At 69.5% G+C, this 109931-nt stretch carries 112 protein-coding genes (1 of these 112 running past the window's edge); 55 read left to right on the top strand and 57 right to left on the bottom strand.

The window, feature by feature from the left end; genetic code table 11:
* From ICN82_RS01475 to ICN82_RS01490, 4 genes are all read right to left on the bottom strand, one after another.
* Positions 1 to 624 (bottom strand): hypothetical protein (locus ICN82_RS01475; RefSeq protein WP_193179062.1); only part of this gene is annotated, 624 nt, incomplete at its 3' end.
* Between the two features lie 56 nt (positions 625 to 680).
* Positions 681 to 1664 (bottom strand): serine hydrolase domain-containing protein, encoded by a 984-nt coding sequence (locus ICN82_RS01480; RefSeq protein WP_193179063.1) that lies wholly within the window; start codon positions 1662 to 1664, stop codon positions 681 to 683.
* A gap of 52 nt (positions 1665 to 1716) precedes the next feature.
* Positions 1717 to 2730, bottom strand: a complete 1014-nt coding sequence (locus tag ICN82_RS01485; protein WP_193179064.1) for an FUSC family protein — start codon at positions 2728 to 2730, stop codon at positions 1717 to 1719.
* Between the two features lie 172 nt (positions 2731 to 2902).
* Complete coding sequence (locus ICN82_RS01490; protein WP_193179065.1) at positions 2903 to 3460, bottom strand: hypothetical protein; 558 nt, start codon at positions 3458 to 3460, stop codon at positions 2903 to 2905.
* 248 nt (positions 3461 to 3708) lie between these two features.
* Between ICN82_RS01490 and ICN82_RS01495 the strand changes: the two genes are divergently transcribed.
* Positions 3709 to 4629 (top strand): glycine--tRNA ligase subunit alpha, encoded by a 921-nt coding sequence (locus ICN82_RS01495; protein WP_193179066.1) that lies wholly within the window; start codon positions 3709 to 3711, stop codon positions 4627 to 4629.
* Between the two features lie 251 nt (positions 4630 to 4880).
* On the opposite strand, the gene ICN82_RS01500 is transcribed toward ICN82_RS01495, so the two are convergent.
* Positions 4881 to 7061, bottom strand: a complete 2181-nt coding sequence (locus ICN82_RS01500) for a primosomal protein N' (RefSeq protein WP_193179067.1) — start codon at positions 7059 to 7061, stop codon at positions 4881 to 4883.
* Positions 7062 to 7313: 252 nt separating this feature from the next.
* Between ICN82_RS01500 and ICN82_RS01505 the strand changes: the two genes are divergently transcribed.
* The 7 genes from ICN82_RS01505 to ICN82_RS01535 all read left to right on the top strand — a co-directional run bounded on the left by ICN82_RS01505 (position 7314) and on the right by ICN82_RS01535 (position 16902).
* On the top strand, positions 7314 to 7832 hold the full coding sequence (locus ICN82_RS01505; RefSeq protein WP_193179068.1) for a DUF6446 family protein: 519 nt from the start codon (positions 7314 to 7316) through the stop codon (positions 7830 to 7832).
* A gap of 5 nt (positions 7833 to 7837) precedes the next feature.
* Positions 7838 to 9058, top strand: coding sequence for a sodium/glutamate symporter (gene gltS / locus ICN82_RS01510; RefSeq protein ID WP_193179069.1), 1221 nt, complete (start codon positions 7838 to 7840; stop codon positions 9056 to 9058).
* 71 nt (positions 9059 to 9129) lie between these two features.
* On the top strand, positions 9130 to 11208 hold the full coding sequence (gene glyS, locus ICN82_RS01515; protein WP_193179070.1) for a glycine--tRNA ligase subunit beta: 2079 nt from the start codon (positions 9130 to 9132) through the stop codon (positions 11206 to 11208).
* Between the two features lie 169 nt (positions 11209 to 11377).
* Positions 11378 to 13921, top strand: a complete 2544-nt coding sequence (locus tag ICN82_RS01520; protein WP_193179071.1) for a putative PEP-binding protein — start codon at positions 11378 to 11380, stop codon at positions 13919 to 13921.
* Positions 13922 to 14157: 236 nt separating this feature from the next.
* The gene (locus tag ICN82_RS01525) at positions 14158 to 14751 is read left to right on the top strand and encodes a cell wall hydrolase (protein ID WP_226898210.1); all 594 of its coding nucleotides are present in this window, start codon (positions 14158 to 14160) and stop codon (positions 14749 to 14751) included.
* A gap of 153 nt (positions 14752 to 14904) precedes the next feature.
* Positions 14905 to 16245: a phosphoglucosamine mutase gene (glmM, locus tag ICN82_RS01530; RefSeq protein ID WP_193179073.1), complete on the top strand. Its 1341-nt coding sequence runs from the start codon at positions 14905 to 14907 to the stop codon at positions 16243 to 16245.
* A gap of 183 nt (positions 16246 to 16428) precedes the next feature.
* Positions 16429 to 16902: a VPLPA-CTERM sorting domain-containing protein gene (locus ICN82_RS01535; RefSeq protein ID WP_193179074.1), complete on the top strand. Its 474-nt coding sequence runs from the start codon at positions 16429 to 16431 to the stop codon at positions 16900 to 16902.
* Positions 16903 to 16961: 59 nt separating this feature from the next.
* Here ICN82_RS01535 and ICN82_RS01540 read toward each other — a convergent pair whose 3' ends face one another.
* A complete protein-coding gene (locus ICN82_RS01540; RefSeq protein ID WP_193179075.1) occupies positions 16962 to 17915 on the bottom strand; it encodes a carbohydrate kinase family protein in 954 nt (317 codons plus the stop codon).
* A 79-nt stretch (positions 17916 to 17994) separates the two neighbouring features.
* A complete protein-coding gene (locus ICN82_RS01545) occupies positions 17995 to 18804 on the bottom strand; it encodes a division plane positioning ATPase MipZ (RefSeq protein ID WP_193179076.1) in 810 nt (269 codons plus the stop codon).
* A gap of 228 nt (positions 18805 to 19032) precedes the next feature.
* On the opposite strand from ICN82_RS01545, the gene ICN82_RS01550 reads away from it, so the two are divergent.
* Positions 19033 to 19272, top strand: a complete 240-nt coding sequence (locus tag ICN82_RS01550) for a DUF6489 family protein (RefSeq protein ID WP_193179077.1) — start codon at positions 19033 to 19035, stop codon at positions 19270 to 19272.
* A gap of 13 nt (positions 19273 to 19285) precedes the next feature.
* Here the strand turns inward: ICN82_RS01550 and ICN82_RS01555 are convergent, their stop codons facing one another.
* From ICN82_RS01555 to ICN82_RS01620, 14 genes are all read right to left on the bottom strand, one after another.
* The gene (locus ICN82_RS01555) at positions 19286 to 20062 is read right to left on the bottom strand and encodes a transglutaminase-like domain-containing protein (RefSeq protein ID WP_193179078.1); all 777 of its coding nucleotides are present in this window, start codon (positions 20060 to 20062) and stop codon (positions 19286 to 19288) included.
* A gap of 140 nt (positions 20063 to 20202) precedes the next feature.
* Complete coding sequence (gene rpmE / locus ICN82_RS01560) at positions 20203 to 20424, bottom strand: 50S ribosomal protein L31 (RefSeq protein ID WP_193179079.1); 222 nt, start codon at positions 20422 to 20424, stop codon at positions 20203 to 20205.
* Between the two features lie 11 nt (positions 20425 to 20435).
* Positions 20436 to 20828, bottom strand: a complete 393-nt coding sequence (rplS, locus tag ICN82_RS01565; protein ID WP_193179080.1) for a 50S ribosomal protein L19 — start codon at positions 20826 to 20828, stop codon at positions 20436 to 20438.
* A 267-nt stretch (positions 20829 to 21095) separates the two neighbouring features.
* Entirely contained in the window at positions 21096 to 21401 is a 306-nt protein-coding gene (locus ICN82_RS01570) for an EthD family reductase (RefSeq protein WP_193179081.1), read from the bottom strand.
* An 84-nt stretch (positions 21402 to 21485) separates the two neighbouring features.
* Positions 21486 to 22298, bottom strand: coding sequence for a tRNA (guanosine(37)-N1)-methyltransferase TrmD (gene trmD, locus ICN82_RS01575; RefSeq protein WP_193179082.1), 813 nt, complete (start codon positions 22296 to 22298; stop codon positions 21486 to 21488).
* Positions 22295 to 22828 carry a ribosome maturation factor RimM gene (gene rimM, locus ICN82_RS01580; RefSeq protein ID WP_193179083.1) on the bottom strand — a complete coding sequence of 178 codons (534 nt, stop codon included), beginning with the start codon at positions 22826 to 22828 and terminating at the stop codon, positions 22295 to 22297. The genes trmD and rimM overlap by 4 nt, the downstream gene beginning before the upstream one ends.
* On the bottom strand, positions 22828 to 22971 hold the full coding sequence (locus ICN82_RS01585; protein ID WP_193179084.1) for a hypothetical protein: 144 nt from the start codon (positions 22969 to 22971) through the stop codon (positions 22828 to 22830). Before ICN82_RS01585 ends, rimM begins: the two co-directional genes overlap by 1 nt.
* 22 nt (positions 22972 to 22993) lie before the next feature.
* Positions 22994 to 23626, bottom strand: coding sequence for a 5,6-dimethylbenzimidazole synthase (gene bluB / locus ICN82_RS01590; RefSeq protein WP_330998943.1), 633 nt, complete (start codon positions 23624 to 23626; stop codon positions 22994 to 22996).
* A gap of 5 nt (positions 23627 to 23631) precedes the next feature.
* Positions 23632 to 23994 carry a 30S ribosomal protein S16 gene (rpsP, locus tag ICN82_RS01595; protein WP_193179085.1) on the bottom strand — a complete coding sequence of 121 codons (363 nt, stop codon included), beginning with the start codon at positions 23992 to 23994 and terminating at the stop codon, positions 23632 to 23634.
* 47 nt (positions 23995 to 24041) lie between these two features.
* Entirely contained in the window at positions 24042 to 24341 is a 300-nt protein-coding gene (locus ICN82_RS01600) for a chorismate mutase (protein WP_193179086.1), read from the bottom strand.
* Complete coding sequence (locus ICN82_RS01605) at positions 24338 to 24565, bottom strand: hypothetical protein (RefSeq protein WP_193179087.1); 228 nt, start codon at positions 24563 to 24565, stop codon at positions 24338 to 24340. Before ICN82_RS01605 ends, ICN82_RS01600 begins: the two co-directional genes overlap by 4 nt.
* The gene (locus tag ICN82_RS01610; RefSeq protein ID WP_193179088.1) at positions 24562 to 25089 is read right to left on the bottom strand and encodes a GNAT family N-acetyltransferase; all 528 of its coding nucleotides are present in this window, start codon (positions 25087 to 25089) and stop codon (positions 24562 to 24564) included. The genes ICN82_RS01605 and ICN82_RS01610 overlap by 4 nt, the downstream gene beginning before the upstream one ends.
* 2 nt (positions 25090 to 25091) lie before the next feature.
* Positions 25092 to 26582 (bottom strand): signal recognition particle protein, encoded by a 1491-nt coding sequence (ffh, locus tag ICN82_RS01615; RefSeq protein WP_193179089.1) that lies wholly within the window; start codon positions 26580 to 26582, stop codon positions 25092 to 25094.
* A 311-nt stretch (positions 26583 to 26893) separates the two neighbouring features.
* The gene (locus ICN82_RS01620; protein WP_193179090.1) at positions 26894 to 27373 is read right to left on the bottom strand and encodes a hypothetical protein; all 480 of its coding nucleotides are present in this window, start codon (positions 27371 to 27373) and stop codon (positions 26894 to 26896) included.
* A 168-nt stretch (positions 27374 to 27541) separates the two neighbouring features.
* Between ICN82_RS01620 and ICN82_RS01625 the strand changes: the two genes are divergently transcribed.
* Positions 27542 to 28423, top strand: a complete 882-nt coding sequence (locus tag ICN82_RS01625) for a LysR family transcriptional regulator (protein ID WP_193179196.1) — start codon at positions 27542 to 27544, stop codon at positions 28421 to 28423.
* A 345-nt stretch (positions 28424 to 28768) separates the two neighbouring features.
* Here the strand turns inward: ICN82_RS01625 and ICN82_RS01630 are convergent, their stop codons facing one another.
* The gene (locus ICN82_RS01630) at positions 28769 to 29140 is read right to left on the bottom strand and encodes an ArsR/SmtB family transcription factor (protein WP_193179091.1); all 372 of its coding nucleotides are present in this window, start codon (positions 29138 to 29140) and stop codon (positions 28769 to 28771) included.
* A gap of 278 nt (positions 29141 to 29418) precedes the next feature.
* Between ICN82_RS01630 and ICN82_RS01635 the strand changes: the two genes are divergently transcribed.
* The 10 genes from ICN82_RS01635 to ICN82_RS01680 all read left to right on the top strand — a co-directional run bounded on the left by ICN82_RS01635 (position 29419) and on the right by ICN82_RS01680 (position 36127).
* Positions 29419 to 29775: an AtpZ/AtpI family protein gene (locus tag ICN82_RS01635; protein ID WP_193179092.1), complete on the top strand. Its 357-nt coding sequence runs from the start codon at positions 29419 to 29421 to the stop codon at positions 29773 to 29775.
* 35 nt (positions 29776 to 29810) lie between these two features.
* The gene (locus ICN82_RS01640; RefSeq protein WP_193179093.1) at positions 29811 to 30566 is read left to right on the top strand and encodes a F0F1 ATP synthase subunit A; all 756 of its coding nucleotides are present in this window, start codon (positions 29811 to 29813) and stop codon (positions 30564 to 30566) included.
* A 51-nt stretch (positions 30567 to 30617) separates the two neighbouring features.
* Complete coding sequence (locus tag ICN82_RS01645) at positions 30618 to 30854, top strand: F0F1 ATP synthase subunit C (RefSeq protein ID WP_193179094.1); 237 nt, start codon at positions 30618 to 30620, stop codon at positions 30852 to 30854.
* A gap of 85 nt (positions 30855 to 30939) precedes the next feature.
* Positions 30940 to 31524 (top strand): F0F1 ATP synthase subunit B', encoded by a 585-nt coding sequence (locus tag ICN82_RS01650; RefSeq protein ID WP_193179095.1) that lies wholly within the window; start codon positions 30940 to 30942, stop codon positions 31522 to 31524.
* Between the two features lie 4 nt (positions 31525 to 31528).
* Complete coding sequence (locus ICN82_RS01655) at positions 31529 to 32086, top strand: F0F1 ATP synthase subunit B (protein WP_193179096.1); 558 nt, start codon at positions 31529 to 31531, stop codon at positions 32084 to 32086.
* A 146-nt stretch (positions 32087 to 32232) separates the two neighbouring features.
* Positions 32233 to 32999, top strand: a protein-coding gene (locus ICN82_RS01660) for an IS5 family transposase (RefSeq protein WP_226898213.1) whose coding sequence is annotated in 2 segments (ribosomal slippage) — positions 32233 to 32557 and positions 32557 to 32999 — 768 coding nt in all. Because the reading frame shifts where the segments join, the coding sequence is not laid out codon by codon here.
* A gap of 71 nt (positions 33000 to 33070) precedes the next feature.
* Positions 33071 to 33964 (top strand): methylated-DNA--[protein]-cysteine S-methyltransferase, encoded by an 894-nt coding sequence (locus tag ICN82_RS01665; protein ID WP_193179097.1) that lies wholly within the window; start codon positions 33071 to 33073, stop codon positions 33962 to 33964.
* A gap of 55 nt (positions 33965 to 34019) precedes the next feature.
* Positions 34020 to 34655 (top strand): OmpA family protein, encoded by a 636-nt coding sequence (locus ICN82_RS01670; protein ID WP_193179098.1) that lies wholly within the window; start codon positions 34020 to 34022, stop codon positions 34653 to 34655.
* Positions 34656 to 34745: 90 nt separating this feature from the next.
* Entirely contained in the window at positions 34746 to 35519 is a 774-nt protein-coding gene (locus ICN82_RS01675; RefSeq protein WP_193179099.1) for a FadR/GntR family transcriptional regulator, read from the top strand.
* A 182-nt stretch (positions 35520 to 35701) separates the two neighbouring features.
* Positions 35702 to 36127: a glyoxalase superfamily protein gene (locus ICN82_RS01680; protein ID WP_193179100.1), complete on the top strand. Its 426-nt coding sequence runs from the start codon at positions 35702 to 35704 to the stop codon at positions 36125 to 36127.
* Between the two features lie 39 nt (positions 36128 to 36166).
* Here ICN82_RS01680 and ICN82_RS01685 read toward each other — a convergent pair whose 3' ends face one another.
* Positions 36167 to 38350, bottom strand: a complete 2184-nt coding sequence (locus tag ICN82_RS01685; protein WP_193179101.1) for a calcium-binding protein — start codon at positions 38348 to 38350, stop codon at positions 36167 to 36169.
* 248 nt (positions 38351 to 38598) lie between these two features.
* Here ICN82_RS01685 and nth point away from each other — a divergent pair, with 248 nt between their 5' ends.
* The 3 genes from nth to ICN82_RS01700 all read left to right on the top strand — a co-directional run bounded on the left by nth (position 38599) and on the right by ICN82_RS01700 (position 40725).
* On the top strand, positions 38599 to 39243 hold the full coding sequence (nth, locus tag ICN82_RS01690; protein WP_193179197.1) for an endonuclease III: 645 nt from the start codon (positions 38599 to 38601) through the stop codon (positions 39241 to 39243).
* Positions 39240 to 40229: an adenosine kinase gene (locus ICN82_RS01695; RefSeq protein WP_193179102.1), complete on the top strand. Its 990-nt coding sequence runs from the start codon at positions 39240 to 39242 to the stop codon at positions 40227 to 40229. The genes nth and ICN82_RS01695 overlap by 4 nt, the downstream gene beginning before the upstream one ends.
* Positions 40230 to 40344: 115 nt before the next feature.
* The gene (locus tag ICN82_RS01700; RefSeq protein ID WP_193179103.1) at positions 40345 to 40725 is read left to right on the top strand and encodes an HIT domain-containing protein; all 381 of its coding nucleotides are present in this window, start codon (positions 40345 to 40347) and stop codon (positions 40723 to 40725) included.
* A 21-nt stretch (positions 40726 to 40746) separates the two neighbouring features.
* Here the strand turns inward: ICN82_RS01700 and ICN82_RS01705 are convergent, their stop codons facing one another.
* Complete coding sequence (locus ICN82_RS01705) at positions 40747 to 41685, bottom strand: ABC transporter ATP-binding protein (RefSeq protein ID WP_193179104.1); 939 nt, start codon at positions 41683 to 41685, stop codon at positions 40747 to 40749.
* Between the two features lie 207 nt (positions 41686 to 41892).
* Here ICN82_RS01705 and ICN82_RS01710 point away from each other — a divergent pair, with 207 nt between their 5' ends.
* Positions 41893 to 42102 carry a zinc-finger domain-containing protein gene (locus ICN82_RS01710; protein ID WP_193179105.1) on the top strand — a complete coding sequence of 70 codons (210 nt, stop codon included), beginning with the start codon at positions 41893 to 41895 and terminating at the stop codon, positions 42100 to 42102.
* Positions 42103 to 42114: 12 nt separating this feature from the next.
* Here the strand turns inward: ICN82_RS01710 and ICN82_RS01715 are convergent, their stop codons facing one another.
* The 3 genes from ICN82_RS01715 to ICN82_RS01725 form a co-directional block, all read right to left on the bottom strand.
* The gene (locus tag ICN82_RS01715; protein WP_193179106.1) at positions 42115 to 42816 is read right to left on the bottom strand and encodes a hypothetical protein; all 702 of its coding nucleotides are present in this window, start codon (positions 42814 to 42816) and stop codon (positions 42115 to 42117) included.
* A gap of 121 nt (positions 42817 to 42937) precedes the next feature.
* Positions 42938 to 45733, bottom strand: coding sequence for a DNA polymerase I (gene polA, locus ICN82_RS01720; protein WP_193179107.1), 2796 nt, complete (start codon positions 45731 to 45733; stop codon positions 42938 to 42940).
* A gap of 75 nt (positions 45734 to 45808) precedes the next feature.
* Positions 45809 to 46393 carry a DUF1285 domain-containing protein gene (locus ICN82_RS01725; RefSeq protein WP_193179108.1) on the bottom strand — a complete coding sequence of 195 codons (585 nt, stop codon included), beginning with the start codon at positions 46391 to 46393 and terminating at the stop codon, positions 45809 to 45811.
* Positions 46394 to 46453: 60 nt separating this feature from the next.
* Here ICN82_RS01725 and ICN82_RS01730 point away from each other — a divergent pair, with 60 nt between their 5' ends.
* The 5 genes from ICN82_RS01730 (at position 46454) to ICN82_RS01750 (ending at position 54399) form a co-directional block, all read left to right on the top strand.
* A complete protein-coding gene (locus ICN82_RS01730; protein ID WP_193179109.1) occupies positions 46454 to 47461 on the top strand; it encodes an AAA family ATPase in 1008 nt (335 codons plus the stop codon).
* Positions 47462 to 47522: 61 nt separating this feature from the next.
* On the top strand, positions 47523 to 48392 hold the full coding sequence (locus ICN82_RS01735; protein ID WP_330998948.1) for a DUF58 domain-containing protein: 870 nt from the start codon (positions 47523 to 47525) through the stop codon (positions 48390 to 48392).
* A complete protein-coding gene (locus ICN82_RS01740; RefSeq protein ID WP_193179110.1) occupies positions 48392 to 51175 on the top strand; it encodes a DUF4159 domain-containing protein in 2784 nt (927 codons plus the stop codon). The genes ICN82_RS01735 and ICN82_RS01740 overlap by 1 nt, the downstream gene beginning before the upstream one ends.
* A gap of 3 nt (positions 51176 to 51178) precedes the next feature.
* Positions 51179 to 53272 (top strand): hypothetical protein, encoded by a 2094-nt coding sequence (locus ICN82_RS01745; RefSeq protein WP_193179111.1) that lies wholly within the window; start codon positions 51179 to 51181, stop codon positions 53270 to 53272.
* Between the two features lie 369 nt (positions 53273 to 53641).
* A protein-coding gene (locus ICN82_RS01750) for an IS5 family transposase (protein ID WP_193179112.1) occupies positions 53642 to 54399 on the top strand; the annotation gives its coding sequence in 2 pieces (ribosomal slippage) (positions 53642 to 53966 and positions 53966 to 54399; 759 coding nt in all).
* A 334-nt stretch (positions 54400 to 54733) separates the two neighbouring features.
* On the opposite strand, the gene ICN82_RS01755 is transcribed toward ICN82_RS01750, so the two are convergent.
* A complete protein-coding gene (locus ICN82_RS01755; RefSeq protein WP_193179113.1) occupies positions 54734 to 55045 on the bottom strand; it encodes an ETC complex I subunit in 312 nt (103 codons plus the stop codon).
* Between the two features lie 164 nt (positions 55046 to 55209).
* On the opposite strand from ICN82_RS01755, the gene pheS reads away from it, so the two are divergent.
* The 3 genes from pheS to ICN82_RS01770 all read left to right on the top strand — a co-directional run bounded on the left by pheS (position 55210) and on the right by ICN82_RS01770 (position 56974).
* Positions 55210 to 56289 carry a phenylalanine--tRNA ligase subunit alpha gene (pheS, locus tag ICN82_RS01760; RefSeq protein ID WP_193179114.1) on the top strand — a complete coding sequence of 360 codons (1080 nt, stop codon included), beginning with the start codon at positions 55210 to 55212 and terminating at the stop codon, positions 56287 to 56289.
* The gene (locus ICN82_RS01765) at positions 56286 to 56567 is read left to right on the top strand and encodes a YrhK family protein (protein WP_193179115.1); all 282 of its coding nucleotides are present in this window, start codon (positions 56286 to 56288) and stop codon (positions 56565 to 56567) included. Before pheS ends, ICN82_RS01765 begins: the two co-directional genes overlap by 4 nt.
* A gap of 86 nt (positions 56568 to 56653) precedes the next feature.
* Entirely contained in the window at positions 56654 to 56974 is a 321-nt protein-coding gene (locus ICN82_RS01770; protein ID WP_193179116.1) for a cupin domain-containing protein, read from the top strand.
* Between the two features lie 30 nt (positions 56975 to 57004).
* Here the strand turns inward: ICN82_RS01770 and hisH are convergent, their stop codons facing one another.
* Positions 57005 to 57643, bottom strand: a complete 639-nt coding sequence (gene hisH / locus ICN82_RS01775) for an imidazole glycerol phosphate synthase subunit HisH (protein WP_193179117.1) — start codon at positions 57641 to 57643, stop codon at positions 57005 to 57007.
* Positions 57643 to 58230, bottom strand: coding sequence for an imidazoleglycerol-phosphate dehydratase HisB (gene hisB, locus ICN82_RS01780; protein ID WP_193179118.1), 588 nt, complete (start codon positions 58228 to 58230; stop codon positions 57643 to 57645). Before hisB ends, hisH begins: the two co-directional genes overlap by 1 nt.
* 171 nt (positions 58231 to 58401) lie before the next feature.
* Here hisB and ICN82_RS01785 point away from each other — a divergent pair, with 171 nt between their 5' ends.
* Positions 58402 to 59607, top strand: coding sequence for a DegT/DnrJ/EryC1/StrS family aminotransferase (locus tag ICN82_RS01785; protein WP_193179119.1), 1206 nt, complete (start codon positions 58402 to 58404; stop codon positions 59605 to 59607).
* 132 nt (positions 59608 to 59739) lie between these two features.
* On the opposite strand, the gene ICN82_RS01790 is transcribed toward ICN82_RS01785, so the two are convergent.
* The 7 genes from ICN82_RS01790 to ICN82_RS01820 form a co-directional block, all read right to left on the bottom strand.
* Entirely contained in the window at positions 59740 to 60444 is a 705-nt protein-coding gene (locus tag ICN82_RS01790) for a type 1 glutamine amidotransferase (protein ID WP_226898214.1), read from the bottom strand.
* A gap of 16 nt (positions 60445 to 60460) precedes the next feature.
* Positions 60461 to 61756, bottom strand: coding sequence for a glutamine synthetase family protein (locus ICN82_RS01795; protein ID WP_193179120.1), 1296 nt, complete (start codon positions 61754 to 61756; stop codon positions 60461 to 60463).
* A 1-nt stretch (position 61757) separates the two neighbouring features.
* On the bottom strand, positions 61758 to 62597 hold the full coding sequence (locus ICN82_RS01800; RefSeq protein WP_193179121.1) for an ABC transporter permease: 840 nt from the start codon (positions 62595 to 62597) through the stop codon (positions 61758 to 61760).
* Positions 62594 to 63475: an ABC transporter permease gene (locus ICN82_RS01805; RefSeq protein ID WP_193179122.1), complete on the bottom strand. Its 882-nt coding sequence runs from the start codon at positions 63473 to 63475 to the stop codon at positions 62594 to 62596. The genes ICN82_RS01800 and ICN82_RS01805 overlap by 4 nt, the downstream gene beginning before the upstream one ends.
* A gap of 42 nt (positions 63476 to 63517) precedes the next feature.
* On the bottom strand, positions 63518 to 64237 hold the full coding sequence (locus ICN82_RS01810; protein ID WP_193179123.1) for a transporter substrate-binding domain-containing protein: 720 nt from the start codon (positions 64235 to 64237) through the stop codon (positions 63518 to 63520).
* 31 nt (positions 64238 to 64268) lie between these two features.
* Entirely contained in the window at positions 64269 to 65066 is a 798-nt protein-coding gene (locus ICN82_RS01815) for an ABC transporter ATP-binding protein (RefSeq protein WP_193179124.1), read from the bottom strand.
* A gap of 156 nt (positions 65067 to 65222) precedes the next feature.
* Positions 65223 to 65663 carry a tellurite resistance TerB family protein gene (locus ICN82_RS01820; RefSeq protein ID WP_193179125.1) on the bottom strand — a complete coding sequence of 147 codons (441 nt, stop codon included), beginning with the start codon at positions 65661 to 65663 and terminating at the stop codon, positions 65223 to 65225.
* A 160-nt stretch (positions 65664 to 65823) separates the two neighbouring features.
* Here ICN82_RS01820 and ICN82_RS01825 point away from each other — a divergent pair, with 160 nt between their 5' ends.
* From ICN82_RS01825 to ICN82_RS01835, 3 genes are all read left to right on the top strand, one after another.
* A complete protein-coding gene (locus ICN82_RS01825; protein WP_193179200.1) occupies positions 65824 to 66417 on the top strand; it encodes a VPLPA-CTERM sorting domain-containing protein in 594 nt (197 codons plus the stop codon).
* 117 nt (positions 66418 to 66534) lie between these two features.
* Positions 66535 to 67791 carry a hypothetical protein gene (locus tag ICN82_RS01830; protein ID WP_193179126.1) on the top strand — a complete coding sequence of 419 codons (1257 nt, stop codon included), beginning with the start codon at positions 66535 to 66537 and terminating at the stop codon, positions 67789 to 67791.
* Between the two features lie 345 nt (positions 67792 to 68136).
* Positions 68137 to 68574: a MarR family transcriptional regulator gene (locus ICN82_RS01835; protein WP_193179127.1), complete on the top strand. Its 438-nt coding sequence runs from the start codon at positions 68137 to 68139 to the stop codon at positions 68572 to 68574.
* A 39-nt stretch (positions 68575 to 68613) separates the two neighbouring features.
* On the opposite strand, the gene ICN82_RS01840 is transcribed toward ICN82_RS01835, so the two are convergent.
* Entirely contained in the window at positions 68614 to 69828 is a 1215-nt protein-coding gene (locus tag ICN82_RS01840; protein ID WP_193179128.1) for a cytochrome b/b6 domain-containing protein, read from the bottom strand.
* Between the two features lie 111 nt (positions 69829 to 69939).
* Positions 69940 to 70881, bottom strand: coding sequence for an AEC family transporter (locus tag ICN82_RS01845; RefSeq protein WP_193179129.1), 942 nt, complete (start codon positions 70879 to 70881; stop codon positions 69940 to 69942).
* Positions 70882 to 71102: 221 nt separating this feature from the next.
* Between ICN82_RS01845 and fabD the strand changes: the two genes are divergently transcribed.
* Positions 71103 to 72038: an ACP S-malonyltransferase gene (gene fabD / locus ICN82_RS01850; protein ID WP_193179130.1), complete on the top strand. Its 936-nt coding sequence runs from the start codon at positions 71103 to 71105 to the stop codon at positions 72036 to 72038.
* 39 nt (positions 72039 to 72077) lie between these two features.
* Here fabD and ICN82_RS01855 read toward each other — a convergent pair whose 3' ends face one another.
* Positions 72078 to 72776 carry a hypothetical protein gene (locus ICN82_RS01855; RefSeq protein WP_193179131.1) on the bottom strand — a complete coding sequence of 233 codons (699 nt, stop codon included), beginning with the start codon at positions 72774 to 72776 and terminating at the stop codon, positions 72078 to 72080.
* Positions 72777 to 73100: 324 nt separating this feature from the next.
* Between ICN82_RS01855 and fabG the strand changes: the two genes are divergently transcribed.
* Complete coding sequence (gene fabG / locus ICN82_RS01860) at positions 73101 to 73838, top strand: 3-oxoacyl-[acyl-carrier-protein] reductase (protein WP_193179132.1); 738 nt, start codon at positions 73101 to 73103, stop codon at positions 73836 to 73838.
* Positions 73839 to 74066: 228 nt separating this feature from the next.
* The gene (locus tag ICN82_RS01865; RefSeq protein ID WP_193179133.1) at positions 74067 to 74303 is read left to right on the top strand and encodes an acyl carrier protein; all 237 of its coding nucleotides are present in this window, start codon (positions 74067 to 74069) and stop codon (positions 74301 to 74303) included.
* A gap of 88 nt (positions 74304 to 74391) precedes the next feature.
* Here ICN82_RS01865 and ICN82_RS01870 read toward each other — a convergent pair whose 3' ends face one another.
* Entirely contained in the window at positions 74392 to 75234 is an 843-nt protein-coding gene (locus tag ICN82_RS01870) for a cytochrome c (protein ID WP_226898215.1), read from the bottom strand.
* A gap of 240 nt (positions 75235 to 75474) precedes the next feature.
* Between ICN82_RS01870 and fabF the strand changes: the two genes are divergently transcribed.
* From fabF to ICN82_RS01905, 7 genes are all read left to right on the top strand, one after another.
* Positions 75475 to 76737 (top strand): beta-ketoacyl-ACP synthase II, encoded by a 1263-nt coding sequence (gene fabF / locus ICN82_RS01875; RefSeq protein WP_193179134.1) that lies wholly within the window; start codon positions 75475 to 75477, stop codon positions 76735 to 76737.
* Entirely contained in the window at positions 76737 to 77897 is a 1161-nt protein-coding gene (gene mltG, locus ICN82_RS01880; protein WP_193179135.1) for an endolytic transglycosylase MltG, read from the top strand. The genes fabF and mltG overlap by 1 nt, the downstream gene beginning before the upstream one ends.
* A gap of 207 nt (positions 77898 to 78104) precedes the next feature.
* Positions 78105 to 78842: a helix-turn-helix transcriptional regulator gene (locus ICN82_RS01885; RefSeq protein ID WP_193179136.1), complete on the top strand. Its 738-nt coding sequence runs from the start codon at positions 78105 to 78107 to the stop codon at positions 78840 to 78842.
* A 70-nt stretch (positions 78843 to 78912) separates the two neighbouring features.
* Positions 78913 to 79608, top strand: a complete 696-nt coding sequence (gene rpe / locus ICN82_RS01890; protein ID WP_193179137.1) for a ribulose-phosphate 3-epimerase — start codon at positions 78913 to 78915, stop codon at positions 79606 to 79608.
* A gap of 177 nt (positions 79609 to 79785) precedes the next feature.
* Positions 79786 to 83157 (top strand): transglutaminase family protein, encoded by a 3372-nt coding sequence (locus ICN82_RS01895; protein ID WP_193179138.1) that lies wholly within the window; start codon positions 79786 to 79788, stop codon positions 83155 to 83157.
* Between the two features lie 3 nt (positions 83158 to 83160).
* Positions 83161 to 85584 carry a circularly permuted type 2 ATP-grasp protein gene (locus ICN82_RS01900; protein WP_330998944.1) on the top strand — a complete coding sequence of 808 codons (2424 nt, stop codon included), beginning with the start codon at positions 83161 to 83163 and terminating at the stop codon, positions 85582 to 85584.
* A 13-nt stretch (positions 85585 to 85597) separates the two neighbouring features.
* Complete coding sequence (locus ICN82_RS01905) at positions 85598 to 86503, top strand: transglutaminase family protein (protein WP_193179139.1); 906 nt, start codon at positions 85598 to 85600, stop codon at positions 86501 to 86503.
* A 13-nt stretch (positions 86504 to 86516) separates the two neighbouring features.
* Here the strand turns inward: ICN82_RS01905 and ICN82_RS01910 are convergent, their stop codons facing one another.
* From ICN82_RS01910 to dtd, 3 genes are all read right to left on the bottom strand, one after another.
* Entirely contained in the window at positions 86517 to 86987 is a 471-nt protein-coding gene (locus tag ICN82_RS01910) for an Rrf2 family transcriptional regulator (protein ID WP_193179140.1), read from the bottom strand.
* Between the two features lie 1192 nt (positions 86988 to 88179).
* Positions 88180 to 89070: a LysR family transcriptional regulator gene (locus ICN82_RS01915; protein ID WP_193179141.1), complete on the bottom strand. Its 891-nt coding sequence runs from the start codon at positions 89068 to 89070 to the stop codon at positions 88180 to 88182.
* Between the two features lie 26 nt (positions 89071 to 89096).
* The gene (gene dtd, locus ICN82_RS01920) at positions 89097 to 89552 is read right to left on the bottom strand and encodes a D-aminoacyl-tRNA deacylase (protein ID WP_193179142.1); all 456 of its coding nucleotides are present in this window, start codon (positions 89550 to 89552) and stop codon (positions 89097 to 89099) included.
* A gap of 140 nt (positions 89553 to 89692) precedes the next feature.
* Between dtd and ICN82_RS01925 the strand changes: the two genes are divergently transcribed.
* On the top strand, positions 89693 to 90811 hold the full coding sequence (locus ICN82_RS01925; RefSeq protein ID WP_193179143.1) for a THUMP domain-containing class I SAM-dependent RNA methyltransferase: 1119 nt from the start codon (positions 89693 to 89695) through the stop codon (positions 90809 to 90811).
* A 6-nt stretch (positions 90812 to 90817) separates the two neighbouring features.
* Here the strand turns inward: ICN82_RS01925 and ICN82_RS01930 are convergent, their stop codons facing one another.
* Positions 90818 to 94636 carry a S8 family serine peptidase gene (locus tag ICN82_RS01930; RefSeq protein WP_193179144.1) on the bottom strand — a complete coding sequence of 1273 codons (3819 nt, stop codon included), beginning with the start codon at positions 94634 to 94636 and terminating at the stop codon, positions 90818 to 90820.
* A gap of 184 nt (positions 94637 to 94820) precedes the next feature.
* On the opposite strand from ICN82_RS01930, the gene ICN82_RS01935 reads away from it, so the two are divergent.
* Positions 94821 to 95918, top strand: coding sequence for an AI-2E family transporter (locus ICN82_RS01935; RefSeq protein WP_193179145.1), 1098 nt, complete (start codon positions 94821 to 94823; stop codon positions 95916 to 95918).
* Between the two features lie 84 nt (positions 95919 to 96002).
* On the opposite strand, the gene ICN82_RS01940 is transcribed toward ICN82_RS01935, so the two are convergent.
* Complete coding sequence (locus ICN82_RS01940; RefSeq protein ID WP_193179146.1) at positions 96003 to 96368, bottom strand: hypothetical protein; 366 nt, start codon at positions 96366 to 96368, stop codon at positions 96003 to 96005.
* 121 nt (positions 96369 to 96489) lie between these two features.
* On the opposite strand from ICN82_RS01940, the gene ICN82_RS01945 reads away from it, so the two are divergent.
* Positions 96490 to 96696 carry a cold-shock protein gene (locus ICN82_RS01945; protein WP_193179147.1) on the top strand — a complete coding sequence of 69 codons (207 nt, stop codon included), beginning with the start codon at positions 96490 to 96492 and terminating at the stop codon, positions 96694 to 96696.
* Between the two features lie 120 nt (positions 96697 to 96816).
* Here the strand turns inward: ICN82_RS01945 and ICN82_RS01950 are convergent, their stop codons facing one another.
* Together ICN82_RS01950 and parA are read right to left on the bottom strand one after the other, a co-directional pair.
* On the bottom strand, positions 96817 to 97002 hold the full coding sequence (locus tag ICN82_RS01950; protein ID WP_193179148.1) for a hypothetical protein: 186 nt from the start codon (positions 97000 to 97002) through the stop codon (positions 96817 to 96819).
* Positions 97003 to 97093: 91 nt separating this feature from the next.
* Positions 97094 to 97732, bottom strand: coding sequence for a ParA family partition ATPase (gene parA, locus ICN82_RS01955; RefSeq protein ID WP_193179149.1), 639 nt, complete (start codon positions 97730 to 97732; stop codon positions 97094 to 97096).
* 180 nt (positions 97733 to 97912) lie between these two features.
* Here parA and ICN82_RS01960 point away from each other — a divergent pair, with 180 nt between their 5' ends.
* Entirely contained in the window at positions 97913 to 98530 is a 618-nt protein-coding gene (locus tag ICN82_RS01960; RefSeq protein WP_193179150.1) for a nicotinate-nucleotide adenylyltransferase, read from the top strand.
* Between the two features lie 72 nt (positions 98531 to 98602).
* Positions 98603 to 100117: a D-alanyl-D-alanine carboxypeptidase/D-alanyl-D-alanine endopeptidase gene (dacB, locus tag ICN82_RS01965; protein ID WP_193179151.1), complete on the top strand. Its 1515-nt coding sequence runs from the start codon at positions 98603 to 98605 to the stop codon at positions 100115 to 100117.
* An 81-nt stretch (positions 100118 to 100198) separates the two neighbouring features.
* Here the strand turns inward: dacB and tpiA are convergent, their stop codons facing one another.
* Positions 100199 to 100933 carry a triose-phosphate isomerase gene (gene tpiA, locus ICN82_RS01970; RefSeq protein WP_193179152.1) on the bottom strand — a complete coding sequence of 245 codons (735 nt, stop codon included), beginning with the start codon at positions 100931 to 100933 and terminating at the stop codon, positions 100199 to 100201.
* Between the two features lie 219 nt (positions 100934 to 101152).
* Here tpiA and ICN82_RS01975 point away from each other — a divergent pair, with 219 nt between their 5' ends.
* Positions 101153 to 101905, top strand: a complete 753-nt coding sequence (locus ICN82_RS01975; RefSeq protein WP_193179153.1) for an autoinducer binding domain-containing protein — start codon at positions 101153 to 101155, stop codon at positions 101903 to 101905.
* 20 nt (positions 101906 to 101925) lie between these two features.
* Here ICN82_RS01975 and ICN82_RS01980 read toward each other — a convergent pair whose 3' ends face one another.
* From ICN82_RS01980 to rimK, 5 genes are all read right to left on the bottom strand, one after another.
* A complete protein-coding gene (locus tag ICN82_RS01980; RefSeq protein ID WP_193179154.1) occupies positions 101926 to 102285 on the bottom strand; it encodes a HesB/IscA family protein in 360 nt (119 codons plus the stop codon).
* 72 nt (positions 102286 to 102357) lie between these two features.
* Positions 102358 to 103107: a DUF3307 domain-containing protein gene (locus ICN82_RS01985; RefSeq protein WP_193179155.1), complete on the bottom strand. Its 750-nt coding sequence runs from the start codon at positions 103105 to 103107 to the stop codon at positions 102358 to 102360.
* A gap of 90 nt (positions 103108 to 103197) precedes the next feature.
* The gene (locus ICN82_RS01990; protein ID WP_193179156.1) at positions 103198 to 103833 is read right to left on the bottom strand and encodes a hypothetical protein; all 636 of its coding nucleotides are present in this window, start codon (positions 103831 to 103833) and stop codon (positions 103198 to 103200) included.
* The gene (locus tag ICN82_RS01995; RefSeq protein WP_193179157.1) at positions 103830 to 104195 is read right to left on the bottom strand and encodes an SUF system Fe-S cluster assembly protein; all 366 of its coding nucleotides are present in this window, start codon (positions 104193 to 104195) and stop codon (positions 103830 to 103832) included. The genes ICN82_RS01990 and ICN82_RS01995 overlap by 4 nt, the downstream gene beginning before the upstream one ends.
* 72 nt (positions 104196 to 104267) lie before the next feature.
* Positions 104268 to 105683: a 30S ribosomal protein S6--L-glutamate ligase gene (gene rimK / locus ICN82_RS02000; RefSeq protein WP_193179158.1), complete on the bottom strand. Its 1416-nt coding sequence runs from the start codon at positions 105681 to 105683 to the stop codon at positions 104268 to 104270.
* Positions 105684 to 105832: 149 nt separating this feature from the next.
* Between rimK and tgt the strand changes: the two genes are divergently transcribed.
* The gene (gene tgt / locus ICN82_RS02005; RefSeq protein ID WP_193179159.1) at positions 105833 to 106963 is read left to right on the top strand and encodes a tRNA guanosine(34) transglycosylase Tgt; all 1131 of its coding nucleotides are present in this window, start codon (positions 105833 to 105835) and stop codon (positions 106961 to 106963) included.
* A gap of 204 nt (positions 106964 to 107167) precedes the next feature.
* Entirely contained in the window at positions 107168 to 107350 is a 183-nt protein-coding gene (locus ICN82_RS02010) for a hypothetical protein (RefSeq protein ID WP_193179160.1), read from the top strand.
* 60 nt (positions 107351 to 107410) lie between these two features.
* Here the strand turns inward: ICN82_RS02010 and ICN82_RS02015 are convergent, their stop codons facing one another.
* The 3 genes from ICN82_RS02015 to ICN82_RS02025 form a co-directional block, all read right to left on the bottom strand.
* Positions 107411 to 107824 carry a hypothetical protein gene (locus ICN82_RS02015; RefSeq protein ID WP_193179161.1) on the bottom strand — a complete coding sequence of 138 codons (414 nt, stop codon included), beginning with the start codon at positions 107822 to 107824 and terminating at the stop codon, positions 107411 to 107413.
* Between the two features lie 88 nt (positions 107825 to 107912).
* Positions 107913 to 108359, bottom strand: a complete 447-nt coding sequence (locus tag ICN82_RS02020; protein WP_193179162.1) for a GNAT family N-acetyltransferase — start codon at positions 108357 to 108359, stop codon at positions 107913 to 107915.
* A 148-nt stretch (positions 108360 to 108507) separates the two neighbouring features.
* Entirely contained in the window at positions 108508 to 109125 is a 618-nt protein-coding gene (locus ICN82_RS02025; protein ID WP_193179163.1) for a 50S ribosomal protein L25/general stress protein Ctc, read from the bottom strand.
* Between the two features lie 210 nt (positions 109126 to 109335).
* Between ICN82_RS02025 and gfa the strand changes: the two genes are divergently transcribed.
* Positions 109336 to 109931: the 5' portion of an S-(hydroxymethyl)glutathione synthase gene (gene gfa, locus ICN82_RS02030; RefSeq protein ID WP_193179164.1), read on the top strand. 58 nt of this gene lie beyond the right edge of the window; only the first 596 of its 654 coding nucleotides appear in the window; it begins with the start codon at positions 109336 to 109338; its stop codon lies beyond the right edge, outside the window.

The following is a 109931-nucleotide window of genomic DNA, read 5'->3' on the forward strand; positions in this document are numbered from 1 at the left end:
GCCCTCCGGCGCGGCGACGGGGCTGCCGCCGGGACGGGCCAGCCCGCCCAGCGTGAGCCGCGGCGCCCCGGCGCCGTCGCGTCCGGCGAGAAACAGCAGCTCCATCCCCTCCCGCGTGCCGAGGAAAAGCGGCAGGCCGGGCACGAGGCGCCGGGTGCCGGGGGCGAAGCTCTCGGCCAGCAGCGCCGCGCCGATCCGCGCCAGCGCCGCCTCGCCGATATCCAGATGCGCGGCCTCCCATTCGGCGATGCGCGTCGTGTCGAGCCGCGCGGTGGCGCCGCGCAGGGTGAAGGGGGCCGGGGCGGGATCGGGGGCCTGAGCAGGCGGATGGTCGCGGAAATGGACGGCCAGGTCGCGTGCATCCATCAGCGGCTGCAGGTCCTGGATGGCCTGCAGGGCCGGGGTGCCGACGAGCTGCACGATCTGCAGCCCCGGCAGCGCCGCCAGCGGCGCGATATCCGCGATGCCGGTCCGGCCGAGATCGAGCGACCGCAGCGCCGCGAGCCCGGCGATCTCCTCCGGCAGGCGGGCGAGCCCGGCCAGGCCGAAGAGGCTCAGCTCGGTGGCGCCGGAGCGGGCCGCCTCGCGGATGCGGCGGAGCGCCTCGTCGTGATCGGTGGTCATGGCGGCAGGGTCCTCCGGGCTTGGCGCGCGGACCCTGCCCGCAGGCCCGGGCAGCGTCAAGCGGCGCGGGCGGCGGGCAGGATCGCCTGTTCGATCAGAGCCATGAGATCGCCGAAATAGCCCTGGCTGCGGGCCGGGCGCGTGGGATCGGAGGTGATGACCAGCGACAGGCCCAGATCCGGGGCGGTGGCCGCGATCTGCCCGCCATAGCCGCGCGCCAGCGCCAGCCGGGTGCCGCCGGGGCGGCCGAGGAACCAGCCCAGCCCGTAATCCAGCCCCGAATAGGGCGACCGGGTGCGGGGGCGGAAACTGTCCTCGACCCAGCGGCGCGACACGACATCGCCGCCGCCCTGCCGGATCGCCTCGGCAAAGCGCAGCAGGCCTTCGGGCGAGGTGGCCATGTCATTGCCGCCCAGGTAATAGCCCTGCGGATCGGCCACCCAGGGGGCGAAGGGCATGTCCAGCGGGCGGCCCAGCCGGTTGCGCGCGAGTTCCAGCAGCGACTCGCCCGTCACCTCCGCCAGGATGGCGCCCAGCACGTGGTAGCTGCCGGTGGAATAGAGCATGCAGGCGCCCGGCTCGGCCACGAAGGGCCGGCTCAGCGCGTCGGCCACCCAGTCCGGCGAGGAGACCCAGGCGCCGTAATTCGCGCCCGAGGTCCGTTCCAGCCCGGCCTGCATGGTGATCAGGTTCTCCACCGTCAGGCGCGGCACCCGGGGATCGGCGCGCGGCGGCACCAGCCCGGGGGCCAGCGCGCCGATGGTCGCGTCCAGTCCCGGGATCTCGCCGCGGTCGATCGCGGTGCCGGCCAGCGTGGCGACAAGCGTCTTGGAGACGGATTTCACGTTGGCAGGACGATCGAGCGCCGGGCCGCGGACCCGCCGGGCGAGGACGATGCGCCCCTCCTGCGCGACCATCACGGAATGAAGCTGGTCCATCTGCGCGGCGCGGGCGGAGACGGCATCCCAGGGGCTCTGGGCGGCAAGCCGCGAAGCGGCGATCAGGGCGGGCAGGGCGAGGCAGGCGCGGCGGGTGAGCATGGGCCGATCATGGCGTCCGCCCCGGCTCCGGGCGAGTCACGAGCCGGTGAGCTCAGACCAGGCCGCGCGCCCGCAGCAGGCGATAGACCAGCACCATGAAGCCGGCCCCGGCAAGCAGCGCGGCCGCGCCCGCCAGATGCGCGGCATGGCCATGGCCGGTGGTGCCGACCTCGGCCGAGAGCAGGAAGATCATGTTGCCGTCCAGCCCCAGCGGCGCGATGCGCGGGGTCGCCCGGATCAGCGCGCCGATGCCGATGAACAGCCCCGCCAGCAGCAGCATGCCGCCGCTGCCGAGCCCCATCGCATCGCCGCCGAAGCGCCAGGCGATCCCGGCCAGCACCCCCAGCGCCGCGCCGGGCAAGAGGTTGCGCAGCACCGGCGCGGGATCGGCCATGGATCCCATGATCGCCGAGAAGACGCAGAGCGACAGCGCACCGGCCATCGCGATGATGCTGCCCGTGGCCAGAAGGACGGTGATCCCGGCGGCGGCACACAGGCCCGCCAGCGCCCCGCGCCGCAATGCCATGGACAGGGTATGATGCTCAAAGCGGAAGGGATGCGGCGTCTCGCGCGCGGGGGTGAAGGCCAGGCTGGTCAGCGTGACGGCACAGACCCCGATCAGCGTGCACCAGACCCGGTCCACGGCCAGCTCCAGCGGATCGGCATGCACGGCCAGCGCGGGCAGCATCACCACCGCGCAGGTCATCGCCGCCATCATCGCGCCGTAGGAATAGATCGTGCCGATCCAGTAGGCCAGCGCCACCCCGGCAAAGGCGGTCAGCCCCAGCACCGCGACATGAATCACCGGATCGCCGGTCACCACCAGCGCCCCCAGCCCGATCGCCGCGCCGATCGCCGTGCCCAGCAGCCGCAGCGCCCCGCGGATCAGGATGTCCTCGCGCCAGGGCTGGACGACGACCCAGACCGGCATCGCCGCCCAGTACGGGTTGGCCAGCCCCAGCGCATGGGCCAGCGCCAGCGCGCCGAAGGCGGCGAGGAACAGCCTCGCGGCGCGCGGCAGGTCCGGGATCAGGTCGGAAGGCAGGCGGAAACTGGACGGAAACACGCGGTATACTCCGGAACGGATGCCCGCCCCCGCCTAGACCCGCGATGCGGCGCAGGGAAGCGGGGCTCAAGGGAACGTGATCGCCCCCAGGTCCCGGCGGATGCCGCGCAGCCGCAGGCGGCCGGGCGGCGCCCCGCGGGCCGCGGCAGCCTCCTCGCGGCGGCTGCGGGGCTCAGTGGCCGCGCACGGCGCCTATCACGCCCGTCGAGAGGCCGTTGCCGTAATTGATCTCGTAGGCGTTCAGGTCGCCCTCGTCGACCATATAGACCCCATAGCCGGGATCGAGGAAGGTTACGCGGTTATTCGCGAAATTCATTGCCAGAACGGCATGCCCGCCCAGCCAGACGGGCGGCTGGCCCGGCGTCTGGGTGTACCAGTAGACGCCCGTCAGGACCGGCTTTGCCGGGCGCGCCTGGCGCAGGATGCGCAGGATGCCTGCGTCATTGGCGAGCGGCAGGGTGGTCACGCGCAGATATTCGGACAGGACGGTGCCGATGATATCGAGCTGCGTGCCGATATTGTCATAGTCGCGCACCCCCTCCTTGGACTTGTTGACCGCGCCCTCCGCCCTGCCGCACCAGCTGCGGATCACCTGTTCATCCAGGGTCCTGTTCTGCATCGCCTTCGCCATCATCGCGATGCAGGCGCAGGCACAGCTGTTATCCCTGTCTTGCTCGTACCAGCTATAGGTGTTTCCGTCGGGCGCCTGGACGCCGTGATGCCATCCCATGTTCCGATCCTCCGGGTTGCGGCGCGGCCCCGATGCCGCGACAACATATTCAGGATGACGAATTCGGATGCGGCTGCCTATGCTGAATCTCACAGTCGCAGGGCTGCGGGCAGGGGGCGGCCGGGCTTGCGTATTGACCCTTGCGCGCGGTTTTCCTAGACCGCCAGCGACCAAGACCCGCAATTCCGCCCGTCCGGATCGCGTCGGCGCGCGCCGCCCGCTCCGGGACGGCCAGCACGAGGCCCGCCATGACCGACCGCCCCACCTGTTTCCAGGACATCCTGATGCGCCTCCAGGCCTATTGGGCGCGGCAGGGCTGCGCGGTGCTGCAACCCTATGACATGGAGGTGGGCGCGGGGACCTTCCACCCGGCGACCACGCTGCGCGCCCTCGGCTCGAACCCCTGGGCCGCGGCCTATGTCCAGCCCTCGCGCCGCCCGACCGACGGCCGCTATGGCGAGAACCCCAACCGGCTGCAGCATTACTACCAGTACCAGGTGCTGATAAAGCCGTCGCCCGCGAACCTGCAGGAGCTGTATCTGGGAAGCCTCGAGGCGATCGGCATCGAGATGGACCTGCACGACATCCGCTTCGTCGAGGATGACTGGGAAAGCCCGACGCTGGGCGCCTGGGGCCTGGGCTGGGAAGTCTGGTGCGACGGCATGGAAGTCAGCCAGTTCACCTATTTCCAGCAGGTCGGCGGCCATGACTGCCGCCCCGTCTCGGGCGAGCTGACCTACGGGCTGGAACGTCTGGCGATGTATGTGCTGAACATCGACCACGTGATGGACATGCCGTTCAACGATCCCTCCAGCCCGCAGCCCCTGACCTATGGCGACGTGTTCCGCCAGACCGAAGGCGAGTACAGCCGCTTCAACTTCGACCAGGCGGACACGGAAAAGCTGCTGCAGCATTTCGAGGATGCCGAGGCCGAGTGCCGGGCGATCCTGGAAGCGCCCTTCGACGATCCCAAGACCGGGCGGCGCATCGTCATGGCCCATCCCGCCTATGACCAGTGCATCAAGGCCAGCCACCTGTTCAACCTGCTGGATGCGCGGGGCGTGATCTCGGTCACCGAACGGCAGGCCTATATCGGCCGGGTCCGCGCGCTGGCGAAGATGTGCGCCGATGCCTTCGTGCAGACCGAGGCGGGCGGCTACGCCGCCTGAACCTTCCGGGCGGGGTCCGGTCCGCTTCCGCCGCGCGCGGCGACCGGGGCGGGCCCGTCTTGCGCTCATCTGTCAGGGGGAGGTTTGGAGGTCCCGGGGCGTTGCGGTGTGGGGGCTGTTGATGCGCGGCCCCGGGACCTCTGGCATCGCGTCGTTGCGATGAGACCGTTATGCCGGTGCCCCGTGGCAGGTGCAGGGTGTCCCGGCGGCGGGGCCGGGGTCATTTCGCGGCAGAAACATGGCAGGCGGGATCAGAAGAAGCTCTGCGGGTCGATATCGACGGAGAGGCGCAGATTGGCAGGCGGGCGGAACTGCGCCAGCCAGGCGCGCAGCGCAGGCTGCAGGGGCGCGGTCTTGCCCGCCTTGACCAGCAGCCTGACCCGGTGGCGCCCGCGGATCCGCGCGATGGGGGCGGGGGCGGGGCCGTAGACCTCGGCGCCGATCTCCTTCAGCGGGCCCGCGCCGCGCGCCAGCGCCTGGCCGAAGCCGAAAGCCTGCGCCAGGTCGGGCGAACTCAGCACGATCCCCGCCATCCGGCCATAGGGCGGCATGGCCAGCATCCGCCGTCCCTCGGCCTCGGCGCGCCAGAACGCCTCCTCGTCGCCCGAGAGGATCGCGCGGATCACCGGGTGGTCCGGCTCGTAGGATTGCAGCAGCGCCAGCCCCGGCTTCTCGGCGCGCCCGGCGCGGCCCGCCACCTGGCGCATCTGCTGGAAGGTGCGTTCGGCGGCGCGCAGGTCGGACCCTTTCAGCCCCAGATCGGCATCGATCACCCCGACCAGCGTCAGGTTGGGAAAATTGTGGCCCTTGGAGACCAGCTGCGTGCCGATGATCAGGTCGGCATCGCCCGCGGCGATCTCCTCGATCCGCGCCTTCAGATCGCGCGCCGAGGCGAAGAGGTCCGAGGACAGCACCGCCAGCCGGGCCTCGGGAAACAGCTCCTGCGCCTCCTCGGCCAGCCGCTCCACCCCGGGGCCGACAGGGGCCAGCCGGTCCTCGGCGCCGCATTTGGGGCAGGCTTTCGGCGTGGGGATGGACAATCCGCATTGATGGCAGACCAGGCGGTTCTGGAACCGGTGCTCCACCAGCCGCGCATCGCAATCGGGACAGCCGATCTGGTCGCCGCAGGCACGGCAGACGGTGACCGGCGCATAGCCGCGGCGGTTGAGGAAGAACAGCACCTGTTCGCCCTTTTGGAGCCGCGCCTCGGCCGCGCGCTGGAGCGTGGGCGAGATCCAGCGGGTCGCGGGCAGCTCCTCGCGGCGCATGTCGATGGCGCGCATCTCGGGCAGGACCGAGGGGCCGAAGCGCGAGGACAGGTCCAGCCTGCGATACTTGCCCGCCTCGGCATTGGACCAGCTTTCCAGCGAGGGCGTGGCCGAGGCCAGCACCACCTGCGCCGCACATAGCGAGGCGCGCAGCACCGCCATGTCGCGGGCATTGTACAGCACCCCGTCCTCCTGCTTGTAGGAGGTGTCGTGTTCCTCGTCGACGACGATCAGCCCCAGATCGCGGAAGGGCAGGAACAGCGCCGAGCGCGCGCCGATCACCATCTGCGCGCCCCCCTCGGCCACCATGCGCCAGCAGCGGCGGCGTTCGGTCATGGTCACGCCGTGATGCCATTCGGCCGGCTTCGCGCCGAAGCGCGCCTCCACCCGGGTCAGGAATTCCGCGGTCAGCGCGATTTCCGGCAGAAGCACCAGCGCCTGCCGACCCGCGGCGAGGCAGGCGGCGACGGCCTCCAGGTAGACCTCGGTCTTGCCCGAGCCGGTGACGCCCTTCAGCAGCGTCGTGCCATAGGCGCCCGCGCGGATCGCCTCGGCCAGATGTTCTGCCGCCGCGCGCTGGTCGCCGGTCAGCGCCTTGCCGGGCAGCGACGGGTCGAGGGCGGGATAGGGCGTGTCGCGCGGCGCCTCGATCTCGGCCACGACCCCCTGCTGGACCAGCCCCTTGACCACCGAGGCGGTGACGCCCGCCTCGTCGGTCAGCTCCTTCAGCGTCACCGGCTGGCCGTCGAAGGCCTCCAGCGCGTCGAGCACTCGGGCCCGCGCATCGGTCATTCGCGACGGCGTCTCGGATCCGCGCAGCAGCAGGGTCTTCATCGAGGGCGGGTCGCTGAGCCCCGGGGCGCGGGCGGCAAGCCGCAGCATCGCGGGCCAGGGGGTCAGCGTGTAATCGGCGGCGCGCACCAGGAATTGCTGCATCTCCTCGCGCATCGGCGGCACGTCGAGGACCCGGTAGGCGGCGCGCAGCTTGGCGGCCTCGAACGTGCCGTCGCCCTCGCCCCAGACCACGCCCAGGATCTTGCGCGGGCCCAGGGGCACTTCGAGGAAATCCCCGGTGCGGCAGCCGCCTTCGGGCGCCTTGTAGTCCAGAAGCCGGTCCAGCGGCTGGGTGGTGAGGACGGAGATGCGCGTGCCTGCGGGGAACAAGGGGGGGTATCCTGCCGGTCTCGGATGTCAGGCCCGAGCCGTAGCGGAGGAAGCGGGGCAAGGGCAAGGGCGCAGGCGGGATGGCGGTCCCGCTGCGGGCGGGGCGATGGTGTCATCCTGCGGGGCGGCGCGCGTCGCGGCGGGTCCGGCGCTGCCCCGCCCGGCCGGGCGGCGCCACGGGGGCTGCGGCCATTCGGTCTTTGGCGGGCGGCGGAGGGCGGGGTATCAGGGGAGGCGGGCAGGAGGGCAGCCATGCAGGGAAAATGGATCGCCGGGATGATCGTCGGCGCCGCGGCGGCGGCAGGCGCCGCGATGTACTATCTGCAGGTCTACTACTATTACGACCCGGTCCCGGCGGCGCAGCTGGAGATCCGCCTGACCCCGCGATCGGGCGAGGCCGGGCCGCTGCCTGCGGCGGCGGTCGAGGCGATCGATGCCGCCTCCTCGCCCATCCGCTTCCGCGCCTGTTTCGAGACCCCGGTCCCGCTGGCGGAGCTGCGCGCGCGCTACGAGGCCTATCCCGCGGCGGAGCCGCTGACCGCGCCGGGCTGGTTCTCCTGCTTCGATGCCGCGGCGATCGGCGCGGCGCTGGAGGATGGCACCGCCACCGCCTTCCTGGGCGAGCGCGACATCCGCTACGGCATCGACCGGGTGGTCGCGGTGACGCAGGGCGGGCAGGGCTATGCCTGGCATCAGATCAATCCCTGCGGCGAGACGGTCTTCGACGGGGAACCCGCCCCCGAGGGCTGTCCGCCGCCTCCTGAGGAGTGACGGTCATGGACGCAGCCGACCCCATCCTGATCGGCGGCTTCGCCGCCTTCACCATCGCCATCGTGGTCTATTTCGCGGGGGTGCGCCTGACCGCGCTGGTGCCGTTCCTGCGGGCCTGGTCGATCCCGGAACCGGTTTCGGGCGGTCTGCTGGCAGCGGCGATCGCCTGGGCGGTGGTGATGCTGACCGGGCGGGAGGTGGCCTGGGACCTCGCGGCGCGGGATTTCCTGCTGGTCTATTTCTTCACCACGGTCGGGCTGTCGGCGCGGCTGTCGGACCTGGTGCGCGGCGGCCCCGTCCTGGCGGTGATGCTGGCGCTGACGCTGGGCTACATGGTGGTGCAGGCGGGGATCGGCATCCTCGCCGCGCTGGCCTTCGGCCTGCCACCGCAGGCCGGGACGATGCTGGGGACCGCGTCGCTGATCGGCGGGCATGGCACGGCGATCGCCTGGGGGCCGGTGGTGCAGCAGACCCATGGCGTGCCCGGCGCGGCGGAACTGGGCATCGCGATGGCCACGCTGGGGCTGATCGCGGCAAGCGTTCTGGGCGGACCGATGGCCCGGTTCCTGATCGACCGCCACCGCCTGGCGATCCCCGGCGCGGATCCGGCCTCATTTGCCGCGGCGGCCGTCTCGGCGGAGGGCCATGCCCCGGGCCGCGTCAGCAACGGCGATTTCCTGCGCGCGATCCTGTGGATCAACATCGCCGTGGGCCTCGGCACGGCGCTGCACGGGGCGCTGACGGAACTGGGGGTGATGCTGCCGCTCTTCGTGCCCTGCCTGCTGAGCGGCATCGCCTTGTCGAACACCGTGCCGCGCCTGCTGCCGCGGATCGAGTGGCCCGCCGGAACTCCCGCCATGGAGCTGATCCGGGAATTCAGCCTGTCGGTTTTCCTGTCGATGTCGCTGATGTCGATGGAACTGTGGACGCTGGCCGCGCATGCCGGGGTGCTGGCGCTGGGGATCGTGCTGCAATCGGCGGCGGCGGCGGGCTTCATCCTGCTGGTGGTGTTCCGCGCCATGGGGCGAGACTATTTCGCGGCGGTCGTCGCGGCGGGGTTCGCGGGCTTCTCGCTGGGCGCCACGCCCACCGCCATCGCCAACATGACGGCGGTGACCCAGCGCTATGGCCCCGCGCCGCTGGCCTTCATCGTGCTTCCGCTGGTCTCGGCCTTCTTCGTCGATCTCGCCAATGCGCTGGTGATCCAGCTCTCGCTGGGTCTCTGAGGCGCTTGCCATTCCCCGCCCGCGGCTGGTATCGCCCGCGGGACCCTGACCAGACGCAGAGACCTTTTCCGATGCCCGACCTGCTGATCGAACTCTTTTCCGAAGAAATCCCGGCGCGGATGCAGACGAAGGCGGGCGAAGACCTCAGGACGCTTGTCACGAACGGGCTGGTCGAGGCCGGGCTGACCTATGCGGGGGCGGGCGCCTTCGCCACGCCGCGCCGCCTGGCGCTGACCGTGCAGGGTCTGCTGGCGGAAAGCCCGACCCTGACCGAGGAACGCAAGGGCCCCAAGGTCGGCGCGCCCGAGAAGGCGGTCGAGGGATTCCTGCGCGCCACCGGGCTGACGCTGGACCAGCTGGAGATCCGCGACGAGAAGAAGGGGCAGGTCTATTACGCCACCTTCGAAAAGCCCGGCCGCAAGGCGGCGGAGATCGTCGCCGAGGTCCTGGCGGAGGCGATCCAGAAATTCCCCTGGCCGAAATCCATGCGCTGGGGCACGGGCGATCTGCGCTGGGTGCGGCCGCTGCATTCGATCCTGTGCATCCTTCATGACGAGGCGGGCCACGAGATCGTGCCGCTGGAGATCGGCGGGATCGTCTCGGGCGACACGACCGAGGGCCACCGCTTCATGGCGCCGGGCCGGTTCCGCGTGGGCAGCTTCGACGATTACGCCGCCGCGCTGTCGCGCCGTCACGTGGTCCTGGATGCCGATGACCGCGCCTCGCATATCTGGGCGGATGCCACCAACCAGGCCTTCGCCTGCGGGCTGGAGGTCGTGGAGGATCACGGGCTCTTGGTGGAGGTGTCGGGCCTGGTGGAATGGCCGGTCGTGCTGATGGGCGAGATCGGCGAGACCTTCCTGGACCTGCCGCCCGAGGTGCTGAAGACCTCGATGAAGGAGCACCAGAAATTCTTCTCGGTGAAGGACCCGGCGACGGGGCGGATCCTGCGCTTTGTCACCGTCGCCAACCGCGAGACCCGCGACGGCGGCGCCGAGATCCTGCGCGGCAACCAGAAGGTGCTGTCGGCGCGGCTGTCGGATGCGAAATTCTTCTGGGAAAACGACCTGCGCGTGGCCAAGGCGGGGATGGGCGACTGGCTGGACTCGCTGGGCCAGGTGACCTTCCACAACAAGCTGGGCAGCCAGGCCGGGCGGATCGGCCGGATCGCCGCGCTGGCGTGCGAGATCGCGCCGCTGCTGGGCGCCGATGCGGATCAGGCGGAGACGGCCGCAAGGCTGGCCAAGGCGGATCTGTCGTCGGAGATGGTCTATGAATTCCCCGAGCTGCAGGGGGTGATGGGCCGCTACTATATCGAGGCGGCGGGCCATCCCGCAGAGGTCGCCGCCGTCGCGGCAGAGCATTACCAGCCGCTGGGCCCGTCGGATGCGGTGCCCTCCGCGCCCTTGTCGGTGGCGGTGGCGCTGGCCGACAAGATCGATACGCTGACCGGGTTCTGGGCGATCGACGAGAAGCCCACCGGGTCCAAGGACCCCTTCGCGCTGCGCCGCGCCGCGCTTGGCGTGATCCGGCTGCTGCTGGAGAACGGGGTGCGCTGTTCGCTGGCGGAGGTCTTCGCGCGGGCGAACGGGGCGGCGGATGCCGCCGACCTGCTGTCCTTCTTCCATGACCGGCTGAAGGTCTACCTGCGCGACAAGGGCATCCCCCATGACGTGATCGATGCCTGCCTGGCGATGCCCGGGGCGGATGACATCGCGCTGCTGGTGAAGCGCGCGGAGGCGCTGGAAGGCTTCCTGAAGACCGCCGATGGCGGCAATCTGGTGCAGGGCTTCAAGCGCGCCAACAACATCCTCGCCCAGGCCGAGGCGGCGGACGGGGTGGAGTATTCCTTCGGACCCGACGTGAAGCTGGCGGAGACGGAAGAGGAGCGGGCCCTGTTCGCGGCGCTGGAGGGCGAGGGACGGGCGATCTCCTCGGCCATCGAGGCCGAGGATTTCGCGGCGGCCATGCGGGGCATGGCCGCCCTGCGCGCCCCGATCGACGCGTTCTTCGAGGCGGTGCAGGTCAATAGCGACAACCAGGTCGTCCGGCGCAACCGGCTGAACCTGCTGCACGTGATCCGCACGACCTGCAGCCAGGTGGCGGATCTGGGCCGCCTGGCCGGGGAGCGCGGCGCGCCGGTCCTGTGACAGGCCGCTTGCGCGCCGGCTCCGAGACGCGCTGGCCGGACCGCCCCGGCTTCGGGCCTCCCGGTGCAGCGGCGGCCGGGTCCGGCCCCGATCGCGGTGCCGCGGCGCTTGGCGCGGGGCGGCACGCGGTGTAGCCTCGGCCCCGGCGGCAGGACAGAGGACGCGACCCGTGCTGAAACAGCTGACCTTCAAGGCCTTCACCGAGATCACCCGCACGGCGACCATCTCGGTCGGCCAGCATGGCGGCCGCGCCAAGTGCCTGCAGCGGCTGATCCGGCTGGACATGCCGGTGCCGACCACCGTCGCGCTGAGCTTCGAGACCGTCCGCCGCATCGCCCAGGGCAAGATGACCGATGTCGCGGCGATCCTCGATTTCTTCGGCGAGGCGCCGCTGGTGTCGGTGCGGCCCTCGGCGGAGGGCACCGACTGGGGCGGGCCGGGGGCGATCCTCAATATCGGCATGACCGACCGGCGCCACGCGGTGATGGTCCAGCGCCGCGGCGAGGATGCGGCCAATGCCATCTATCTGCGTTTCATCCACACCTATGCCGTGCAGGTCGCCCATCTCGATGCGGAGCTGTTCCCGCGGGTGCCGCGCCCGGGGCGCTCGGACGTTGCCGAGGCGCTGCGGATTTTCGAGAGCGAGACGGACGAGCCCTTCCCGCAGCACCCGGCCGAGCAGCTGGCGGGGGTGCTGCGCTCGATGGCGCGGGCCTGGGAAGGCACATCGGCCCGGCTCCTGCGCAAGGCGCGCGGCGCGCCCGAGGAGGCGGGGCTGGGCCTCGTTGTGCAGCGCATGGCGCTTGGCGTCGGCGCGGATGAAAGCGGCGCGGGGGTGATGCAGTTCGTCGATCCCACCACCGGCCGCGGCCAGATCACCGGGCGCTACATGAGCCAGGCCCAGGGCCGCGACGCGCTGGCGCTGAAACATGCCGCGCTCTACCTCACGCGCGACCCGCGCGGCCCGTCGCTGGAGGAGCTGGCCCCGGAGATCTTCGACCGGCTCGTCGGGCTGGGCGACCTGGCGCGGGCGCGGCTGCGCGAGGAGATGCAGATCGAATTCGTCATCCAGGAGGGCGAACTGGCGGTGATCGACGCGGTGCGGGTGCCGCGCACGGCGCGCGCCAATGTCGAGATCGTCGTCGCCCTGGCCCGGGACCGCATCATCCCGCGCGAGGAGGCGCTGCTTCGGGTGCCGCCGCGCTCGCTCAACGAGCTGATGCACTGGCAGGTCGATCCTGCCGCGCCCCGTGCGGTCCTGGCCGGGGGGATCGCGGCCAGCCCCGGTGCCGCGGTGGGGCGGCTGGTCTTTTCCTCCACCCGCGCGCAGGCGCTGGCGGCGCAGGGCGAGGCCTGCATCCTTGTCAAGCGCGAGACCTCGCCCGATGACGTGCGCGGGATGCATGCCGCGCGCGGCGTGCTGACCGCCAAGGGCGGCATGTCCAGCCATGCCGCGGTGATCGCCCGCGGGCTGGGCGTGCCCTGCGTGGTGGGCGCGGGGCGCATCGCCATCGACCGCCGCGCCCGCGAGATGCGCCTGGCGGATGGCCGCATCCTGCGCGAGGGCGAGGTCGTGACGCTGGACGGCTCGGCCGGGGAGGTCCTGGAGGGCGCGGCCGAGATGCTGGAACCGTCGCTGGGCGAGGCGTTCCAGACGCTTTTGGGCTGGGCGGACGAGATCCGCGACATCGGCGTGCGGGTCAATGCCGACACGCCCGAGGATGCCCGCATCGCCCGCACCTTCCGCGCCGAGGGGATCGGCCTGTGCCGGACCGAGCACATGTTCTTCGACGATGACCGCCTGACGGTGATGCGCGAGATGATCTTCGCCGATGCGCCGGAGGACCGCGCCGATGCGCTGCGCCAGCTCCTGCCGATGCAGCGCGAGGATTTCACCCGGCTCTTCGAGATCATGGAGGGGCTGCCGGTCTGCATCCGGCTGTTCGACCCGCCGCTGCACGAATTCCTGCCCTCCGACCGCCAGGGGGTGGTGGACCTGGCCAATGCCCTGGGCCGCCCCGTCTCGGACGTGCAGGCGCGCATCGATTCCATGACCGAGTTCAACCCGATGCTGGGGCTGCGCGGCGTGCGGCTGGGGATCACCGTGCCGGAAATCTACGAGATGCAGGTGCAGGCGATCTTCGAGGCGGTGATCGCGCTGGGAGAGGCCGGGACGCAGGTCGTGCCCGAGATCATGCTGCCGCTGGTCTCGGCGCAGCGCGAGGTGGAGATCCTGCAGAGCCGGATCGAGCAGGTCGCGGCGCGGCTGCGCGCCGGGCGCGATGCGGCGGTCTCCTACCGGCTCGGCGTGATGGTGGAGACGCCGCGCGCCGCGCTGAAGGCCCATGCCATCGCCGAGCTCTGCGCCTTCATGAGCTTCGGCACCAATGACCTGACCCAGATGACCTACGGGCTGTCGCGCGACGATGCGGGGCGCTTCATGCAGACCTATGTCCATCAGGGCGTGTTCCGCGAGGATCCGTTCCATGTCCTGGACAAGGAGGGGGTGGGGGAGCTTCTGCGCATCGGCGCGGAGCGCGGCCGCCGCGCGAATGGGCGAATCGTCCTGTCGATCTGCGGCGAACATGGCGGCACCGCCGATTCGATCGCCTTCGCCCGCGATTGCGGATTCGATTACGTTTCCTGTTCGCCCTTCCGGGTGCCGGTCGCCCGCCTGGCCGCGGCCCATGCGGTCCTGGCACGCGGAAGTTGACGGAATCCCTGCCGGAATCCCTTCACTCGGCGTAAATCTGCCGAAACCCGACCTGTGGCCTTGGCGACACAGGGCGTTTGCTGCATGGCTGTGCCCCGGGGTTGCAAGGGCGGAATGCATCGGTATACGCGCCGGGTTGGATTTTGACGGAATTGGGTGAGATTGCGATGCTACGGCGTGTTCTTGTGACATTGGCGGCGTTCCTTGCTGTGGGATCCGCCTCTGCCGATGTAACCATGAGCACCTCCAACGATCCGTCTTTCGACCTCGATACCGGGCTGGATGCGGTCTTCGCCGCCGAACGCGACCTGCTGCTGTCGGGCGGCGTGCCGCTGGCGGCGCTGACCGTGCGGCCGGTCCCGCGCGGCGACCGCAAGCCGCGGTTCCGCAAGGTGGTGGAATACAGCCGTGACTGGGTCGCGCGCCAGAGCGTGAAGGGAACGGGCGCGGAATGGCGCTGCCTGTCGGAGGCGCTGTATTTCGAGGCCCGCGGCGAAAGTCTCAAGGGCCAGTTCGCCGTCGCCGAGGTGATCCTCAACCGGGTGAAATCCGGGGCCTATCCCGATTCCGTCTGCGGCGTGGTCAACCAGGGGACCGGACGCAGGCATGCCTGCCAGTTCAGCTATACCTGCGACGGGCGCGCCGAGACCATCCGCGAGACCCGCGCCTGGAGCCAGGTCTCGAAGGTTGCCGCGCTGATGCTGAAGGGCGCGAAAAGCAACCTCACCCACGGCGCCACGCATTACCATACCCGCGCCGTGCGACCGGCCTGGGCGCGGATCTTCCCCCGCACCGCCTCCATCGGCGTGCATTACTTCTACCGGCAATAACCCGCCTTCCGGGGCGGCAGGGCGGCGCGTTTCCTCCTTGCCACCGCGCGGCGGAGCGTGCACTTCTCGGGGTCCCGGATGACCCGTGCCGGATCTGGGCCGGAAATGGGCCGGGCGGGGCGGGGCGAGGCGGCAGAGGCCAGGAGAGACGAGATGCGGAAGCTGTTCGGAACCGACGGGGTGCGCGGCCGCGCCAATACCTACCCGATGACCGCCGAGATGGCGCTGCGCCTCGGTGCCGCCGCCGGGCGCTATTTCCGCCGCGACGGCAAGGACACGCATCGCGTGGTGATCGGCAAGGACACGCGGCTGAGCTGCTACATGCTGGAAACCGCGCTGACCGCCGGGCTGACCTCCACCGGCATGAACGTACTGCTTCTGGGCCCCGTGCCGACCCCCGCCGTGGGGATGCTGACGCCCTCGATGCGGGCGGATCTGGGCATCATGATCTCGGCCAGCCACAATCCGCACGAGGATAACGGCATCAAGTTCTTCGGGCCCGACGGGTTCAAGCTGGACGATGCCGCCGAGGAAGAGATCGAGGCGATGCTGGAGGCGGGGGTGGAGCCCGCGAAACCGGAGAATATCGGCCGCGCGCGGCGCATCGATGACGGCCGCTTCCGCTATCAGGAACGGGTGAAATCGACCTTCCCGCACGGCATGCGCCTGGACGGGCTCAAGGTGGTGATCGACTGCGCCAATGGCGCGGCCTATCGCGCCGCGCCCGAGGTGCTGTGGGAACTGGGCGCCGAGGTGATCCACCTGGGCGTCGCGCCGAACGGGCGCAACATCAATGACGGGGTGGGCTCCACAGCGCCGCAGGCCGCCGCGGAGGCGGTGCGCGCCCATGGGGCCGATGTCGCGATCTGCCTCGACGGCGATGCCGACCGGGTGCTGATCCTCGACGAAACGGGCCGGCAAGCGGATGGCGACCAGATCATGGCGCTCTTCGCCTCCCGCTGGGCCGCGGAGGGGCGGCTGAGGGACGGCACGCTGGTGGCCACAGTCATGTCGAACCTGGGGCTGGAACATTTCCTCGAGGCGCGCGGCCTGCGCCTGCACCGCACCCCCGTCGGCGACCGCTATGTCGTCTCGGCCATGCGCCGCAACGGCTGGAACCTGGGCGGCGAGCAGTCGGGCCATATCGTCATGACCGATTACGCCACCACCGGCGACGGCCTGCTGGCGGGGCTGCAATTCCTGTCCGAAATGGTGCGCACGGGCCGCCGGGCCTCGGATCTGGCCCAGAGTTTCGACCCCTGTCCGCAGCTTCTGCGGAATGTCCGTTACGCCCCCGGCACGGCGCCGCTGGAAACCGCGGCGGTCAAGGCGGCCATTGCCGCCGCCGAGGCGCGGCTCTCGGGGCAGGGGCGGCTGCTGATCCGGAAATCCGGCACCGAGCCGCTGATCCGGGTGATGGCCGAACATGTCGATCCCGCCCTGCTGAGCGAGATCGTCGAGGACCTGGCCGGGGTGGTGGAACACGCGGCCTGACCTGCCTGCGGCAACGGCAGAACGGTATCATATTCCGAATATCTGGCGGAATATCGCCTAAGATCGCAACCACTTTTTCGTGTGTGCAGGAACGCTTAGGTTGCGTGGAAGTTGACCCTACGAATGTCGCGGGATCGGGCATGGGCCCGGTTTCCGGCATTCGCAACCAAAAAAGGTCAATGAATGCGTAATATTGCACTTGCGGCGGCCATCGCCGCGATCCCTGTCGGCGCGTCCGCCGCGACGCTGACCGACGGGTCACAGGATTCCTTTTCCGCGGTCATCCAGCCGGGCGGAACCGCCAGTTTCGAATACAAGGTGGCGGAACCGCTGCTGATCGACGCCTCCCTGGCGCTGACCGGCGATCTGGACGACCTTCAGAAGGTCACCTTCGATTACGGCGAGGGCGTCCAGAGCTTTTCCGCGGATGATTTCGCGGTGGACGGGCGCGATCCCGAGGTGGCCTATCTTCAGATCAACGACTGGTACGCCAAGAGGGACTTTTCGATCATGTTCTTCGGCGGCGGAGATGATGCGGTCTCGGTCGGCGGCACGCTGACCGCGACGGCGGCGGCAGTGCCGCTTCCCGCCTCGGCGTTCCTTCTGGCCGGGGGACTGGCCGGTTTCGGCCTGCTGCGCCGCAGGCAGGCGGCCTGAGAACCGCCATGCGAAAGGGGGGATCGCCGGCCGCAAGGTTGGCGGTTCCCGCAGGCTCGTCAGCCGATCCGCCCGGCCGCGATGGCCGCCAGCACCTCCGCGCGGCGCGGCGGGTTGCAGCCGGTGCGCGTGCAGTTCATCGCCGCCGCCCAGGCCGCGCGGGCCAGCAGCGTCTCCAGTGCCGGACCCTCCAGCGCCGCCAGCGCGGCGCGATCGCGGCAGCCCGCCTCCTGGATGCCCGCCAGCAGGTTGCCCATGAAGGTATCGCCCGCCCCGACCGTGTCCGCCACCGTCACCCGCGGCGCGGCGACCCGGGCGCGTCCTGCCGCGGTCAGGCCAAGCGCGCCCTCGGCGCCGCCCGTCACCACCACCAGCCCGGCGCCCGCGGCGATCCGCTCGGCCGCGAAATCGGCATGGGCCTGGCCGGGGCGAAGGTAATCCAGATCCTCGGCGCTGATCTTCACCACCGCGGCCGCGGCGAAGAGGGCCTCCACCCGCTTTTCCCAGGCAGGCCGGTCGGTGATCATGTTGGCGCGCACATTCGGGTCGAAAGCCAGCATCTGGCTGCGCGCCTGCGCCAGGGCGAAGCGCAGGATGTTGCCCGCGCCGGGCTCGGGGATCAGCGAGATGGAGCCCACCGCGAGGATGTCGCCGGGCTGCGGGTCGATCCCGGCAGCGGTGGGCGCCATGTTCACCGCCGCGCTGTCGCGGTCATAGAAGGCATAGCGCGGCTCGCCGGTGGACATGTCGACGAAGGCCAGGGTCGAGGGGTCGTCGCTGCGCGGGGTCAGCCCGGTCTGCACGCCATGGGCCTGCATGTCCGCCAGCAGCCGCTCGCCGAAAAGGTCGCGGGAGATCGCGCCGAGGAAATGCGCCTCCGCCCCCGCGCAGGCGGCGGCCTTGGCGGTGTTCATCGGCGATCCGCCGGGCAGGGGCAGGAACGCCTCGCCCGCCGCGGCGGGGACGGGGACGAAATCCATGATCGCCTCGCCGCAGACGAAAATCCGTGCCATTCTCTCCTCCCTTTTCGAGTATTTGCCAGCGTTATGGGCGAAAGCCCCGGGTTTTGCACGCTGTATTCGTAAAACAGTTTTAGAAATTCGCAACCACGCCGGGCAAGCGCAGTTCGGTGACGAGGTCGCGCACCTCCTGGCGGGCGGCGATGTTCGACATCGTCAAGGCCCCGGCGCCCAGGTCGCGCAGATCCAGCAGCGTCAGCCCGCGTGGAAACAGCTCGCGGAAGATGACCCGTTCGGCAAAGCCCGGCGCCACGCGGAACCCGATGCGGCGCGACAGCTCGGCCAGCGCGTCGCCGACGCGTTTCTTGTTGTGCATCTGCTGCGACCCCATGCGGTTTCGCAGGACGATCCAGTCGATCGGCGGCAGCCCGGCCCGCGCCCGCAGCTGCCGCGCCCCCCAGACCATCTCGGCATAGACCGAAGGCCCGGTGATCGCGCCGGTATCGGGGTCGTGATGGGCCAGCAGGTCGAAATCGATGAAGCTGTCATTGAGCGGCGTGACAAGGGTATCGGCCAGCGAATGGGCCACCTGGCTCAGCCGGGTGTGATTGCCGGGACAGTCGATGATCAGGAAATCCTGGCTGTCCTCAAGCGCGGCGATGGCAAGGTCCAGGCGCAGGTCGTAGACATTGCTGCCCTCGGGCACGTCGGCGGGGTCGATCTCGGGCAGGGGCAGGTAATGCGGCATGGCCAGGTCCAGCCCCTCGCGGCGGCAGAAGGCCAGGCGGTTCTCGACGAAACGGCCGAAGGACCGCTGGCGCAGGTCCAGGTCGATGCCGCCCACCCGGTGTCCCATCCGCACCAGCGCCGTCGCCAGATGCATGGTGGTGGTCGATTTGCCGGAGCCGCCCTTCTCGTTGCCGACGACGATGATATGGGCCATGTGGCGGAACTCTCATGCTGGGATGGCGCGTGCCGCAGGCGCGGCGGCGGCAACCCTATGTCCTCGTGCGGGCAAAGAAAAGTGCTGCCGTGAGGGGCAGGCGCGACGCGGCGCGGGGCCTGCCCCGCCTGCGGCACCGGCGCCGCGCCCGCGGGTTTTCCCGCGGCGCCGGGGCTGCTAGGCTGACCGGGGCGAAAAGCCGCCCGGGGCGGTCAGGAAGGATGCGGGATGAAGGTCAAGATCGACGTGGACATGACACCCATGGAGGCGCGCGAGCTGATGGGCCTGCCCGATGTGCGCCCGATGCAGGAGGCCTGGCTGGACAAGATGAACGCCAAGCTCGAGGAGCACATGGACCAGCTGACCCCCGAGGCGATGATCCAGAACTGGATGAAGGCGGCCGGCGGCAATGCCGAGATCATGGCCGATTTCATGTCCGCCTTCATGAACATGAGCTCGAAGGGCTGAGCGCCCGCGGGGCTCAGCCCCGCCGCACCGAGACGCTTTGCGACAGCATGCGGGCGGCCCCGCGATTTTCCATGAAGGCGGTGTCATAGGCGTCGCGCCCCACCGCGATGACCACGGCGCTTTCGGCCCCGGCCATGCCGGTGGGATCGACGATATGCCAGCCATCCTCCAGCCAGACCTGGGCCACGGCGTGGAAATCGGGCGGCTCCACCCCGGGCGCATAGACCGAGACATAGCGTGCCGGGATGTCGGTTGCCCGGCACAGCGCGCAGAGCATGTGGGCATAGTCGCGGCAGACGCCCTGGCGGGTGGTGAACGTGTCGATGGCCGTCGTGGCCGCCGAGGAGGCGCCGGGCACGTAATCCAGTTCGGAGCGGACCCAGTCGCGGATGGCGGCCACCCGCGCCCCGCCGGGATGGCGCCCGAAATGTCGGATGGCGAAGGTCTCGAACAGGTCGGACTGGCAGAAGCGGCTGGGGCGCAGATAGGTCATCGCCTCGGCGGGCAGGTCATGCCAGGGCGCGGCGGTCAGCCCCTCCAGCGCCCTCTCGCGGCGGGTGACGTCGATGCGCGCATGGTAATCCAGGCGCATCCGCGCCTCTGGCAGCCGGGCCGCCACCCTTTCGCCGATGCCGCTTTCGCCGGGGATGCGGGCCAGGCGTGCCCCGGCGATCTGCAGCCGGCTCTCGGCGATCCGCTGGCCGGTCGTCGCCGCCGCCTCCAGGGTCAGGAACACCACCCGTTCGGCGCCCAGCTCGTATTCCATCGCCACATCGACTTCGATCCTCACACTGCCACTCCTGCCGTTTTGCATGTTGGTCCGCCTGCGAGGCTGTCAGAGCTTGGCGCCGATGTCGCCGGCAAACCCGGCCGCAACGACAAAGGGCCGCCCCGAAGGACGGCCCCGCAAGATCGCGAAGGGGGGAAGGCTCAGAAGCCCAGGCCCTCGTATTTCTTCTTGAACTTGGAGACGCGGCCGCCCTGGTCGAGCAGGCGGGTGTTGCCGCCGGTCCAGGCCGGGTGCGCCAGCGGGTCGATGTCCAGCGACAGCGTGTCGCCTTCCTTGCCCCAAGTCGATTTCGTCTGGAACACGGTCCCGTCGGTCATCTTGACGTTGATCGTGTGGTATTCGGGATGGATTTCTGCTTTCATCGATCCGGTCCTTACGCGTCGGCGCCGGCCTTGGCGGCCTTCGGCTTGTAGTTGCTGACCTCTGCGATCCGGGCAGATTTGCCGCGGCGCGACCGCAGGTAGTAGAGCTTGGCGCGACGCACGCGGCCGCGGCGCACGACCTCGATGCTCTCGATATTGGTCGAGAACAGCGGGAAGATCCGCTCCACGCCTTCGCCGAAGCTGATCTTGCGCACGGTGAAGGAACCGGCGATGCCTTCGCCGTTCTTGCGCGCGATCACGACGCCTTCGTAATTCTGGACGCGGGTGCGGGTGCCCTCGGTCACCTTGTAGCCGACGCGCACGGTGTCGCCCGCCTTGAAGTCGGGAATCTCTTTCCCGAGGGAGGCGATCTGTTCCGCCTCCAGCTGTGCGATCAGATCCATCTGATCTCTCCTGACTGCTCACGGTTATCCCGTGAAGGTGATGGCGTGCCAGAGCTCCGCGTCTTCGGCCGGGTCCGCCTTGGCGCCCGCGGGAGATGGTCCGTCCTTGCTTGTCGTCTCCGGCCCGGCATCCGGTTCGGGCGCTGGCTGAAGAGGCCGGCGCGGCAAGCGGAACCGTCGCGAGTCGGAAGTAGCGGGTCTATGGCAGCAAAGCGCGAAGAAATCAAGCGCGGCCCGCGGCATTCCGTCCGCCTGCCGCGCGGCCCGTCACAGCGTGTCGCCCAGCAGCATCTGCGGCGTGCAATCGGTGAAATTCGCGATATCCTCGACCACCGGCCCGGCCACGGCCAGGGCCGCATCGCGCGCGGCGGCATCGGCGAAGATCAGCGTGGCGACGGCATGGAACGGGGCAGGGCCGCCGCCGGGTGCGCCGCTGCCGCGCACCACCAGCGCATCGCGGATATGGGCGCCCATCTTCGCCTCCACCAGCGGCAGATGCGTGCCGGTGTAATAGTCGTGGTCGAAGCGGGTGCCGGGATCGGCGGGATAGATCACCTGCAGGGTTGCGGCCATCGTCGGTCTCCTTCTGCGGGGCGGAGTGCCCGGCGCCAGACTGGCGCAGGGGGGCGGCGTTGCGAAGCCAGACTTCCGGCGGTGTCAGTCCCCGTCCCGGTCCGCCACGTGCCGTGCCCAGAGATCGGGGCGGCGCGCCTGCGTCAGCGCCTCGGATTGCGCGCGGCGCCAGGCCTCGATCTTCGCATGGTTGCCCGACAGCAGCACCTCGGGGATGGCGCGCCCGGCCCAGTCGGCGGGACGGGTGTATTGCGGATGCTCCAGCAGGCCGTTGGAATGGCTTTCCTCCTCGGTGGAGGCGGCATTGCCCAGCACGCCGGGCAAGAGCCGCACCGCCGCATCCAGCATCGCCTGCGCCGCGATCTCGCCGCCGGTCAGGACGAAATCGCCGAGGCTGACCTCCTCGACCTGCCAGGCGTCCAGAACGCGCTGGTCCACCCCCTCGAACCGCCCGCAGAGAAGCGTCACGCCCTGCGCGCGCGACCAGCGCCGCGCCATCGCCTGGTCGAAGCGCCGTCCGCGCGGGGACAGGTAGACCAGCGGCCAGTCGCTGCGGTCCTCCGGGGTGCCCGCCATGGCCAAGTCGAGCGCATTCGAGACGACATCGGCGCGCAGCACCATGCCCGCCCCGCCGCCTGCAGGCGTGTCGTCGACATTGCGGTGCCGCCCCTCGCCGAAGGGGCGCAGGTCGATCGGGCTGAGCTGCCACAGCCCGTCCTGCAGCGCCTTGCCGGTCAGGCTTTCGCCGAGGATGCCGGGAAAGGCGCCGGGAAACAGCGTCACCACCCGGGCCTGCCAGGCGCTGACCAGTTCCGGCGTCTCCGACAGCAGGTCCCGCGGCTGCAGCGTCGCGCGGATCGACTTGCGGCCATGGCTGCGGCCGGGGGCGTCGCTCATGCCCCGGGCTCCGGCTCGTCTTCCCCGCCGATCAGGCCGGGCGGCGGGTCGGCGACGACGCGCCCGGCCGCCAGGTCCACGGTCGGCACGGCCTCGCGGGTGAAGGGCAGCAGCAGCCCGCCCTTCAGCCCGGGGCCGTGGATTTCCAGCAGGTCGCCCGCGCCATGGTCGAAGATCGCGCGGATGCGACCCAGCCGGGTGCCGCCGGTATCGACCACGTCCAGCCCGATCAGGTCGGCATGGTAGAATTCATCATCGGGCAGCGAGGGCAGGCGGTCGCGCGGCGCATAGAGGCGCACGCCCTTCAGCGCGTCGGCCGCCTCCTTGGTCGCCACCCCGCCCAGGCGCGCGGCCAGGCCGTTCTTGATCGTCCGGGTGATCTTGACGGTGAAGCTGCGGCTGCCATCCTCGGTGGTCAGCGGCGCGTAATCCGCGATCGCCTCGGGATCGGCGCAGAAGCTTTTCAGCCGCACCTCGCCGCGCACCCCGAAGGATCCGGCAATCGCCCCCACGCAGGTCAGGTCCGTCATCAGTTCATTCCCCTGCAGAAGCCCCGTGCGTCGGCGCGGCCGCCCGCATCGAGGCAGGCATCGATCGCCTGGTATTTCTGGTACTCCGCCCCGGCATAGGCGCCAAGGCCGAGAAGCGCGGCATAGAGGATCAGACGGATCATCCTGCGGGCTCCTTGCGCCGGGTCATCTTGTCATCAGCGTGGGCCGGGGGCGGCGATGCTCCCAGCCCAGGCGTTCCAGTTCGGGCTGCGCCGCGTCCTCCGCGTCTTCGGGCCAGCCGAGACACAGATAGGCGACAAGCCGCCAGGTGGCGGGCAGGTCCAGCCCGCGGCGCACGGCCCCGGGGTCGAGGATCGACACCCAGCCCATGCCCAGCCCCTCGGCGCGCGCGGTCAGCCACATCTGCATCACCGCGCAGGCCACGGAATAGCGGTGCATCTCGGGCATGGTCTGCGCGCCCAGCCCGCAGCCTTGCGGCGTGGCCGTGTCGCAGAAGACCGCCCATTGCACCGGGGCGCGGTCCATCCCCGAAAGCTTCAGCCCGGCATAAAGCCGGGCCCGGTCGCCGTCATACCCCGCCAGGGCGGCACGGTTGGCCTTGCGGAAGATGTCCCGCATCGTCTGCCGTGCCGCGGGGCTGGCCACATCGACCAGCCGCCAGGGCTGCGACAGCCCCACGGAGGGGGCGGTGTCGAGGCTTTCCAGGCAGCGTTCCAGCACGGCCGCAGGCACCGGGTCCGTGCGGAACCGGCGCATGTCGCGCCGGAGCCGCATCAGCCGGGCCAGCTCGTCGCGGAAGCCGTCCGCAAAGCGCACCGGCCTTACTCGGCTGCGGCGCCTTCGGCCTCGGCGGCCTTGGCGGCACGCTCTTCGGCGCGCTCCTTGGCTTTCTTGCCCGGCTCGCCCTTCTTGAGGTTGGCGCGCTCTTTCTTGGCGACGACGCCTGCGGCCTCCAGCATGCGCGACACGCGGTCGGTCGGCTGTGCGCCCTGGCCCAGCCAGTACTGCGCGCGCTCCAGGTCGAGGATCACGCGGCGCTCGTCGGTTTTGGCCAGGAGCGGGTTGTAGGTGCCCAGCTTCTCGATGAAGCGGCCGTCGCGCGGCATGCGCGAGTCGGAGGCGACGATGGCGTAGTGGGGGCGCTTCTTGGAGCCGCCACGGGCGAGACGGATTTTCATGGCCATGGGTGATGTCCTTTCATGTCATGGCGTTGCGGGGCGGGGATGCCGCCTTACGACTGGTGCTTCTTGTGGTGCTGGATCACTTCGGCGATGATGAAGTTCAGGAAATTCTTGGCGAATTCCGGATCCAGGTCGGCTTCGACCGCCAGCCGTTCCAGCCGGGCGATCTGAATGGCTTCGCGGCCGGGATCCGAAGGGGGCAGGTCGTGCTCCGCCTTCAGCTTGCCCACGGCCTGCGTGTGCTTGAACCGCTCGCCCAGCGTGTAGACGAGGATGGCGTCCAGCCGGTCGATGCTGTCGCGATGCCCGGCCAGCAGCGCCTGCGCGCGGTCTTCGGTCGTTTCGGTCATCGTCTGCGGGCCTCGGCTGCGTGAACGGGAATGGCGTAGGGCATGCGCAGCGCGAAGGCATGGCCCAGCGGCGGCGGCATGTCGCGACGGCGGATCGGACGCCCCATGGCCCGGCCCAGCCGGAACACCCGGCGCCACAGGACGGGCGCCTTGGCGCGGGTATAGGTCGGCCAGGTCCAGCGCGCATGGATATAGACGTGATGCATGGTGCCGTAGGGGATCATGCCGCGACCTCCGCCAGCGCATTCGGGGCAGGGTGACGCCAGACCTCGACCGGGCCGTGCCCGACCAGGTCATGCATCCCCTCGCGGACGCAACCCAGACGGCGCGCCACCGCGGCCGATGCCGGGTTCGCGGGATCGACGAAGCTGATCGCGGTGGTCCAGCCCAGCACGTCATAGCACCAGGCCCGCGCGGTGCGCGCCGCCTCGGTGGCATAGCCCTTGCCCTCGAACCCGGCCATCAGGTCCCAGCCGATTTCCGGCTCGGGCCAGCCCTCGGGGCACCAGGGGCCGATATTGCCGACGAAGGCGCCGGTGGCGGCCTCGGTCACGGCAAAGCGGCCATAGCCCATCAGCGTCCAGTGGCCGATTTCGCAGGCCAGCTGCCGCCAGGCCTGCTCGCGCGACTTCGGCCCGCCGACATGGCGCGAGCGGTCGGAGGCGTAGAATTCCGCCAGCGGCGCGGCATGCGCCGCACCGAGCGGACCCAGCACAAGGCGGTCGCTATGGAGGACGGGGACCTGCATCGTCACTTCTTCTTGCCGAAACCCGACAGGCCCGGGGGCAGGGCGGGGCCGCCGAGACCGGGCATCTTGCCCAGCCCGGGCATGCCGCCCATCTTGCCCATCTGCGCCTGCGCATCGGCCATCTCGGCCTCGGACGGCATCTTGCCGCCCATCATGCCCTTCATCTGGCGCATCAGGCCGGACTTGTTCATCTTGCCCAGCTTCTTCATCGCATCGGCCATCTGGCGGTGCATCTTCAGCAGGCGGTTGAGTTCCTGCACGTCCAGCCCGGCACCTGCGGCGATGCGTTTCTTGCGGCTGGCCTGCAGGAGCGCGGGATTGGCGCGCTCCTTCTTGGTCATCGAGCCGATCAGCGCGATCTGGCGGCGCAGGAGCTTGTCGTCCATGCCGGCGGCCTCGGCCTGCTTGGCCATCTTGCCCATGCCCGGCATCATGCCCATGACGCCCTGCATGCCGCCCATCTTGATCATCTGCTCCAGCTGCGAGCGAAGGTCGTTCATGTTGAACTGCCCCTTCTGGAAGCGCTTCATCATGCGCTCCGCCTGCTCCAGCTCCAGCGTCTCCTGCGCCTTCTCGACCAGGGCCACGATGTCGCCCATGCCCAGGATGCGCCCGGCGACCCGCTGCGGGTGGAATTCGTCCAGCGCGTCCATCTTCTCGCCGAGGCCGACGAACTTGATGGGCTTGCCGGTGACGGCGCGCATCGACAGGGCGGCACCGCCGCGGCCGTCGCCGTCCATCCGCGTCAGCACGACGCCGGAAATGCCGATGCGGCTGTCGAAATTCTCGGCGGTGGTGACCGCGTCCTGGCCGGTCAGGCCGTCGACGACCAGCAGGGTCTCGCGCGGGGTGGCGACATCGCGCACCCGCTCGACCTGGGTCATCAGTTCCTCGTCGATCGAGAGCCGGCCGGCGGTGTCCAGCATGTAGACGTCATAGCCGCCCAGCTCCGCCTGCTGCTTGGCGCGTTTCGCGATCGCCACGGCATCCTGGCCGGGAATGATCGGCAGGGTGTCGACGCCGATCTGGCGGCCGAGGATCTCCAGCTGCTCCATCGCGGCCGGACGGTTGGTGTCGAGGGAGGCCATCAGCACGCGCTTGCCGTTGCGGTCCTTCAGGCGCTTGGCCAGCTTGGCGGTGGTCGTGGTCTTGCCGCCGCCCTGCAGGCCGACCATCAGGATCGGCGCGGGCGGGCTGTCGACCTTCAGCTCGCCGGGATTGGGATTGTCGCCCGAGAGCATCTCGATCAGCTCGTCATGGACGATCTTCACGACCTGCTGGCCCGGGGTCACCGACTTGGTGACATTCGCGCCGGTCGCCTTGCGGGTGACCGCCTTGACGAAATCGCGCGTCACCGGCAGCGAGACATCGGCCTCCAGCAGCGCGGTGCGCACTTCGCGCATGGCGGTCTTGACGTCCTCTTCCGAGAGCGCCCCGGCCTTGGTCAGACGGTCGAAGACTCCGCCCAGGCGTTCCGACAGGCTTTCGAACATCCAAGGTCCTCCTAGCGACCGTTGACGACATGCCTTCCAGATGGGAGGCGGTGATCCCGATTTGAACCCGGAGCGTCATGCGGCACCGGCACCCGCGGGCGCATCGCGCTGGCGTGTGTCGATCCCGAATGCCCCGGGACCGGAAGACTCGGGGGCTTCCGGGGTGGACCCCGCGCATAGACCCGGCAGGATCGAAAGTCAATCGCCCCGCGACGGATAAGCGAAGGGCGCCCCGGATGTCCCGGAGCGCCCCCTGCCTGGCAGTCTTCTTATATGGTGCGCGCGGGCCCGGTCCCTCCGGGCCCGCGGCCTCAGTGGCTCTGGGCGTCGAGGATGGCCGCGGCCAGTTCGGCATTGGTGTACTGGCTGCCATCGACATTCAGAAGCTGCGCCAGCTGCGAATCCGCCTCGGCCGGCGAGGTGACGGCGTCGCGGGTGACCTGGGCGGTGCCGCTGCGGATGTAATCGGCCCGCAGCGCGTCGCGATCCTCCTGGGCGCCGCGCAGCGCGACCAGTTCGGCGGCGCTGTACTGTCCGGGGGCCACGCCGACGGAGGCGGCCAGCTGTTCGTCGGTATTCACCCCTGCGACCGGCGCGCTGCCGGAAAGGATGAAGGCGGCGCGGTCCTGGTCGCCGGCGTCGCGGGCATTCTTCAGCGCGGTCAGTTCGGCGGCGCTGTACTGGCCGGGCGCGACGCCCAGCGTGGCGGCGAGCTGGTCATTGGCCTGCGCGGTCACGGCGATGCCGGAAACGGCGAGGGCGAGGGCGGCAATGGTTGCTTTGCGGAACATGATATTTCCTTTCATTCGCGTTAATTCGGGTCGGTGGGCAATGTCTGTGGCGGTTGCGCCGCGATGGCTTCCCGCCTTCCGTGAAAGACAGATGGGTTCTTGCGCGAAATTGCAAAGTATGCATCTCTGGCTACAATTCTGTTCATGAGCGCACATCACAAAATGTCCATCGATGCTTGGGATGAAATCCGCACCGCCTATCACGTCGCGCGCCTTGGCACGGTTTCGGGCGCGGCCGAGGTTCTGGGCGTGCACCACGCCACGGTGATCCGCCATATCGACGCGCTGGAGAAGCGGCTGGGCACCAAGCTGTTCCAGCGCCATGCCCGCGGCTATACCGCCACAGAGGCCGGGCAGGACCTGATGCAGGTGGCGCAGGCCACGGACGACCAGTTCACCCAGCTGGCCAGCCGTTTGCGGGGGCGGGGCGATTCCGTGACCGGCGAGCTGGTCGTGACCTCGATCGAGGCGCTGTCGCCGCTGCTGTCGCCGGTGCTGGCGGAGTTCCAGATGGCCAATCCCGGCGTGACCGTGCGTTTCGTCACCGGCGACCGGGTCTTCCGGCTGGAATATGGCGAGGCGCATGTGGCGATCCGTGCAGGAACGGCGCCGAACGAGCCCGACAACGTGGTGCAGCGCTATTCGACGGTGCAGATGGCGCTCTACGCGTCGCGGGATTACCTCGGCGGGCGGGCCGTGCCGATCCCGGAAGACGAGCTGCCGGGGGAGAAGTTCATGGGCTACGAGAACATGGACAGCCGCGCGCCCTTCTACCGCTGGATGGAGGATATCGTGCCGCGGTCGAATATCGTGATGCGCGGCAGCGACGGGCGGTCGGTCAAGCACGCGATCCGGGCCGGGATCGGCCTGGGTTTCATGGCGACCTGGGAGGCCGCGCGCTACGAGGATCTCGTGCAGGTGGTGGAGCCGAAGCCCGAATGGGCCGCGCCGCTATGGCTGGTGACGCATGTCGACCTGCATCGAACGGCCAAGGTGCAGGCGATTCTGGCGCATCTCAAGACCGCCGTCGATTCGTGGAACCTGACCTAAGGATCCGCGCCGGGATGGCGTGATCGGCAAGTCAATGGCGCGGGCGGCAAGTGACATTCGCATGAAGTGACAAATTTTCATGCGATTGCGCTAAAAAAGGCGCGGAATTTGCGGGAAATCCGCCATTGCGCCGCTGTTCCGGTCTCTTTCCATATGCTAAACCCTGTTTCAGGGAGGCCGGAGGGGCCCATGACAGCGGCGCGAACCGACTTGCCGATGGCAAGGCCGCGAGACGGGCAGGGCAAGCCCCTGTCTGCCGCGGGGTGACGCGCCGCTGTCATGTTCTTCCCTTCGCAGACGCGCCCCCGGCCTGTCCCGATCCCCGCCTCATCCTCATTGGCCAGCTCACGCAGTGGGGTCCGCAGAAGGCGCGGGCTGCGGCTCCGCCTCGCTTCCCGTCAGCTCTCGTTCGAGGAAACGCTCGAAATCGTCCAGGTTGACCGGCTCGAACTGGCCGAAGCCCTGCATCCAGACGCTGGCACCGCGCAGCGCGTCGGGATCCAGCATGCACCATTTCACCCGCCCGCGCTTCTCCTGCCGGATTAGCCCGGCGCGGGCCAGGATGGCCAAGTGCTTGGAGACCGCCGCCAGCGACATCTCGAAGGGCGCGGCGACATCGGTGACGGCCATGTCATCCTCCAGCAGCATGGAGAGGATGGCCCGGCGCGTCGGATCGGCCAGGGCGGAGAAGACAAGATCGAGCGGATCATCGGACATGCGTCTGCTTAGGGCCTTTCGGGCGGCGGTGGTATCCTCTTTCGCGCGGCCCGCGCCCGTCCCGGTCAGGCGCGGCCCCGCCCTGCCGCGGCGCAACCCTGCAGGATGGAGGTAGATTCAACTTGGAGGTTGAATTTGAAAATGGCGCCACGCCCGGTGCGCGTTCTGCCGCATCTTTCTGCTTTCATGCGAAAACAAGGGGTTGGACGTGCTCGCGCGCAATTGACGAACCCCGCCGCCTCCGCCTAAAAGCACCGGGGTTGCAACGGAGGCATGCGGTGACGGACCCGGAAAGAGGGGATCGCCTCCGCGAGCTGGAAGATCGGCTTGCATCGCTGCGACGGACGCAGGAGCCCGCAGCGCCAAAGGGGGGCGGCAAGTATACCCAGGCGAATATCGCCTGGCAGATGGTGACGGAGCTGGTGGCCGGTCTGGGGATCGGCGTCGGCATCGGCATGGGGTTCGACGCGATTTTAGGGACGCGTCCCTGGATGCTGGTGCTGTTCACATTGCTGGGCTTCGCCGCGGGGGTGAAGACGATGATGAACACTGCTGCGGACATCCAGAAGAAGAAGACACAGGCGGCCCGGGCCGCCGGGACACAGGATAGCGGGTCGCAGGACCCCGAGGCGTAACGGGCGGCGGCCCGACAGAGAAGAGGACAACGACCATGGCGGATGAAGCCCAATCCGAAGGCCCCGGCCTTGTCTTTCACCCGATGGACCAGTTCCAGGTCGTTCCCCTGTTCGGTGACGGCGAGGTGCACTGGTACACGATCACCAACGTGACGATGTGGATGGCCATCACCGTGGCCTGCATCGCGGCGCTGATGGTGCTGGGCGCGAAGGGCCGCGCGGTCATCCCGGGCCGGGCGCAGTCGCTGGCGGAACTGTCCTACGGCTTCGTCTACAAGATGATCGAGGATGTCACCGGCAAGGACGGGCTGAAATACTTCCCCTATGTCATGGTGCTGTTCCTGTTCATCCTGTTCTCGAACTTCCTCGGGCTGCTTCCGGCCGCCTTCACCACCACCAGCCATATCGCCGTGACCGGCATGCTGGCCCTGGCGGTGTTCATCGGCGTCAGCGTGCTGGGCTTCGTCAAGAACGGCCCGTCCTTCCTGGGGCTCTTCTGGGTCACCTCCGCCCCGCTGGCGATCCGGCCGGTGCTGGCGGTGATCGAGGTGATCTCCTATTTCGTCCGTCCGGTCAGCCATTCCATCCGTCTTGCCGGCAACATGACCGCAGGACATGCCGTCATCAAGGTCTTCGCAGGTTTCGCGCAGCTCGTCGCGATCTCGCCGCTGGCGGTTCTGGGCGTGACCATGATGTACGGACTCGAAGTTCTCGTGGCCTTCATCCAGGCCTACGTGTTCACCATTCTGACATGCGTCTACCTGAAGGACGCACTGCATCCGCATCACTGATACGGGTCCGTCGGAACACAATCTCAGCCATTCCAACCAAGGAGAGTGACCATGGAAGGCGATATCGCAGCAATGGGCCAGTACATCGGCGCAGGTCTTTCGGCGTTCGGCATGGGGCTGTCCGCCCTCGGTGTGGGCAACGTCGCAGGCAACTTCCTGTCCGGCGCCCTGCGCAACCCCTCGGCTGCTGCCGACCAGACCGCGACGCTGTTCATCGGCATCGCCTTCGCAGAAGCGCTGGGGATCTTCTCGTTCCTCGTCGCGCTGCTGTTGATGTTCGCCGTCTGATACCGGCTGTCGATCATCCCTACGACCGGGTGGGGGCGCCTGAGCGCGCCCGCCCGTGGACATAACGGCGACCGGAGGAACCCTGATGGCCAACGAGACCCATGGCACTGACGCGGCCGGTGACGCCGTCGTCCTTCACGGCCAAGTCGTGGAGCACCCCACGGAACTGCAGCATGTCGAGGCTGGCATGCCGCAGCTCGACTTCACCACCTATGCCAACCAGATCTTCTGGCTGATCGTCGCGCTGGCCGCGATCTACTGGATCCTGTCGAAGATCGCCCTGCCGCGCATCGCCATGATCCTGGCCGAGCGCCGCGGCACCATTTCCAATGACATCGCCGCCGCCGAGGAGCTGAAATCCCAGGCGCAGGAGGCCGAGGCCGCCTATCAGAAGGCGCTGGCCGATGCGAAGGCGGAAAGCGCCCGGATCGTCGCCGAGGCCAAGGCCGAGATCAAGGCCGAGCTGGACGCCGCCATCGCCCGCGCCGACGAGGAGATCGCCGCCAAGACCGCCGAGAGCGAGAAGGCCATCGCCGCGATCCGCGCCTCCGCCTCCGAAAGCGTCGAGGCCGTCGCCAAGGACACCGCCGCCGCGCTGGTCGCCGCGTTCGGACAGGCGCCCGACCAGGCCGCGATCGACGCCGCCGTCGACACCCGTGTGAAAGGCTGAGACCATGACCCGCATCATCGCGCTTGCCCTGACGCTGGCCGCAGGCCCCGCCCTGGCCGCCGACGGCCCGTTCTTCTCGCTGCACAACACCAATTTCGTCGTCCTGCTGGCCTTCCTGCTGTTCGTGGCGATCCTCGTCTATTTCAAGGTGCCGGGCATTCTCGGCGGCATGCTGGACAAGCGGGCCGACGGGATCCGCACCGAACTGGCCGAGGCCAAGGCGCTGCGCGAGGAGGCCCAGGCGCTGCTGGCCTCCTACAAGCGCAAGCAGGACGAGATGGCCGAACAGGCGCAGAAGATCGTCGAGACCGCCCGCAAGGAGGCCAAGGCCGCCGCTGCCAAGGGCAAGGCCGATCTGGACGTCTCGATCGCCCGCCGCCTGGCCGCCGCCGAAGAGCAGATCGCCGCGGCCGAGAAGCAGGCCGTCAAGGAAGTCCGGGACGAGGCGGTCAATGTCGCCGTCGCGGCCGCGGGCGAGGTCATCGCGAAGCAGATGGACCCGGCCCGGGCGGATGCCATGTTCGACGACGCGCTCGGCCAGGTGCAGTCCAAGCTCCACTGAGCCGCGGCAGCATCCCAGATCATCAGCCCCGCCGGTCCGCCGCGCGGGGCTGTTTCGTTCCGGGGTGCCGCCGCTAGGATCTGAACCCATAAAGGGGGTTCTCTGCGGGGCCGGTCAGTGATTCACTATTGGCACTGGAGGTGATCATGGCGCGTTTCGATCTGACCGATTTCGAGTGGGGGCTGATCCAGCCCTTGCTGCCGAACAAGCCGCGTGGGGTTGCACGGGTGGATGACCGGCGGGTGCTCAACGGGATCTTCTGGGTTCTCAGGACTGGCTCTCCCTGGCGTGACCTGCCCGAACGCTACGGCCCCCCCACCACCGCATACAACCGGTTCAACCGCTGGGCCAAGGCGGGGGTCTGGGTGCAGGTCTTTGAAACCCTTGCGGAAAGATCCGCCGACAGCATGCAGTTCATCGACAGCTCGATCATTCGCGCCCATCAGCATGCGGCCTCGGGTAAAAAGGGGGCGAAGATCACGCCATCGGTCGCTCTCGTGGCGGATTGAGCACCAAGATCAATGCGATGGTCGATCATCGCGGCCTGCCTGTAGCAATCACCCTCTCTCCGGGCCATGCCTCCGACAAGGCGGCGGTCGCAGAGCTTCTGTCGGCTCATCCCGCACCGGGAGATGTCGTGGCCGACCGCGGGTATGACGCCCGCGCCATCCTCGATCTCATCGCAGCCCATGGCGGGCGGGGACATATCCCCACACAGCGCGATCGGAAGGTCCAGCGCTCGGTCGATGAGGCGCTCTACCGAAAGCGCAATCTTGTCGAGCGGTTCTTCAACAAGCTCAAGCACTTCCGAAAGGTCGCAACCCGCTACGAGAAGACAGCCAGAAACTACCTCGCAGCTGTCCTCCTCGCTTCGTCTCGCCTCTGGCTCAGGTTTTATGAGTCCGCTTCCTAGGCGCAAGCTTCGGGTCGCCTGGCGCGGCGCGGGGCGCTAGGCTGGGGACCGAGCATCGACAGGATCCGCCCATGATTGCCCCGCCCCCAGCCCAGACCGCCCCGGACCCGTCCGGCCCCGCGCTGAGCGACGACTACCATTACCGCGTGATCGGCCGCGCCATCGAGGAGATCGACCGCGCCGGGGGACAGGTCCTGTCGCTGGAGGAGCTGGCGGGCCGGATGGGGATGTCGCCCTCCCATTTCCAGCGGCTGTTCTCGGCCTGGGCCGGGGTGTCGCCCAAGCGGTATCAGCAATACCTGACGATGGACCATGCGCGCAGGCTGCTGGCGGCGCGGCATAGCACGCTGGAGACGGCCGACCGGCTGGGGCTTTCCGGGGGGGGGCGGCTGCATGACCTGTTCCTGTCCTGGGAGGCGATGAGCCCCGGCGAATATGCCCGCCGCGGCGCGGGGCTGGAGATCGGCCATGCCTGGATCGAGACGCCCTTCGGCGAGGCGCTGGCGATGGCGACGCCGCGCGGGCTTTGCGGGCTGGCCTTTTCCGGGGAATGCGGACGCGAGGCGGCGCTGGCCGACATGGCGGCGCGCTGGCCCGGGGCGCGGCATCATCCCGACCAGGCCCGCACCGGCGCGCTGGCGCAGGCGGCCTTTGCGGGCAGGGGCGGGCGGCTTCACCTGATCGGGGCGCCGTTCCAGATCAAGGTCTGGGAGGCGCTGCTGCAGATCCCCTCGGGCCATGTGACCACCTATTCCGACATCGCCCGTGCCATCGGCCATCCCAAGGCGGTGCGCGCGGTCGGCACGGCGGTCGGGCGCAACCCGGTCAGCCTGTTCATTCCCTGCCACCGGGCGCTGCGCAAATCCGGGGCGCTGGGGGGCTATCACTGGGGGCTGAACGTCAAGCGCGCGATGCTGGCCTGGGAAAGCGCGCGCGCCGAGGCGGAGGATGTCACGGTCGCGTGATTTCGTTTTCCGCCGCAGGGGCTATAGTGACGCCAAAACATCCAAGAGGCGATCCATGATCCGAGCAACCGCAATCCTTCTCTCCGGCGCCACCCTCCTGGCAGGCTGCGCCGGGATCAACACTCCCGAGAACCAGAACCGCAATACCGGCGCCATCGGCGGCGCCGCGGCGGGGGCGATCATCGGGGCCGCGACCGGCGGAGACGGCCGTGCCATCGCCATGGGGACGGCCTTGGGCGGGATCGTCGGCGCGGGCGTCGGCGAGATGCTGGACCGCCAGGCCGCCGATCTGCGGGCGCAGATGGGCAATGACCAGGTGACCGTCACCAATACCGGCGACAGCCTGCTGGTGAATTTCCCGCAGGACATCCTGTTCGCCACCGACAGCGCCTCGGTCTCCTCGGCCTCGCGCGACGAACTGGCCGGGCTGGCCCGCAACCTGCAGAACTATCCCGGCACGACGGTGCAGATCATCGGCCATACCGACAATACCGGCGATGCGGGCTACAATTTCGACCTGTCCAACCGCCGCGCGGGCGCGGTGGCGGGCGTGCTGGTGCAGAACGGCGTGACCGGCGGGCGGATCACCTCCTCGGGCCGCGGCGAGGATCAGCCGGTGGCCTCCAACCTGACGCCGGAGGGCCGCGCCCAGAACCGCCGCGTCGAGGTCGTCATCACCCCCGCGGCCTGATCCGGCCTGCCTCGCGCGGCGGCGGTGCCGCTGCGCGATTGCCCTTGGCCCCGCTCCGGTTATACAACCTGACCGGAACGGGAGCCGCACATGACCTTCAGACGCATCGAGCCGGAAAAGCTGAGCCAGGCCGTCGTCCGCCAGATCGAGGACCTGATCCTGCGCGGCGTGCTGCGCCCGGGCGAGCGTCTGCCGGCCGAACGCGACCTGTCCGAGAAGCTGGGCGTGTCGCGCCCCTCGCTGCGCGAGGCGGTGGCGCATCTGCAGGAGCAGGGGCTGCTGACGGCGCGGGCAGGCTCGGGCGTCTTCGTGGCAGAGGTTCTGGGATCGGCCTTCTCGCCGGCGCTGGTGCGGCTCTTCGCGACCAACGAGGATGCGGTCTTCGACTATGTCGATTTCCGCCGCGACCTGGAAGGCCTGGCCGCGGAACGTGCCGCGCGCATGGCCTCCGATACCGACCTGAAGGTGATCGACACGATCTATCGCCGCATGGAAGTGGCGCATCGCAAGCGCAACCCCGCAGACGAGGCGCGGCTGGATGCCGAATTCCACCTGTCGATCGTCGAGGCCAGCCACAATGTCATCACGCTGCACATGATGCGCTCGATGTTCGAGCTGCTGCGCGAGGGCGTGTTCTACAACCGCCAGATCATGTTCCGCCAGCGCGCCACGCGCGACACGCTGCTGGCCCAGCATGGCGACATCAACCGCGCGCTGCAGGAGCGCGACCCCGATGCCGCCCGCGCCGCGGTGGCGGCGCATATGGATTTCGTCGCCCGCTGCCTGAAGGAGCAGCAGAAGGCCGACAAGCACGAGGCCGTGTCCCGGCAGCGGCTGGAACATGAACAGGCCCGCCGCGGCTGAGCCCGGCTTGACAGCGCCGCCCGCGCGGCGTAGCGCGGGGATAGGTTCCGGCACCTGCCGCCCGCGGCCCCAAGGCCATGGTGAAGTCCGGCTCTGACAGACCATGCTCCCGACGCTGATGCGCCCGGACGGCAAGGCGGGCCCTGTCCATCCCGAGGCGCAGTTTCGCGAAAGGACAGGCCATGGCCGCATTCCCCGCTCTCGATGCCCTGAAATCCGAGGCCCGCGCCCTGCGCGCCGACGCCGCCGCCCGGGGCCGCCCCGTCACGCAATCCGCGGCGCTGGAACAGGTCGCCCGCCGCCATGGCGCGCGCGACTGGAACACCGCCGCCGCCCTGGCGCGGCGCAACGCGCCGGAGACGCCGGTTCTGGTCGGCCAGCGCGTGCGGGGCCGGTTCCTGGGACAGCCCTTCGCGGGCGAGGTGCTGGGCCTGGAGAGGCAGGGCAGCCACTGGAAGGTCAGCCTGCGCTTCGACGCGCCGGTCGATGTGGTGGAATTCGACAGTTTCTCGAATTTCCGCCGCCAGGTCTCGGCGGTGATCGGCGCGGACGGGGTGTCGCCCGCGCGCCGCTCGGACGGGGTGCCGCATCTGGTGCTGGTCCCCTGAGGCGGCGGGGCAGGGGCGGCACCGCCCCTGCCTGTCGCGTCATGCGATCGCGTAGAGGAAATCGTCCTGGCCGATCCCGGCCGCGTCGAGCCCCGACAGCAGGATCGTGCCGCCGCCCAGCCAGTCCCCGGCCAGGTGCAGCCCCTGGGCGGTTTCGGTCATGGTGACCCCGTCTTCCGGCGCGCCGGAGGTGCCGGGCAGGTTGCGCAGGTCGATCCGGTCGCTGCCGGTTTCGAAATCGGTGATGGTGACGTCGCCGAAGCCCTTGTGGAACTCGAAGACATCCGCCCCCGCGCCGCCGGTCAGCAGGTCGTCGCCGCCCGCCGTGCCGATCACGTCGCGCCCGTCGCCGCCATTGACCGTGTCGCGCCCGTCGGCGCCGCCCTGGCCGACATCCGTGTAGATGTCGTTCCCCGCGCCCATATCGACCAGATCCGCGCCGAAGCCACCCGAGATCCGGTCCGAGCCATTGCCGCCGAACAGCGTGTCGGCGCCCCGGCCGCCGCGGATCGCGTCGATGCCCTGGCCGCCCATGATCAGGTCGTCGCCGTCGCCGCCGTCGATCTTGTCCATGCCGCCATCGGCCAGGATCGTGTCGTCGCCCGCGCCGCCGGAGACCGTGTCGCGCCCGGCCTGCTTGGTTTCGCCATTGTCGAGGAACAGGTCGTTGCCCGCGCCCAGGTCGATGCTGTCGCGCCCGGCATCGCCCTGGACCATGTCGTCGCCTTCCCCGGCGGTGATGGTATCGTCGCCCAGCCCGCCGCGGATCAGGTCATTGCCGGTGCCGCCATCCAGCCGGTCCCCCCCGGCATTGCCGCTGATCGTGTCGTCGCCCGAGCCGCCCCAGACGGTATCCGCCCCGCCGCGCGCGGTGATCAGGTCGTCCCCGGCCAGGCCGGTATAGGTCTCGGCATCGCCGTCGCCTTCGAGCCGGTCATTCCCGTCGGTCCCAGTGATGACCGTGTCATCGGCGGTGAAGAGGAAGACCGGCTCCACCGAGCTGATCGACGCCTCCAGGCTCAGCGCGAAGCCGCCATCCTGCAGCGCGGTGATCTGCGGGGCCGAGTACCAGTAGGTGACATCGCCGTGTTCATATCCGCCGTTCAGCAGGATCTCGGCATTGCCCTCGGGGCGCCCATTGGCGGCAAGGTACCGCCCCATGATCCGGGCATCCACGACGCGGCCGTCCCCGTCATGCAGGAACACGGTCCAGGCGGCCAGGAACCGCCCGTCGCTCAGCGCCGCGACGGTGACATCCTCGGCCAGGTCGCCGCGGTCGAGATACTCGGCCAGCAGCGTGGTGCCCGACCAGGTCCCGTCCGGCGCCATGGCGCGCAGGTAGTAATCCGGGCCGCTGCGCGCCACGGTGACGACCGTGCCGTCGGTCTGCGCGGCAGAGACCGACTGGACCATGTCGTTGTCGCCCTCGCGTTCTTCGGTCATGATGGAGATGTCGCCGCGATACTTCGCCCCGGCCGCGTCGAAAAGCTGTCCGTGCACGTCGTAATCGTAGTTGCGATAGGCATCGCCCGCCCGGCTGTCATTCTCCCACCAGGTGACCATGAACGCGCCGTCCCCCAGCGCCACCAGATCCGGGTCGAAGATGCGGTCGCCATAGCCGATCACCTCGTCCCCGGCATCGTCGTTGAAGGCGTCGATCTCGAAGACCTCGCCCAGCGGCGTGCCGTCGGCGGCAAGGCGCTGGCCGAAGACGCCGTATGCGGGATCGGTATGGGCGACGCCGCCGCTGCCATTGGCGCTGGAATGCCACACGGCGACGACCTCGCCGCTGCTCAGTTCCTCCAGATCGGCATTGTGCCACAGGTTGTCGGACCCGCTGTCCAGCACGACCGGGCCGGCGGCCGGGCGGCCATCGGCGCCGAAGGCCTGGGCGATGAAGGAATAGTCGCGCGTTGCGCCGTCATAGCTGGTCCAGCTGAGCATGAACCCGCCCCCCGACAGGGCCGTCGCCTGCACCGCCATCGGCATCTCGTTCGCCGCCCCCGAGGCGACCAGCGGCACGAAACTGTCGCTCCAGCTGCCGTCCTCCTCCATCATCAGCGCCGAGAGCCCATAGGCGCCGTCGATGCGCGTCGTGGCCAGCCGGACCAGGGGGCCGTCCTCCAGCGCGATCATGCCGTAATCGGTGCGCAGGCTGGCGCCGGGGATCCTGTTTGTCAGAAGGTCGAGTGTGGCGTCGGTGACAACAAGATCGGCGGTCATGGAAAGTCCTTTTCTTCCGGCAGTATAGACGGGCTGGCGCCCGGGATGGTTCAATTGTTAAATCTTGAATGGTTGTTCTGGGTCAAGCAAAACCTCCCCGTCGCGGGGCCGGTCGGGTCTGGTCTCCGGGCGGAACGGGGGCTAGGAACGGAGCCAGTCGCGTGAAAGCAGGATCCATGGCCACCACACCCGCCAAGCCCCGCAGGAAATCCTCCATGACCGCCGCCTCGGCGCCCTGGGCGCTGAGCATGGCGCCGCAGGCGCATTACAACACGATGCGTGCCGCCTTCGAGACATTCCGCCGCTCCGAGCCGGAACCCGAGGGCGAGCTGGAACATGTGAACGCCTATACGCTGGTCGTGGCGGTGGCGCTGTCGGCGCAGGCCACCGATGCCGGGGTCAACCGCGCCACGCGCGGGCTGTTCGCCGTCGCCGACACGCCGCAGAAGATGCTGGATCTGGGCGAGGAGGGGCTGATCGAGCATATCAAGACGATCGGGCTCTTCCGCAACAAGGCGAAGAACGTCATGAAGCTCAGCCGCATCCTCGTCGAGGAATTCGGCGGCGAGGTGCCGTCCTCGCGCGCGGCGCTGCAATCGCTGCCCGGCGTGGGGCGCAAAACCGCCAATGTCGTGCTGAACATGTGGTGGCGCGTGCCCGCCCAGGCGGTCGATACCCATATCTTCCGGGTCGGCAACCGCTCGGGCCTGTGTCCGGGGCGCGATGTCGACGCGGTCGAACGCGCCATCGAGGACAACGTTCCGGCCGAGTACCAGCAGCACGCCCATCACTGGCTGATCCTGCACGGACGCTACATCTGCAAGGCCCGCAAGCCCGATTGCGGGCGCTGCATCATCTATGACCACTGCGCGTTCGAGGAGAAGACCGCATGAGCCACCGTTACGCCGTTGCCGGGATCGGCAATGCCATCGTCGATGTCCTCTCGCCGGTGGAGGATCATTTCCTCGACCACATGGACATCGAGAAGGGGATCATGCAGCTGATCGAGCGCGAGCGCGCCGAGCTGCTTTACGCCGCGATGAAGGAGCGCACCGAGGCGCCGGGCGGCTCGGTTGCCAACACGCTGGCCGGGATCGGACGGCTGGGCCTGCCCACCGCCTTCATGGGGCGGGTGCGCGACGATGCGCTGGGGCGCGGCTATGCCGCCGCCATGTCGGCAGGCGGCACGGATTTCGCCAATGCGCCCGCGCCTGCGGACATCCCCACCTCGCGCTGCATGATCTTCGTCTCGCCCGATGGCGAGCGGTCGATGAACACCTATCTGGGCGTCTCCGCCGAGGTCGGGCCGGAACATGTGCCCGAGGATGTGGCGGGCGATTGCGCCTATCTCTTCCTCGAGGGCTACCTCTTCGACAAGGATCCGGGCAAGGCGGCCTTCCTGAAGGCGGCAGAGCTGTGCCATGCCGGGGGCGGCAAGGCGGGGATCGCGCTCAGCGACCCGTTCTGCGTCAACCGCCACCGCGGCGATTTCCAGAAGCTCATCGCCGGGCAGATGGATTACGTGATCGGCAATTCCCATGAATGGTGCGCGCTTTACGAGACCGAGGATCTGGACGCCGCCCTGGCCCGGGCGGCATCGGTCTGCGAAACGGTGATCTGCACCCGGTCCGGCGATCCGGTCTGGCTGATCCGGGGGGATGCGCGCATCGAGGTGCCGGTCGCGACCGTCGTGCCGGTCGATGCCACCGGGGCGGGGGACCAGTTCGCCGCGGGGCTGCTCTACGGGCTGGCGGCGGGGCATGACCTGGAAACCGCCGGGCGCATGGGCGTTCTGGCGGCGGCCGAGGTGATCGGCCATATGGGCGCCCGTCCGCAGGCGGATGTGGCCGCGCTGTTCCGCGCCGGGGGGCTGGTCTGAGGCGGCGCGCCGTGCGGGCCCGCCGGGGGGCGTGCTTGACAGTCCCCGGCGCGCGCGACAGGACTGGGCGCGGCGCCACGGGGCGCCTGTCCGCATGACCAAAGGAGGGGCCGCGATGAGCTATCCCTACGACGATCAGAACATCTTCGCGAAGATCCTGCGCGGCGAGATCCCGAACCGCACGGTGATGGAGACCGAGCATACGCTGGCCTTCTCCGACATCGCGCCGCAGGCGCCGCATCACGTGCTGGTCATCCCCAAGGGCGCCTATGCGACCTATGACCATTTCGCGCTGGAGGCCAGCGAGGCGGAGATCGTCGATTTCACCCGCGTCCTGGGGCGGATCGCGGCGGAGCTGGGCGTGCAGCCCGGCACCGGCGCGGGCGGCTTCCGGCTGATTTCCAATGCCGGGACCGAAGGCGGGCAGGAAGTGCCGCACATGCATGTCCACCTGGTGGCGGGCCGCCCGCTGGGACGGATGCTGGCGGCAGACTGAGCAGGACCCGGGCGGACCGGCTCAGGCCGGTGCCGGGCTGCGGGTGAGGGCCAGGAACACGTCCTCCAGGTCCGCTTCCTCGGTGCGCACGTCGCGGATCTGGATGCCGGCATTGCGCACGGCCTCCAGGATGGCGCCGGGCGAGGTCAGGCTGCGGCGATAGTCGAAGGCGATGGCGCCGCCGGGGCGCGACGTCACCTCCACCCCGTCGATCGCGGGCAGGGCGGGGGGCGCGGTCTCGGGTTCGATCACCAGCGTCTTGGCATCCAGCCGCCCCAGAAGGTTCGGCGTCGTGTCCTGCACCACCAGTTCGCCCTGGTTGATGATCGCGATCTCGCCGCACATGTCCTGCGCTTCTTCGAGGTAATGCGTCGTCAGGATGATGGTCATGCCCTCCTCGTTCAGCCGCCGCACGTTGCGCCACAGCATCTGGCGCAGCTCGATATCCACCCCGGCGGTCGGCTCGTCCAGCACCAGCACATGCGGGGCATGCACCAGCGCCTTGCCCAGCAGGAGCCGCCGCCGCATCCCGCCCGAAAGCGTGCGCGCATAGGCATCGGCCTTGTCGGTCAGCCCGATCAGGTCCAGGATCTCGTCGGTGCGCCGCTGCGCCCGCGGCACGCCGTAGAGCCCCGCCTGCACGTCCAGCGCGCCGCGCGCCGAGAAGAACGGATCCATGTTCAGTTCCTGCGGCATCACCCCGATCGAGGCGCGCGACTGGCGCGGGTTCACATCCTGGTCGAAGCCCCAGATCCGCACGGTTCCCGCGCTCTTGCGCACCAGCCCGGCAAGGATGTTGATCAGCGTCGACTTGCCCGCGCCATTGGGGCCCAGCAGGCCGAAGATGGACCCCTGGGGGATCTTCAGGTCGATGCCCTTCAGCGCCTGTTTCGCGGGCTGGCCCTTGCGCGCGGCATAGGTCTTCTGCAGCCCTTCGATCTCGATTGCGTTCTGTGACATCCTGGCCCCCGATCCGTCGCAGGGACCGCTTGCCCGGAAGGGGGCGTTCCCGTAACGCTGACCTAGAGTGTTTCAGCCCGGATTTGAAACATCATTTATTATCTTTCGTGTTGAAATCTAAGATTTCAGGCCGCGAAAGATGATAGGGTTGCAGGTCTGAACGCTTGAAGCCGCCAGCCCCGCGCGGGCACCAGCAGGAGTCGTCCCATGGCCATATCGCCGCCCGAATTCCAGATCACCTCGGCCCATCGCGTGGCCTGCGACGGGGGCGAGGGCGCGCTCGGCCATCCCCGGGTCTGGCTGACGGTGGATCCCGATCGCGGCTATGTCGAATGCCCCTATTGCGACAAGCTCTATGTCGAGGAGGACCGCGCGCAGGCGATCCTGGCCTCGATGGGGCTCAGCCAGGCGGGCTGAGCCGGGGCGGGCTCAGGCCCGGCATCGCCGCCGGGCCCCGGCCAGGACTGCCAGTCCGCAGGCCAGGGCCAGCCCGGCCGGAGGCAAGGGCACCGGCGCCGGGGCGGGCAGGCCCGAAAGCGGTTCCGCATAGGTGCCGAAACTGTCGATGGAGATCGCCGCCGTGCCGGTGCCGGTCAGGGCGAAGGCAGGGGCATCGACCCGCAAGAGCAGCGTCTCGATCGGGTTGAGCGCGTCGAGCGGGTCGAAATATTCCACCGTCACCGTGTCGCCATCCGCGGAGCGCGAGATGAAGGGGACATAGGGGAAGCCCGCGATGCTCCAGCCGATCTCCACCGTGTAGTCCGCGAAACCCGATACCGTGTAGCCGAGCGCGCCATTCGTGCCGAAGAGGCCGTTATCGGTGGCCAGGAACCCGTAGGCGAAGGTCGTCGTCGCGCTGCCGCCGTCATAGACATCGACCGACAGTTCCGCATCGACATCGTAAAGCCCGGTCACGACTTCATAGCCGTCGAACCCGTCGCGGGTGACATTCGCGCTGGCCGAGAAGCTGCCCAGATGCGTGCCGTACCAGTCCGCATCCGAGGTCGCGACCTCGCCGAAATCGAAATAATCTGCGCTGTCGAGCGTGTCGCCGGGGGCGAGGGTCAGGGCGGCGGCGGGAAGGACGGCGCCAAGGCACAGCCCCGCGGCCGCAAGAACAGATCGGATCATGGAAATCTCTCCCGGAATGTCGTTAACCTATACTGACGTAAGGTTAACACATGCCGGGCCCGCGGTGTAGCCGGGCGCGGGTCGGGAATAGCCCCGTTTCCTCCGATGCGGGCGGTGCGGCCTAATGCGCCTCCGCCCAGCTCTGCCCCCGGCCTGCATCGACGATGAGCGGCACGGCCAGGTCCACGGCGGGCATCGATGCGCCCTCCATCACGTCGCGGACCCGGCCGATGGTCTCGTCGACGGCGCCTTCCTCCACCTCGAAGATCAGTTCGTCATGCACCTGCAGCAGCATCCTGGCGGGCAGGCCCTCGATGGCGGCGGGCATGCGGATCATCGCGCGGCGGATCACGTCGGCGGCCGTGCCCTGGATCGGTGCGTTGATCGCGGCGCGGCTGGCGAAGCCGGCCTGCGGCCCCTTGGCGTTGATCTCGGGCGTGTGGATCTTGCGCCCGAACAGCGTCTGGACATAGCCGTGTTCCTTCGCGAAGGCCTTGGTCGCGTCCATGTAGTCGCGGATGCCGGGGAAGCGTTCGAAATAGCGGTCGATGAATCCCTGCGCCTCGGCGCGCGGGATGCGCAGGTTGCGCGCCAGCCCGAAGCCCGAAATGCCGTAGATCACGCCGAAATTGATCGCCTTGGCCTGGCGCCGGATTTCCGGCGTCATCTGCTCCAGCGGCACGTTGAACATCTCCGACGCGGTGGCGGCATGGATGTCCTGGCCGTCGCGGAACGCCTCCTTCAGCGCCTCGATCCCGGCGATATGGGCGAGGATGCGCAGCTCGATCTGGCTATAGTCGAGCGAGACCAGCACATGGCCCGGCTCCGGCACGAAGGCCTCGCGGATGCGGCGGCCCTCCTCCGAACGCACGGGGATGTTCTGCAGGTTCGGCTCGGTCGAGGCCAGCCGCCCGGTATTGGCCCCCGCGATTGAATAGGAGGTGTGGACCCGGCCCGTCTCCTTGTTGATATGGTCCTGCAGCGCGTCCGTATAGGTCGATTTCAGCTTGGAAAGCTGGCGCCAGTCCAGCACGCGGGCGGGCAGGTCATGTTCGGTCGCCAGGTCCTCCAGCACGTCGGCGGGGGTGGACCAGGCGCCGGTCTTGCCCTTTTTGCCGCCGGGCAGGGACATCTTGTCGAACAGGATCTCGCCCAGCTGCTTGGGCGAGCCCACGTTGAAGCTCTCGCCGGCCAGCTCGTGGATCTCGGCCTCCAGCCCGGCCATCTTCTGGGCGAAGGCATTGGACATGCGCGAAAGCACGTCGCGGTCGACCTTGATGCCCGAACGTTCCATCTGCGCCAGCACGGGCACGAGCGGGCGTTCCAGCGTCTCGTAGACGGTCGTGACCTTGGCCTTGTGCAGCCCCGGTTTCAGCGCGTGCCACAGCCGCAGGGTGATGTCGGCATCCTCGGCGGCATAGGGCACGGCCTTCTCCAGCGGCACCCGGTCGAAGGTGATCGCCGATTTGCCCGAGCCCAGCAGCGGCTTGATCGGGATCGGCACATGGCCCAGATACCGTTCCGACAGCGTGTCCATGCCATGCCCGTGCAGCCCGCCATGCTGGGCATAGCTCATCAGCATCGTGTCGTCGATCGGTGCGACCGCGATGCCGTAGCGGGCCAGGATCTTCATGTCGTATTTCATGTTCTGGCCGATCTTGAGGATCTGCGGATCCTCCAGCATCGGCTTGAGCATCTCCAGCGCCTCGCCCAGCGGCATCTGCCCGGGCGCCAGGTCGTTGCCGCCGAACAGCCCGCCATCGGAGGCCTCGGCCTTGTGGGTCAACGGGATATAGCAGGCGCGGCCTTCCTCGACGGCCAGCGAGACGCCGACGAGTTCGGCCACCATCTCGTTGAGGCCGGTGGTCTCGGTATCCACGGCCACCCAGCCGCGGGCATAGGCCAGGTCGATCCAGCGCTGCAGCGCGGCGGCATCGCCCACGGTCTCGTATTTCTCCGCGTCGAAGGGCTGGTCCTCGGCGGGGGCCGGAGCCTCGGTGGCGGCAGGCTGCGGCGCGGCCGGGGCTTCGGCGCCCAGCTTGTCGGCGACGCGCTTGGTCAACGTGCGGAATTCCATCGCGTTCAGGAAGCCGATCAGCGCCTCCGCCTCGGGGTCGCGCACCTCGAGGCTCTCCAGCGTGAAATCCAGCTCCATGCCGCAATCAAGCTGCACCAGCTGTTTCGAGATGCGGATCTGCTCGGCATGCTCGATCAGGGTCTGGCGGCGCTTGGGCTGCTTGATCTCGGCAGCGCGGGACAGCAGCGTTTCCAGATCGCCATATTCGTTGATCAGCTGCGCGGCCGTCTTGATGCCGATGCCGGGCGCGCCGGGCACGTTGTCGACACTGTCGCCCGCCAGCGCCTGCACGTCCACGACCCGCTCGGGCGGCACGCCGAATTTCGCGGCCACGCCGTCGCTGTCGATGCGCAGGTTCTTCATCGCGTCCAGCATCTCGACCCCGTCGCCGACCAGCTGCATCAGGTCCTTGTCCGACGAGATGATGGTGACGCGGCCGCCCGCCTCGCGCGCGCGGCAGGCCAGCGTCGCGATGATGTCATCGGCCTCGTAGCCCTCGATTTCGTGGCAGGCGATGTTGAAGGCCCGCGTCGCCTCGCGGGTCAGCGGGAATTGCGGCACCAGGTCCTCGGGGGCAGGGGGACGGTTGGCCTTGTACTTGTCGTAGAGGTCGTTGCGGAAGGACTTGCCCGAATGGTCGAAGATCACCGCCGCATGGGTCGGCGCATCGGGGCCCGCATTGTCCTCGACATATTTGTAGAGCATGTTGCAGAACCCCGCGACCGCCCCCACCGGCAGCCCGTCGGATTTCCGCGTCAGCGGCGGCAGGGCATGATAGGCCCGGAAGATGAAGGCCGACCCGTCGATCAGATGGAGGTGATGTCCCTTGCCGAAACCCATGTCGCGCGTCCCTTGCTGCTGCCGCCCCTACCTAGAAGAGCTGCCGGCGCGGTGAAAGGGAAAATCGGGCAGCGCTCAGGACAGCGCCTCGGCCGGGGCCAGCGCGAAGAATGCCCCGCCTGAACGGATGCCGAACCATGCGCCCTCGATCTCGCCCAGATCGACCAGCCGGTAGAAGCTCTTGCGGTCGATGCGCGCCTCCAGCCCGGCGCGGACATGCAGGTAGGGCGCGGGGTCTGCGTCCGCGCCGGTCTCCATGCGGATCGCGTGACCGGGCCCCGCCGCGACCTCCTCGCCGGTATTGGTGACGAAGGTCAGGACCCGGTCCGCCCCGTCCCCCGCGACCGCGAAATCGACGGCCAGGAAGGGCACGTCCTCGACGGTGATGCCGACCTTCTCCGCGGGGGTGACCAGGAAATAGGCGTCGCCTTCGCGTTTCAGCACCGAGGCAAAGAGCCGGACCATGGCCGGCCGGGCGATGGGCGAACCCTGGTAGAACCAAGTGCCGTCGCGGGCGATGCGCATGTCCAGGTCGCCGCAGAAGGGCGGGTCCCACAGATGCACGGGCGCCGGTCCGCGCCCGGCCACGGCCCCCGCCGCGGCGATCAGGGCGCTGGCATCGGGTCTCACGATGTTTTGTGCGTTTTCGTCTTTTGTCATTTGAAACTGCCCGGAGACGTGGCTCTATGATGGAACCATAGCCCGCAATAGGAGAAAATCATGTCCGATGAAACCGACCTGGTGCAGGAGATCGAGGATCTCGGACATGATCTGGCGGCGGCCAAGGCCAGCATCACCAAGCGGTTCATCGGCCAGGAACGGGTCGTCGACCTGACGCTGGCGGCGCTTCTGTGCGGCGGGCACGGGCTGCTGATCGGCCTGCCGGGGCTGGGCAAGACCCGGCTGGTCGGCACGCTGGGCAAGGTCATGGGGCTGCAGGACAACCGCATCCAGTTCACCCCCGACCTGATGCCCGCCGACATCCTGGGCTCGGAGGTGCTGGAAACCGCCGAGGACGGGCGCCGCGCCTTCCGCTTCATCCGCGGCCCGGTCTTCTGCCAGCTCCTGATGGCCGACGAGATCAACCGCGCCAGCCCCCGCACGCAATCGGCGCTGTTGCAGGCGATGCAGGAGAAGCACGTGACCATCGCGGGCGCCGAACATGCGCTGGGACAGCCCTTCCACGTGCTGGCGACCCAGAACCCGATCGAGCAGGAGGGCACCTATCCGCTGCCCGAGGCGCAGCTTGACCGGTTCCTGGTGCAGATCGACGTGCCCAATCCCGATCGCGACACCGAACGCGACATCCTCCTGGCCACGACCGGCGTGTCGGAGGCGGAGTCGAGCCAGGTCTTCACCGCCGAGAAGCTGATCGCGGCGCAGACGCTGCTGCGGCGCATGCCGGTGGGCGAGGCCGTGGTGGAGACGATCCTGGATCTGGTGCGCGCCTGCCGCCCCGAGGATCCCGATGCCCCCCAGGCGGTGCGCGACACGGTGGCCTTCGGGCCGGGGCCGCGCGCGGCGCAGGCGCTGATGCTGACCGTGCGCGCCCAGGCGCTGCTGGAGGGGCGGCTGGTGCCCACGGCGGAGGATGTGGCGCGCATGGCGGTGCCGGTGCTGACGCACCGGATGCAGCTGAGCTTTGCCGCGCGCGCCCGCGGGCAGAACCTCAACCAGCTGATCCGCGACGTCGCCGCCCGCGCCACCCGCAGCGAGGCCGCGGCATGACCGATCCCGGCCGGAATACCGCCCCGCTTTCCAGCGCGTGCCCCGCCGAGGCGACGCCGTGATCCGCAGCCCGGCCGATCTGCGCCGCGAGGCGCATGGGCTGTCCGGGGCGCTACCGCCGCTTCTGGCGGATGCCGAACATCTGGCCTCGAACATGCTCCTGGGCGCGCATGGCCGCCGCCGCCCGGGCACGGGCGAGGAATTCTGGCAGTACCGCCCGGCCCAGGCCACCGACGAGGCGCGGCTGATCGACTGGCGCCGCTCGGCCCGGTCGGACCAGTCCTTCATCCGGGACCGCGAATGGCAGGCCAGCCAGACCGTCCTGCTGTGGGTCGATGCTGCCCAGTCGATGGGCTTCGCCTCGCGCGGCATGCCGCCCAAGGCGGATCGCGCCCGGGCCCTCGCCCTGGCAGTGGCGATCCTGCTGCTGCGCGGGGGCGAACGCGTGGGGCTTGCCGGGCTCGAGGTGCCGCCCCGCAGCGGCGGCATCCAGCTGCTGCGCCTGGCGGAGGGGCTGCTGGCGGGGCAGGGCGGCGATTACGGCGCGCCCGACATCCGCGGGATGATGGCCAAATCCCGCGCGCTCTTCGTTTCGGATTTCATGGGGCCTTTCGAACCGGTCGAAACGGCGCTGACCCGGGCGGCGGATCGCGGGGTGCGCGGGGCGCTCCTGCAGGTGCTCGATCCCGAGGAGGAGGCCTTTCCCTTCGGCGGGCGCACCGTCTTCGAGAGCATGGGCGGCGGGGTCACGCATGAGACCCTGCAGGCGGCGGATCTGCGGGCGCGCTATCTGGACCGGCTGGCCGAGCGCAAGGCGCGGCTTTCCGACCTGGCGCGGTTGACCGGCTGGCAATTCGACTGCCACCATACCGCCCAGAGCGCGCAATCGGCGCTCTTGTGGCTTTACGGCGCGATGGAGAAGACCCGCTGATGCTGACCCTCGGCCCCCTGGGATTCACCGCCCCGGCGCTCCTACTTGCGCTCCTGGCGCTGCCGCTGCTGTGGCTGGTGCTGCGCGCGGTGCCGCCCGCGCCGGTGCGCCGCCGTTTCCCGGGGGTGGCGCTGCTGCTGGGGCTGGATGACCGGCAGAGCCAGACCGACCGCACGCCCTGGTGGCTGCTGCTGCTGCGCCTGGCGGCGGTGGCGCTGGTGATCCTGGGCTTTGCCGGGCCGGTGCTGAACCCCGCCCAGGGCGGCGGCGGCGGCGGCCCGGTCCTGGTGCTGCTGGACGGGACCTGGGCGGATGCCGGGGACTGGGCGCGGCGCATCGACCGCGCCGAGGCTGCGCTGACAGAGGCCGCGCGCGACGGCCGCCCGGCGGCGGTCGCGGTGCTGAGCGATCCCGGGGCGGCGGCACCGGCCTTCCAGGCGGCGGAGGCCTGGCTGGAACGGCTTCCCGCGCTGGTTCCCGCCCCCTGGGAGCCCGATCCCGAGGCGGTCGCGGACTGGGCGGGGGCACTGCCGGAGGGGGCGTTCGACACGCTCTGGCTGTCGGACGGGCTGGCGCGCGACGGCCGCGACGCGCTTCTGGCGGCGCTGGAGGATCACGGCGCGGTGCGGGTCTTCGAAGGGCCCCGCCCGGTGCTGGCGCTGCGTCCGGCGCGCTACGAGGAGGGCGCGATCGTGCTGGAGGCGATCCGCGCCCGCGCGGAGGGCGCGCAGGATGTCGCCGTCGATGTGCGCGGCCGCGACCCGGCCGGGACCGAGCAGGTGCTGGCCCGCGCCGAAGGCAGCTTCGCGCCCGGGGCGCAGCAGGCGGAGATCCGGCTGAGCCTGCCTGCCGAGCTGCGCAATCGCGTCACGCGGTTCGAGATCGCCGGGCTGCGCTCGGCCGGGGCGGTCAGCCTGGCCGATGACGGGCTGCGCCGCCGCGAGATCGGGCTGCTGTCGGGGCAGGGCGACGGCGAGGGGTTCGAGCTGCTTTCGCCGCTGCACTACCTGCGCCAGGCGCTGGCCCCCGATGCGGATCTCATCGAGTCGGACCTGTCCGACATGCTTCTGGCCAATCCCGACGTGCTGATCCTGGCCGATGTCGCGCGGCTCTCCCCGGCGGAGGAGACGGCGATCCGCGACTGGGTGGAGGCGGGCGGGATGCTGCTGCGCTTTGCCGGGCCGCGGCTGGCCGCCTCGGATGTCAGCCGCGCCGAGGAGGACCCGCTGATGCCGGTGCGGCTGCGCGAGGGCGGCCGGTCGGTCGGCGGCGCGATGAGCTGGGGCGCGCCCAAGACGCTGATGCCCTTCGAGGCCGGGTCGCCCTTTGCCGGGCTTGCCATCCCCGGGGAGGTCGCCGTGACGGCGCAGGTGCTGGCCCAGCCCGATCCCGACCTGGCGGAGCGCACCATCGCCGCGCTGCAGGACGGCACGCCCCTGGTGACGCGCAAGCCCCTGGGCGAGGGGCAGGTGGTGCTGTTCCACGTCACCGCCAATGCCGAATGGTCGTCGCTGCCGCTGTCGGGCCTGTTCATGTCGATGCTGGAACGGCTGTCGGTCGCGGCGGGGGCCGAACGCCCGGCGCCCGAGGCGCTGGCGGGCACCACCTGGGTGCCCGAGGATGTGCTGGACGGGTTCGGCACGGCCAGCGAGGCGGGCACCATGGCGGGCGTTCCGGGCGAGCGGCTTGCGGCCGGGCGGCCCGCCCCCGACATGCCGCCCGGCCTCTATGCCGGGGAGGACCGCCGCCTGGCGCTGAACGTCATCGGGTCTGATACCGTGCTGGTCCCCGCGGCCTGGCCCGACCGCATCCCCGTCGAGGGGCTGGAGATCCGGCAGGAGACGCCGCTGAAGGGCGCCGTGCTGATGGCGGCGCTGCTGCTGCTTCTGGCCGATCTGCTGGCTTCGATGGCGTTGTCGGGCAAGCTGCCGCGTCCGCGCCGGAGCGCGGGTCCGGCGGCGGCGATCCTGCTGGCGGGCGCGGTGGCGCTGGCCCCGCCGCAGGCGCGGGCGCAGGAGGCGCAGGCCGATGCCCGGGCGGTGGCGGCGACCTCGGAGGTGACGCTGGCCTATGTGCGCAGCTCCGATCCGCAGGTCGACGAGATCACCCGTGCCGGGCTGGCCGGGCTGTCGGATGTGCTTTACGCGCGCACCTCGATCGAACCGGCCGACCCGACCGAGATCGACATCGAGACCGACGAGCTGAGCTTCTTCCCGCTGATCTACTGGGCGGTCACCGCCGATCAGCCGCTGCCCTCGGCAGAGGCCTATGGACGTCTGAACCGCTACCTGCGCACCGGCGGCATGATCGTCTTCGACACGCGCGATGCCGATGTCGCGGGCTTCGGCGGCACTACCCCCGAGGGCCGCCGCCTGCAGGAGATCGCCGCCGGGCTGGACATCCCGCCGCTGGAGCCGGTGCCGCAGGATCATGTCCTGACCCGCGCCTTCTACCTGCTGCAGGATTTCCCCGGCCGCTATGCCGGCCGCGAGGTCTGGGTGGAGGCGGCGCCGCCGGATGCAAGCGCGGTGGAGGGCATGCCCTTCCGCGACCTCAATGACGGGGTGACGCCGGTGGTGATCGGCGGCAATGACTGGGCCGGGGCCTGGGCCACCGACGAGGCCCGCCGCCCGATGCTGCGCGTGGGCTCGGGGCTGGGCGGCGAGCGCCAGCGCGAGGTCGCCTATCGCTTCGGGGTCAACCTGGTGATGCATGTGCTGACCGGCAACTACAAATCCGACCAGGTCCATGTGCCGGCCCTGCTCGACCGGCTGGGGAACTGAGCCATGACCGACCAGATCATCCTCGCGCCGCTGGTGCCCGTCCTGGTGCTCTGGATCCTGGGCGGGATCGCCGCCGGGCTGGTGATCTTCGCGGCGGTGTTCCGGCTGTCGGGCTGGTGGCTGCGCGCGCTGGCGGCGGTCGCGCTTCTGGCGGCGGCGGCCAATCCCTCGCTGCAGCAGGAGGACCGCCGGGCGCTGTCGGATATCGTGATCGCGCTGATCGACGAGACGGCCAGCCAGCAGCTTTCGGACCGCGCCGCCCAGAGCGCGGCGGCGCTGGAGGGCCTGCGCGCCGAGATTGCCGCCCGCCCCGATACCGAATTGCGCGAGATCCGCCTGCTCGACGGGGCGGGGGATGCCGGCACGCTGGCGATGCAGGCGCTGACCGAGGCGCTGGCGGAGGAGCCGCGCGCGCGCATCGCGGGGGTGGTGCTGATTTCGGACGGGCAGATCCACGACATGGACCGGATGCCCGCCGTCCCGGCGCCGGTTCACCTGCTGCAGACCGGCCATGCGGCCGACTGGGACCGCCGGCTGATCGTCAGGAACGCCCCCGCCTTCGCCATCCTCGGCGAGGAATTCCACCTGACGCTGCGGATCGAGGACCAGGGCCGGGTGCCCCCGGGGCTGGGCGGGACCGCCACGCTCTCGCTGTCGCTCGATGGCGGCGAGCCGCAAAGCTACCGCGTGCCGGTCGGCCAGGATATCGATCTGCCCGTGGTGCTGCCGCATGGGGGGATGAACGTGATCCAGTTCACCCTGGAGACCAGCCCCGGGGAACTCACCGACCGCAACAATGCCGCCGTCCTGCAGATCAACGGCGTCCGGGACCGGCTGCGCGTGCTGCTGGTCTCGGGCGAGCCCCATGCGGGCGAACGCACCTGGCGCAACCTGCTGAAATCCGACAGCTCGGTCGACCTGGTGCATTTCACGATCCTCAGGCCGCCGGAAAAGCAGGACGGCGTGCCGGTCACGGAACTGTCGCTGATCGCCTTCCCGACGCGGGAACTCTTCCTGGAGAAGATCGACGAATTCGACCTGATCATCTTCGACCGCTACAAGCGGCGCGGCATCCTGCCGGTGATCTATCTCGACAATATCCGCCAATACGTGATGGATGGCGGCGCGGTGCTGGTCGCGGCCGGGCCCGATTTCGCCGGGGCCGCCTCCATCTACCGCTCGCCCTTGGCCGAGATCATCCCGGCCGAACCCACGGCGCGGGTCTATGAACAGGGCTACCTGCCGCAGCTGACCGATCTGGGCCGCCGCCACCCGGTGACCGAGGGGCTGGATGCCTGGGGCGCGGAGGCGGCGCAGCCGGGGACGGCGGGGCCGCATTGGGGGCGCTGGTTCCGGATGATCGACCTGGCGCCGAAATCGGGCGAGACGGTGATGTCGGGCCCCGAGGACAAGCCCCTGCTGGTGCTCGACCGGATGGGCGAGGGGCGCGTCGCGCTGCTGGCCTCGGACCAGGCCTGGCTGTGGGATCGCGGCTTCGAGGGGGGAGGTCCGCAGCTGGAGCTGCTGCGGCGGCTGGCCCACTGGATGATGAAGGAGCCCGAACTGGAGGAGGAGGCGCTCTGGGCCGAGGCGGAGGGTCAGTCGATGACCGTCATCCGCCGCACCCTGGCCGACACCGCCGCGGAGATGACGGTGACCGGCCCGGACGGGCGGAACTGGCAGCTGACGCCGCAGGAGGTCAGCCCGGGGCGGTTCGAGGCGGAGCTGGAGGCGCCGGGGATCGGCCTCTACCGCATCACCGACGGCACGATGGATGCGGTGATCGCGCTGGGGCCCTCGGCGCCGCGGGAATTCGAGCAGACGATCGCCACGGGCGAAGCCGTGGCGCCTCTGGTCGGGGCGATGCGCGGCGGCGTGATGCCGCTGGAAGAGGGGATGCCCGACCTGCGCGCGGTGGGTCCGGGGCGGCCTGCCGCCGGGCGGGGCTGGATCGGGATCACCCCGCGCGAGGCCTATGTGACCGCCGATCTGCGGATTGCGCCGCTGCTGCCCTCCTGGGCCTTCCTGGCCCTGGCCGCGGCGCTGATCACCGGCGCCTGGCTGCTCGAGGGACGCCGCCGCCGCCCGGCCGCCTGAGCCGGTCCCGCGCCGGGGAGGAGGCTTGGGGGGCGGGGGCGCAGGAACTGACCTGCCCCCCCTGAAGGCTCCGCGGTTCGCGCCTGGCCTGTTCTCCGGGCCGGGAGACAGGAGAGGCCTGCGGGAGATCCTGCGCTTCCGGCCCCCGGTGCAAGGCGGAGAGCCGTGGACCCGGGCCGGGACAGGGAAGAGCTGCAGCCAGCGTCTTGCCTGCGCCCCGGCCGGGATCGATCCGCGTGTCTCTCGACGTGGTTCGACCAGGCCCGCTGAACCAGAGGTGTTCGTTGGATTTCGGACCGGGTGCTAGGCTGAGGACCCATTGATCTCAGCGGAAGGGCATGATTCACCGCGTGAAAACTGAGCGGTGATATGTCTGATCTCTTCTGGCTGAGCGATGCGCAGATGGCGCGTCTGGAGCCCTATTTCCCGAAGTCCCATGGCAAGCCTCGTGTTGATGATCGGCGCGTCCTGAGCGGGATTGTATTCATCAATCGAAATGGGTTGCGTTGGCGAGATGCGCCGAAGGACTATGGCCCCCACAAGACGCTCCACAACCGGTGGAAACGCTGGAGCGAGAGGGGGATCTTTGCAAAGATGATGGCGGGGCTGGCTGGCGAACACGGCGAGAAGAAGACCGTGATGACCGACGCCACCTATCTGAAGGCCCACCGAACGGCGTCCGGTCCGGGCGTTAAAAAGGGGGGCGTGGCCGCCTGATCGGACGGACCAAAGGTGGCATGAATACGAAACTTCATGCCATCTGCGACAGCCAGGGACGTCCGCTTGCCCTATTCGTCACGGCAGTGCAGGTGAGCGATTACATCGGCGCGCGCGCGTTGTGCGACAGTCTTCCGGACGTCGATTGGCTGCTCGGGGATCGCGGCTATGACGCCGACTGGTTCCGAGAAGCCCTGAAAGACAAGGGAATACGTGCCTGCATCCCCGGACGGAAGCAGCGGAAGGCGCCGGTGAAGTATGACAAGCGCCGATACAAACGTCGAAACCGGATCGAGATCATGTCCGGCAGGCTCAAGGACTGGCGACGCGTTGCCACGCGCTACGACCGATGCCCGAAGGTCTTCCTCTCAGCCATCGCCCTCCCCGCTACCGTCGTCTACTGGCTATGAGTCCTGAGCCTAGAGACACCGGGCGGTACGTTTCGCCCTTGACACCCCTTGCGCAGACTTATGCTTGCGTTTGCGCATTCATCTGCTTTCTCCGACTCGCCTCGCCGAAGCGATCGGCCTCTCATTTAAGTGGCTTCGACAAGCGCAGCATGCGCACCGTCCGAGCCAGTCCATCCGAGAGCTTATGGTCGGTCGAAGCGTCTCACTGGACCAGATGCCGAAAGCAATACCCGCGAAGCTGACTGAAGGCGGGTACATTCACGCCCTTCAAAACAGACCTCGGCCGGATCTCGTGGCCCATTCGGCCGCAACTTGATCCCGATCTACAACAGGATCAATGGGTCCAGGCGCTGCGGCGGTCGCTGGCGAAGTTTTCGCCATAGCCGCGCGGGCGGATATTGGGCTTGCGCCGGTGGGGGTCGGTGACCTGCACGTCCAGGCCATGCGCCTCCGCATAGGCCAGCGCCGCTTCCTTCGTCTCGAAGCTCAGCCGCACCTGGCTCTGCGTGTCGGAAGAGGAGGTCCAGCCCATCAGCGGATCGACTTCCCGCGCCGAGGCCGGGGTGAAATCGAGGATCCAGCTCTTGGTCCTGGCCATGCCCGATTGCATCGCGGTCCTTGCTGGCTGGTAGATTCGTGCGCGCATCCTGTCCTCCGGCGGTTGCCGCAGATATAGGCCCGGCCCGGGCGCGGGGCAACGGATGATTCCGATTGCACGCATCCGGCGGCTCCGCCGCGCCGGGGCGGGCGCGCTTGCAAACCGCGGCCCCTTTGGGTAGCGGGGGGCGGAGCTTGAAGGATGAGGCGGCCATGAGCGAGTTGCGCGGAAAATATCTTGGGCTGATCGCCGGAGCGGGCGACGAGGAGACGCTCGAGGCGCTGCGGGTGCAGGCGGTCGGCAAGAAGGGCGAAATCAGCCTGAAGATGCGCGAACTGGGCCGGATGAGCCCCGAGGAGCGCCAGGTGGCGGGTCCCGCGCTGAATGCGCTGAAGGACGAGATCAATGCGGCGCTGGCGGCGAAGAAGGCGGCGCTGGCCGATGCCGCGCTCGACGAGCGCCTGCGCGCCGAATGGCTGGACGTGACGCTGCCGGGCCGCGCGGCGGCGCGTCGCGGCGGGACCATCCACCCGATCAGCCAGGTCACCGAGGAAGTCACCGCGATCTTCGCCGATATGGGTTTTGCCGTGGCCGAGGGCCCGCAGATCGAAAGCGACTGGTACAATTTCGACGCGCTGAACATCCCCGGGCACCACCCGTCGCGCCAGGAGATGGACACGTTCTACATGCACCGCGCCGAGGGCGACGACCGCCCGCCGCATGTGCTGCGCACCCATACCTCGCCCGTGCAGATCCGCGCGATGCAGAAGACCGGCGCGCCGATCCGGGTGATCGCGCCCGGCCGCGTCTACCGTGCCGATTACGACCAGACCCATACGCCGATGTTCCACCAGGTCGAGGGGCTCGCCATCGACAAGGACATCTCGATGGCGAATCTCAAATGGGTGCTGGAGGAGTTCTGCCGCGCCTTTTTCGAGGTGGATGATGTCGAGCTGCGCTTCCGCGCCTCGCATTTCCCCTTCACCGAACCCTCCGCCGAGGTCGATATCCGCTGTTCCTGGGAAGGCGGCAGCCTGAAGATCGGCGAGGGCGACGGCTGGCTGGAGATCCTCGGATCGGGCATGGTGCATCCGCATGTGCTGCGCTCGGGCGGGATCGATCCCGACCAGTGGCAGGGTTTTGCCTTCGGCATGGGGATCGACCGGATCGCGATGCTGAAATACGGCATCCCCGATCTGCGCGCCTTCTTCGACAGCGATCTGCGCTGGCTGCGCCATTACGGGTTCTCCGCCCTCGACATGCCGACGCTGCAGGGCGGTCTCAGCCGGTGAGCCGACTTTTCGAGACGGAGCACCGCAGGGGCGGCCCCGAGAAGCGGCGCCTCTATGCCGCGTTCGAGCTGGCCTATACCGTCGTCGATTTCGCCGCGGCGCTGTGCTTTGTCATCGGCTCGGTCTTCTTCTTCTCCGAGGCGCTGATGACGGCGGGCACCTGGCTGTTCCTGGTCGGGTCGCTGTGCTTCGCGCTGAAGCCCGCGATCCGCCTCTGGCGCGAGATCAAGCTGGCTGCCATGGGCGATGCCGAGGATCTTGCCGAGCGATACCGGTGACAGGGCGCTGGAGTTCCTCCTTTGTTCCGTGGTAGCCTGACAATGAACGATGTGGACCGGGGCAACCCGGGCCGGGGGGGACGGAATTGAGCAACGTCAAGACGGTCGACCTGGCCGACAGGATGACAGCCTTCACCGAGAGGACGGAGCCGGGCGAATTCAACGGCCGGCCGCTGCGGCGGCTGCGGCTGCGGGCAGGGGAGGCCTGCGACCCGTTTCCCGCCGCCGTGGAGTTCTTTCATGTGCTGCGCGGCCGGCTGGAGATCGAGACCGGCGCGGAGCGCATCGTCCTGGAACGGGGGGAGATGCATGTCGTCCCGGCCGGGACGGCCTGCCATGCCGTCGCGCTGGAGCATGCCGAGCTTCTGGTCATCGACCCGGCGCGGCAGGACACGCGGCTGCACTGAGCAGCGCCCGCGCCGGGCGCGGGCGCGGGATCAGGGGCGCCAGGTCAGGAAATTCGCGATCATCCGCAAGCCCGGCGCCTGGCTCTTCTCGGGGTGGAACTGCAGCCCGATGACATTGTCGCGCGCCACGATCGCCGTGACCTCGCCGCCGTAATCGACATGGGCCAGCCGGTCCTGCGGCCGTTCGGGGACGAATTGGTAGGAATGGACGAAATAGGCGTGATCGCCCGTCGCCACGCCGTCCAGAACCGGATGCGCGCCATCGATCACCAGGTCGTTCCAGCCCATATGCGGCACTTTCAGCGCCGGATCCGCGGGGGCGATCCGCACCACCTCGCCCTCGATCCAGCCCAGGCCGCGCGTGTCCTCGTATTCGCGGCCCCAGCTGGCCAGCATCTGCATGCCCACGCAGATCCCCATGAAGGGCACCGCCCGGCGGGTGACGGCCTCCGCCATCGCCTCATGGACCCGGGCATAGCTTTTCAGCCCGTTGAGACATGAGGGGAAGGCCCCGTCGCCCGGCAGCACCAGCCGGTCGGCGCGGGCCACGTCATCGGGGCTGGAGGAGACCAGAACCTCGCCCGCGCCGGTTTCGCGCGCCATGCGCTGGAACGCCTTCTCGGCGGAATGCAGGTTTCCGGATTCGTAGTCGATCAGGACGGTCAGCATCACAGCATGCCCTTCGTGGAGGGGATGGCGTCGGATTTGCGCGGATCGGTTTCCAGCGCGTCGCGCAGGGCGCGGGCGACCGCCTTGAAGGCCGCCTCGGCGATATGGTGGCTGTTGACCCCGTGCAGCAGGTCGACATGCAGCGTGATGCCGCCATGGGTCGCCAGCGCCTGGAAGAACTCGCGCACCAGCTCGGTGTCGAAGCTGCCGATCTTCTCGGTCGGAAAATCCACGTTCCAGACCAGAAAAGGCCGGCCCGACAGGTCCAAGGCGGCGCGCACCAGCGCATCGTCCATCGCCAGGTGGCAGGAGCCGTAGCGCCGGATGCCCCGCTTGTCGCCGACAGCCCGGGACAGCGCCTGGCCCATCGCGATGCCGCAATCCTCCACCGTGTGATGATCGTCGATATGCAGGTCGCCTTCCGCGCGCAGGGTCAGGTCGACCAGGCTGTGCCGGGCCAGCTGGTCCAGCATGTGGTCGAAGAACCCGACCCCGGTCTTCACGTCATAGGCCCCGCTGCCGTCGAGATCGACGCTCAGGGTGATGTCGGTTTCCGCGGTCTTGCGGGTGATCGTGGCTTGGCGCATCGGAACGTCCTCCTGCGCGCCCCCTCTAGCCGCTGGCGGCGCGGAGGGAAAGGCCCCTGTGTCGTGGCTGCATCACTGCCGCCGCGGGGCGGGCGCGGCATGTCGCGTCATGGATCCGCGGCCGAATCCGGTTTACGGTTTTCCCGAAACAGACTTTCAGGAAACCCGAAAATGCCCGAAGATCTCGCCCCGTCCCTTGCCGCCGCCCCGGTCCTGGCCCCGAATGTCTATGACGCCGAGCCGATCCCCGCGGCCGCAAGGCAGGAGGTGGAGCGGCTTCTCGCCTCGGGCGACCTGTTCCGCTACACTTCCGACGCGGCGCCGGTGACCCTGCTGGAGCAGGACTTCGCGCAGATGATGGGCAGCACCTATGCGCTGGCCGTGGCGTCCTGCTCGGCCGCGCTGTTCCTGTCGATGAAGGCGCTGGATCTGCCGCGCGGCGCCAAGGTGCTTATCCCCGCCTTCACCTTCGCCGCCGTGCCCTCGGCGGTGGTCCATGCCGATTGCGTGCCGGTGCTGGTCGAGGTCGGCGCCGATTACCGCATCGACATGGCGGATTTCGCCGCGAAATTCACCGATGACATCGCCTGCGTGCTGATCTCGCACATGCGCGGCCATACCTCGGACATGGATGCGATCCTGGCGCTGGCCGGGGAGAAGGGCGTGCCGGTGATCGAGGATGCCGCGCATTCGCTGGGCACGCTCTGGCACGGCAAGAAGATCGGGACGCTGGGCCGCGTCGGCTGCTTCTCCTTCCAGTCCTACAAGATGCTGAATGCGGGCGAGGGCGGGATCCTCGTCACCGACGATCCGCAGGTGATCGCGCGCGCCGTCATCATGTCGGGCGCCTATGAACACAACTGGGCCAGGCACGGGCTCGTGGCGGAGATCGTCTCCGCGTGGCAGAACCGCCTGCCGCTCTACAACACGCGGCTCAACAACCTGTCGGCGGCGATCATCCGGCCGCAGCTGGACGAGCTGCCGCGCCGGGTCCGCGACGGGCTGCGCAACCATGATTACGTGGCGGCGCGGCTGAACCTGTCGCCCTGGCTGGACGTGCCGCCCTGCCTCGGCCCCGAGACGCGGGCGCCGGATTCGCTGCAGTTCAACCTCGCGGGGATGGACGAGGCGCAGGCGCGGGGCTTCATGGCGGCGGCGAAGGCGCGGGGCGTCGCGGTGCAGATCTTCGGGCTTTCCGAGGACAATGCGCGGGCCTTCTGGAACTGGCGGTTCCTCGGCGATCTGCCCGATCTGCCGAAGACGCGGGCGATGCTGATGTCGGCCTGCGACACGCGGCTGCCCGCGCGGCTGACCCTGCCGGAACTCGACCTGATCGCCGATGCGCTGGTCGCGGCCGCCGAAGAGGTCATGGGCTGATCCCCCGCACCGTCCTCCCCCGGCCTCGAGCCGGGGGCTCTCCCGGCCCGGGGCCGGGTGCCGATCCGTCTGGTCCGGCGCAGCATTTCAGGCAATGCGCCGCGCTTTTCCCGTCGCCGCGCGGAAGGGGGCTTACCCTGCCAGGGCGCGGCGGTAGAAATCGCCGATCCACTCCGCCGCGCGGGCGCTGTCCACCGGCTCGTCCGCGGCGGCCTCCGCCGCCTCCACCTGTCCCGGGGCGAAGATGCCCGTGTCGCGGCGCAGATCGACCAGCCCCAGCAGGCAGGCATTGGTCATCTCGGGATGGGTCTGCAGCGTCAGCACCCGGTCGCCGATCCGCATGGCCCCCACCGGCACGTCCTCGCCGGTGGCGATGATCTCGGCCCCCTCGGGCACTTCCACCACCTGGTCGCCATGCCAGGCATTCAGCGCCAGCCTGCCCAGCCCCTCGACCTCGTAGCTTTGCCGCCCGATCTTGATGCCGCCGGGATGCCGGATCACCCTGCCGCCGAAGGCCTGGGCGATGATCTGGTGGCCGAAGCAGATGCCGACCAGCGGCCTGCCCGCCGCGCGGATCTCGCGCAGGAAGGCCTCCAGCCGCGGGATGAAGGCGTGGTCCTCATAGGCGCCCAGCGGCGAGCCGGTCACCAGCCAGCCGTCGCAGGCCTCGACGCTGTCGGGGAATTCGCCGTCGACCACCGCCCAGACCGGCATGTCGAAGCCCTGCGGCCCGAGGAAGTCGCGGAACCACTCGGTATAGGTGCCGTGGGCGGTCTCGATGCTTTCGGCCACATGGCCGCATTTCAGGATCCCGATGCGCGGGCGGGGGGCAGTCATGGAAACACTCCGAAGCTCAGACGGCATCCATCAGGATCATCACCGTCTCGGCCGCGGAGAACCGGGCAAGCTGATGCTGTTCCTGACGTTTCACCGCCGACATAGTCTCGATCAGCGGCGCGGGGAAGATCCGGGCCATGCGCGGCGAGCCGGAAAACCGCTCGATCGCCGCGTCCCAGTCCATCGGGAATTGCAGCACCCGCTGGTCATAGGCCGATCCGATCACCGGCTCGGGCGGCGCCAGGTCGTCCTCGATCCCGGCAATGCCGCCGCCGAGGATCGCGGCCATCACCAGGTAGGGATTGGCATCGGCCCCGGCGGCGCGGTGCTCGATGCGCCGCTCGGCCGGATCGCCCGCGGGGATGCGCAGCGCGCAGGACCGGTTCTCGTAGCCCCAGCTGGCCGAGGTCGGCGCCAGGCTGCCGGGAACGAAGCGGGCATAGCTGGTCTCGTGCGGCGCGAAAAGCAGCGTCGCGCCGGGCAGGCAGGACAGGCCGCCCGCCACCGCCTGGCGCATCACCCCCGATCCCGCCAGAAGCCCGTTGTCGAAGACATTGCCCCCCGGGCCCTCGGCCCAGTAGCCGACATGAAGCCCGTTGCCCGGCTGGTCCTCGAAGGGCTTGGCCAGGAAACAGGCCGCCATGTCATGGGCCCGCGCAGTGCCCCGGATCAGCGCCTTCAGGAGCCACAGGTCATCGGCGGCGCGCATCGCGGGGGCAGGCGCCAGGGCAATGCGGAACTGCGCCAGCCCCGCGCCCGAGACGGTGTCGTCCAGCGCGATCCCCATCGCCTCGGCGCCGTCGTAGATGTCATCGAAGAAGGCGGCGAAGGCATCCAGCTGGGCGACGCTGCCCGCCTGCGAGGCGCGCAGCGGCCGGCCGCTGTCGGGGGCGAGGGCGGGGGCGAGGGCGGCGCCGGTATCATCGACCAGCATCACCTCGATCGCGGGGGCGGCGCGGGGCTTCCAGCCGCGCCGGTGCCAGCGCGCGATCACCGCCGCCAGGGCGTGGCGCGGGCAGGTGGGCGCGGGGCGGCCGTCATCGGCGAACATCCACATCGGGATCAGCGTGGAGGGCTGCACCAGCCAGGGCATGGGCACGGGCCCGCGCTCGGTCACGCGCATCTGCCCGTCGCCATCGGCGGGGCCGGTTTCCGCCGCATGGCCCAGCACGTCCAGCGACAGGGTCGATAGCGGCATGCGCAGCCCCTGGAACTCGATCCGGGCGGCGGCGCTTCCGGGCAGGCGCTTGCCGCGCATCTGCCCGTTCAGATCGGCGCAGGCGACGCGCAGCGCGGTGGTCTCCACCTCCATCTCAGCGCACCAGCTGCGGCCGGATGCGCAGGCGCGGGCGCTGCGACGGGGCGAGGTGGCGGTTCAGGCGTCGGTTCGCCGCCCCGAACAGCCCGATCACGCAGAGGGTCAGCATCACGAAATACCCCGCGACGATTGGATAGGGGATGAAGGGGTTGAAGGTCTTGTCGGCGAAATAGCTGGCATAATACAGCGCATCCCCCTGCTGCTGCCAGGCCGGGAAGCCCGAGAAGAAGACCAGCGTCGTGGCATGGAACAGGAAGATCGCCTCGTTGGTATAGGCGGGCCAGCCGAGCCGCAGCATCGTGGGGAAGGTCACGCGGCGGAATTTCTGGAACGGGCCCATGCCATAGGCCTCCGCCGCCTCCAGGTCGCCCTTCGGGATGGCGCGCAGCGCGCCGGTGAAGATCTCGGCGGAATAGGCGGAGGTGTTGAGGAACAGCACGATCAGCGCCCCCGCCCAGGCCTTGGTCAGCCAGCGCGTCTGGGCAGTGATCTCCACCAGCCCCAGATTGAACTCGATCCCCTCGCGCGGCAGCAGCACGAAGGCCTGGTAGGCGATGAAGAACTGGATGAACAGGGGGCTGCCGCGGAACACGAAGACGAACCAGTCGGCAGGCCGGCGCAGCAGCGGGTGGTCCGAGGTCCGGGCCACCGCCAGCAGCGTGGCGAAGCAGAATCCGAAGAGCAGCGCCAGCGCCCCGAAATAGACGTTCCAGATCAGCCCCGATCCGATCAGCACCACCTGGTCGCACAGCGTGAAGTCGCTGCGCGGCAGCAGGCGTTCGCCGATGCCGATCGCGCGCAGCCCGTAGGCCTCGATCACGCCCGCGCAGCTCATGCCGCCGCCTTTCTGTGCTTCTCGCCCGCCGCCGTCGCCTGGCCGAGGCTGAGCCGGTGCGACAGCCGGGCAAAGACCCGCTCGGACAGCGAGGTCAGCGCCAGGTAGAAGACCAGGAGCCCCAGGAAGTACCACAGACGCCAGTCGGGATGCGGATAGGCGAAGGTCGAGGTCTTGGACCCGCCCAGTTCGCGCGCCCAGTAGACGATGTCCTGCACGCCCAGCAGGAACAGAAGCGGCGTCGCCTTGACCAGGATCTGCCACAGGTTCGACAGGCCCGGCAGGGCATAGATCCACATCTGCGGCACGAGGATCCGCCAGACGGCCTGGGAATGGCTCATGCCATAGGCCTCGGCGGTTTCGATCTGGGCGCGCGGCACCGCCCGCATCGCCCCCGAGAGAACATTGGCGGCGAAGGCGCCGAAGACCACCGCGAAGGCCAGCACCGCCAGCGCGAAGCCATAGCTTTCATGCACCCATTGCGGCGCGGTGTTCAGCGGCAGCTTGGCCTCGGCGCAGACGAGAAAGTCGCTGCCCTGGCGCACCGGCTGGTCCCAGTCGGGGCATTTCGCCTTGTGGCGCAGCCATTCCAGCCCCTGGTCCAGCGCGATCGGCACGAAGAGGAAGAAGATGATGTCGGGAATGCCGCGCACCATCGAGGTATAGGCCGTCCCCAGCCAACGCAGCGGCGCCACGCGCGACCGCGAGGCCAGCGCGCCGAGAAAGCCGAAGGCCAGCGCCGCGGGCGCCGTGACCGCCAGCAGCAGCAGCACGGTGCCGAAGGACCAGTAGAAGGCGATCTGCTTGCCCGTGGTCAGGTAGCAGGCCATCCAGCGCAGGTCGTCCAGGGCGGAGGGGGCGGTGCAGAATTCGAACATCGCGACGGCGCGCCCGGGTCAGGCCCGGGCGCACATGGCTCCTCAGAAATCCGGGTCCATGCCGGGGAACCACTTCTCCAGAAGTTCGGCCATCTTGCCGTCCTCCTTCATCGAGGCCAGCGCGGCATCCATCTTCTCCTTCAGCTCCGTGTCGCTTTCGCGCAGGCCGATGCCGATGCCCTTGCCCAGCATCACGTCCTCGCCGATGAAGACCAGGTCCGGATCCTCCTCGACGATCGGCACGAGGAAGCCCTTGTCGGCCAGCACGGCATCGGCCTCGCCGTTGCGCACGGCGGCGACGGATTCATCGGGCGTGGCGAATTCCACCAGGGTCGCGCCGCTTTCGGCGACATGGGTGGCCTGGATGGTGGCGGCCTGCGCGGCAACCACGGCCGAGGTCACGTCGATCTCGTCCAGCCCGGCATAGGCGGAGGGGTCGGGCGGGTAATAGGCCTGGGTGAAGTCGATGACCTCGTCGCGCTCGTCGGTGATCGACATGCCCGCCGCGATGGCGTCGTAATTGCCCGAGACGAGGTTGGGGATGATGCTGTCCCAGTCGTTGGTGACCCATTCGCAGGTCAGCTCCGCGCGGGCGCAGACCTCGTTGGCCACGTCGATGTCGTAGCCGTCCACCTCGTTGGCATCGTTGATGAAGTTATACGGAGGATAGGCGCCCTCCGTGCCGATCCGCACGACGTCCTGCGCGGCGGCCATCCCGGCCGTGGCGGTCAGAAGGACCGTGCCCAGAAGCAGCTTTTTCATGGAAGTCTCCCTGTTTGTCTTTCTCGGGGTCTCAGGCGGCGGTCGCGGCCAGGAACTGGCGCAGCCGTTCGGATCTGGGCGCGGAGAAGAGCTGCGCGGGCGGCCCTTCCTCCTCGATCAGGCCCTTGTGAAGGAACACGACATGGTCCGAGATGTCGCGCGCCATGCGCATGTCATGGGTGACCAGCATCATCGTGCGGCCCTCGTCGGCAAGGTCGCGGATCACGCGGACCACCTCCTGCTCCAGCTCGGGATCGAGCGCCGAGGTCGGTTCGTCGAAGAGAAGCGCCCGCGGCCGCATGGCCAGGGCCCGGGCGATGGCGGCGCGCTGCTGCTGGCCGCCGGACATCTGCGCGGGGTAGACGTCGCACTTGTCGCCGATTCCCACCCGCTCCAGCAGGGCGCGGGCGCGCGCCTCCACCTCGGCGCGGTCCTCGCCCAGCACGGTCAGCGGGCATTCCATCACGTTCTGCAGCACCGTCATATGCGCCCAGAGGTTGAACTGCTGGAACACCATGGACAGGCTGGTGCGCACCCGGCGGATCTGTTTCGCATCGGCGGGACGGCGCGCCGCGCCATGGCCCCGCCAGGCGATCGGCTCGCCCTCGAAGAGGATCTCGCCCTGCTGGCTGTCCTCCAGAAGGTTGCAGCAGCGCAGCAGCGTCGACTTGCCGGATCCCGAGGACCCGATCAGCGACACGACATGGCCCCGCTCGGCCCGCAGAGAGACGCCCTTCAGCACTTCCAGCGGCCCGTAGGCCTTGTGCAATTCCCTGATCTCGATGACCGGCGTTTCGCTCACGCGCTGACTCCTGTGGCCCGCGCCCATTTACGTCAGCCTTGGGACAATTGCGCAAGGGCCGGAATGGTGGCCGTGGCGGAAATTCCGGGCAGGTGCCGCTTTGCCGGGCACAAGCCGGTGCGCCGAGCGGCGGGGAGGGGGCCGCACCGTGCCGCGGCGGCCCGGGCGCCGCCCGGCCGGGGGTCAGAGGCGGCGTTCGACGCGTTGCCGGGCCAGCGCGCTGTCGCGGTCGTTCACGCCGAGGAAGTTCGCCACCATGCGCAGCAGGGCATCTTCCTCGTCATCGCGCGCGCCATCGGCCAGCACGACCTCCCACAAAGCCTCCATCACCCTTTCGCGGTCCTCATAGGCGACGCCGTCCTTGATCGCGCGGGTGAAGCGCACCGTGTCCGGTGCCTGCCGCTCCAGTTCCTCGGCATCGCCGCGCAGCCGCGCGGCCTCGAAGGGCGACAGCCCGTATTGCCGCGCCAGCACCCTGTCGATGCGCGCGACCTCGATCTCGGCATATTCGCCATCGGAGCGGGCGACCCGCACGAGAAGCGCCGCCAGCGCCAGCCGCGCATCGGGCTCGGGCAGGCGCGCGGGCGCCGGGTCGAGCAGGGATTTGAGCAGATCACCGAACATGGGAGTGACCTAAGGCCTTTGCCCGTCGCCGCCAAGGGCGTTTCCGCGCCATGGCCCCCGGGGCGCCCTCCGTTACCGTCACTTAACCTTGAGAACAGGTCGCGATAGGCAGCGGCGCCCCGGCCATGCCATTGCGGAGACAGGTGCAACTGGGGGTGGCATGATGCAGCATTCATCGATTCGGTTTCTGGCATGCGGGGCCTTCGCCTGGGGGCTGGCGGCTGTCCCGGCCGGGGCGGCGCCGCTGCAATGGGCGCAGAACGGTCATTACTATGAACTGGTCGCGGGCGATTTCAGCTTCCATGATGCGCTGGCGGCGGCGGCGGCGCGGTCGCATGAGGGTCTGGCCGGGCATCTGGCCACGGTCACCACGGCGGCGGAATGGGCGTTCCTGGACACGATCCTCAACCCGGCCGGGGTGACCGCCTGGCTGGGTGGTTCGGATGCCGCTGCGGAAGGAACCTGGGAATGGGTGGCAGGCCCCGAGGCGGGCCTGGCCTTCTGGCAGGGCGATCCCTCCGGGGCGGCCCGCAACGGGCTTTTCGCGGGTTGGAATCCGGGCGAGCCCAACAACCTGAATGACGAGGACTACCTGCTGGGATGGTACGGCGCGGGCTGGAACGACATCGGCATCGATGATCGCCGCGCCATGCTGGTGGAATATTCGATTCCCGCCGCCGTGCCGCTGCCTGCGGGGGTGATCCTTCTTGCCGGGGGGCTGGGCGCGCTGGTGCTGCTGCGCCGCCGGGGCTGATCCGGGGCCCCCGCATGCGCCCCGCAGGGGCCGGGCATGGAAGGCCATGCTTGCCGGAAACGGATGGATGCCCTAGCGTCAGGATGTTTCGGTCAAGGTCATTCCGCGGGGGAGAAGATGGAAATTCTCGAAGGCGCCCTGGCGTTTTCGGTGGTGATGATCGTGCTGGCGACGGTCGTCACTGGAATTACCGAGGCCTGGCTCCGGGCCCGGCGCAAGCGCCAGGCGATGCTGGCCGACGCGCTGTGCCAGATGGTGCTGGACCTGTCCGCCAAGCCGGGCGACGGCAATGTCTTCTGGCTGCAGGCCCGGCCCGAGGGATGGCCGGTGCGGCTGGTGGACGAACTGACCTACAACACGACGCTGGGCCCGATGGAGATGTACCGGGCGCCGCCGGGATGGGCCGCGCGCCTGATGCACGCGCTGCGCGACCTTCTGGGCGCCACCTGGTATGCCGCGCTGCACCCGGGGGCCGCCGCGTCCCGTCAGGGGCTCAGCCATGCGGCCCGGCGCAAGGCCGCGGCGGCGCGGCAGGCGGGGGAGGGCGCGATGGCGAAGGAGGCGGTAGAGCCGGGGCTGTGCCTGCCGCATCGCTGCCGCATCGACCAGCTGACCCCCGAGGGCTTTGCCCGGCGGCTGGCGCGCAACCCCGATTACCGCGACCGGATCGTCACGGCGCAGGACTGGGAGGCGGCGCTGCGCGGTTTCCTGAAATACCAGGCCCTGACCCATGAGAGGTTCCGCAAATACGCCGCCACCGCGGCGCTGGTCGTGGCGCTCGGCGTGGCCGTGGTGTTCAACATCAATGCCGGGCGGGTCTTTCTCTATGTCATGCAGGATGACAGCGCCCGCGAGGCGCTGATCGACTCCGCGCCCGAGATCGACGCGCTCTATCACAGCTACCTGGAACGGCTGGCGGCCAGTTCCGACCCGGCCCAGCGGGATGCGCTGGAACGGCAGGTGGAGGCGATGCGCGGCTTCTACGGCGAGACGATCGGCCGGATGACCGAGGCGCAGTCCCTGCCGGTGGGCTTCGACTACTACCCGCATTGCCGCTTGCTGGGCGCGGCCGCACCGGCCTGCGACAGCAGCATCGGCGATACGGACCGGCCGGTGATCTGGCTGGCCAATGTGGTGATCGCAGGCTTCCTGATCGGGCTGGGCGGGCCGTTCTGGTACAAGGTCTTCGACGGGCTGTCGCGCCTGTCGCGGATGCTTGGCCGGGGGGCGAGCCCCGCGGTCGATCCCGAATTGCTGGGCAGCAACGGCGATATCGGCGCGGGGGTGAAGCCCCGCACCGAGCGCGAGACCATCCGCGACGCGGTGGAGGCGGCGCTGGATGAACGCCGCCTGCTGGGATGGGGCGAGGCCTAGCAGCGGCGGCAGACGCGGGGATCCGCGCATGGCGGCCCCCCGCCCGAGGCGCGACTCTGGACAAAGGCCGGGTTATCGTGTGGTATCAGAAGATGCAGGGGACCAGCCGCGGGCGTCCTGCGGTGTCTTGAGGTCCGGCTGTCGCGACCCGGTCCGCAGCGTCCCCGTGCCGCAATGCCATTGGATGCGGGTCCCGCCGGGACGCGACGCGGGGGGCTCAAGACCCATCGGCGAAAGCGATAAGTCGGTCGGCATCTGTTCATAAATTATGGACAGTTCGTCCTTGCCACCATAGATTGAATGGGCCGAACGCAGAAATTCGGATCGGCTTCAGGGGGCTGAAACATGAATGTCATCGCGCCGATCTTCGGCGGAACGTCCGATTCCCTTCACATGCGCATCAACCGCGCCCGCGAACGCGTCGTGGCGCCGATCCGCGCCTTTGCCGCGCGGTCGCATCTCACGGAACAGCAATGGCGCATCCTGACGGTCCTGGAGGAGCAGGGTCCGATGGATGCCACCCGCCTGTCCGAGCAATGCGGTCTGCTTCTGCCCAGCCAGACGCGGATCATCCAGACGCTGATGGAAAAGGCGCTGGTCTCGCGCTGCCGCGACCTGCGCGACCGGCGCCGCCAGACCCTGGCGATCACCGATGCCGGACGCGCGGTGGTGTCCGATCACGCGGAGGATCTGGCCATGCTGTCGGCGCGCATCGAGTCCCGGCTGGGGCGCAAGAGACTAGCGACGCTGATCGAACTGCTGGACGAACTGGAACGGATCTGAGCCCTCGGGCCGCGCCCCGGCGCGGCCCGAGGGCGGGGCTCAGGACCCGGCCGGGCGGGCGGTCAGCGCGATATCGACCCGCACCGCGAAGCCCAGCGATCCCTCATCGGGGTGATTTGCCGTGCCGATGCCGAAATCGCGCCGGTCCAGCGTCACCGAGCCTGTCGCCCGTGCGGCGCCATCCTGCATCGCCAGCGTGAAGGGAAGCTCCACGGGAACCTGCCGGCCTTTCAGCTCCAGCGTCCCGCGCGCGAGGTAGCTGCCATCTTCCAGCCGCTCCAGCCCGGCCTCGAAGACCGCCTCGGGGAACCCGGAGGCATCGAAGAATTCCGCGCCCCTGGCCTGTTCCGTGACGGTCCCGAGCGTCAGGCTGGGCACCGAGATGCGGATGACTGCATCCCCCGCCGGGCCGGGGCCCGCTTCCGGGTCGAAGGAGATGACGGCGGTCCAGTCGGCGAAGCGCCCGGTGACGTCGGATCCGAACTGGTGCACGGTGATCTCCAGGCTGCCGTCTTCGACGGTCCAGTCGCTGGCGGCCTGTTCCAGGGCGGGCGCGGCCGGGCTGCCGCCCGGGACCGGCCGGGCCCCGTTCAGCCCGACCGCCACGGCCACGGCCCAGACCGCCAGCGCCGCCGCCGCCGCAGGCAGGTGCCGATGCGCGGCCTGCGGCGCGGCGACGGCAACCCGCCCGGGCAGCATCCGCCGCAGCGTCGCGTCGCGGTCGATCAGGTGATGTTTCAGCGCGCCGGCCACATGCAGCCCGACCGCCCCCAGCAGCAGCCAGGCAAAGACCGAATGCAGGCTGCCGAACAGCGCCGAGACGGCGGGACTTTTCGGCACCAGCGGCAGCGACTGGCCGAAGGGCCACCAGATCGGCGCGAAGCCCTCGGTCGCGGCATGGTCGATCCAGCCCGCCAGCGGAACCGCCACCAATGCGCCGTAGAGCACCCAGTGCACCGTTTCGGCGGCCAGGCTTTCCAGCCGCCGCTCGGGATGCAGAAGCGCCGGGCGCGGCTGTCCCAGCGCCCAGAGGATGCGCGCCAGCGCCACGAAGAACAGCGTCACGCCCAAGGTCTTGTGCAGCGAGAACAGCGTGGCCTTGGTCGCCAGCGCCGCGGCGCTGTCATAGGGCCAGGCATGGGCGACATAGCCCAGCGGCCAGAGCGAGAGGATCAGAAGCGCGGTCAGCCAGTGGAAGGTCTTGGCGACGCTGCCATAGCTGTGCCGCGTGTTTCTCGGCGGGGATGCGGGCATGGGAGGCTCCGGGATGGGTTGCTGTCCTGCCCCTGCATAGCCCGCGGCGCGCCGCCGCCCAATCCGGCACCGGCGCACATCCCCCCTGCGCGCCTGCCTGCCGCGCGGCGGTCACAGCCCCGGGATGGTCAGGAACAAGAGCCCGTTGATGGTCAGCAGCGACAGCACCGTGGCCAGGACCTGCGCGGCGGAGGCCAGCGTCTCGCCGCCATGGCGCGCGGCGAACAGGGTGAAGATGGTGAACATCGGCACCCCCGCATACAGCACCCCGCCGATCACCGTCGCATGGTCCAGCCCCGGCAGCGCCGAAAGCACCAGCCAGACCGCCAGCGGATGCGCCACCAGCTTGGCCAGGGTGATCACCGCCGAGGGCAGGCCCGCGCCGCGGATGTCCTCATGCGCGATGAAGCCGCCCACAAGCATCAGCGACATGACCGGGGCGGCGGTGACGATCATCGACATGCTGCGCGCCAGCGGCTCCGGCGGCTCGATCCCCGTCACCGAGACGGCAAGCCCGGCGACCAGGGCGATCATCAGCGGAGAGCGCGCCATGCCCGCCAGAACGGCCCTGAGCGCATGCAGGAAGCTGGCGCTGCGGGTCTCGATGCTTTCGGCCAGCGAGACGCAGAGCGGGATGACGATCATGTTCTCGGCCAGCAGGATCCAGGCGAAGATCGTCGCCGCACGGTCCGGCCCCAGCGCGATCGCGGCCACGGGCAGGCCGAAGAAGGCGCTGTTGGAACTGCCGCAGCCCAGGCCCAGGATCACCGCGCGGCCCGGCGGATGGCCGAAGGCGCGCATCATCGCCAGCGCCATCGCCGCGATGAGCAGGAGCGAGCCGGCGGAATAGCCCGCCACGAAGCGCCAGTTCAGCGCCATCAGCGCCCCCGGCTTCGACACGGCGGCGAAGATCAGCACCGGCAGGCAGACCTTCAGCGCGAACTGTCCGACCCCGCCCAGGTTCTCGGGCGGCAGGTAGCCTGATCGGACCACCGCGAACCCGGCGGAGATCAGCAGATAGAGCGGCACGGCAAGGAGGAAGACGTCCAGCATCAGGACGGCATCGCGGATCGGGCGGGGGAGGTCATCGGAGGTCTCGCTTGGCTGACTGTGCCAGCGGTATCACCCGGCGCCGGTCGGGGTCGATGCGGCGCATCGGGCCCCGGTACGGGATCCCGGCAGGGGGGCGGGCTGCGGATTGCAACCGGCGGCGGCATTGGCTATGCGGCTTGCCAGACTTATTGACGCAAGACCGACAAGCTGGAGGGCACGCCATGGCGCGCGCATATGTGTTTCCGGGGCAGGGTGCCCAGACCATCGGCATGGGCCGTGCGCTGGCAGAGGCCTATCCCGGCGCGAAAGCCGTGTTCGACGAGGTCGACGAGGCCCTGGGCGAGAAGCTTTCCGCGCTGATCTGGGAGGGCGAGATCGCCGATCTGACCCTGACGCAGAATGCCCAGCCCGCGCTGATGGCCTGTTCGCTGGCCGCCGTGCGCGCGCTGGAGGCCGAGGGCTGGCAGATCGGCTCGGGCGCCTATGTGGCGGGGCATTCGCTGGGCGAATACTCGGCCCTGGCCGCTGCGGGCGCGCTGAGCGTGGCCGATACCGCGCGGCTGCTGCGCGCGCGCGGGGCGGCGATGCAGGCGGCCGTGCCGGTGGGCGTGGGCGCGATGGCGGCGCTGCTGGGCCTGGATTTCGCCGCCGCCGCCGCGGTGGCCGCCGAGGCCGCCGAGGGCGAGGTCTGCCAGGCTGCCAATGACAACGATCCGGGCCAGGTCGTGGTCTCGGGCCACAAGGCGGCGGTGGAGCGCGCCGTGGAGATCGCCAAGACCCGCGGCGCCAAGCGCGCCGTGATGCTGCCCGTCTCCGCCCCCTTCCACTGCGCGCTGATGCAGCCCGCCGCCGAGGTGATGGAGGCGCGTCTGGCCGAGGTGGAAATCGCCGCCCCGGTCATCCCGGTGGTGCAGAACACGCTGACCCTGGCGGTGTCGGACCCGGTGACGATCCGCGCCGAACTGGTGCGGCAGGTCACGGGCTCGGTCCGCTGGCGCGAGAGCATCGCCTGGATGGCGGCGCAGGGCGTCGACGAGATCTGGGAAATCGGCGCGGGCAAGGCGCTCTCGGGCATGATCCGCCGCATCGATCGCGGCCTGGCCTGCAAGGCCGTCGGCACGCCAGGCGACGTCAAATCGGTGCTGGCGGAGGCCTGAGCCCCCGCCCGGCGGGCCCCGGCCGGGCCCGCCCGCAACTCAGCCGCGGCCCCGTCGGGCCAGGCGCAGCGCCCCCATCAGCCCCGCGCCGCTCATCAGCAGCCAGGCGCTTGCCGGCAGGGGGATGGGCGCGACGGGGGCAGAGGTCAGCTGGAAGGTCTGGCGCTGCCCGACCAGGTCGATCCCCAGCAGGTTGTCCGAGACGATCGAGATCGAGTTGTCGGTCCAGCTGATCGTGTTGCCGGTATCGATCCCGGCGATCTGCGAGACGCCGGTGATGACCTCGCCGCCCTGCAGGTCGAGCCCGCCGATCAGCCAGTCCGCCGTTCCGTCGAAGCCCGCGCTCAGCGGGATGTTCAGGTCCGCTGCCGGAAATGGCAGGTCGACGGTGATGGCCGGGGTGATGTCGAAGACCAGCTCGAACGTATCCGCCGAGATCCAGTCCACCCCCAGCACGCCCAGCACGATATCCGTCGTCAGCAGCCCGGCGACATCGACATCGAGGATCGTGTAGGCCATGCCCAGATCGAACACCTCGCCGGAATTGGGGTAATTCACCGTGCCGCCATTGGTGACGCCGACCGAGACCGGCAGGCCGGGCAGCAATTCGTTGAGGCCGATCAATTCCGAATAGGCACTGAAGCCCGATCCGTCGACCACGCCGGCCCTTGCCTCGGTCGAGAGAATGGCCGGGGCCGCCGCGAGGCAGCCGGCCAGCAGAATGGGTGATGCGCGCATCATGTCTCTCCTCCCTGGGTTTCGAAAAAAGAAGGCAATGGTTACGCACGACATTGCGGGGGGCATGCGGCGGGCCGCGGGCGGCGGCGCCATCGGGATGCCCGTCCTCCCCGGATCCTAGCCCGGGCTCCGGCGACGTGTCTTCTATACATTCGGATAGAAAACTATTTGAATAAGTATACCGAATGTGTGTGCGGAAACGGTCCGGCGCGCAGGCGGGGCGCCGCGCGCGACGGGGCCGGGGCGGCGCCGAGAGGGATTGCACCCCTGCCGCCCGTTGCGCTACCCCGTCCCCCGATGTGACAAGAGGGGCATAGGACGACCATGTTCGACCTGACAGGCAAGACGGCGCTGGTGACCGGCGCTTCGGGGGGGATCGGCGCGGAGATCGCGCGCGCGCTCCACGGCGCGGGGGCCACGGTGGGGCTTTCCGGCACGCGGGTGGAGCCGCTGGAGGCGCTGGCTGCCGAGCTGGGCGGGCGGGCGCATGTCCTGCCCTGCAACCTTTCGGATCCCGAGGCGGTGACGGCCCTTCCGAAACAGGCCGCCGAGGCGATGGGATCGGTCGACATCCTGGTCAACAATGCCGGCATCACCCGCGACAACCTGTTCATGCGGATGTCGGACGAGGAATGGGCCGGCGTGATCGAGGTCAACCTGACCTCCACGATGCGCCTGTGCAAGGGCGTGCTGCGCGGCATGATGAAGGCGCGCTGGGGCCGGATCATCAACATTTCCTCGATCGTCGGCGCGACCGGCAATCCCGGGCAGGGCAATTACGCCGCCGCCAAGGCGGGGATGATCGGCATGGGCAAGTCGCTGGCCTACGAGGTCGCCAGCCGCGGCATCACGGTGAACGCGGTGGCGCCGGGCTTCATCGCCACGGCCATGACCGACAAGCTGAATGACGAGCAGAAGGGCGCCATCATGGGCCAGATCCCGGCGGGCCGCATGGGCAGCCCCGAGGAGATCGCGGCCGCCGTCCTGTACCTGGCAAGCCCCGAGTCGGGCTATGTCACCGGTGCCACGCTGCATGTGAATGGCGGCATGGCGATGCTCTGAGGCCCTGCGCACGGGGTGTTACAGGCCGGGGCGAAAGCGTTTGCGTCGGTCTGCACCTGTGCTATAGGCGCGCAAGATTTTTCGGGGGGCTCTCCAGAAGGGAGCGGCCCGGCCGGGGAATCCGGGGCTGCGGCGCTTCCCATGCGCCCTGTCCGGCAGAAGGGTCAGAGGGCCCGCAACAGACCGTTATTCGGGCACCCGCCCTGAGATAAAAATGAGGAACCGAAGATGAGCGATATCACCGCCCGCGTCAAAGCAATCGTCGTGGAGCAGCTGGGGGTCGAGGAAGAGAAGGTCAACGAGCAGGCGTCGTTCATCGACGATCTCGGCGCCGACTCGCTCGACACGGTGGAACTGGTGATGCGGTTCGAAGAAGAGTTCGGGATCGAGATCCCGGACGATGCCGCCGAGAAGATCCAGACCTTCGGCGATGCCGTGTCCTTCATCGAGAAGGCCCAGGCCTGATCCACGGCCCGCAACCGAGAGATTTCGAATGGCACCCCTGCGGGTGCCATTCTTCGTTTCGGGGCCCCGGTCGCGCAGGGCGGGCGGCTCAGTTGCCCGGCAGCGGGGGCACCCCGCGCAGGTACAGCATCACCGCCTGCAGGTCCTGCGGCGTCATCTGCGCGAGAAATCCGTAGGGCATGGGCGGGCGCATCGGGCTGCCATCGGGGCGGATCCCTTCGGTGATCATCGCCGCCAGCGCGGCATCGTCATAGCCGCCGATCCCGTCCGGCCCGCCCGTGATGTTCGGTGCCGTCACCTCCCCCCAGGGGCCGTGGAAGACAAAGCCGCCCTGGCCGAGCGCATTGGCGTAATCCGGCCCCGTCTCCGTCATCGGCGAGTGGCATTCCATGCAATGGGCGAGGCTGAGCGCGATATAGCCGCCATATTCCGCGCTCACCCCCTGCGGCGGCGCGGTGACCTGCGTCACCGGCGGGCCCCAGGCCGGGGGCAGGGGGATGCGGTAGCTGGAGGCGGGTTCGGAATGCTCCACCGCGGGCAGCGTCCGCAGGAAGGCCACGATCGCGGCAAGGTCGTCATCGGATATCCCGCGATAGGCGGCGAAGGGCATCGGCGGGCCGATCAGGCTGCCATCGGGGCGCAGCCCCTCGCGGATGGCGCGGGCCAGTTCCGCGTCGCTCCAGCCGCCGACCGGGCCTGCGGGCGTTATGTTGGGCGCATGGGCGGTGAAGGCGGGGCCGTCCTCCACCAGCCGCCCGGCAAGTTCGCGCGCCGGGTCGAACCCCTCGGGGCCCAGCGGGGTATGGCAGTTGCCGCAGCCCATCGGGCCGCGGACCAGGTAGGCGCCGCGCGCCAGCTGTTCGGCGGGAGGACCGGCCGATGCGGGCGCTGCGCAAAGCAGCAGGGCGAAAAGGCAGGCTGCGTCCTTCATCAATGCTCTCCTTGGAAATCGGCCGCCGCCATGGCGGCGCGCGCCGCGGAGAATACCGCATGAGGCGAGTCGGTCTCGAAGGATTCTGCGTGCACGGGCATTCCCCGGCACGGGTCGCGGTTTCCCGCCGGCAGGCGGGGATGCCGGGCGGGGCGGCGGCTTTCCTCCGGGTCTTGCGCTTGCCGCACCGCGCGGCACAGGGTATCAGGCGCCAAAGGCTAATGATAACGGGAGCAGACGATGCGTCGGGTAGTCGTGACAGGATTGGGCATGGTGTCGCCGCTTGCCTGCGGGGTCGAGGAAACCTGGAGCCGCCTTCTGGCGGGGCAGTCAGGGGCGGGCACGATCGGCAAGTTCGACGCCGGCCATCTGGCGACGACCTATGCCTGCGAAGTCCCCTATGGCGACGGCACGGACGGCACCTTCAACCCCAATGACTGGATGGAGAAGAAGGAGGCCCGCAAGGTCGACGAATTCATCCTCTTCGGGATCGCCGCGGCCGAGCAGGCCGTGCGGGATTCCGGCTGGATGCCGCAGGATGACGAGGGCCGCGAGCGCACCGGCGTGCTGATCGGGTCCGGCATCGGCGGGCTGTCGACCATCGCCGATACCGCGATCCTGCTGAAGGAACGCGGACCGCGCCGGGTCTCGCCCTTCTTCATTCCCGGCTCGCTGATCAACCTGATCTCGGGGCAGGTCTCGATCCGCTACGGGTTCAAGGGGCCGAACCATTCGGTCGTCACCGCCTGCTCGACGGGCGCGCATGCCATCGGCGATGCCTCGCGGCTGATCCAGCTGGGCGATGCGGACGTGATGATCGCCGGCGGGGCCGAGGCCGCGATCTGCGAATTGGGCATCGCGGGCTTCAACGCCTGCAAGGCGCTGTCGACCAAGCGCGGCAACGATCCGCAGCGCGCCAGCCGCCCCTATGACGCCGACCGCGACGGGTTCGTCATGGGCGAGGGCGCGGGCATCCTGGTGCTGGAGGAATACGAGCACGCCGTCGCCCGCGGCGCGAAGATCTATGCCGAGGTGCTGGGCTACGGCCTGTCGGGGGATGCCTATCACATCACCGCGCCCTCCGAGGATGGCGACGGCGCCAAGCGGGCCATGACCGCCGCGATCAAGCGCGCCGGGATCGACCCGTCGCAGATCGACTACATCAACGCGCACGGCACCTCGACCATGGCCGACACGATCGAGCTGGGCGCGGTGGAGGCGATCCTGGGCGATGCGGCGTCCAAGGCCACGATGTCCTCTACCAAGTCCTCGATCGGGCACCTTCTCGGGGCGGCCGGCGCGGTGGAGGCGATCTTCTCCATCCTGGCGATCCGCGACCAGGTGGCGCCGCCGACCATCAACCTCGACAATCCCGCGGTGACGCCCAGGCTGAGCCTGGCGCCCAATGCCAAGCAGGAGCGCGAGATCAAGATCGCGCTGTCCAACAGCTTCGGTTTCGGCGGCACCAACGCGTCGCTGGTCCTGGGCGGGGCGCCCGCCTGATGTGGAAATCCGTCGCGTCGAATTTCCTGACGCTTCTGATCGTGGCGCTGATGGCGCTGTCGGGGGCGATCTACTGGGCGCAGCGCAGCTGGGTCACGCCGGGCCCGCTGGCCGAGGCTGTTTGCGTCAGCGTTCCGCGCGGCGGCACGATGACCGGTGTCTCGGCCGAGCTGGAGGCCCTGGGGGCGGTGTCCAATGCCCGCATCTTCCGGCTGGGATCGGACTATACCGAGCGCAGCGCCAAGCTGAAGGCCGGCAGTTTCCTCGTGCCCGCGGGCGCCTCGATGGAACAGATCGCCGACCTTCTGACCGTCTCGGGGCAGAGCACCTGCGGCGCCGAGGTCAATTTCCGCATCGGCGTCACCCTTGCGGAACTGCAGCTGCGCGAGATCGTGCCGGAGACGGGGCGCTTCGAGGTGATCGAGGAATTCGCCCCCGACGCGCCGCGCCCGGCCGCCTATCAGGACTTCCTCGACCGGGGCTTCGGCAGCATGCGCGTCACCGTCGCCGAGGGCGTGACCTCCTGGCAGATCAGCAATGCGCTGGGGCAGCTGGACATCCTGGAGGGATCGGTCGATGCGGTTCCCGCCGAGGGAATGCTGGCGCCGGGCAGCTATGACATCGCCCCGGGCGACGCGCGCGGCGACATCCTGGCCGAGATGACCCGCCGCCAGACCGCGCTTCTGGACGAGGCCTGGGCGACGCGGTCCGAGGGACTGCCCTACGCGACCAAGGAAGAGGCGCTGACCATGGCCTCCATCGTCGAGAAGGAGACCGGCGTCGATGCGGAACGCCCGACCGTCGCTTCGGTCTTCGTCAACCGGCTGGAGCAGGGGATGCGCCTGCAGACCGACCCGACGGTGATCTACGGACTGACCGAGGGCAAGGGCGTGCTGGGCCGCGGGCTGCGCGCCAGCGAGCTGCGCCGCCACACGCCCTACAACACCTATGCCATCGACGGGCTGCCGCCGGGGCCCATCGCCAATCCCGGCGCCGCCGCGATCGAGGCGGCGCTGCACCCGGCCGAAACGGAATACCTGTATTTCGTGGCCGATGGCACGGGCGGGCATGTCTTCTCCACCACGCTGGCCGAACACAATGCCAATGTGCGTAAGTGGCGCGAGATCGAGCGCCAGCAAAGGGAGCAGACCGGACAGTGATTGTCCGGCCTGCGATTTGCAGCATTGGGAAGGGCTGCCTCTGACTGCCCGGTTCCGGATGGAGCCGGGCAGAAACTTTTCGGAACCGTGGCCGGGCGTTGCCGTGCGGCCATGGTTCCCGCGCGAAATCGCTTTGGTGCTGAAATCCCGCGCCTTATGAAATACTTTACTCGACGGTAAAAGATATCCGATCCGATAGGTGCTGCGATGGCCGGGTCAGCCGCGAATTTCCTGATCGATCTGGCCGACCGGCTGCATCGCGCCGATCCCGGGCAGGATCCCGATGCGGGATGGCGCGACAGCGTCGGCATCGCCGAGGCGCTGGGGCTGACGGGGCTGAATGCAGGGGCGGTCTTTTCCGGATCGGTCGATCCGCTCTGGGTGCGCTTCCATGTCGGGCAGGATTGGGCATCGGACTATGCGCAGCCCGCGCTGCGCGGGGCCGATCCGATGTGGCGCTGGCTGCCGCGGGGCGAGCCGCGCCTGAAAGTGACCGCCGCCGGGCTGGCCGCCAGTTCCGCGGGCGCGCCGCTGGCGGCGGCGATGCGGCAGCGGGACTACAACCATATCGAGATGTTCAAGTCGCGCCGGGGCGCGGTGACCGGGGTCGTCATCATGGGCGCCCGGGACCCGATGGAGTCGGTGATGGGTCCCGAGCGCGCCGCGCTCCTGCCGGTGGTGGCGGCGATGATGGCCGGGCGCATCGCGCCCCCCGCTGCCGGAGGGGGCGAGCTGGGCATCCGCTATGGCCGGCTGTCGGGGCGCGAACGCGACGTGCTGGGCCTCCTGGCGCAGGGCATGGGCAATGGCCGCATCGCCGAACGGCTGGGCCTGGCCGAGGTGACGGTGCGGCTGCATCTGAAAAATGCGCGCGACAAGATGGGGGCGGCGACGCGCGAACAGGCGCTGGCCCTGGCCATGGCGCGCGGCCAGATCAGCCTGTGAGACCGCGCTTGGCTATGGCAAATGCCCGCCCGGCCGGCTAAGGCATCCGCGCCAGAAAAGGGGGTGCGCCATGGCAATTCCGGAATTCTCGCGGTCGATCAAGATCGCGCCGTCGATCCTCTCGGCCGATTTCGCCGATTTCGGCGCCGAGATCCGCGCGATCGAGGCCCAGGGCGCCGACTGGGTGCATGTCGACGTGATGGACGGGCATTTCGTGCCGAACCTGACCTTCGGTCCGCCCGCGGTGAAGGCCTTCCGCCCGCATGTGAAGACGGTGATGGATGTCCATCTGATGATCGCGCCGGTGGATCCCTATATCGACGCCTTCGCCGAGGCGGGGGCCGATATCCTGACCGCCCATGTCGAGGCGGGGCCGCATATCCACCGCACGCTGCAGGCGATCCGCGGGGCGGGGATGAAGGCGGGCGTCGCGCTGAACCCGGGCACCCCGGCCGAGGCGGTGGCGCATCTGCTGGACCTGACCGACCTGATCTGCGTGATGACCGTCAATCCCGGCTTCGGCGGGCAGAAATTCATCGACATGACCGCCAAGATCAGCGCCCTGCGGGCGATGATCGGCGACCGTCCGGTCCATATCGAGATCGATGGCGGCGTCACGCCCGAGACCGCGCCGCTGGTCGCGGCGGCGGGGGCCGATGTGCTGGTCGCGGGCTCGGCGGTGTTCAAGGGCGGATCCGTCGCCGATCCGGCCCCCTATGGCGCCAATATCGCGGCCATCCGCGCGGCGGCCGGCGCCGCGGTCTGAACCGCGCGATCCCCGTTCCCCCGCGCCGGGCCGACCCGGCGCGGGGAGGCCGGCAATCCGGTCAAAATTTAGGCAGCCCGCCCGCGCGGCCGGGGGCGCGGCGGCCCGCGCACTGGTGTCACTTCACATTCTGTGAAAGCGTTCCCGACAAAGAAGGGTACGAGGGCGCAGTTACTCATGTCGATCAAGGCCAGCATCTATCACCTGACCCATTACAAGTATGACCAGCCGGTGGTCCTGGGTCCTCAGGTCATCCGGCTGCGCCCGGCGCCGCATTCGCGGACCCGCGTGCTGAGCCATTCGCTGAAGGTCAGCCCGGGCGGGCATTTCGTGAACCACCAGCAGGACCCCTATGGCAACTGGCTGGCGCGTTTCGTCTTTCCCGAGCCGGTCACGGAATTCAAGATCGAGGTCGACCTGGTCGCCGACATGTCGGTCTACAACCCCTTCGATTTCTTCGTCGAGGAACGCGCGGAATTCTATCCCTTCGACTATCCCGAGGAGCTTCTGGAGGATCTGTCGATCTACATGAAGCCCGAACCCGCGGGCCCGCATCTGAAGACCTTCCTCGAAGGCGTGCCGACGGAGAAGATGCGCTCGGTCGATTTCGTCGTCGACCTGAACCGCCGCGTCAACGAGGCGGTGGAATATGTCGTGCGCATGGAGCCGGGCGTCTATACGCCCGAGGAAACCTTCGAGGCCGGCAAGGGGTCGTGCCGCGACAGTTCCTGGCTGATGGTGCAGGCGCTGCGGCACCTGGGCCTCGCCGCGCGCTTCGTCTCGGGCTACCTGATCCAGCTGAAGCCCGATCTGGAGGCGCTGGACGGACCGTCGGGGACGGATGTTGATTTCACCGACCTGCATGCCTGGTGCGAGGTCTTCCTGCCGGGCGCGGGGTGGATCGGCTTCGACCCGACCTCGGGCCTGCTGACCGGCGAGAGCCACATCCCGCTGGCCGCCACCCCGCATTACAAGAATGCCGCGCCGATCTCGGGGGGCTTCTCGGCGCCCGAGGACCTGGAAACTGAATTCGCCTTCGACATGCAGGTCACGCGCGTGGCCGAGCATCCGCGCATCACCAAGCCCTTCTCGGATGAAAGCTGGGACGCGCTGAACGCGCTCGGTGCCCATGTCGACCGCAAGCTGGCGGAAAACGACGTGCGCCTGACCATGGGCGGCGAGCCGACCTTCGTGTCGATCGACGATTTCGAATCCGATGAATGGAATTCCGCCGCCGTGGGGCCGCAGAAACGCGCGCTGGCCGATGTTTTGATCCGGCGGCTGCGCGAGAAATTCGCGCCGGGCGGATTCCTGCATTACGGCCAGGGCAAGTGGTATCCGGGCGAGACCCTGCCGCGCTGGACCTTCTCCTGCTACTGGCGCCGCGACGGCAAGCCGATCTGGAACGATCCCGACCTGATCGCCCGCGAGCTGCCGGAGGCGGAGGTCAAGAAGGAAGAGGCGCCGAGCTACGAGGATGCCGCGCAGCTGACCACGGCGATTGCCGAGGCGCTGTCGGTGGAGACCGGCAACATCATGCCCGCCTACGAGGACCCGGCCGAATGGCTGCTGCGCGAGGGCGGGCTGCCGGACAATGTCGATCCGGAGAACTCCAAGCTCGAGGATGCCGAGGAACGCCAGCGGATGCTGAAGGTCTTCGAGCGCGGGCTGACGAAGCCCGTGGGCTACGTGCTGCCGGTCCAGCCCTGGCAGGTCAAGCACACGACCAGCCGCAAGTGGATGTCGGAGAAATGGAAGACCCGGCGCGGCAAGCTGTTCCTGGTGCCCGGCGACAGCCCCGTGGGCTACCGCCTGCCGCTGGGGGCGCTGCCCTATCTGAGCCCGGCGGAATACCCCTATATCAACGAGGCCGACACCACGCTGGAACGCCCGGCGCTGCCGGACATCTCGCGCGAGATGGCCGAGAGACTGGGGCGCGAATGGCTGGACCAGAAGGTCGCGCAGGTCACCTACGAGACCGCCGAGAAGGACGGGCCGGTTCCCCAGAGCCTGTACGAGATCGACGGCCATGTGCGCACCGCCATCTCGGTGGAGCCGCGCGACGGCCGCCTGACGGTGTTCCTGCCCCCCGTCGTGTGGCTGGAGGATTACCTGGAGCTTGTCGCCGCCTCCGAGGCCGCGGCCAAGCGGCTGGGCCTGCCCGTGCATATCGAGGGCTATCCGCCGCCCTCCGACCCGCGGCTGAACGTCATCAAGGTCACGCCCGATCCCGGCGTGCTGGAGGTCAATATCCAGCCCGCCGCCAACTGGGACGAGGCGCGCGAGATCACCGAGACGATCTATGAGGAGGCCCGCCAGAGCCGCCTGGGCGCCGACAAGTTCATGATCGACGGCAAGCATACCGGCACGGGCGGCGGCAACCATGTCGTCATCGGCGGCGCCACGATCATGGACAGCCCCTTCCTGCGCCGCCCGGATTTGCTGCGGTCGCTGATCCTGCACTGGCAGCGCCACCCGTCGCTGAGCTACCTCTTCTCCGGCCTCTTCATCGGCCCGACCAGCCAGGCGCCGCGGGTGGACGAGGGCAGGGCGGACCATCTCTACGAGCTGGAGATCGCGCTTCAGCAGATCCCGGCCCCCTGGGAAGGCATGCCGCCGCTGCCCTGGCTGACCGACCGGCTGCTGCGCAACCTGCTGGTCGACGTGACCGGCAACACCCACCGCGCCGAGATCTGCATCGACAAGCTGTATTCGCCCGACGGCCCGACCGGCCGGCTGGGGCTGGTCGAATTCCGCGGCTTCGAGATGCCGCCCAATGCGCGCATGTCGCTGGCCCAGCAACTGCTGATCCGGGCGCTGATCGCGCGGTTCTGGGAGACCCCGCTTTCCGGCAGGCTGACGCGCTGGGGCACGACCCTTCACGACCGGTTCATGCTTCCGCATTACCTGTGGGAGGACTTCACCGGCGTCCTGGAGGATCTGCGCGAGCATGGCTACGCGATGCAGCCCGACTGGTACAAGGCCCAGGCCGAGTTCCGCTTTCCCTTCTGCGGCGAGGTGGAGGGGCCGGGCATCCACCTGGAACTGCGCCAGGCGCTGGAACCATGGCACGTGATGGGCGAGACCGGGGCGATCGGCGGCACGGTGCGCTATACCGACAGCTCGACCGAGCGGGTGCAGGTCAAGCTGAGCACCACCGACCCCGCGCGCTATGCCGTGGCCTGCAACGGACGGCTGGTGCCGATGCAGAAGACCGCGGAAAACGGGGTCTCGGTCGGGGGCATCCGGTACAAGGCCTGGCAGGCGCCGCTGGCGATGCATCCGGTCGTGCCGCTGCATGTGCCCCTGACCATCGATGTCTTCGACACCTGGTCGAACCGTGCCGTCGCGGGCTGCGTCTATCACGTGGCGCATCCGGGCGGGCGCAATTACGACACGTTCCCGGTCAATTCCAACGAGGCCGAGGCGCGGCGTCTTGCGCGTTTCCAGCCGCACGGGCATACGCCGGGACTTTACGTGCCGCCGCTGGAGACGCCGCATCCGGAATTCCCGATGACGCTGGATCTGCGGCGCCTCGCCGGGATGTGATGAGTGACAACGCAAGACAAACCTGAGCGTCGCGGCGGGCTCGCGGCGCTCATCCGCGACTACAGCCCGGCGGAGAACACCGCCGACGAGCTGGTCGATCCGGCGGGGCAGATGCGCCCCGTCTGGAAGGATTTCATCGGCCAGTTCGGACGTCTCTCGGGTCCGGACATGGAGCGGCGGTTCCACAGGGCGGAACAGTACCTGCATGATGCGGGGGTCTATTACCGCGAATACGATCACGGCTTCTCGCGCGAACGCGCCTGGCCGCTGAGCCATATTCCGGTCCTGCTCTCCGAGGAGGACTGGGCCGGGATCTCCGCGGCGCTGGTGCAGCGCGCCAACCTGCTGGAGGCGATCCTCGCCGATCTCTACGGGCCTAACCACCTGGTCGCGGATGGCCATCTGCCCGCCGCGCTGGTCGCGGCCATGCCCGAATGGCTGCGCCCGATGGTGGGGGTGACGCCGAGGTCCGGGCATTACCTGCATTTCATCGCCTTCGAGATCGGCCGCGGCCCCGACGGGCGCTGGTGGGTCCTGGGCGACCGGACCCAGGCGCCGACCGGGGCGGGCTTTGCCGTGGAGAACCGCGTGGCCATGTCGCGCATGTTCCCGGAGTATTTCGCCGACCGCACGGTGGCCAAGATCGGCGGGTTCTTTTCCGCCTTCCGCTCGGCGCTGGAATACCTGTCGGACGCGGCCGAGGGCGGGGTCGGGGTCCTGACCCCGGGCATGCTGAACCAGGGCTATTTCGAACATGCCTATATCGCGCGCTACCTGGGCTTCATGCTGCTGGAGGGCGAGGATCTGGTGGTGCGCGACGGGCGCGTCATGGTGCGCACCGTCAACGGGCTGCAGCCGATCAGCGTCATCTGGCGGCGCATCGACAGCGCCTGGGCCGATCCGCTGGAGCTGAACGAGGCCTCGCGGCTGGGCACGCCGGGCCTGGCCGGGGCGGTGCGGCAGGGGGCGGTGACGATGGTCAATGCGCTGGGATCGGGCGTGCTGGAGACCCGCGCGATGCTGGCCTTCATCCCGCGCATCTGCCAGGCGCTGACCGGCGAGCCGCTGCAGATGCCCAATATCGCCACCTGGTGGTGCGGGCAGGGGGCGGAGCGCAGCCATGTGCAGGCCAATACCGACCGCATGATGATCGCCTCCGCCCTTGCCACGCGGCTGCCCTTCGACAGCGACGGCAAGACCGTGCTGGGCGGGCGGTTCCGCGACAGCGCGCGCGGTCCCATCGCCGACTGGATCGCCGCCGAGGGGGGCAACCTGGTCGGCCAGGAGGTGGTGCGGCTGTCCACCACGCCGGCCTGGGACGGCGCGGCGCTGGTGCCGCGGCCGATGAGCCTGCGGGTATTCGCGGCGCGCACCTCCAAGGGCTGGACGCTGATGCCGGGGGGCTATGCAAGGGTCGGGCGCGACCGCGAATCGACGGCGATCTCGCTGCAGCGGGGCGGCTCGGTCGCCGATGTCTGGCTTCTGGCCGATCCGCCGGGGGCGCAGACGGCGATCGCCGAGGCCCGCTCTTCCCTTGGCGCGCGTCCGGATCTGAGCCTTCTGCCCAGCCGCGCCGCCGACAACCTCTACTGGCTCGGCCGCTATGTCGAGCGCGCCGAGGGCACGATGCGGCTGCTGCGGGCCTTCCATGTGCGCCTGGCCGACAATGCCGCCGCGGACATGCCGCTTCAGCATGCCATCGCCGAGGCGCTGACCGTGGCGGGGGTGGATGTGGCCGAGCCGGTGCCGGGGGCGCTGACCGACATGCTGGATGCCGCCGTCCAGAGCGCGGCGCAGGTGCGCGACCGTTTCTCCGTCGATGGCTGGCTGGCGCTGAAGGAATTGCAGGGCGCGGCGCTTCTCCTGGCGGAAAACCACCTTTCCGGAGAGCTGCCGCGATCGGGGGATGACATCGCGCGCGAGATCTCGGGGCTGCTGCGGCAGGTGACCGGGTTTTCGGGCCTGGTCCAGGACAACATGTACCGCTTCACCGGCTGGCGGTTCCTGTCCATCGGCCGGGCGCTGGAACGATCGATGGATACCTGCGCGATGCTGGCGCGGTTCTGCGACGAGGCAGCCCCCGAGGGCGGGCTGGACCTGGCGGTCGAGCTGGGCGACAGCGGCATCACCCACCGGCGGCGCTACACGATTGCCACCAATCGCCAGACGGTGATCGACCTGCTGGCGCTGGACGGGCGCAACCCGCGGGGGCTGCTCTACCAGCTCAACCGCATGCGCACGCTTTGCGAAAGGCTCCCGGGCGCGGAAAATCACGGGCGGCTGGCCGATTTCTACCGCGCGGTGATCCGGGTGCAGACGGATATCGAGCTTCAGCGCCCGCAGACGCTGGACAGCCAGGCGCTGTGGAAGACCCGCGGCGAACTGATGGAGGTTTCCAACCTGCTGACGCAGCATTTCTTCAGGTGAGGAGGGGGGCGCGATGCCGACACGCTATGACATCCGGCTGAAGATCTTCTACACCTACGGGCAGGCGACCAGCCTGGGCCAGCATGTCATCCGCATGCAGCCGCTGGAACTGCCGCGGCGCCAGCACGTCTCGGTCCGGCACCTGGCGATCTCGCCGCGTCCCACGGAACGCCGCGAGGGAACGGATTTCTTCGGCAATCGCGTGGTGGAGGTCGGGTTCGGCGGCCGCGTGGCGACGGGGATCGAGTTCCGGCTGAAAGCCTGGGTGGAACGCCGCGGCCAGCGCCCGGGGCTGGACATATCCCCGTCCATCGCCCGGCTGCCGATGGAGCTGGCGGCGATCCGCGACCTCGACGGGCAGGCGCCGCATCATTTCCTGCCGCCCTCGCCCAGGGTGGGCACGATCCCGGAGATCGCCGCCTTCGCGCAGGAGGTGCTGCGCCCGGAGATGACCGCGCTGGAGGCGGTCACCGCGCTGGGGCTGGCGATCCATGCCGAGATGGAGTTCCTGCCCGGCGCCACCGATGCCGACACCCTGCCGGCGGAGGCCTTCCGCCAGCGCAAGGGGGTCTGCCAGGACTATGCCCATATCATGATCGCGGGGCTGCGCGCCGCGGGACTCCCGGCGGGCTACGTGTCGGGCTTCCTGCGCACGCTGCCGCCCGAGGGGCAGGCGCGGCTGGAAGGGGCGGATGCCATGCATGCCTGGGTGCGGGCCTGGTGCGGGCGCGAGATCGGCTGGGTCGAATACGATCCGACCAATGCGATGATGGCCAGCGAGGATCATGTCGTGGTGGCTTATGGGCGCGACTATGCGGATGTCTCGCCGGTCAAGGGCGTGACGCGCATGTCGGGGGTCGGCGGCACAGGCCACAGCGTCGACGTGGTCGAGTTGCCGGGCGGAGCGGATCACGAATAGCGGCCTCGGCAGGTCAGCAGAGCCGCGGCAATTCCCGCGCTCCCGGCGCCGTCCCCAGCCCCAGCACCGCGCTGAGGCCGGGATTGGCCGTGGTCAGCTCGGACAGGGCGATGCCGTCCAGCGCGGCGTAGAAGGCCTCCACGGCCCGGCCCAGAACGCCGCGCAGCCGACAGTGCTCGGCGATCGGGCAATGGTTCTCGGCGCCCTCGAAGCATTCGGCGAAGGGCACGGAGGATTCCAGCGCGCGAATCACGGCGCCGATATCGATCTCGCCGGGCGGGCGCGCCAGGCGCAGCCCGCCATTGCGCCCGCGCGTGGTGCGGATGACGCCCTGCTGGCCCAGCAGGACGATGACATGCGCCAGATGGTTTTCCGAGGCGTTGCAGGCCCGCGCCACCTCGGCCTTGCGCACGGTGCGCCCGTCATTGACCGCGCAGAACATCAGCGTCCGCATGGCCAGGTTTGTCCGTAGCGTCAGTCTCATGCCGGTCCCTTCCCCGCCTTGCCGCCATTGCTTCGAGACCCAGACTGCCCGCGGCGGCGTGGCCCGTCCTTGATCCCGATCAATGCCGCGCGGGCGGCGGTCGCGCTTTGCAGTCGCAGCGACGAAAGTGGGTATTTTTAGCGGGAATTGATTTGCCCGGTCGGGGAATCCATGCAGTATCTTCCGTGACATTCCGGCCGGACCGGAGCGGGCCTGGCAGAAGACCGGGCGATGACGGTCCAGGGCGCCGGAGCCCAGGGGAGGACACGGGTTCGTGGCCCGTGACGGCACGCATATGGCATATGACAATTCGTCCGCTCCGGGACAGGGCGGGGATCGTGACAACCCGTTCGGCCGGGTCCCGGGACTGTCGGCGGTGATTGCGGGCTCCGGCGGCGGGTCTTCCCGGACCGGGCATCTGCGCTGGTCCGCCCCCAAGGCGGGAGGCGCCGCGCGACCGCGCTCCGGCGCGGCGGCGCTTGCCGCCGAACGCAGCCTGGCCGGTACCGGAATGGCGCTGGAGGAGGCGCATCGCGGGGCAAGGCTGCTGGATGTGGCGATCTGCCCGCGCAGCCCGGCCGCCGCGGCGCGGCTTGCCCCCGGGCTGGCCTGCTATCTGGGCATCGACGAGGAGACGATCGCGGCGGGGCTGGCGCAGGGGCCCGGCTGGATCCTGCGTCATGTCGGGGCCCCGGCACTGCAGCGGGTGCAGCGGCAATTCGCCTCCCGCGAGGTGGCGGTGCGCCTCTCCGATCCGGTCACGACCAGCTATGACCTGGACCTGTCCCGGATGGACCGCCGGGCATTGCCGCTGCTGGCGCGCCATTGCGCGAGGCTGGGCCTCGCGCCGCATCTGCAGGCGCCGGTCGGCGCGGCGGTGGCGGCGCATCTGGCCGATCGCTTCGGCCGCCACGGGCTGGACCTGACCGACAGGGCATTCCTGCCGCATTGCGTCCTGCTCACCCGCCTGCCGGGGCACCGGCACGGCCGCGCGGCGCTGGCCGCGCTGTCGGGGCTGGCACCGGCGGAGATCCCGCAAACGCCGCTGGCGCTGCCGCTGGTGCTGGACCGGGGGCTGGACCGCAACGAGGCGCGCGAGGCGGTGATCGCCTATACCGCGGCCGGGCTGGCGACGCTGGCGCTGACCCGCGGCGACGCGCTGCGTCACCTCGCGGCCTGTCGCGGGACCGGGTCAGGCGGGCTCTGCCGCAGCCGGGAAGACCTCCTGCAGCAGATCGACGAAGGCGCGCAGCCGGTGGGTCATGGTTCGCGCGGCGGGATGAAGGAGGCTCAGCTCGACGGGCAGGCTGCTCCATTGCGGCAGGTGGCGCAGCAGCCGTCCCGCGGCAATGTCGTCTGCCACGAGGTATTCCGGCAGAAGCGCCAGTCCCGCCCCTGACAGCGCGGCGGCATGGACGCCGGGATAGGAGGAGAGGCCCAGCCCCCCCGCGAGGCGCACGAAAACCTCGTCCCGGCCGTCGCTGAGATGCCAGGTCTGGATCAGCCCGATGCCGTGCAGCACCACGGGACAGTCCCCGATCGCGCGCGGATGCGCCGGCGGCGCGGTCAGCGCACCGGGCGCCGCGACCAGCACGCTCGTGCTGTGGAACAGCGGCCGGCAGACCAGCGCGCCGCTGCCGCGTCCCAGCCGGATCACCGCGTCGAACCCGTCTTCCTCGGGGTCGGGCTGCCCGTCGGTCAGCACGATCTCCAGCGTCAGGCCGGGATGGCGGCGGCGGCATTCGGCGGCCAGCGGACCCAGGAAGGTCTGCCCGAAGAGCTGGGGCGCGGCGATGCGCAGATGGCCGCGCAGCGGCCCGGCCGTTCCGTCCAGGGATTGCGCGATCTCGGCGGCATCGGCCAGGATCCGCTCGGCCCGCGCCAGCACGATCGCGCCTTCTTGGGTCAGGCGCAGCCGCCGCGTGCTCCGCTCGATCAGCGTCACGCCGAGATCGCGTTCCAGATCCTGGATGCGCTTGGAGACGGTGGATTTCGGCGTCTCCAGCCTGCGGGCGGCCGCGGCGAAGGAGCCCTCTTCGACGACCGCGCTGAATTCGCGCAGCGCATTCAGATCCATGGACATCGGTCTGGTTCGCTCCTCGTGAATGCTCAGGACGGGTCGCGGTCGGCGCTGTCCATCCAGATCGTGACCGGCCCGTCATTGACCAGGTGGACCTGCATGTCGGCGCCGAAGACCCCGGTTTCGACGGCGATGCCCGCCTCCGCCAGCGCCCGCACGAACTCCTCGTAGAGCCGCTGCCCGGTCTCGGGACGCGCGGCGCGGGAAAATCCGGGGCGGTTGCCGCTGCTGGTATCGGCGGCAAGGGTGAACTGGCTGACGACGAGGGCGCTGCCGCCGGTCTGCAGCAGCGACAGGTTCATCTTGCCCGCGGCATCGGGAAAGATCCGCAGTTTCGCGATGCGCGCGGCCAGCGCCGCGGCACGGGCCGCGTCATCGCCCTCCATCGCGCAGACCAGGATCACCAGGCCGGGACCGGTGCGGCCCCTTGTCTGGCCCGCGATCTCGACGCGGGCCTCGGTCACTCTCTGGATCAGTGCACGCATGCGGGGCCTCTGCGGTCTAGGACGGCGGCGAAGGCCGCCGCCTGCGGGACTCCATCGCGCGTTGCCGGGACCGGGGCAAGGCCCGGGCGGCAAAAATTCTTGCTCTCGCCTGTGCCGGGCTTTCGCGCTATCGGCAGGGGATGAGCGAAAACGACGATTACGAGCTGTTCCTGGTGGCCGCGCCGGGGCTGGAACCGGACCTGGCGCGCGAGGCGGCGGCCCTGGGACTTTCCGATATCGCCGAGGGGCCGGGGGGCGTGACGGCGCGCGGCGACCGGGCCGCGCTTCAGCGCGCCAACCTGCATCTGCGCTGCGCGTCGCGGGTGCTGCTGCGGTTCGCGGCCTTCCGCGCGCCGCACCTGGCGCAGCTCGACAAGCGCGCCCGCCGTCTGGCCTGGGACCGGATCCTGCCCCCCGGCCTGCCGGTGCGGGTGGAGGCGGTCTGCAAGCGATCGCGCATCTATCACCAGGGGGCGGCGGCCGAACGCATCGGCGCGGCCATTGCCGATGGCGCCGGGGCGACGATCGCCGCCGATGCCGCCACGGTGGTCAAGGCCAGGATCGAGGATGACCTCTGCACCCTTTCGCTGGATACCAGCGGCGAGCCGCTGCACCGGCGGGGCCACAAGGAGGCGGTGGGCAAGGCGCCGCTGCGCGAGACGCTGGCCGCGGCCTTCCTGGCGCGCATGGGATTCGACGGGTCGCAGACCGTGGTCGATCCGATGTGCGGCTCGGGCACCTTTCCGATCGAGGCGGCCGAGATCGCCGCCGGACTGGCGCCGGGCCGGTCGCGCCGCTTTGCCTTCGAGGATCTGGGCGGGTTCGATGCCGAGGCCTGGGACGCCATGAAGGCCGCGCCGGTCGCGCGGGCGCCGGTTCAGCGCTTCTTCGGTCATGACCGCGATGACGGGGCGATCCGCATGGCCACGCAGAATGCCCGCCGCGCCGGAGTGGAGGGCTGGACCGCCTTCTCGCGCCAGCCGATCAGCGACCTTGCCCCGCCGCCCGGCCCGCCGGGGCTGGTCATGGTCAACCCGCCCTATGGCGCGCGGATCGGCGAGCGCAAGCTGCTCTTCGCCCTTTACGGCACGCTGGGGCGGGTCCTGTCCGAGCGGTTCGCGGGCTGGCGCCTGGGCATGGTGACCAGCGATCCGGGCCTGGCGAAGGCCACGGGGCTGAGTTTCCTGCCCGCCGATCCCCCGGTCTCCCTGGGGGGGCTGAAGGTCGCGCTCTACCGCACGGCGCCGCTGGGACGCTGAACGGGCTCAGAACCATGGCGCCTCGGGGGCTTCCAGCGTGGTGAGGGCCAGGTCGAAGTGATCGCTGCCCGCCGGGGCGCGCGGGGCCGCGGCCGCGGCGGGGCCGGGCAGGGAGCCCAGATCGGCGCCGGTGATCTCGGCGCCCGCGGCCAGGGTGATGCGGGGATCGGCGGCGATGGCGGCGACCGGCGTGAACAGCGTTGCCCGGCCTTCGGCAGGGACGGCGGCGGCGGATTGCCCGGCGCCATCGGCCAGCCCGGCGGCGAAATCGGCGGCCCCCGTTCCGTCCAGGCTCTGGTATTGCAGCGCGATGCGCCCGTCCTCGTGCAGCAGGATCTGGAAACTGACCCGTCCCGTCCCGCCATGCAGCGTCATCCCGAGATATTCGAAGACCACCCGCGCGCCGCCGCTGTCCTGCCAGGTCCGGACGAGGCCGCTATCGCCGTCGAGATCGGCCCAGAACCCGGCGACAAGCGGGCCGGCGCGGCCGGGATCGAGCAGGGGCCGCGGCTCGGACAGGCCGCCCGCGCCGCCGAAGCTGAGATAGCCGTCGGCGGCAAGCACGACCCGGGTTTCGCCCCGGCCGAAGAAGGGAAAGAGGAAGGGCAGATCGAGGCTCAGGCTGCCATCGTCGCCCAGCCCCTCGATGGTCTGCGCCTCCGGCGGCGCTTCGGCCCAGTCCTGGACCCTCGCCGCCACCGAGTAGCCGTCGCGGCCGGTCGCCGCGGTGGCGCTCCAGCCCTCCGGCAGGTCCTGGCGCAGGGCGTAGGTCCCGGGTCCCGGCGCCTCGAACCGGTAGCTGCCATCGGCGGCGGTCAGCGCCCCGGGTTCCTCCGCCTGCCGCAGGCCGTCCCCGTCGAGATCCAGCCAGACCCGGCGCCCGGCGATCGCGGCCTCCCCGGCGTCGCGCAGCCCGTCGGCATCGGCATCCAGCCAGAGCCTGCCGGACACGAACTGCCCCGCCAGGCTCTGTCCCGTGACGGGGCCGGTCCCCGCGAGGGCCAGCAGGTTCAGGCTCTCGGAAAGGTGGCCGGTCTCGTTATCGGCGGTGCGGTCCTCCTGGACCAGCAGGGTGATCCGGCGGGGATCGAGCGCATCGACCACGGCCTGGGCGGGGTCGGCGCCGCGGGCGCTGGCCAGCTGCGCCAGCACCAGCGGCACGCCCTCGAAACCCGTGGCGAAGCTGTGGGCGGTGCTGGTGCCCTCGCTGCGCAGCTGCGCCAGTTCCCAGGCCGCGGACCTGCCCGCATCCGCGCCGGTTCCCACGGCCAGCCAGCCCACGGTCTCTGCCGCGCGGCTGCCGGAATTGCGCGCCTCCGCCGCTTCCAGTGCCAGGCCGACCCCTGCGGTGGTTGCAGGCTGCTGGCGGGTCCCGACGAAGGCGGGATCGGACAGGGTCTGGACCTGGGAGAAGACGGCCGGGGCTTCGGCGAAGCCCGCGGAGAATGCGATATCGGCATAGCCCGCGGAGGAGAGCGTCGCGATCCGCGCATGGCCCGCCTCGATGAGGGTGCCGTCGGACATCACCCAGCTGCCCGCTTCCAGCGCGAGGTAGCCCCAGCGTCCTTCGGCGACGGTGCCGCCTCCGGGGGCCTGCATTGCCACGGTGAATCCCCCCGCCTCCAGCGAGAGCAGCCGCGGCGCGGCGGCGCCGGGCGGGTCCATCCCCTCCGCCGCCAGGAGGAACACGACCGGGTCGGTGTAGTCGCGGGCGAATGCCACCTGCACCGGGTCGCCGGCCACCGGGCCGATCATGCCGCTTTCCCCGAAGCTCATCGCGCGGGGTTCGACCGTGACGGTCGGGGCCGTGACGGTCCCGGCGCGGGTCTCGATCTCCAGTTCCGTGCGGATGACCGAGGGCGGGCGGGAGGTGAATCGCAGGCTGTCGCCGCTGGAGGGGGTCTGCGGCTGCAGGATGCGCTCCGCGCTGCCCGCGTTGATCCCGATCGCGTATTGCCCGGGCAGGCGGGGGAGGTCGCCATAGGAAAACACGATGTCGCCGTCGCGCTGCAGCACCATCTGGAAGTCCAGCCGGGCCTCGCCCGAGAAGCTGCGCACCCCGGCATAATGCAGCGTCACGCGGTCGGGTTCGCTCAGCCACAGCACCTGGCCGCCATATTGCGTGGTCAGATCCGCCCAGAGGGGCGCGATCGACCAGGCGGGCGCGTGCTCCAGCTCGCGGATGCGGAAGGTCTGGCCGGGGCTGCCCAGGGTGACGATGCCGTTGGCCGAGACGGTCAGCGCGTCGAAGCTGCGGCCGAACAGGCTGGCGGTGAAGGGCAGGGCCAGGCGCAGGCTGCCCTCGTCGCCGAGATCCAGGACCCGGCCCGTCCCGCCCAGGTCGCGCCAGGCCGCCTGCTCCTGCACGATGCGCCATTGCGCGGGGGCCCCGGCCTGCTGCCAGCCCTGCGGCAGCGCCACGGTGGGCGCATGCAGCCCCGGTGCCAGCCCGGCGAAGCCCCAGGCCCCGGTGGCATCGGTCAGTGTGGCGGGTTCATCCGCATCCGCTTCGCCGTCGCCATCCGCATCGAGGAAGACGCGCCAGCCGGGCAGGCCGTCGCCTGCCGCATCGGCCACCCGCCCGGTCAGCAGCACCCCGGCCTCCACCGCCGCCGCGGCATTGACGCGCCCGCCGCTGGCCGTGCGCGCCGCCAGTTCCGCCACCGGGTCGGAACTGTCGATCAGGCGCTGGCGCAGCTCCTCGGGGCGCATCAGCGGATCGCGCGCCAGGATCAGCGCCGCGATCCCCGCCACATGCGGCGCGGCCATCGACGTGCCGCTCATGTACCCGTAGCCCGCCCCGGGCAGGGTGGAGAGGATCTGCGCGCCGGGGGCGGCGACATCGACGGTGGCAATCCCGTAATTCGAGAACTCCGCGAGCCTGTCCGCGGCGGTGGTGGCGGCGACCGAAACGACATTCGAGGCGGGAAGGCTGGCAGGGTAGTGCGGATCCGCGTCCGTGTTGCGCGCGCCGTTCCCGGCGGCGGCGATGACGGTCATGCCCTCGGTTCTGGCCAGGCGGACCGCATCCGCCAGCGCCGCGGGAAAGCTGCTGCCGCCCCAGCTGCAATTGGCGATCCGCGCCCCCGCCAGCGCCGCGTATTCGATCCCGCGGATGGCATCGAAGACGCTGCCGGTGCCGTCATCGCCCAGGATGCGCACCGCCATCAGCTCGGCCTCGGGCGCGACCCCGGCCAGGCCGATGCCATTGCCGGCCACCGCCGCGATGGTTCCGGCGACATGGGTTCCGTGGGAATGGCCGTCCATGGGGCGCGCGTCGTTCTGCACGAAGTCATAGCCATGCAGGTCGTCGACGAAGCCGTTGCCGTCATCATCGATCCTGTTTCCCGCGATCTCGCCGGGATTGATCCAGATATTCGCCGCCAGGTCGGGATGGGCATAGTCGATGCCGGTATCGATCACCGCCACCAGCACGCCCGCCCCGCGGCTCGTCTCCCAGGCTTCGGGCAGGTCGATATCGGTATCGGCGGCATTGTCCAGCGCCCAGAGCGCCCCGGCGCGGGGATCGTCGGTGAATCCCTGGGCCGCGAGCTGCAGGTCCTGGTGCAGTTCCAGCGCCGCCGCCGCGGCATACCAGCTTTCGGCGGCGAAGCTGTCCAGCAGCGCCTGCGTCACCGGCCGCTCGCATCGCCACAGTTCGAACCCCCATTCCCGTGTCGCCGCGACGCATTCGGCGCCGAGCGCGGCGCGCAGCGCGTCCATCGCGGCGGGATCGGCCGTGCCGTCATGGTGGACGATCACGTCCCGCCCGGCCGCGCCGCGCGCGGCAAGCCCGGTTTCCGCACCGTCCTGGAATGTCAGCATGCCCCGCCTCCGGTCCCGTCGTCCCGGAGCGCAGGATAGGCCCGGATGCGCCGCGATCCGGTTAACCGCGGCCGCGAGGGGCGTTGCCGGATTGCGGCAATTCCCGTCAAATTGCGCATGCCCGGCAGCGCGGCCGCGCCTTCGCGATCCGGCCATGGCAGGGTCGGGGCAAAGGAGTTCCGCCATGTCCCAGTCCCGCGACGCGAAAGTGATCGATACCGCAATCCGGCTGCTGTTTCTCGGCGGGTTCTGCCTGCTGGCCTTCCAGCTTGTCGCGCCGCTTTTCGGGCTGATGATCTGGGCGGTGATCCTGGCGGTGGCCGTCTATCCCGCCCATGCCTGGCTGAGCGCGCGCCTGGGCGGACGGTCGGCGCCCTCGGCGCTGCTCTTGACGCTGCTGGGGCTGGCGATCACGCTGGGGCCGGTGGCGGTGATGGCCGCGCAGGTGATCGACGCGGTCGCCTGGATGGTGGCGGCGGTGCAGCAGGGCAGCGTCGCGCTGCCCTCGGCCGACCGGCTGGCGCAGGTGCCGCTGATCGGGGCGCGGCTGGTGCAGGCCTGGGACGCCTTCGGCGCCAATCTCGCGCAGCTTCTGGCGCAGGTCGGACCGGTGCTGCTGTCGACCGGGCGGATCGTTCTCGGCAAGGTCGCGGGGGTGGGCATCGCGCTGGCGATGCTGTCGCTGTCGGTGATCATCATGGGGCTTCTGTTCCGGCCCGGCCCGGCGCTGGTCGCGCAGGCGCGCCGCTTTGCCAACCGCCTTTTCGCGCCGCGCGGCGCGGGATTCGTCGACCTCGCCGGGGCGACGGTGCGCAATGTCTCGCGCGGGGTGATCGGGGTCGCGGTGATCCAGGCGCTGCTGGCGGGCATCATCATGGTCGCCTTCGGCGTGCCGCTGGCCGGGCCGCTGACGCTGGTGGCGCTGGTGCTGGGGATCGTCCAGATCGGGCCGGGGCCGGTCCTGATCCCGGTCATCATCTGGGCGTGGTTCGCCATGGCGACCGGCTGGGCGGTGCTGTTCACCATCGTCATGCTGCCGGTCATGGTGGTCGACAACGTGCTGCGCCCGATGCTGATGGCGCGGGGGCTGGAGACGCCGATGCTGGTGATCCTGGTCGGCGTGCTGGGCGGCATGTTCGCCTATGGGCTGATCGGGCTGTTCATCGGGCCGGTGATCCTGGCGGTGTTCTACGAGCTGGTGACCGCCTGGGTGAATGCCGCGGAGCCGGAAACGGTGGCGCCGCCCGAGTCGCCGGGAGATGAGCCGTCGCATCTGCCCTGAAGGGCGCCGCGGCAGGCTGCGCATTTGCCGGGCGGCAACTCGGCCGGATCCTGCCGCCCCCGTCTTGCAGGGGCGGCCGCGGGCTCACGGCAGGTTTCGGTTTCGCAAGAATGAATCAACAAACATGTCGGCAGGATTGCCGTTAACCACAATCGGCGCAGTCTTGCCGACAGCACCGGGTCCCAGACGGATCCGCCCTTGCGGGCCACCGCGAAGCGGTGCAAGGGCATCCTCGATCCGCACCGGTGCGGAGGAGAGCAGAGTGATGCCGCAAGCAACCCAGAAGGGGTCTAAACCCCAGCCGGACAGCCGTCCGAAACCCGTCCAGTTCACCGACTGGGCCATGATCTGAAGAACACGGAGCGCCGCGAGGCGCTCCGTTTCTGCTTGCGGGGCGGGGGGCCAAGACGAGCCTTGCACCGACTCGGAAAACGCGCCATTTTTGACCATGCATACGTCTTTTGCACTCGACCCGCTGCCTCCGTTCCGGCTGTCAGACCTCGATCCGCACTGACCACGGCCGGGCTGCCGCAATTCCGCGGGCAGCAACTACGACAGGAGACACGGGATCATGCCGAAGGGTACCGTGAAATGGTTCAACCAGACCAAGGGCTACGGCTTCATCGCGCCTGACGAGGGCGGCAAGGACGTGTTCGTCCACATCTCGGCGGTCGAGCGCTCCGGCCTCACCGGGCTGAACGACAACCAGAAGGTCGAGTACGAACTGCGCTCGGGCCGCGACGGCCGCGAGAGCGCCACGGACCTGGTTGTTCTCTGAGCCGCGCATCGCGGCGGACCCGACAGAATTCAGGCCGCGCCGGGAGAACCGGGGCGGCCTTTTTCATGCGGCATCCTCGTCCCGCCGCTGCGCGACAAGACCCGTCCGACGGGACGGCCCTCAGCGCGCCTTGCGCAGGAACTTGCCGATCTGGCGCACCGCCATGCCCGCGGCGGCGGTCTTGAGCGCGCCGTGGCGTCCGGCGCCCGCGCGGTAGGTGGCGGGACGGCGCGCGCCGCGATGGGTGCGGGCGCCGTGGCCGGCATAGGATTTCGCGGCAGATTTCAGCATCGACTTCAGCGACATGGTCTGTCCTCCTTCGGAACTGCTCATGCCGGGTCAATGCGCGGGCCCCCCGTGGCGTTCCCGGGGGCCGCGGCGATGGGCGCCGCTCCGCTCAGCTGTTGAGGATGTCGGCGATCTCGTTGCACAGCTTGCGGATCTCGACCGCGGCGGGACCGCGCGCGGCCTTTTCCACCACGCCCTGGCCCTCGCCCAGAACCTCGGCATAGATCACCCGGCTGTTCAGCACGGTCTCGGCCGCGGGGCTCTCGAGCTCGCGGATCCGCCCGGCGATATCGGCGGTCAGCCTGGCCCGCGGGGCGGCCCGGTTCAGCACCAGCAGCGTCTTGCGCCTTTCGCGCTGCGCCATTTCCAGGACGCTTTCCGTCGCCCAGACATCGACCTGGCTGACCGCGACCGGCACCACGACCAGATCCGAGGCGCGCAGCGCCGGACGCAGGTCGCTATCGACCTTGGGCGGGGTGTCGACGATGACGATCTCGTTGTGCTTCAGCAGTTTCTCCAGCTCGTAGGAGACCCCCCACGCGCTGGCCGTGGCGAAATCCAGCCCGGCCTCGCCGTTCATCGCCGCCCGCCGCGTCATGAACCAGCGCCCCAGCGAGCCCTGCGGATCGGTATCCAGCACCGCGACGCTGTGGCCGCGCCTGGAAAATTCCACCGCCAGGTTGACGGCCAGCGTGGTCTTGCCCGACCCGCCCTTCTGCTGGGCGACCGTGATCGTGAATCCTGACATCTGGCACCTCCTGCCCAACTGGACACCGCATCTGGGGGGAACGCAACGGAAAACCGGGTGGCGCAGCGCAAAGCGGACCGGCTGCGGCCGCGCGCGCCGCAGCGCGCGGCGCTGTGGCGGCGCAGAGGCCGTTGACAAGCCCGGATCGCCGCTAGAAGGAGGGCATCCGGGAGACGAGCGATGCGCCATGTGATCGGACCGGGCCGCCCCCTTGCGCGGCCGGGACAGGTAATCGGATTGCTCGGCGGATCATTCGATCCGCCGCATGAAGGGCATGTGCATGTCACGCTGGAGGCGATGAAGCGGTTCCGGCTCGATCGGGTCTGGTGGCTGGTCTCGCCCGGCAACCCGCTGAAACGCGAAGGCCCCGCCGAATTGCCGCGGCGCATGGCGGCGGCAAAGGCGATGGTCGGCGGCCATCCCCGCATCACCGTCACCGATATCGAGAGCCGCCTGGGAACGCGCTATACCGCGCAGACGCTGCAGGGGCTGGCCGGGGCCTATCCCGGGGTGCGCTTCGTCTGGCTGATGGGCGAGGACAACCTGGCGGGGATCCATCGCTGGGACCGCTGGCAGGCGATCTTCGATTCAGTGCCGATCGGCGTGCTGGCGCGGCCGGGACAGCCTGCGGCGGCGCGCACGGCACGGGCCTCCAGGCTCTATCGCGGCGCGCGGCTGGGCGTGGCGGCGGCGGGGCTGCTGGCCCGCGCCCCGGCCCCGGCCTGGTGCCACCTTCCGATCCCGTTGCGCAGCATCTCCTCCACCGCTATCCGTGCCAGCGGAAACTGGGTGCGCTGAGCGCCGCTCTTGATTTTTCAACCTTTTGCGGCGACTGTGCGCCGCGCGAGTTCCCCGATGCAGGAGATGTGCATGCAGAGTGTCACGCGACGCAGTGTCCTGGCCGCCCTCGGCGCGATGGCGGCGTCGCCGCTGCAGGCGCAGCTGGCACAATCCCCCATGCCGCGGCCGCGTCCCGAGGGGCTGGAGGAGCTTGTCCGCGCCGCCCGTCCGGTGCAGGCGCGCAGCGACATCGTCGAGGCTTCCGCGCAGCTGATCGACCGGTTCCGCCTGGGCGGCGAGGTGGCCTTTGCGCTGGCGGATGCGCAGACGGGCGAGGTCCTGGCGGGACGCGACGCGGAAACGCCCATGGCCCCGGCCAGCACCTGCAAGACGATCACCACCGCCTATGCGCTGGAACATCTGGGCGCGGCCTACCGGTTCCGCACCCGCATCCTGGCCACCGGGCCGCTGAAGGACGGGCGGCTGGAAGGCGACCTGATCCTGGCCGGGGGGGGCGACCCGACGCTCAGCTCCGACGATATCGACGCGCTTCTGGACCAGCTGGCGGGGCTGGGCCTGACCGAGGTGACGGGGCGGTTCCTGGTCTGGGCCGGGGCATTGCCGCATGTCGAGGAAATCGATCCCGGCCAGCCCGACCATCTGGGCTACAACCCTTCCGTCTCGGGGCTGAACCTGAATTTCAACCGCGTCCATTTCCAGTGGAAGCAGCAGGGCGGCGATTATCAGCTGCAGATGGATGCGCGGGCCGGCCATGTCGTGCCGCCGGTGCGCATGGTGACGATGAGCACCTCCAACCGCAGCGGTCCGATCTTCACGCTGGATGCCGAACCCGGAGGGACGGAGACCTGGACCGTCGCGCGCCCGGCGCTTGGCGGCGAGGGGGCGCGCTGGCTGCCGGTGCGCAACGCGGCCGGCTACACCGCCGAGGTGATGCGCACCCTGGCCGCGATGCGCCGCCCCGCCCTGGCCCTGCCGGAGCCCGAATTCATCGAGGCGCTGCCCCCGGCGGTGCCGGTGGCGCTGCATCAGGGGCCGCCGCTGGCGGAAGTCGCGCGCGACATGCTGAAATATTCCACCAACCTCACCGCCGAGGTTCTGGGGCTGACCGCATCGGTGGCGCGCACTGGAACGCGGCCGCGGGACCTGGCGGACTCGGCCGCCGAGATGACCCGCTGGGCACAGGGATTCGGCATGACCGAGTCGCAGCTGGTGGATCATTCCGGGCTGGGCCCCGAATCGCGGGTCACGGCGCGGGACATGACGCGCCTGCTGCATCATGTCGGCATCGACGGGCCGCTCTGGCCATTGCTGAAACCGGTGCACCTGTCGGACAAGAACGGCCGGGCCGAACCGTTCGAGCTGCGCGCCAAGACCGGGACGCTGAATTTCGTCAGCTGCCTGGTCGGCTATGTCCGCCGTCCGGGAAAACGGGCGATGATCTTCGCCATCCTGACCGCCGAGCCCGAGCGCCGCGCGGCCATCGCGCCGGGCGACGAGGAACGCCCGGCGGGGTCGCATGGCTGGACGACCAGGTCGCGCGCGCTGCAATACGACCTGATCCGGCTGTGGTCCGACAAGCTGTGAGGCGCCGTTTCGCCCGGCAGGGCGGGCGGCGCGGAGGGCGGGCCGGTCCCGTCCGCGGGACGGGCGCGGCCCGCGCCGCGATCACGCCGCGTCGAGCGCCGTGATGATCGCCCCGAAATCCGCTGCCTTCAGCGAGGCGCCCCCGACCAGCGCGCCGTCGACATTGGAGACGGCGAAGATCTCGGCGGCATTGCCCGGCTTCACCGACCCGCCATAGAGCAGGGGGATGTCCTCTGCCGCCGCGCCGAAGCGCGCGGCCAGCGTGGCGCGCATGGCGTCATGGACCTCGGCGATCTGCTCCAGCGTGGGCGTGCGCCCCGTCCCGATCGCCCAGACCGGTTCATAGGCGATCACCAGCCCGGCGGTCTCGGGCAGCGATCCGGCCAGCTGGGCCTCGACCACGGCCAGGGTTTCGCCGGCATCGCGCTCTGCCTCGGTTTCGCCGACGCAGATCACCGGCAGCAGCCCCGCAGCCAGCGCCGCCTCGGCCTTGGCCTTCACCAGCGCGTCGTCTTCGCCGTGATCGGCGCGGCGTTCGGAATGGCCCAGGATGACATGGCTGGCCCCTGCATCGGCCAGCATCGGCGCGCTGACATCGCCGGTATGCGCGCCCTTGGCCGCGGCATGGCAATCCTGTCCGCCGACGGCGACGAAGCTGCCCGCGCAGGCCTCCGCCATGGCGGCGACCAGGGTCGCGGCCGGGCAGACCAGCACGCCGCAGCCCGGCGCCGGGGCCTGCAGCAATGTGCGAATCTCGGCCAGGTCGGCGCTGAGCCCGTTCATCTTCCAGTTTCCTGCCGCCAGCTTGCGTGCCATCGCCAATTTCCTTCTGAGCCGTGAAGAGGCCGGTTATCCGGCCCCCGCAGAGGCTTAGCACATGATCGCCCGGGGGCAAGCGGGGCAAGGCGCCGCCTGCGCGGCGGGCAGATGACGCAATCGTGAGGCGTCGTGCATCTTTTGCTTTCTCCCGAAGCGGTCCTGTCGCATAGTCTTCGGCAGCGGATTATTGCCGATTGTTATTTTCAGGAGGAGCCATTGAGCGTACGTGAGAGATTCGCGCATCTATTGATAGACACGGCGGGCCGTCTGGCAGGCGCGCCGGACGAAGACACGCGCTGGCAGGTGATCACGGATATTTGCGGCAGCCTCGGCGCGACGTCGGTGAATTCGGCCGGTTTCGTCGAGCGGGGCGGACAGATGGCCTGGATGCGCAGCACCATTCCCCGCAGCTGGATGGAAGAGTACCACGAGTCCGGGCTGGGCGATGTCGATGCCATCCTCGCGATGGCGCGGCGCGGACGGCTGCCGGCGGTGCTGGACATGCGGCGCTTGCCGTCCTTCGGCCGGGATGCGGTCCGGCGGACGCAGCTGGACGCGCTCCGCGAGGGGTCCGGGATGCGCTATTGCCTGGCCGCGACCAGCAGTTCCGGCGGGTTGCGGCGCATGCTGGCCATCACCACCAGCGACGATCCGCGGGACATATTCGGCAAGGGCGCGGCCCGGGCCTTCGCCACGATCGGAACGCTGCTGTCGATGCAGCTTTCGGCGCCGCGCGTCGGGGATACCGCCGACCTGTTCGGCGGCACCGCGCCGCGTCCCGCCGAGGAGGACCTGCGCATCCTGCGCGCCATGGCGGGGGGGCGGGGATTGCTGGCCGTGTCCGCCGGGCTGGGAATGGGGCCGGGGGATTTGCGTCTGAGGCTTCGCGAGATCTGCGCGAAGCTGCAGGTTTCCACCCATGAGGAGGCGCTGGAGATGGCCCAGGCCAGGGGGCTGCTGCAGGCCTGACGGGGCCTGCAGACCGCGGATCAGCCCTGCGGGGGTTCGGCGAATTTGATCGATTCGCCGCAGCCGCAGGCATCCACGACATTGGGATTGCGGAACTTGAACCCCGCTTCCAGCAGGGACACCTCGTAATCGATCTCGGTGCCGAAGAGGAACATCTGTGCCATCGGCGCGATCATCACGCGGGCCCCGTCCTGTTCCACCACCTCGTCCATCGGGTTCACCTCCGAGACGTATTCCATGGTGTATTCCATCCCCGCGCAGCCGCCCTTCTTGACGCCGATGCGCAGCCCCTGGCTGGCATCCTTCGTCATCAGGCGGCTGATCTGCCTTGCAGCTGCCGGGGTGAGGGTCACGGCCTGCTTGCCGGGAATTGCGAACATGGTGGGCTCCTGACTTGAAGTCCAAAGATAAGGGAGCGGGGCGGCCAACTCAAGGGTGCGCGGGCGGGGCGCTCAGGGGGAGAGCAGCCCGGGCAGGCCCTCGGGCTGCAGCGCCAGGATCAGCATCCGCGTGGCCAGCCCGGTCATCACCGCCCAGCCCACGGAAGCCAGCGTGCCGATGATGACATATTCGGCCAGCTTGCGGCTTTTCTGAGCGTCCGAGAAGCGCAGCACCGATTTCGCCGCCACGAGGATCGCCAGCCCGGCCACCGTGCCGGTCAGCACCGAAACGAAGGCCAGCGCGCGTTCGATCTGGCCGATCGTGGCGCCCGCGCCCTTGAGGCCGCCGCCATTGACCTGGGCGCGCAGGCTCCAGTCGCGCGCCAGAAGCGGCGCGATCACAAGCTGCACCGCGATGCCGCCCGCGCGGGTGGCAAAGAGCAGCCCGGCCGCCAGCGCCATCAGCGCGGGGGCGGGTGCGGGCAGCAGACCCGCCCAGATCCCGTCCTCCCACCCCGCGGCGAAGAGGGGCGGCAGCACGAAGATCGCGGCCAGGTGGACGCCCTGGTCGGCGGCATAGCTGCGCAACCCGCCCTTGCCCAACCGCGTCTTGGCAGCGTCCGTGGCGACATGCAGGAGCGTGACGGCAAGAACCAGCGGCAGCGCAGCGAATCCCAGCGCGATCCATGCGGTGGCGAAGACGATCGCGCCATGCAGGGCCAGGACATGCGGACGCCGCTTGTTGGCGACGATCCAGTCGCTCTGGAAGGCATAATCCGCAAGCACATGCGCCAGCAGGAGCGCGGCGGAGGTTTCTGGCATGGGGGCTCCCCGATCCGGGATAAACAAGCGGTATGATTTGTAATGCTAAAAACAAGCGCTGCGGTTTGTAATTGAAAATACCGGACGCGGTCAGAGCGGGCGGGTTTCCGCCCAGCCCAGGGTGTCTTCTATCGCGCGGAACCCGGCCAGGTCCAGCCGGTCCTGCACTGCCTGCTGGGTCAGGCCGAGGGCGGCGCCGATCTCCGCCTGGGTGGGGGGGGCCGGGGCGAGGGCGGCGGCCACCGCCTCGGCCTGGGCGGCGCTCCAGCGGGCGGAGAGCGCGTCGATCAGCGCCGCCATCTCGGGCAGGCCCGCCGGGGCATCCTGGGGGGCCACGGCCAGCCTGCGACGGCGCGGCAGCGCATCCAGAAGGCGCCCGGCATGGCGGAAGGCAGGGCCGTCGGCATCGGAGAGGTCGCGGCTGCCGGGGTGGTCTATGCCGCCATAGCCCAGCACGATGCGCGTCGCGGGCAGGTCCTCTGCCACGCGGAACCTCGCCCTGAGCAGCAGGGCAGCGCGCAGCCCCAGCGTGCCGGGCAGGATCAGCGCCTGCCATCCATCGCCGCGGAACCGGGTCAGGCGGGCCGGGGTGCCGGTCCAGTCGGCGACGGTGGCGAAGCAGTCATCCAGCAGCGCGAAGGCGGCCCCCACGGCATCCGGCCCGGCGCGGACGGATCCGACCAGGTCGCCGCAGAGCACCGCGCCTTGCGCCGCATCCGCTGTCACATGAAGCCCAGTTCCAGCCGCGCCTCGTCGGACATCATCTCCATCCCCCAGGGCGGGTTCCAGGTCAGGTCGACATTGACGCTTTTCACGCCGGGCAGGGGTTCGACGGCATCCGCGACCCAGCCGGGCATGTCGCCCGCGACCGGGCAGCCCGGCGCCGTCAGGGTCATGATGATGTTGACCTCGTTCTCGTCGTTGATCTCGACCGTGTAGACCAGGCCCAGATCGTAGATGTTCACCGGGATCTCGGGGTCGTAGACGCTGCGGCAGGCCTCCACCACCGCCTCGTGAAGCGGGTGTTCGGTGGAAGACGGCTTGATCAGCGGCGCTCCCTCGATGTCGGAGCTTTCGGTCAGGGACATGCAGGTTCCTCGCGTTTCGCCCGGAAATATAGGGGACAAGCGGCCGCGCGTCCAGACGGGCGGCCCGCCGGCTCAGTCCTTGGGGACGGTCGCGCTGCGGCGTACCGGGGCGGGGCGGACGCGCTTCTCGATATCCTGGTACAGCGTCTCGACGATGTTCTTGCCGGTCGCCTTCTCGATCCCCTCGAAGCCGGGCGAGGAATTGACCTCCAGGACCTTCGGCCCGTCATTCGAGCGCAGGATATCCACCCCCGCCATGTTCAGCCGGAAGGCCTTGGCGGCGCGGATGGCGATGTCGCGCTCCTCGCGGGTGATGCGCACCATCTTGGCGGTGCCGCCCTGGTGCAGATTGGAGCGGAACTCGCCCTCGCTGGCCGAGCGTTTCATCGCCGCCACCACCTTGCCCGAGATCACCAGGCATCGCACATCCTCGCCCGCGGCTTCCTTGACGAATTGCTGCACCAGGAAATTCGCCTTGAGCCCGCGGAAGGCCGAGATCACCGATTCCGCCGCCTTGCGCGTCTCGGCCAGGACGACGCCCTTGCCCTGCGTCGATTCCAGCAGCTTCACGATCAGGGGCGCATTGCCCACCAGCTCGATCAGGTGCTGCGTGTCCTTGGGCGAGGAGGCGAAGGCGGTGACCGGCATGTTGATGCGGTGGCGCGCCAGAACCTGATGGGCGTGCAGCTTGTCGCGGCTTGCGGTGATCCCGTCGGCGGGGTTCACGCAATAGGTGCCCACCGTCTCGAACTGGCGGATCACGGCGGTGCCATAGGGGGTGATCGACGCGCCGATGCGCGGGATCACGGCGTCATAGCGCGGCAGGCGGTTGCCGTCGTAATGCACTTCGGGACTGTCGGCATTGATCGCCATGTAGCACAGCGAGGTATCGATCACCTCGACGACATGGCCGCGATTCTCGCCCTCGGCGACGATGCGGCTGGTCGTGTAGTTCTTGGGTTCGCGGCTGAGCACGGCGACGCGCAGCGTGCGCCGCGGCGCGTGGGTGCGCACATCCGCCGTGTGGTAGACGTCATAGCTGAGTTCCGGCTGGCAGCAGCGATCCGCGGCGGCGACCAGCATGTCATCCATCAGCGCCTGCCGCCCCAGCAGCATGCGATAGGCCATGGCGCCGCGATTGGTCAGCGTGACCTCGATGGGCCAGGACCGGTTGCCCATATGCACCTCGGTGCGGATGACATAGCGCAGCTCCATGTCGCCATTGGAGGATGTCACCTCGCGGCGGTCGACAATGGGGGCCGAGCAGGGGATCGACAGCTCGTCGCGCCCGGGGATCGGATGCACGCCGAAGCGGACCTTGGGCCGGTTGATCGGGCCGAAGGGTTCGATGTCGAAGGCGTGCAGCGCCGAGGTCCGCGCGCCGGTATCCACCTTGGCCTTGAGCGCCGGAAGTCCCAGCGAGGGCAGGGAGAGCCATTCCTCCCAGCCAAGCCGGAAATCCGTCTGATCGGTGCTGCTGTCGGTCATGCGATGCCCCTGAGGTGCTGGCTTTGCCGCCGCCCTAGCCTCTGGCGGGGCAGGCGGTCAATGCGCTTGGCGCGCGAAATCCAGGGGCCGTGTCTTGGCACGGCCGGTGAAATGGCTAGAAGGGAGGGCCAGACAAGGACCCGCGCCCCGTGACCCAGAGATTCAGTTTCGCCCTTCACGCCACCGATGGCAAGGCCCGCACCGGGATGATCTCCACCCCGCGCGGCGAAATCCGCACCCCGGCCTTCATGCCGGTGGGCACTGCCGCGACGGTCAAGGCGATGATGCCCGAAAGCGTGCGCGCCACCGGCGCCGACATCCTGCTGGGCAACACCTACCACCTGATGCTGCGTCCCACCGCCGAACGCATCGACCGGCTGGGCGGGCTGCACAAGTTCATGAACTGGGACCGGCCGATCCTGACGGATTCGGGCGGCTTCCAGGTGATGAGCCTGGCCGATCTGCGCAAGCTGACCGAGGAAGGCGTGACCTTCCGGTCCCATGTCGACGGCTCGCGCCACATGCTGACCCCCGAACGGTCGATGGAGATCCAGAAGCTCCTGGGCTCCGACATCGTGATGTGCTTCGACGAATGCCCCGCGCTGCCCGCCCCGCGCGAGCGGATCGCGGAGTCGATGCGGCTGTCGATGCGATGGGCGGCGCGGTCGCGCGAGGCTTTCGGCGACCGGCCGGGCCACGCGCTTTTCGGCATCCAGCAGGGCGGCGACATCGAGGATCTGCGCGGCGAGAGCGCCGAGAAGCTGCGCGGCATCGGCTTCGACGGCTACGCGGTCGGCGGGCTCGCCGTGGGCGAGGGGCAGGAGATCATGTTCAAGGTGCTCGACTACGCGCCCGGCATGCTGCCCGAGGACAAGCCGCGCTATCTGATGGGCGTGGGCAAGCCCGACGACATCCTGGGCGCGGTCAAGCGCGGCATCGACATGTTCGACTGCGTGCTGCCCTCGCGTTCGGGGCGGACGGGCCAGGCCTTCACCCGCCGCGGCGTGGTCAATATCAAGAACGCGCGCCATGCCGACGATCCGCGCCCCCTCGACGAGAGCTGCAGCTGTCCGGCCTGTTCGCAATATTCGCGCGCCTATCTGCATCATGTCTTCCGCAGCCAGGAGATCATCTCCTCGATGCTGCTGACCTGGCACAACCTGCATTACTACCAGGTTCTGATGCAGGGGATCCGCGACGCCATCGCCGCCGGACGGTTCGACGCCTTCGAGGCGGAATTCCACGCCGCGCGCGCCATGGGCGATATCGAGCCCCTCTAGATCGCCCATGTCCGGTCCGGGCGGCGCGGGAACATCGGCCGCCCCGGCCCGTTGGCCGGATACCCCGTCGGCGCGGCGCCGCGCGCCGGACCGCCCGGGGGGCGTCCGAATGACAGGGACGCCGGAATCATGTATCTTCGCCCGGCCCGGGTGTCGTGACCGCCCCGGCAGGAGGAGACCGACCAGAGGCAAAGGAGGTGCCAGATGGACATGACGACGATATCCCAGCACGCACATGCGCTTTATCGCGCCCATGGCGACCGCGCCGAGGCCGAGGCGCAGAAACAGTACCGCGCCGCCGAGACCCGCGGCGCCAGCGCCGAGGCCGAGGACTGGAAGGCGATCCGCCGGACGATCCGCATGCTGCGCGGCCCCAACGAAAGCTGACCACGGCCCGCGGGCAGGCGGGTCCTGCCCGTGGACGCCCATGCTGCTGCGGGCCGGGCGCTAGCCGCGATAGCCCGGGCGTTCGCAGACCTTCAGGTCCTGGAAATTGGTGATCGAGGCTGCCAGCAGCGCCAGCACCCGCGGCGTCAGCTGGTCCTTGTCCCAGTCGCGCACCACCGTAATCGGGTTGCGGCTGGTATGGATATGGATCGTGGCGCCGTTGGTGGGGTGGCGGAATTCCTCGACCGCGACCTCCCGTCCTGTCCGGTCGGACTGGTTTTCGATGAAGTAGTGATGGCCCACCATGTCGGTCTCGCAGACGGACATGCGGCCGATATTGGCGGCATCGGCGTGATGCTGGGTGATCCGGCCGAAATGCGTGTCGGTCAGGAAATAGACGCTGGGCCGCGCCCGCAGGTCGCCGGTATAGCCGTAGATATTGTAGACCTTGTAGAAATCGTCGCGATAGCCCATCGGAGCCTCCTGTGATGGCAGTCAGGGCTAGGTCGCGCCGGGCGGCGGAACGGTTCAATCTGCGCGGGGGGGATCGTCCGCCCGGTCGTCACAGCGGCCGCGACATCCGCAATCCTGTCCCATCCTCGCCGCGATACCCCCGGCTTTCATAGAAGCGCCGCGCGCTGAGCGTGCTTTCCAATCGGCAGGCCCCGGCGCCCATCCGGCGCGCGGCCTGTTCCAGCCGGGCGAGAAGGGCGCTGCCGGTGCCGCCGAACTGCACGGCCGGATCGACATAGAGCAGAAGGACCGTGCCGGCCGCATCGACCATGCCGGTGCCCGTCAGGGTTTCCGCCTCCTGCGCCACCAGCAGGGCCGCATCGGGCCGCCGCGCCCAGCGGATCCAGGCCGCCTCGGTCTTGTTGGCCAGCCAGGGCTCCAGCAGACGGGGGGCGTCGCCGTGATCGGCGCTGCACAGCCGGGTGATGGAGGCGCGGATCAGGGCCACCGCTGCGGCGGCATCGGCCTCGCGTCCCGGCCGGATCGTCACGGTCATGTCTGGCACTCCGCCTGCCGGCCGCGCCTGCGCGGCCTGCCGCCGATCCTACATGATTGCCGGGGCGCGGGAAGGCGCGGCAAAGAAAAAGGCCCCCGCGTCGCGGAGGCCTCTCGATATCCTGCGGACGACGCCGCGGGGGAAGGGATCACGCCTCTTCGGCGGTCTCGTCTTCCTCGTCGGCCGCGCCGCCGATCCCGGCAGGTGCCTGGATGTTCGCGATCACGAAGTCGCGGTCGATGGTCGGCTTGACGCCTTCGGGCAGCTGCGCATCCGAGATGTGGATGGTGTCGCCGATCTTGCGGCCTGCCAGGTCGATGACGATCTTCTCGGGGATGTCACCGGCGGTCACGACCAGTTCGACCTCGGGACGAACCTCGGTCAGCACGCCGCCGCGCTTCAGCCCGGTGCACTGCTCGTGGTTGATGTACTCCACGTGGATGAACAGGTTGATCTTCGATGCGCGGCGCAGGCGCATGAAATCGACATGGGTCGGCAGGTCCTTGACCACGTCGCGCTGCACGTTGCGGCAGATCACGCGCACATCGTCCTGGCCCTCGATCTTCAGGTTGAAGAGCGTGGACAGGAAACGCCCGGCCTTCAGGCGCTTGAGCAGCACGTTGAAGGGGATTTGGATCGCCTGCGGCTCGCCTTCGCCGCCATAGACCACACCAGGCACCATGCCGTCACGGCGTGCTGCGCGAGCGGCCCCCTTGCCCGTCCCCGCGCGGACCTGGACTTCGAGATCAGGAATCTCTCCAGCCATAATTCTATCTCCTAGATGAGAGGGCCGCCTCCAAGGGTGTCGGCCCGGATGAACGGCGCCCTTAGCCGGGAAAGGGGCGGGGGGCAAGGGCAAAACGCCCGGGGCCGTCCCGGACCTATACCAAATGCCGAATTGATCGCCGGGGCGCGGGCGTCTCAGACTGCCCCCCGCAAGGCTGCCACAGCAGTGCGGCCGCATCGGGAGGATATCATGGGATTTCTGTCTAGGCTCTTCGGCGGCGAGGCGCCATCGGCCGCATCCGCCGCGCCGGCGCGCCCGGCGGTGTCGACCAGCGGGGTGCAGATCCACCCGTCGGTCGATGGCGGGGTGGCTCCGGCGGCACCGGGTTTCGCCGGCGGCGTGCTGCGCTGCGGCTGTGCCACCGACAAGGTCGAGGTGACGCTGTCGGGGCAGACCGCGCATAATCACGTCTGCGGCTGCACGAAATGCTGGAAACCCGCGGGGGCGGTGTTCAGCCAGGTCGCCGTGGTGCCGCGCGACCAGCTGGCCGTGACCGCCCATGCCGAGAAACTGTCGGTGGTCGACGGCTCCGCCGCGATCCAGCGCCATGCCTGCACCGGCTGCGGCACCCATATGTACGGGCGCATCGAGAACCAGGCCCATCCCTTCCACGGGCTGGATTTCGTCCATACCGAACTGTCGCCGCAATCGGGATGGTCCCCGGCCGAGTTCGCGGCCTTCGTCTCCTCGGTGATCGAGGCGGGGGTGGATCCGTCGCGCATGGACGGGATCCGCGCCCGGCTGCGGGAGCTGGGGCTGGAACCGTATGACTGCCTGTCGCCGCC

The sequence above is a fragment of the Mangrovicoccus algicola genome, assembly GCF_014903745.1.
Classification (GTDB): Bacteria; Pseudomonadota; Alphaproteobacteria; order Rhodobacterales; family Rhodobacteraceae; genus Mangrovicoccus; species Mangrovicoccus algicola.

What these genes read in the sequence shown, in the direction of transcription:
- ICN82_RS01480 (WP_193179063.1), bottom strand. Translation starts at nt 1,664, where the DNA reads ATGCTCACCCGCCGCGCCTGCCTCGCCCTGCCCGCCCTGATCGCCGCT.
- ICN82_RS01490 (WP_193179065.1), bottom strand. Translation starts at nt 3,460, where the DNA reads ATGGGATGGCATCACGGCGTCCAGGCGCCCGACGGAAACACCTATAGC.
- ICN82_RS01495 (WP_193179066.1), top strand. Translation starts at nt 3,709, where the DNA reads ATGACCGACCGCCCCACCTGTTTCCAGGACATCCTGATGCGCCTCCAG.
- ICN82_RS01505 (WP_193179068.1), top strand. Translation starts at nt 7,314, where the DNA reads ATGCAGGGAAAATGGATCGCCGGGATGATCGTCGGCGCCGCGGCGGCG.
- gltS (WP_193179069.1), top strand. Translation starts at nt 7,838, where the DNA reads ATGGACGCAGCCGACCCCATCCTGATCGGCGGCTTCGCCGCCTTCACC.
- glyS (WP_193179070.1), top strand. Translation starts at nt 9,130, where the DNA reads ATGCCCGACCTGCTGATCGAACTCTTTTCCGAAGAAATCCCGGCGCGG.
- ICN82_RS01525 (WP_226898210.1), top strand. Translation starts at nt 14,158, where the DNA reads ATGAGCACCTCCAACGATCCGTCTTTCGACCTCGATACCGGGCTGGAT.
- glmM (WP_193179073.1), top strand. Translation starts at nt 14,905, where the DNA reads ATGCGGAAGCTGTTCGGAACCGACGGGGTGCGCGGCCGCGCCAATACC.
- ICN82_RS01535 (WP_193179074.1), top strand. Translation starts at nt 16,429, where the DNA reads ATGCGTAATATTGCACTTGCGGCGGCCATCGCCGCGATCCCTGTCGGC.
- ICN82_RS01540 (WP_193179075.1), bottom strand. Translation starts at nt 17,915, where the DNA reads ATGGCACGGATTTTCGTCTGCGGCGAGGCGATCATGGATTTCGTCCCC.
- ICN82_RS01545 (WP_193179076.1), bottom strand. Translation starts at nt 18,804, where the DNA reads ATGGCCCATATCATCGTCGTCGGCAACGAGAAGGGCGGCTCCGGCAAA.
- ICN82_RS01550 (WP_193179077.1), top strand. Translation starts at nt 19,033, where the DNA reads ATGAAGGTCAAGATCGACGTGGACATGACACCCATGGAGGCGCGCGAG.
- rpmE (WP_193179079.1), bottom strand. Translation starts at nt 20,424, where the DNA reads ATGAAAGCAGAAATCCATCCCGAATACCACACGATCAACGTCAAGATG.
- rplS (WP_193179080.1), bottom strand. Translation starts at nt 20,828, where the DNA reads ATGGATCTGATCGCACAGCTGGAGGCGGAACAGATCGCCTCCCTCGGG.
- ICN82_RS01570 (WP_193179081.1), bottom strand. Translation starts at nt 21,401, where the DNA reads ATGGCCGCAACCCTGCAGGTGATCTATCCCGCCGATCCCGGCACCCGC.
- trmD (WP_193179082.1), bottom strand. Translation starts at nt 22,298, where the DNA reads ATGAGCGACGCCCCCGGCCGCAGCCATGGCCGCAAGTCGATCCGCGCG.
- rimM (WP_193179083.1), bottom strand. Translation starts at nt 22,828, where the DNA reads ATGACGGACCTGACCTGCGTGGGGGCGATTGCCGGATCCTTCGGGGTG.
- ICN82_RS01585 (WP_193179084.1), bottom strand. Translation starts at nt 22,971, where the DNA reads ATGATCCGTCTGATCCTCTATGCCGCGCTTCTCGGCCTTGGCGCCTAT.
- rpsP (WP_193179085.1), bottom strand. Translation starts at nt 23,994, where the DNA reads ATGGCCATGAAAATCCGTCTCGCCCGTGGCGGCTCCAAGAAGCGCCCC.
- ICN82_RS01600 (WP_193179086.1), bottom strand. Translation starts at nt 24,341, where the DNA reads ATGACCGAAACGACCGAAGACCGCGCGCAGGCGCTGCTGGCCGGGCAT.
- ICN82_RS01605 (WP_193179087.1), bottom strand. Translation starts at nt 24,565, where the DNA reads ATGATCCCCTACGGCACCATGCATCACGTCTATATCCATGCGCGCTGG.
- ICN82_RS01610 (WP_193179088.1), bottom strand. Translation starts at nt 25,089, where the DNA reads ATGCAGGTCCCCGTCCTCCATAGCGACCGCCTTGTGCTGGGTCCGCTC.
- ffh (WP_193179089.1), bottom strand. Translation starts at nt 26,582, where the DNA reads ATGTTCGAAAGCCTGTCGGAACGCCTGGGCGGAGTCTTCGACCGTCTG.
- ICN82_RS01620 (WP_193179090.1), bottom strand. Translation starts at nt 27,373, where the DNA reads ATGTTCCGCAAAGCAACCATTGCCGCCCTCGCCCTCGCCGTTTCCGGC.
- ICN82_RS01630 (WP_193179091.1), bottom strand. Translation starts at nt 29,140, where the DNA reads ATGTCCGATGATCCGCTCGATCTTGTCTTCTCCGCCCTGGCCGATCCG.
- ICN82_RS01640 (WP_193179093.1), top strand. Translation starts at nt 29,811, where the DNA reads ATGGCGGATGAAGCCCAATCCGAAGGCCCCGGCCTTGTCTTTCACCCG.
- ICN82_RS01645 (WP_193179094.1), top strand. Translation starts at nt 30,618, where the DNA reads ATGGAAGGCGATATCGCAGCAATGGGCCAGTACATCGGCGCAGGTCTT.
- ICN82_RS01650 (WP_193179095.1), top strand. Translation starts at nt 30,940, where the DNA reads ATGGCCAACGAGACCCATGGCACTGACGCGGCCGGTGACGCCGTCGTC.
- ICN82_RS01655 (WP_193179096.1), top strand. Translation starts at nt 31,529, where the DNA reads ATGACCCGCATCATCGCGCTTGCCCTGACGCTGGCCGCAGGCCCCGCC.
- ICN82_RS01665 (WP_193179097.1), top strand. Translation starts at nt 33,071, where the DNA reads ATGATTGCCCCGCCCCCAGCCCAGACCGCCCCGGACCCGTCCGGCCCC.
- ICN82_RS01670 (WP_193179098.1), top strand. Translation starts at nt 34,020, where the DNA reads ATGATCCGAGCAACCGCAATCCTTCTCTCCGGCGCCACCCTCCTGGCA.
- ICN82_RS01675 (WP_193179099.1), top strand. Translation starts at nt 34,746, where the DNA reads ATGACCTTCAGACGCATCGAGCCGGAAAAGCTGAGCCAGGCCGTCGTC.
- ICN82_RS01680 (WP_193179100.1), top strand. Translation starts at nt 35,702, where the DNA reads ATGGCCGCATTCCCCGCTCTCGATGCCCTGAAATCCGAGGCCCGCGCC.
- ICN82_RS01685 (WP_193179101.1), bottom strand. Translation starts at nt 38,350, where the DNA reads ATGACCGCCGATCTTGTTGTCACCGACGCCACACTCGACCTTCTGACA.
- nth (WP_193179197.1), top strand. Translation starts at nt 38,599, where the DNA reads ATGGCGCCGCAGGCGCATTACAACACGATGCGTGCCGCCTTCGAGACA.
- ICN82_RS01695 (WP_193179102.1), top strand. Translation starts at nt 39,240, where the DNA reads ATGAGCCACCGTTACGCCGTTGCCGGGATCGGCAATGCCATCGTCGAT.
- ICN82_RS01700 (WP_193179103.1), top strand. Translation starts at nt 40,345, where the DNA reads ATGAGCTATCCCTACGACGATCAGAACATCTTCGCGAAGATCCTGCGC.
- ICN82_RS01705 (WP_193179104.1), bottom strand. Translation starts at nt 41,685, where the DNA reads ATGTCACAGAACGCAATCGAGATCGAAGGGCTGCAGAAGACCTATGCC.
- ICN82_RS01710 (WP_193179105.1), top strand. Translation starts at nt 41,893, where the DNA reads ATGGCCATATCGCCGCCCGAATTCCAGATCACCTCGGCCCATCGCGTG.
- ICN82_RS01715 (WP_193179106.1), bottom strand. Translation starts at nt 42,816, where the DNA reads ATGATCCGATCTGTTCTTGCGGCCGCGGGGCTGTGCCTTGGCGCCGTC.
- polA (WP_193179107.1), bottom strand. Translation starts at nt 45,733, where the DNA reads ATGGGTTTCGGCAAGGGACATCACCTCCATCTGATCGACGGGTCGGCC.
- ICN82_RS01725 (WP_193179108.1), bottom strand. Translation starts at nt 46,393, where the DNA reads ATGACAAAAGACGAAAACGCACAAAACATCGTGAGACCCGATGCCAGC.
- ICN82_RS01730 (WP_193179109.1), top strand. Translation starts at nt 46,454, where the DNA reads ATGTCCGATGAAACCGACCTGGTGCAGGAGATCGAGGATCTCGGACAT.
- ICN82_RS01740 (WP_193179110.1), top strand. Translation starts at nt 48,392, where the DNA reads ATGCTGACCCTCGGCCCCCTGGGATTCACCGCCCCGGCGCTCCTACTT.
- ICN82_RS01745 (WP_193179111.1), top strand. Translation starts at nt 51,179, where the DNA reads ATGACCGACCAGATCATCCTCGCGCCGCTGGTGCCCGTCCTGGTGCTC.
- ICN82_RS01755 (WP_193179113.1), bottom strand. Translation starts at nt 55,045, where the DNA reads ATGCGCGCACGAATCTACCAGCCAGCAAGGACCGCGATGCAATCGGGC.
- pheS (WP_193179114.1), top strand. Translation starts at nt 55,210, where the DNA reads ATGAGCGAGTTGCGCGGAAAATATCTTGGGCTGATCGCCGGAGCGGGC.
- hisH (WP_193179117.1), bottom strand. Translation starts at nt 57,643, where the DNA reads ATGCTGACCGTCCTGATCGACTACGAATCCGGAAACCTGCATTCCGCC.
- hisB (WP_193179118.1), bottom strand. Translation starts at nt 58,230, where the DNA reads ATGCGCCAAGCCACGATCACCCGCAAGACCGCGGAAACCGACATCACC.
- ICN82_RS01785 (WP_193179119.1), top strand. Translation starts at nt 58,402, where the DNA reads ATGCCCGAAGATCTCGCCCCGTCCCTTGCCGCCGCCCCGGTCCTGGCC.
- ICN82_RS01790 (WP_226898214.1), bottom strand. Translation starts at nt 60,444, where the DNA reads ATGACTGCCCCCCGCCCGCGCATCGGGATCCTGAAATGCGGCCATGTG.
- ICN82_RS01795 (WP_193179120.1), bottom strand. Translation starts at nt 61,756, where the DNA reads ATGGAGGTGGAGACCACCGCGCTGCGCGTCGCCTGCGCCGATCTGAAC.
- ICN82_RS01800 (WP_193179121.1), bottom strand. Translation starts at nt 62,597, where the DNA reads ATGAGCTGCGCGGGCGTGATCGAGGCCTACGGGCTGCGCGCGATCGGC.
- ICN82_RS01805 (WP_193179122.1), bottom strand. Translation starts at nt 63,475, where the DNA reads ATGTTCGAATTCTGCACCGCCCCCTCCGCCCTGGACGACCTGCGCTGG.
- ICN82_RS01810 (WP_193179123.1), bottom strand. Translation starts at nt 64,237, where the DNA reads ATGAAAAAGCTGCTTCTGGGCACGGTCCTTCTGACCGCCACGGCCGGG.
- ICN82_RS01815 (WP_193179124.1), bottom strand. Translation starts at nt 65,066, where the DNA reads ATGGGCGCGGGCCACAGGAGTCAGCGCGTGAGCGAAACGCCGGTCATC.
- ICN82_RS01820 (WP_193179125.1), bottom strand. Translation starts at nt 65,663, where the DNA reads ATGTTCGGTGATCTGCTCAAATCCCTGCTCGACCCGGCGCCCGCGCGC.
- ICN82_RS01825 (WP_193179200.1), top strand. Translation starts at nt 65,824, where the DNA reads ATGATGCAGCATTCATCGATTCGGTTTCTGGCATGCGGGGCCTTCGCC.
- ICN82_RS01830 (WP_193179126.1), top strand. Translation starts at nt 66,535, where the DNA reads ATGGAAATTCTCGAAGGCGCCCTGGCGTTTTCGGTGGTGATGATCGTG.
- ICN82_RS01835 (WP_193179127.1), top strand. Translation starts at nt 68,137, where the DNA reads ATGAATGTCATCGCGCCGATCTTCGGCGGAACGTCCGATTCCCTTCAC.
- ICN82_RS01840 (WP_193179128.1), bottom strand. Translation starts at nt 69,828, where the DNA reads ATGCCCGCATCCCCGCCGAGAAACACGCGGCACAGCTATGGCAGCGTC.
- ICN82_RS01845 (WP_193179129.1), bottom strand. Translation starts at nt 70,881, where the DNA reads ATGCTGGACGTCTTCCTCCTTGCCGTGCCGCTCTATCTGCTGATCTCC.
- fabD (WP_193179130.1), top strand. Translation starts at nt 71,103, where the DNA reads ATGGCGCGCGCATATGTGTTTCCGGGGCAGGGTGCCCAGACCATCGGC.
- ICN82_RS01855 (WP_193179131.1), bottom strand. Translation starts at nt 72,776, where the DNA reads ATGCGCGCATCACCCATTCTGCTGGCCGGCTGCCTCGCGGCGGCCCCG.
- fabG (WP_193179132.1), top strand. Translation starts at nt 73,101, where the DNA reads ATGTTCGACCTGACAGGCAAGACGGCGCTGGTGACCGGCGCTTCGGGG.
- ICN82_RS01865 (WP_193179133.1), top strand. Translation starts at nt 74,067, where the DNA reads ATGAGCGATATCACCGCCCGCGTCAAAGCAATCGTCGTGGAGCAGCTG.
- ICN82_RS01870 (WP_226898215.1), bottom strand. Translation starts at nt 75,234, where the DNA reads ATGAAGGACGCAGCCTGCCTTTTCGCCCTGCTGCTTTGCGCAGCGCCC.
- fabF (WP_193179134.1), top strand. Translation starts at nt 75,475, where the DNA reads ATGCGTCGGGTAGTCGTGACAGGATTGGGCATGGTGTCGCCGCTTGCC.
- mltG (WP_193179135.1), top strand. Translation starts at nt 76,737, where the DNA reads ATGTGGAAATCCGTCGCGTCGAATTTCCTGACGCTTCTGATCGTGGCG.
- ICN82_RS01885 (WP_193179136.1), top strand. Translation starts at nt 78,105, where the DNA reads ATGGCCGGGTCAGCCGCGAATTTCCTGATCGATCTGGCCGACCGGCTG.
- rpe (WP_193179137.1), top strand. Translation starts at nt 78,913, where the DNA reads ATGGCAATTCCGGAATTCTCGCGGTCGATCAAGATCGCGCCGTCGATC.
- ICN82_RS01895 (WP_193179138.1), top strand. Translation starts at nt 79,786, where the DNA reads ATGTCGATCAAGGCCAGCATCTATCACCTGACCCATTACAAGTATGAC.
- ICN82_RS01905 (WP_193179139.1), top strand. Translation starts at nt 85,598, where the DNA reads ATGCCGACACGCTATGACATCCGGCTGAAGATCTTCTACACCTACGGG.
- ICN82_RS01910 (WP_193179140.1), bottom strand. Translation starts at nt 86,987, where the DNA reads ATGAGACTGACGCTACGGACAAACCTGGCCATGCGGACGCTGATGTTC.
- ICN82_RS01915 (WP_193179141.1), bottom strand. Translation starts at nt 89,070, where the DNA reads ATGTCCATGGATCTGAATGCGCTGCGCGAATTCAGCGCGGTCGTCGAA.
- dtd (WP_193179142.1), bottom strand. Translation starts at nt 89,552, where the DNA reads ATGCGTGCACTGATCCAGAGAGTGACCGAGGCCCGCGTCGAGATCGCG.
- ICN82_RS01925 (WP_193179143.1), top strand. Translation starts at nt 89,693, where the DNA reads ATGAGCGAAAACGACGATTACGAGCTGTTCCTGGTGGCCGCGCCGGGG.
- ICN82_RS01930 (WP_193179144.1), bottom strand. Translation starts at nt 94,636, where the DNA reads ATGCTGACATTCCAGGACGGTGCGGAAACCGGGCTTGCCGCGCGCGGC.
- ICN82_RS01935 (WP_193179145.1), top strand. Translation starts at nt 94,821, where the DNA reads ATGTCCCAGTCCCGCGACGCGAAAGTGATCGATACCGCAATCCGGCTG.
- ICN82_RS01940 (WP_193179146.1), bottom strand. Translation starts at nt 96,368, where the DNA reads ATGGTCAAAAATGGCGCGTTTTCCGAGTCGGTGCAAGGCTCGTCTTGG.
- ICN82_RS01945 (WP_193179147.1), top strand. Translation starts at nt 96,490, where the DNA reads ATGCCGAAGGGTACCGTGAAATGGTTCAACCAGACCAAGGGCTACGGC.
- ICN82_RS01950 (WP_193179148.1), bottom strand. Translation starts at nt 97,002, where the DNA reads ATGTCGCTGAAGTCGATGCTGAAATCTGCCGCGAAATCCTATGCCGGC.
- parA (WP_193179149.1), bottom strand. Translation starts at nt 97,732, where the DNA reads ATGTCAGGATTCACGATCACGGTCGCCCAGCAGAAGGGCGGGTCGGGC.
- ICN82_RS01960 (WP_193179150.1), top strand. Translation starts at nt 97,913, where the DNA reads ATGCGCCATGTGATCGGACCGGGCCGCCCCCTTGCGCGGCCGGGACAG.
- dacB (WP_193179151.1), top strand. Translation starts at nt 98,603, where the DNA reads ATGCAGAGTGTCACGCGACGCAGTGTCCTGGCCGCCCTCGGCGCGATG.
- tpiA (WP_193179152.1), bottom strand. Translation starts at nt 100,933, where the DNA reads ATGGCACGCAAGCTGGCGGCAGGAAACTGGAAGATGAACGGGCTCAGC.
- ICN82_RS01980 (WP_193179154.1), bottom strand. Translation starts at nt 102,285, where the DNA reads ATGTTCGCAATTCCCGGCAAGCAGGCCGTGACCCTCACCCCGGCAGCT.
- ICN82_RS01985 (WP_193179155.1), bottom strand. Translation starts at nt 103,107, where the DNA reads ATGCCAGAAACCTCCGCCGCGCTCCTGCTGGCGCATGTGCTTGCGGAT.
- ICN82_RS01995 (WP_193179157.1), bottom strand. Translation starts at nt 104,195, where the DNA reads ATGTCCCTGACCGAAAGCTCCGACATCGAGGGAGCGCCGCTGATCAAG.
- rimK (WP_193179158.1), bottom strand. Translation starts at nt 105,683, where the DNA reads ATGACCGACAGCAGCACCGATCAGACGGATTTCCGGCTTGGCTGGGAG.
- ICN82_RS02010 (WP_193179160.1), top strand. Translation starts at nt 107,168, where the DNA reads ATGGACATGACGACGATATCCCAGCACGCACATGCGCTTTATCGCGCC.
- ICN82_RS02015 (WP_193179161.1), bottom strand. Translation starts at nt 107,824, where the DNA reads ATGGGCTATCGCGACGATTTCTACAAGGTCTACAATATCTACGGCTAT.
- ICN82_RS02020 (WP_193179162.1), bottom strand. Translation starts at nt 108,359, where the DNA reads ATGACCGTGACGATCCGGCCGGGACGCGAGGCCGATGCCGCCGCAGCG.
- ICN82_RS02025 (WP_193179163.1), bottom strand. Translation starts at nt 109,125, where the DNA reads ATGGCTGGAGAGATTCCTGATCTCGAAGTCCAGGTCCGCGCGGGGACG.